Origin of the sequence: Faecalibacterium sp. HTF-F, from assembly GCF_023347535.1 — a bacterium.
Classification (GTDB): Bacteria; Bacillota; Clostridia; order Oscillospirales; family Ruminococcaceae; genus Faecalibacterium; species Faecalibacterium wellingii.
Map to the genome: position 1 here is coordinate 2,292,897 of NZ_CP094473.1, position 115,343 is coordinate 2,408,239.

The following is a 115,343-nucleotide window of genomic DNA, read 5'->3' on the forward strand; positions in this document are numbered from 1 at the left end:
GGAGCTTGCCAAGGAGATCGGCTGCTCTAAAAGCACTATCAGCCGTTTTATCAGTGGTGCAAAAGGGACGCTGACCCATGAGCAGGTGCTGAAAATCGCAAGGCTGTTTAATGTGTCCACGGATTTCCTGCTGGGAGAAACCAACATCCCCGACCGCAAAAATTACGACATTGCCGAACTGGGCTTGTCCGTAGAAGCTGCAAAGAACCTCTACACAGGGCGTGTCAATACAGAGGTGGTCAACCTGCTGTTGGAAAACGCCCGCTTTGCAGAGCTTACTTACCGCATAGCGCAGTATTTTGATGATACCTTTGCATCCGGTATCGCGGCACAGAACGCCATGCTCACGACATTGAGCACCCTGCTGCGCACAAGGGTCAAGACCCCGGAGGCAGCCAAAGCCGCAAAGGACATCAGCCTTCGGAGAAAGCCGGTGTACCAAGGCGACCTTGATGATATTGAAATGTACTTCATGGCGGCAATCAAGGAAATCAAAAAGGGTATCGGGAGCCATTACGCCGAGCAGGAAGCCATGAGCAAGAAAGTGGCAGAGAAGATGTTCACCGAATTGACTAAAGGGCAGGATGTGCAGCACCCAACGATTACGGCAGAGCAGTTGACAGATGCAATGTTGGACAGCGTTTCGGGCATGGAAGGAGCTACGCCGGAAGCGCTGGAACAGCTGCGGAACGGTCTGCTGGGAATCTTGCAGTCTGCCGCAGAGCAGGAAAACGCCCATGAAGCAGACGAATGAACGGCTTTGTGCGCTGGCGCAGAAAGGCGATGCTGCCGCGCTGGACAGCCTGATCGACAACAACAAGTCCTTTATTGGCAAGGTGGCAAATGACCTTTTCCGCAGCATGAATCTGGCACAGTCCGGCCTGAACCTTGACACGGACGATTTGAAACAGGCAGGGAATATGGGCTTGTGGAAGGCCGTGCCAAAGTTCGATGCAGCGCGCGGCATGAAGTTCTTGACCTACGCAGCTCCGGCCATCCGCAACGCCATGATGGATATGGTGCGGGATGCCTTTGCCGCTTTTGAGCAGCGGATGGTAACGGAGGACAAAGACGGTATCTGCTACCAGCGCGTTTCGCTGGACGATGTTCTGCCGGGAGAGGAACAACTGCGGCGCATCGAAGCCATAGCCGACCCTTATGCCATGCAGCCGCAGAGCATTATGGAGGAGCAGGAATCGTGCCGGGAGTTATACGAGGGCCTGAAACGGCTGACCCAGCGAGAGCAGACCTATCTGCTGTACCGCTATGGCTTCACCGATGGCGAGGAACATCCGCTGATCGGCACGGCGATATACTTTCACCTGACAAAAGGCCGCGCCAAAAAGACCGAGGAACAGGCCATGGATAATCTGTGGCTGGAACTGCCGTGGTGGTATATCTGAATGGAAAAATCGTGATTGTGCTACAAGTTTTCTGAAAATTTATGTGCAACCATACGATTTTGAAAAAAATTGTGGACGGATGAAATAAAGCGGGCTTAAATTTCGTTGTTTTAACAAGGATTTGTAAGAACTTCTTTTAGAACGTATATAGGAGGCCTTTTTATGTTAGAGCAATTTTTCAAATCACAAGTTGCAGTTGTTTCTGACCCCTACCAGTGCAATCACATCACGGATGCGCTGGCAGCTGCTGGAATCAAATTCTATTGCAAAACCAAAGATGTCAATCGGCGTAATACGTTCGATCAGGCAAGAATTGGATCTTTAGGCATAAAACCGAAGTATGTCACAGAGATATTTGTAGACAAAGAAAATGCAGATATGGCACTGCATATTGTACACACGCTAAAGTAAAGTCTGCGATATCATAGTTCTTACAGCGTGATTTGTTTTCAGTTGACTGGAGAAAAACATGAAAAGAATTTGCATTGGACTTTTGACCGCACTAGGGTGTATTGCTGTAGCTACGGCGTTGATTGTTCGGCCATTTAGCAAAAAATCCATCCAGTCTTATGTACTGCGAAATCAGGATGAGCTGACAAACTATGCGCGGAAAGTGATAGAAGACCATCCAATGGAACCGCTAGAGTGGAATGGATGGAAAGTATATTATTACGCAGATGATATGGTGGAATTTTGTACAGGCTCTTTCGGGCTTGTTCCGAGTACTACATATAAGGGCTTTTACTATTCTGAAGATGATGAACCACATGGCTTTCAAGATGTTCCGGTTGAGTTTGTAAAAAGTGGAAATGGATGGTCGTGGGCAGAATCAGAAGGTGATAATACACAATATACTGAACGAATTGCAGCACATTGGTATTGGTATGAAGCAAAATTTTAGAAGTCGGAGAACCTGAAGTTATGTATAACAATAGACGAAATAACCGATTTAGTATATTTATTGCCGCTATTATTGTAAGCCTGCTGGTTCTTCTCACAGGATGCGCATCTACCAAGAAGGAAACTGATTTAGCTAAGCCCGTTGCAGAGGATAGCTCAAATCCAGTCACTGTAACAGTCTACCTTACCGCTCACTATGCAAATCCTGATACACATTGTCCTATCTATGAAAAACTGCTAGATTATCAAAAAGAGAACCCTAATATCACAATACAGTTCGTATCGCCCAAAGAGGGCGATACCGCAGAGCGTGAGGCTGAGATTCATCGGCTAAATACGGAGATCCTTTCAGGCAAAGGACCCGACCTCTTTATTATGGAAGGAAACCGATTGACGAATGTTAATCTATTTCCAGATATTGAAAAGAGTATGATGAATGGAGCTTTCCTCGATCTCACCGATGTAATGGATTCAAACGAATTCACAGCAGAGAATTTTTATATGCCTCTTTTAGATGCTGGAAAACTAAAAGGAAAACAGTATATTTTACCTTTGTGCTTTTCCGTTCCAACTCTGACAAGTGCAGAAAGCGTTTTGAAAGACAGCGGATTTGATATGCAAGCCGCATCAAAAAGCCTTGCTGCCACGATGGATGAACTACTGCGCATCTACAAGGAAAAACCAATGCTGGTTGTAACGGACTTTAGCATGACAAGCGCGTTATCGCAGCCGATCATCGATTACAAGAATCACACTATTAACTTGGACACAGTTAGTTGTCGGCAAACATTAGCATACGAGAAAGAATTCCGTACGGGTGAAATTTCTTATGAGATGCAAAATGGTTTGTTTGACAGTTTCAATCCAGAAGTAGTCCAAGATTATTTTGCAAACGGTGAACCTTTTGCTAGTCTTGACCCAAGCTATATGACAGTGGGACTTCTTCGGCAGTGTGCAGCTCTTGGAATCAAAACCGTAACACTTCCCATTCCCAATGAGCTAGGCGGTGTTACTGCTGAAATCGGTTCTTACGCAATGGGAAATCGAAACACAAAGCATCCAGCAGAGGTAAAAGCACTTTTAGCTTATCTTCTTAGTGAAGAATGCCAGTCGAGTTCGGCGTTTGCAGATAAAGATATGTTTCCTGTCCGACGTGGATGTCTTAAAAAATGTATGGAAGCACAATATCAATTCAGTGTCTATGATGCATCCCATGAAAAAATAGGTCAAGAAGATATTGAAAACCGAAAGGAGATGTATGGTGAAAATTTGACTGATGCACAGCTAGATCAGCTTGGAACAATATGTGACAAGATCAATGCAGCGCAATATCACACAATTTGGTACCGTGCCTTGCAGCTTGATCAAAGTGAGGATGGCGGAAATCTTCTAAGTGAAACGATGGTTCAGTATTGGAATGATGAAATCACCCTTGATGAGCTTGTTGATCGACTTACTCCGCAGCTCAAATTGTACCTTGATGAATAAAATGAAAAAGAATCTTCAGAGCAATATCCTTCTTCTGCCGGCACTTATTGCCGGATTTTTTTGCTATCTGTTTCCAATCCTGATTGCTTTTTGGAAAAGTCTCTTTCTTGGAACAGGAACTGATTTTGTCGGCATACAAAATTATGTGGATCTTTTTGAAAATGAGGCATTTTCACTCGCTGTTAGAAATCTGTTTCATTTGTGGGCCATCATTGTACCCGTCAATTTGGTTGTTGGCATTTTCGTTGCGGAAGCTTATATAAAACTCCGACAAGAAAAATTTTGTCTGTTCTTTCTTGTTCCTTCAATACTTCCGGCAGCTTGTGTTGTAACAATTGCATCAAGCATCTTACGAAAATCTCCTAGCCAGTGGGGTGAAACATCATTTGCATTTTATGTATTCCTTGTAATTGTATTATGGAAAACGCTGGGATTCTCAATTTTAATTTTTATGGTTGCTATGAAATCCATTGAATCCGAGATCATAGATGCCGCCATGCTGGATGGAGTCAACCCTCTACAATGTTTTTGGTACATAAAGCTTCCAATCATAAAGAGTTCTTTATTGATTTGTGGAATCTTGACGATTTACAATAGCTTTCGATGTTTCCGTGAAGCCTATTTGATTGGAGGAAGTCATCCGAATGAACAATTATATAGTATTCAGCACTTTCTACAAAACAATTTTATGAATATGAACTATGCACGACTGGAAGCGGCATCTGTTTTGGTTGTGCTTTTTGTTGGGGCCGTTGTGCTGATCGGAATGTACTTGGCAAGAAAAAAGAGGAATAACTGATGAACCCACGAAAAGAAGCTACATATAGGATGTTATCTTTGATAGCTGCTGTGATTTTTGTGCTGCCATGCGTATTTCTTGTTTTCCCGATATTTGATATAAACCCAGATGACTTGTGGCAGATGGATTCTCTGATGGAATTCATTTGCGCCTATAAAAATACCGCGATTCTTGCAATTGCCGGAGTGCTTATTCAAATTGTGATTGCACTGCCTGCAGGTTATGCGATTGCCAGAATCCCATCTCCGAAAGCGCAGACATTTTTTCTTTTGACCTGTGTTTTCTTTTTGCTTTTGCCGCAGCAAGCACTTATGCTCCCTCAATATCTGGTTCTGATGAATATTGGATGGTTGGATTCTCTTGAAGGGCTATTGATAATGACGGCTTTCCAGCCTTGGATGATTTTACTCTTTTGGTTCGCAGCAAAAAGAATTGACAGTAGCCTGTTCGATTCAGCAATTTGTGACGGCGCAAGCAACTGGGTGCTTTTTAGGAAAATTTATGCTCCAATTGTACGACCGTATGTTATGATTGCGGCATTCCTTTCTATCGCTGAGAGCTGGAATCTTTTGGAACAACCCATGACATTTTTGCAGAGCAAAGAAAGGTATCCGCTCTCTATGATTTTGATGCAGCTTTCAACGGATAATGCTGAATTAAAAAATGTCCTATGCTTGCTCTTTGCGGTTCCGCTGATGATTTTGTTCTGTACAATGGTAAAAAAGATAATCGATACATGAAAAATAAGAATGACTGGCTTGATTTCATTTCAGCAACAGGGCGGATATTTTGATCTTTGAACAATTCTGAAATAAATATGTTGTGCAATATGGAGAAATTTAATTATAAGTTTGGAAATTATTGATTTGCAACGCAAAATGCGTTACAATAAGGATGAGGTGATAACCATGGAAAAAACGATGACACTCAATCTTCGTGTCAACCCCACCGTTAAGCAGCAAGCCGAGGATGTGTTGAAGCAGCTCGGCATCCCGATGGCAACCGCCATTGATATGTACCTGCGCCAGATCACCCTGACTGGCGGCATCCCCTTTTCTCTGTCCCTGCCGAAAGCTCCTACGGCTCTGAATGCTGACACCATGACCGATGATCAACTTCATGCAGCCTTGCAGGTAGGCATTAAGGAAATTCAGAACGGTGATACCGTGGATGCTGCAAGCGCATTCGCACAGTTCAGGGAACAACACAGATGAAGCAGTATGACGTGAAAATTTCCCATGCAGCCCTCAGCGATATGGAGCAGATCTACAGCTATATTGCCGACCGTCTGCTGGAGCCTGACACTGCTATGGGGCAGTATAACCGCATTGCGGAAGCCATCCAGTCGCTGAACATCCTGCCGGAACGCTGTGCGCTGGTGGAAAGCGAGCCGGAGCGCACCCAAGGGCTACGGCAGATGCTGGTGGACAACTACTCGGTGTTCTACATCGTGAGCGAGGATGCGGTGTCGGTAGCCCGTGTGCTGTACAGTGCATCCGACCTTGTGCGCCGTCTGCGGAGAATGAAGTAAGGAGGTGCAGCCATGACTGCCGTAATCTACGCCCGCTATTCCAGCGACAACCAGCGTGAAGAATCTATCGAGGGGCAGATTCGGGAATGCACCGCCTACGCCGAAAAGAACGGCATCACGGTCATCAAGCACTATATTGACCGTGCCCTTTCTGCCAAAACCGATAACCGCCCGGATTTCCAGCAGATGATCAAGGACAGCGAGAAACGGTTGTTTGACATTGTGCTGGTCTGGAAGCTTGACCGTTTTGCCCGAAACCGCTATGATTCGGCCCACTATGAGTACCAGTTGGAACGAAATCATGTCAAGCTGGTATCTGCCACGGAGCCTATCTCTGACAGCCCTGCGGGTATTATGGTCAAGAGTATGCTCACCGGCATGGCTGAATACTACTCGGCAGAACTTTCTGAAAAAGTTGTGCGCGGCATGACCGAGAATGTGCTGAAAGGCAAGTACAACGGCGGCACGATTCCCATTGGCTTCAAGGTGGACGAGGAGAAGTTCTTTCAAGTCGACCCGCTGAAAGCTCCCTTTGTGGTAGAAGCCTTTCAGCGGTACAACGATGGCGCAACTATGAAGGAACTGATGAACTGGCTGAACGACAGTGGTGTGACTACCAACCGCAACCAGAAGTTCACCTACAACAGTGTTCAGACGCTGCTGACGAATAAGCGGTACATCGGAGAAAACCACTTCAAGGACATTGTGATGCCCGACAGTATCCCGGCCATCGTGGACAAGGACTTGTTTGAGGAAGTGCAGCTAAAAATCAAAAAGAACAGCCGCGCTCCTGCCCGTCACAAGGCCGAGGATGATTACCTGCTCACCACCAAGCTGTTCTGCGGAATGTGCGGTGCGATGATGTTCGGCGAGTGCGGCACAGGCCGGAACAAGGTCGTTCATCATTATTATAAGTGCGCCACCGCGAAGCGTTTCAAGACCTGCAAGAAAAAGACCGTCCGTAAAGAGTGGCTGGAAGATTTGGTCATAGCTGAAACCATGAAGCTGATTCAGGACGATGCCGTGATTGAAGCCATCGTTGCGGAAGTGATGGAGTTGCAGGATCAGGAAAACACCACGCTTCCTTTGCTGGAAAAGCAGATGCGCGAGGTAGAGAACGGCATTGAAAATATGCTGAACGCCATTCAAGCAGGTGTGCTGACCAACTCCACCAAATCGCGTTTGGAAAAGCTGGAAGCCCAGCAGAAAGAACTTGAGATTCGGATCGCCGAAGAAAAAATCGCTCGGCCTCGGTTGAGTGAAAATCAGGTTCGGTTCTGGCTGACCCGGTTCCGCAAGCTCGACCCGAACGTGAAAAGCCACCGTGAGACGCTTATCAATACGTTTGTGAACGCCGTTTATCTCTATGATGAAAAAGTTTTGATTACATTCAACTACAAAGACGGCACAAAAACCATCACTTTCGATGAAATCGCCGCCAAAGATGCCCCAGAGGGCAATGGTTCGGATTTAGGTTGCTTCGCTCCACCAAGAAACCTCAACGTATGAAAGTACGCTGAGGTTTTTGTTTTGCTGCAAAGCAAGACTCACTGGGCGGGTGGATTCGAACAGCATCGGCCCGCCGTACAGTCCGGCGGGCAAAAAAGCCCCTGCGGGGCTTTTTTAGATGCGCGGCTCGCGAAATCCACCCGCGCCCACCAAAAAGACCAGCGTAGAAAATACGCTGGTTTTTTGTTTTATTTGCCCGAACCGGACGGCCCGATGATCACCAGCTTTTCGCCTTCGGCCACTTCCAGGTTAACATCCTTCAAAACGTGCAAATCACCGAAGTATTTTTCCACATGCTCCAGCTTGATCACGTTGCATTCCCCTTTTCCTGTTTCATCTCTCTCAAGGCCGCCTTGCCTTGCAGAGTAACAAAAAAGACGCTTTGCGATCTCTCGCGAAGCGTCTTTGCCTTTGATGCCTAAAATATAGCGTTTCCTGTTATTTCTTTCAATCTGAAAGTTGCAACAACTTTGCCATCACATTTTTCATGTTTTGTAAAGTTACACAAAATCTCGCCTTATTTTTTGTCGATTCATGCAGGGGCAGTTTTCATACCAGCGGCATGATGCCTTCCGGCGCAGCGGCAAAGCACTGCGGCGCAGCGGGTGCAGCAGCTCCCAGCGTTGCCTTGCTCACCTTCCACCACAGGCGGGTCGTGCCGTCGGGTGCCAGAAAGATCAGATTCCAGTCAAACGGATTTTCACTGCTGGAAACCGCCTTTACCGGCAGTGCGTTCTGCGCTCCCGGTGCGCAGGGCGCAAGGTCGTGGGCGCGGATTCCCACGGCAGTGCAGTGTTCCGGCACCTCGGCTGCAAGGCGCAGCAGGGCGTCCCAGCCGGTCAGCCGCACCGTGTGCGCATCCACGCGGGTGCAGGGCAGAATATTTTTGCAGCCGGTCAGCCGTGCGGCGGTAATGCTCTGCGGGTCGGCAAACACCTCTTTGGTGGTGCCGGTGCGCAGTACCCGCCCGCCGTCCATCACAGCCATCTCCCGGCACAGGCGGTAGGCTTCGTCCCGGTTGTGGGTCACCAGCAGAGCCGTTCCGTCAAATCCCGCCAGCAGGCTGCCCACTTCGCTCTCCACCTCTTCCCGCAGGTAGCTGTCCAGCGCGCTGAAGGGCTCGTCCAGCATCAGGATGCGGGGCCTGCCCACCAGAATGCGGGCCAGTGCCGTGCGCTGTTGCTGCCCACCGGAAAGCTGGGCCGGGCAGCGCTTCGCCAGTGCTTCCAGCTGCATGGCACGCAGCATTTCCGCGCAGCGTTCCCTGCGGACGGCCTTGTCTTTTTCCGCTTTCAGCCCGCAGAGGATGTTCTGCTCCACGGTCATGTTGGGGAACAGTGCATAGTTCTGGAACAGAAGGCCCACGCCCCGCTGCTGCGGCGGCAGGTCGATGTGCTGTTCGCTGTCAAACAGCACCCGGCCGTCCAGCACGATGCGGCCCGCATCCGGCTTTACGATGCCCGCGATGCAGCGCAATGTCATGCTTTTGCCGCAGCCGGAAGCCCCCAGCAGAGCGGTGGCCGTGCTGCCTGCGGTAAATTCGGCCCGAAGGGTGAAGCCATCCAGCTTTTTGGTAACGTTCACTTCCAGACTCATTTCCGGCCACCCGCTTTCTGTTTTTTCTCCAGCAGGTTCACCGCCAGCAGCACCACCGCAGAGATGGCGATATCCACCAGCACCCAGCGCATGGCACCGGCCTCATCGTTGGTGCGCCACAGCTGGTAGACCGTGGTGGCGATGGTGGCGGTCTTGCCGGGGGTGTAGCCTGCGATCATGCTGGTAGCACCGTACTCGCCCAGCGCCCGGGCAAAGGCCAGCACGGTACCGGCCAGAATGCCCTGACGGCAGTACGGCATCCGCACCCGCCAGAAGATCCAGCTGTTGGACTGGCCCAGCGTCTGGGCCGACCATGCCAGCGTCTCGTCAAAGCTTTCAAAGGCGCCGCGGGCGGTGCGGTACATCAGTGGGAAGGCTACCACGATGGAGGCAAAGATGGCGCTGTACCAGTTCATGACCAGCTTGACCCCGAACTGCTCCATGAAGAAGATGCCCACCGGCCGCTTTGTACCGAAGAGCAGCAGCAGAAAGTAGCCCACCACCGTAGGCGGCAGCACCATGGGCAGGGTGAGCAGCACGTCCAGCACGCCCTTGACGGTGCGCGGCAGCTTTGCGATATAGTAGGCGGCAAAAATGCCGAGAAAGAACACTGCTGCGCAGCTGATAAGGGCGATGCGCAGGCTGTTCCACAACGGATACCAGTCCATGCCTGCTCCTTTATACGGCGCTGAAGCCCACGCCCTCGAACACGGTGGCGGCGCGGTCGGTCTGCAGATAGGCCAGAAACTCCTTGGCGGCCTCGGCGTTGGGGGCGGCCTTCAGCACGGCGGCAGGATAGATGACCTGACCGCACATCTCCTTGGTGGCCTCATCCACGGGGGTCAGACCGGCGCTGAAAGCATCGGTGCAGTAGACGACACCGGCATCCACGCTGGCCTCGGTGATCTGGGTGGTGACCTCCTTAACGTTGGAGCCGTAGGTGATGACACCGGCAGCGGCAAGTGCCTCCTCGTCCAGATCGTAGCAGGCAAGGATCTTCTGGGTGTACTGGCCCACGGGCACATCGCTGTTGCCCATGCAGAACAGGATGTCCTGTGCCTTCAGGTGCTCGGCCAGAGCGTCGAAGCTGTCGATGCCCTTGTCGCTGCCCTCCGGCACGCAGAGCACCACCTTGTTTTCCAGCAGGTCCACGCGGGTGTCGCTGTCCACAAAGTCCAGCCTGTCCTTGTTCACATCGGCCGAAGCTATGATGTCCAGCTGGTCCATCTGCTTCTGACCGGCAGAGATGAACAGATCGCAGTCCGCGCCCTCCTGGATCTGGGTCTTGAGGGTGCCGGAGGAATCGAAGTTGAAGCGGAAGGTCACGCCCGGGTTTTTTGCCGAGTAGGTCTCACCGATGGCGGTGAGGGTCTCGGTGAGGGATGCGGCGGCAAACACGATCAGCTCCACGCTCTGGGCTGCTTGTGAAGAAGCGGCGGCAGAGGATGCCACGGAAGCGGCTGTGCTGGAAGCAGCGCCGCCGCAGGCAGTAAGGGCAGCGGCTGCACCGGCAATGCCGGCAGCAGCCAGAAAGCTCCGGCGGGAAATGCGATGGTCGTTCATATCTGTTTTTCTCCTTCAAGTAAAAAACATTCTATTTCTACGCCCCGCAAAGGAAAACAGGGCGGGGAAACCTTATTTGCGGGCGCACTCGCCGTCCAGACCGGCGGCAATGCGCACACCGTGTTCCAGACTGGGCAGGATGTACTCCAGATTTTCCTGCACGGCTTTGGGGCTGCCCGGCAGGTTGACGATGAGCGTTTTGCCGCGCAGCACGCTGACGCCGCGGCTGAGCATCCCCCGCGGGGTGATGCTCAGGCTGTGATAGCGCATGGCCTCGGCAATGCCGGGGGCGTTGCGGTCTGCCACTGCACAGGTGGCTTCCGGGGTGATATCCCGGGGCGAGAAGCCGGTGCCGCCGGTGGTGAGGATCAGATTCACCTGACGGCCGTCGGCCAGACGGATGAGCTGAGCCTTCAGGGCCTTTGCTTCGTCCGGCAGGATCATGGTCTCCTCCACCACATAGCCTGCGGCGGTAAGCATCTCCACAATGAGCGGGCCGCTCTTATCCTCCCGCTCGCCGCGGCTGCCCTTGTCCGAAAGAGTAATGACCGCAGCCCGCAGGGGCGGGTTCTCCAGCGGGGGCAGCAGAGTCACTTCGTCCCCCACATGGATCTCGCCGCCGGTGAGCACCCGGGCGAACACGCCCTCCCGGGGCATGATGCACTCGCCGGTCTGCTGCTTGATAACGCAGTCGTTGTGGCACTCCTTGCCGATCTGGGTCATTTCCAGCACCACATCCCCGATGGCGAACCGGCTGGTGACCGGCAGATTGCGGAAATCGAAGCCCTCAATGACCAGATTTTCGCCAAAGGCACCATAGTCCACCCAGATCTTTTTACGGAAAGCCTCGATCTTTTCCGCGCTCAGCAGGCTGACCTGCCGGTGCCAGCTGCCGCCGTGGGCATCGCTCACGATGCCCCACTCCGGGGTCAGCACGGCGCTGGGCACCTCGGTCTTAACGGTGCCGCGCTTGGGGCTTGTGCAGATGGCCAGAATTTTTCCCATAAAAATTTATCCTCCGATGCGATACATGCCGCGGGTAGCGGGCATGGAACTGTCTTCAAAATGGTGTTCCCGGGGTTTGGCCCAGATGGTCTCCCGGATGGCGGCCAGCAGCTGCGTATCGTCCGCGCCGCTGCGCAGCAGGGCACGCAGGTCGCACCCGGCTTCGCTGGCAAGGCAGGGACGCAGAAAGCCCTGACTGGTCAGCCGCACCCGGTTGCAGCTGGCGCAGAACTTGCCGTGCACCGCCGCAATAAAGCCGATGCTGCCCTGCCAGCCGGGCACGGTGTAGTATACCGCCGGGCCGTCCCCGAAGTCTGCTTCTGCCAGCGGCTGCAGCTCCGGCCAGCGGCGGGCAAACCGCTGCCGCAGCTCCGGGCCGGAGATGCAGGGCATGGCCGCGCCGTAGCCAATGGGCATCATTTCAATGAACCGCACCTGCAGCGGGCGGTTCTCGGCAAGGGCCGCAATGTCTTCCAGTTCGCCCTCGTTGACGCCCGCCTGCGGCACGCAGTTCAGCTTGATCGGGATGCCGCTTTCCAGTGCCGCCTGCAAGCCTGCCTGCACGGCCGCAAACTCGTCCCGGGCGGTGATCTGCCGGAACACTTCCGGGCGCAGGGTGTCCAGACTGATGTTCACGCTGTCCAGCCCGGCTGCCAGCAAAGCGGGCAGCTGCTGCGCCAGCAGGATGCCGTTGGTGGTCATGGTAACTTTGCGGATGCCGGGGATGGCCTTGAGCCCGGCCACCAGCTGCGCCACGTTTTTGCGCACCAGCGGCTCGCCGCCGGTCACCCGCACGGTGTCGATGCCGCACTGGGCGAACAGCACCGCCAGACGCAGAAATTCCTCGTAGGTGAGTACAGCTTCGCGCTCCAGCTTTTCCACGCCGTCCGGCATACAGTAGCGGCAGCGCAGGTTGCACAGGTCGGTAACGGAAAGGCGCAGATAGTGGATCTCGCGCCGGGTGGAATCAAACATAGCCGCCCTCCGCCCGGATATAGTGGCCGCTCTTGCCGCCGGTTTTTTCCACAAGATGGATCTCGCCCAGCTCCATGCCCTTGTCCACAGCCTTGCACATATCGTAGATGGTGAGCAGCGCGGTGGAAACGCCGGTCAGCGCCTCCATCTCCACACCGGTGACACCGGCGGTCTTGACGGTGCACAGGGCTTCCACCGCCTGCTGCTTGGGAAGCAGGCGGAACTCGATGCTCACCTTGGTCAGGGGCAGCGGATGGCACAGGGGAATCAGCTCACTGGTTCTTTTTGTGGCCATGATGCCCGCAATGCGGGCCACGCCCAGCACATCGCCCTTTTTCACGGTGCCGCTCTGCACGGCAGCAAAGGCTTCGGCGTTCATGGTGATGATGCCGTGGGCAGTGGCTTCCCGGGTGGTGACGGGCTTTGCGCTCACGTCCACCATCACGGCGTTGCCGGCAGCATCAAAATGGGTCAGATTATTTTCGTTCATATTTTTTCACCTTAGTAAAGCTCCCCCGAAGGGGGAGCTGGCAAAGCCGAAAGGCTTTGCCAGAGAGGGTTTTCAGCAGTGCCCAAAGCCGCAGTTGGGCCAGTGGCACACTTCGCAGTTCAGGCACAGACCGCCCTCGCCCAGACGGGCGATGTCCTCGGCGGTGATGGGGTCGTCCGCCAGCAGGCGGGGCAGCAGCAGGTCAAAGATGGTGCGCTTTGCGTACATCACGCAGCCGGGCAGGCCGCACACCGGCACACCGTCCAGATAGCTCACAAGGAACATGGCACCCGGCAGCACCGGGGCACCGTAGGTGATGATCTCGGCCCCGGTGTTCTTGATGGCCAGCGGGGTGCGGTCGTCAGGGTCCACGCTCATGCCGCCGGTGGTAAAGATCAGCTCACACCCTGCGGCCTTGGCTTCCAGAATGGCGTCCGTGATCCCGGCAGGGTCGTCATCGCAGACCTTGTGGAAGATCACCTCACAGCCGTAGACGGCCAGCTTGCTTTGCAGGATGGGGGTGAATTTATCCTCGATGCGGCCCTTGAACACCTCGCTGCCGGTGGTGATGATGCCCACTTTCTTGGCCTGCATGGGCAGCACGTTCAGGATGGGCTCTGCCCCGGCGGCGGCCTGCATGGCGTCCATTTTTTCCTGCTCGATCACCAGCGGGATGATGCGGGTGCCTGCCAGCTTCTGGCCCTTTTTCACGGGCAGATCACCGTGGATGGTGGCGATCATCATCTGCGGGAGGCTGTTCACCGCTAGCAGCGCCTTGCGGTGGATCTTCAGCAGGCCGTCGCAGTCCGCGATCAGCTCGATCTTGCCCTCCTTCGGCTCGGTGCCGTGGATATTTTTGCCCGCAGCGGCCTTGTACAGCAGGGCGGCGGCTTCATCCTCGTGGAGGATGCCGGGGTGCTTTTCCCAGACGTAGAGGTTCTCCTTGCCGATGGAGAGCAGCACCGGGATATCCTCCGGCTGGATGACGTGCCCCTTGCGGAAGCGGGCACCCTTGAACTCGCCGGGAATGATCTGGGTGATATCGTGGCAGAGCACCTGCCCTGCCGCATCTTCGGTACGAATCAGTTTCATCTTATCTTCTCCTTACAGAGTCGGCATCTGGGCAATGATCCAATCGGCCAGCGGCTGGATATCCTCCAGCCCGAAGTCTGCACCCGGGATGTCGCCCACCACGGCCAGCGGCTGGAACGACACCGGCGCATCCGCGATCTCCCTGCGCACCACTTCGATCTTGGGCCAGCCGCTGGATTTGAAGCCTTCCAGCAGCACAAGATCATAGCCGTGCCGCTCGAACAGGGCCAGCAGATCCTGCTCGGTCAGGCGGAATTCCTCGGTCAGCAGATAGCGGGTGCCGGAGTAGACCGCCACGCCTTCGGCCCCTGCTTCCCGCAGACGGAAGCTGTCGGTGCCGGGCACATCCGGGGTAAAATCATGGCCGTCGTGCTTGATAATACCCACCTTCAGCCCACGGCTGCGCAGGACGGGCAGCAGCTTTTCCAGCAGGGTGGTCTTGCCGCTGTTGTGTACGCCGCTGACGGCCAGCACCGCCGGGCGCTTGAGCTCCAGTTCTTCTGCCAGAGCCTGTTTGGATTCAATATACAAAGTAAAGCACCTCCACTTCTTCGCCCGGAGCCACCGGGCCGCTGCCTGCGGGCAGCTTTACCAGACAATTACAGCCGATCATGGCAGAGAGACTGCCGGACGAATGCGCTTCGGCGCTGCCCTCGCCGGGGATGGTCACGCTGCCGCCTGCCGCTTTCGCCCGCAGGTAGCGGTCGCCCTTGCTGGATTTGGAAAAGCCGGTGGTCAGGGTACAGGTGGTACGGGGAAGAATGCAGCTCCCCTCCCGGCGTCCGGCGGCGCGCAGCAAAGCGGGGATGGCGTACTGTTCCAATGTTGCCGCAGCGGCAAAGGGGTTGCCGGACAGGCAGAACACCAGCTTTCCGGCGATCTCTGCCGCCAGCATGGGGCTGCCGGGCTTCTGTGCCACGCCCGCAAAGAGCATCTGTGCCCCCAGCTGTTCCAGCACGGCGGGCAGATAGTCCTTCTGCCCTACCGAAACGCCGCCGCTGGTAATGACGGCATCGCAGCCGGTCAAAAGTTCCCGCAGCTGGCAGGCGATGACCTCCGGGTCGTCCGAGCAGTGCCGCCGCTGCACGGCAAAGCCCAGCTGCCCCAGCCGGGCGGCGTTCTGGATGCCGTTGGCGTCGTAGATCTTGCCGGGAGCCCACGGTTCGCCCGGAGCCAGCAGCTCACTGCCGGTGGAAAGAATGCCCACGGTCAGGGTGCGGCATACCGGCACCTCGGCATAGCCCTGCCCTGCCAGCACACCCAGATGTGCGGGGGTCAGCGGTGTGCCCTCGGCGGCAATGATGGCTCCGGCGGCGATATCCCCGCCCCGGAGCACCACGTTCTGCTGCGGTTTCAGGCTTGAATAGAGCTGCACCGTTTCTTCGCCGCTGTCGGTCAGCTCCTGCATCAGCACACAGTCCGCGCCCTCCGGCAGGGGTGCACCGGTCATGATGCGGGCCGCGCAGCCCACAGGCAGGGCGGCGGCGGGGGCATCCCCGGCGTAGAGCTTCATGGTCACAGGCAGCGTGACCGGCGTTTCGCGGCTGGCCCCGGCGGTGTCGGCGCTGTGCAGGGCGTAGCCGTCCAGCGGGCTGCGGTCAAAGGGGGGCTGGTCCATCCGGGCGCACAGCGCCTTTGCGGCAATGCGGCCGCAGGCTTTTTCCAGCGGCAGGGCCTCCACCGCCGGGCGCGGCAGTGCCGCCGCTGCATCCAGCACGCGGCGCAGCGCAGCGGCAGGTGCGCAGAAAGGCTGTTTCATAAAAAATCCTCCAAATGCCCGGCTGCACCCGGTCTGCTATGGCTCAGACGGGGCGTGCCGGGGATATTCTTTTTTAACGACAGGTGAAAAAGAAGCGGAGACGTCTTGACCGAAAATCAAAACGCCTCCGCAGAATATCCGCACATACCGGCCAGCAGCAGCTTGCAGTCTGCCCTGCCGACGGCATCCCCGGCCTGTGCCGTCCTTGCAGTGACGGTACGGCCCGGAAAGTGCCCTGTGTGGATGGGAGGAGTTCTTTTTTTCAAATTGCAGCGTTTCTTCTGCGGGAAGGCGGCGGGGTTTCCCCCTCCACCCTTGAATGCCGGCCGATCTATTCTACCTCAGCCCTTAGCATTGCGGCGCGGTGTCCTGCTCTTTGTGGGAGTTTAGACACCTTTGCTCAAAGAAGCTCTTATACCCTGTTCAGTTGTGTGGGAATGCTTTTAGTCGCAGAACTCGTCCACGTCGCTGATGGCTTTTGCATAGCGGCGGGTGAGGTGCTTTGTGGAAAAGAGGAACCGCTCGTTCTGGTTGTTGGTCAGCTCCTCGATATCGGCATACTCCGGGTTCTCCTGCATGGCCTTCCAAGTCTGCTCGATGACCTCCGGTGCAAGGCCGTAGGGAGAGCGCTGGAAGTACTTGAGCGGAGTGGCGCTGGGGTAGATGCGGGCGTTGAACCGCACCATCTCGGCGAACATCACACACAGATCCTTGTCCTCGATGAGCTGCGCGATCATCGCATAGTTGTCGCTCATGTTGGCGGTGGAATAGTAGTAGGTATCCTTTGCGCCCTTGCGGGTAGTGATGTCCTCACACTGGGGGTCTGCAGGCATCTGCGCCAGCAGCTCGTCGGCATTTTCCACCTCGGTCAGCAGCAGGGCGTGGGGGGTCAGCAGCGCAGCCGCAGAGCGGGAGCGAATGTAACCGGCCAGTTCCTGTGCCGGGGTAAGCTCCGGCAGCTCCGGAGCGGTCTTGGTGGGCTGATCCGCAAAGGGATCATTTTCTGCCTCCGGCTCGGCGGCCAGAAAATCCAGCAGCTCCGGCTTTGCTGCCTCGGTCTGCGCGGCTTCAGCGGCTTGGGGCGCAGCTTCGGCGGCCTGCTTTGCAGCAAGCTCGGCGGTCTCCCGCTCCACCACAGCCATCACGTCCTCGCCGGCCTTGGCGGCGCTGCCGTCAAAGGTGCTGCCGGTCTCCTTCAGGCGGCGGGCCGTCTCGCTGGCGGCATCGATGTCGAACACCTCTGCCTTGGGCTTTTTCTTTGCGGCCAGCTCTGCCTTCTGCAGGTCCAGAACGGCCTGCTCCGGGTCTGCGCTGCCGTCTACGGTGGTGGTGTAGCCGGGTTTACGTCTGCCAAACAACATGACGATCGTTCCTCTTTCTATGGGATTTATTCAGCTGCTGCGGTGTTCTGGGCGTAGATGCCGCGCTTTTCCAGATCATCGGCCATATCCGCCAGATCATACTTCTCCAGCGTCTCGCGGGTGGGCACACCGGTGGTACGGTCCCAGCCGAAGGCATCGTAGAACAGATCCTTTGCCTTTTCCATGTCGGCGCGGTCCAGCTTGGTGGTGCCTTCCTCGAATGCCTTGAAGTCGGGGTCCTTATCGAACACCCAATCGCAGATGGCATCGTGCTCCTGACGCAGGTTTGCGCTGCCGCAGTTCTGCTGGAAGCTGATGGCGGTCATCACGCGCAGCATCTGGGTGATGCGGGCGCCGTCCTCCTGCAGACCGGCCTGGGTATAGGTCTCGCCGGTAACAGCGGTCATAAAGTCTGCCTGCAGGTCCAGGTCGCCGTGGTAGTCGCGCTCCTTGGAGGGAGACTGGGTCATGGGCCACATCCAGTTGCACAGGGTGGCGGAGTCGTGGAAGTTCTTGTCGTTGACGCAGTAGGCTGCCAGCTTTGCCTTGTTCTCGTTGATGGGAGTGTAGGCCTTGGCCTTATCGTAGCAGCCCTCGCCGAAGAAGTCCTCCATGACCTTCTTGGTCACCTCGTAGGGTGCGCCGGAACCGGTCTCGCAGACGATCTCGTGGATCATGCAGTCACGGTTGTAAACGAGGTTGTACAGCATACCAACCTGCCATGCCTCAGCAGGGCCGTGGTGGTTGGGGAAGCCGTTGTAGATCAGGTTGGAGTTGGTAGCGCCGTCGTCGCGGTCCAGCCAGCTCTTGGGCAGGCCGAACTTCTCCATCATGGCCAGCGTGCCCTTGGCGATCACGGACAGGTCGCCCTCACCGTAAGCCATGCGGCGGATCAGCTCCACCTCCCAGCGGGGATCGCCAGCCTTCTCCCACTCCCAGGGCAGAGAGTCGTACTCAGCCTCGCTGATGTACTTGGTAGCCTCTTCGCGGGGCATCCGCAGGATCCACAGCAGGTCGCGGTTCAGGTTGCCGTAGTTGTCCCACAGACCCATATCGTCCACAGCATGAGACCATGCCAGATTGATGACCATGGTGCCGTCGCCTTCGTACTTGAAGTCGTGCACGCCGTCCGGGTAGACGCGGGTGCCGTACAGCACGGGCATGCAGGTGTTGGAGTTGTGGGTGGGCAGATCGTAATCTGCCAGCGGGTCCACATCATACTCGGTGTAGCAGCGGATGGGGCAGGAGGAGCAGCCGCCGTTCTTGACGGTGTACTCCGCAGCGGGAGCGCCGAAGTCGAAGTAGCCCTTGAAGCAGCGCAGAGCCACCTTGTTGATATCGTTGTAGGGCTGCTCGCCGGTATCCACGGGGCCGCCGGGAGCCTTTTTCCACATACGGCCGGGAGCGCCGGACCAGCGGTTCTTGCCGGAGGTGGCGCTGTACTCGGCCCAGCTCTGGGGCTGTGCGGGCACGTTGTGGTTGTTGTTGCCGCCGATCAGGTTGCCCATCATGTAGTTGGACAGCTCCAGCACCTTCTTGGGGTCAGCCACCTTGACGCTGCCGGTGCCGCGGATAGCAAGGCCCTTCAGCTTCTTGTTGCCCAGCGCAGCGCCCAGACCGGCACCGCCGGAGTTGCCGAAGCTGGTGTTCAGGGTGGAGTAGTCCACCAGATTCTCACCGGCAGGGCCGATGGAAGCGGTCTCGAACTCACGTCCGTTCTGCTCCACCATCCACTTGTTGGCAGCAAAGGTGCCCTTGCCCCAGATCTCGCTTGCGTCCTCCAGAGAGACCTTGTCGTCCTCGATGCGCAGGTAGACGGGCTTTTCGGAGATGCCGCTGAACACGATGCCGTCGTAACCGGCATACTTCAGCATGGAGCCGATGTGGCCGCCCATGTGTGCGTCGATGATGGAGTGACCCTTAGACCAGGTGGAGCGGAAGGTCACGTTCATACGGCCGGAGCAGGGCACGCCGGCACCGGTCAGAGGGCCAACGCCAAAGATGACCAGAGCCTTCTCGTCATAGGGGTCCAGCTCCATGGGAGCTTCCTCGTACATGATGCGGTAGGCCATGCCCATGCCGCCGATATATTTATGGTACTTTTCATCGTCCTGCGTGGTGATCTCACCGGTGGTCAGGTTGACGCGCAGGATCTTGCCTGCCCAGCCATAGGTTTCAGCCATTGTTGTTCCTCCTTACAGATCCATGTAAGCAGCCTGTGCTGCACTGGTGACGGCATCCCAGTCCACGATGGACAGAGCGCCGGACGGGCAGCCTGCCACGCAGGCACCGCAGGCGATGCACTTGGACGACTTGCCGGTCTCGGGGTTGACAGTGGGCATATGCCACGGGCAGGCATCATGGCAGGCACCGCAGCCGATGCACTTGTCGGTATCCACTACGCGGATACCGCGGTCGTCGGTAGTGATGGCCTTCTGCGGGCAGGCGTTGCCGCAGGCGGGGTCCTCGCACTGGCGGCAGGTGTCCGGGAAGTAGACAAAGCAGTTGTCGGTGCCGGACAGCAGGCCATTGCCGTCGCCGTCCAGATTCAGGCGGCGCTGGATCTTGACACGGCTGATGTAAGAGGAGCACACACCGTCATTGGTCAGCGTGCAGTTGATCTCGCAGCGCTGGCAGCCGGTGCACAGATCCGCATTGACCACCAGCAGGCCCTGCGGCAATGCCCAGGTAGCCACTGCGCCGCTGTCCACCTGCTGCTGGGAGCAGCCGAACAGGGACAGCATGGATGCGGAGAGGGTGAGCCCTGCAAGGCTCCTGCCCGAAATTTTCATGAACTGGCGGCGGGTCATGTCAGCCGTCAGAAAATCGGTTTTTGCCATAGTTTCCATTCCTCCGTTGAGGTCACTCTGCGCAGAGCACCTCGGTCACATAGAAATACGAGTTGTTGACGATGTTCGTTACCGCCGTCGAGGTGATGGTTGCGCCGGAAAGGGCGTCCACCTCGGTCAGATCGGCGCTCACCGCACCGGTCTGGGCCTGCTCCGTGGTCAGGTCGGCCTGTGCCAGACGCGCCTTGGACTGCTCTTCTGCCGAGAGATCCGCAAAGGGGATCGCCATGGGCTCGCCGTCCAGTGCGCTCTTGCTCAGCTCGGCTGCGTACAGCCTGCGGCGTGCCACGGCCTCTGCACTGGAATCCAGCGGCGGGGCCAGCTCATCGCTCAGGGGCTGACCGTTCAGTGCCGAGAGGGTCAGGCCTGCCGCATACATCCTGCGGGTGGCCTCGGCCTCGGGAGAGGTGTCGGACACGTTCCACTGTGTGGGATCGAACTTTTCAGCGGCAGTGGTGTCCTCCGCCACTGCACCGGCAGAGGCGTAGGCTGCGCCGGTGGCCGGATCGGTCACGGTGTAGCTCTTGCCTGCCAGCGTAAAGGGGGCCGCGCCCTGGTACTGGGACGTGAACTCCGGGTTGACACACTGACCGCCAAGGTTGTCAGTCTCCGCCTGCGAAAGGATCTCCACAGCGGAAACATTGCCCTCGGCGTCAAGGGTCACAGCAGCCTGCACATCGCTCTGGAAGCCCTTCTGAGTGCCCTCCACGCGGTAGCTGCCATCGTCGAGCTGGTACACTGCGCTGATGCCGTAGGCGGCTGCATCCGCCTCCGACACCGGCAGCAGGGTACCGGCAACCGTGGTGCGCGCGTGCTGCACAGCGATCAGACCGACCGCCATGGCAACCGTGGCAGCGCCCATGGCTGCATAGCCCGGCAGCCGCTTACGCCACAGCGGAACGGGCGCAAACGGGTTGGTTGCCTGCTTCATGTTATCACCTGCCTGTTTTTGTTTGTGCGGGAAAGTTTCCCGGACATGAAAATAGCCGCTCCTGCTGCTGCAACAGCGAAGCGGTTTCTTCGTTACTATTTTATCATCTGTACCGGAGGTAAGTCAACGCAAACAGCCGTGCTTTCTCTGTTTTGTCACCATCATTTTACACATTCTGCTAAAGTTAGCGGATGCTTCCTGCCGCACACCAGCTGCAGGCCGTATTCCTGCGCCAGTTCCAGCGATTGGATCGTGGGCATGCTCTTGCTCACCAGTGCCGGAACGCCCGCCCGGATAGCCTTGCGCACCATGTCCACGGGCACCCGGCCGCTGGTATAAAGCACGCATTCTGCCAGCGGGACGCCCTGCAGCAGCATCTCCCCCACAGCCTTATCCAGCGCGTTGTGCCGGCCAATGTCCTCGCAGGCAAAAAGGATGGTTCCCTGCCGCAGCACAAAGCAGCTGTGCACGGCGCGGGTGGCGCGGTACAGCGGCAGACCGGCGCTCATGGCGGCGGCAAGCGTGTCCAGCCATTCCGGCTGCAGCTCCATCTGCGGCACCGTGCGCAGCGGCGGCAGCTCCACCGGGCTGCTCAGCGTGACATTATCCGTACAGCAGCTGGACACCGCCTGCGCCGCTGCGCTGCGGGCCGTCAGCCGATGATTCAGGTAGACGTTCACCTTCAGCCCCTCAGCACAGACCGCAGCCTGCTCTACCTCCTGTGCCGAAGTGATCCAGCCTTCGGTCAGCAGCCGCCCCAGTGCCAGCTGCGGCAGCAGCTCCGGCGTGCACACCACCCGGAAGGCCGACTGCTCATTGACATAAAGCGCGGCGGCATGCTCTGCCGGAAGCACCGCTGCGGTGCCGTCCGGCAGACGCGCCGTTTCAAAGGCAGCTGCCCTGCCAAAAAGGTCGTTGATCTGCATAAGTCCATTTCCTTCCCTGTGTGCCGGGTCTCAGAAGCAATTCTTCCCCGCACCAATACCACATAATATAAGTATAGCAGAGGATCCCGCACGAGAAAAGACTGTCCGCTGCATTTCAGGGCAAAAAGGTTATTTCGGGACGCTTTTGGGCAGAGCAGGCGTCCCCTTCTGTTTGCACGAAAAAGCACCCGCCGCCGGGCATTTTCAGACCGGGCAGCGGGTGCTTTCCTTTATATAATGGAGAACGATGCAGATGATTTACTTTGCGGCAACATTCTTGGTGACCATCACGTCACTGTCCAGTCCGCAGACGTTGTGCAGAACGATGGTGCCTGCCTTGACGGGGGCAGTCAGCACCACCTTGCGGATCTCATCCATCACCGGGAAGATCATATCCTTGGGGATGGCCCGGGTCAGGCGGACGCTGGTGACAGGCAGCTCGCCGCCCTTGACCAGCACCGAGCTGGCGATGGTGCGGCGGGGCGCAGTCAGCTCCTGACGGACATACTGTTCGCCGCGGGGGCAGGTGTGGCCGGTGACCGAGATCACCTGACCATTTTCAACTTCGGCTTCGATCTCGCAGCCGTTGGGGCAGACGATACAGGTAAATTGCTTTTTCATTCCACCGACACCTCCAGTGCGCCTTCCTCCTGCAGCTTGGCAGCAGAGACCTTGAACTGGATCATCTCCGCAGGAATGGCTTTCTTCATCTTCTTGGCAGCAACTTCCACACCGTTCTGGCGCACCACGATGCGGCAGTCACGGTAGTGGTTCCGCACGCGCAGCGACAGGCTGAAGTCGTTCTTGCCGCTGACCTTCTGCGGGATGGTGTGGCCCACGCCCTCGCCGCACTTCACGTCCAGCGTGCAGGGGTCGATGCCCTTGCCCTCAACGTAGGCGGCAGCGTGGCGTGCCAGTGCCTCGGACTCCATGGAAACGAAGTCCACCAGATCATGCACATGCAGCACATTGCCGGCAGAGAACACGCCGGGCACGTTGGTCTGCAGGTTCTCGTCCACGAAGGCACCGTTGGTGTGGGGGTCAATGGCGATGCCGGCATCCTCCAGCAGCTTGTTCTCCGGAATCAGACCGACGGAGAGGATCAGCGTATCGCACTTGTACTCCTTCTCGGTGCCGGGGATGGGCCGACGGTTCGCGTCCACCTCGGAGATGGTCACGCCGGTCAGACGATTGCGGCCATGGATCTCGGTGACGGTGTGGCTGAGATAGAGCGGGATATTGTAATCATCCAGACACTGCACGATGTTGCGCGGCAGGCCGGAGGGGTAAGGCATCAGCTCGAACACTGCCTGCACATGAGCGCCTTCCAGCGTCATGCGGCGGGCCATGATCATGCCGATATCGCCGGAACCGAGGATGATGACCTCCTTGCCGGGCATCCGGTTGTAGAGGTTCATGTAAGCCTGCGCGGTGCCTGCGGTGAACACGCCTGCCGGACGCTCGCCGGGAATGCCCAGTGCGCCGCGGCTGCGCTCCTTGCAGCCCATGGCGAGCACCACAGCCTTTGCCTGATACTGGCGCAGGCCGCTGCGGGTGGAGGCGGTGACGACACGATCCGCCGTCAGGCTCAGCACCGTGGCGCTGGTCTCGTAGGGGATCTCACGCTTGTTCACCTCATCAATGAAAGCCTGTGCATACTCGGGGCCGGACAGGCTCTCGCCGAAGCGGCCCAGACCAAAGCCATCATGGATGCACTGGCGCAGGATGCCGCCCAGCATCGCCTCGCGCTCCAGAATGATCATGTTGCGGATACCCTGCTTGTGCAGTTCCACCGCTGCGGCAAGACCTGCGGGGCCGCCGCCGATAATCACAACGTCCTTCTGTTCCATCGCTCAGTTCTCCTCCTTCCGCATGGTTCCGGTCAGGACCCAGGAGCCCTGACGGCTGTAACGAACATCCTCCGGCTCGGTGCCCAGCTCCTGCTCGATGAAGTTCTCGATCTTCATCTGGCAGAAGCCGCCCTGACAGCCGCCCATCATGGCGCGGGTGCGGTACTTGATGCCGGTCATGGTGGAAACGCCCAGCGGGTTATGGATGGCCTGCAGGATCTCCGCCTTGGTCACTTCCTCACAGCTGCAGATCATCTCGCCGTAATCGGGATCCTGCGTAATGAGCTCTGCCTGCTGCTCCGGAGTGCACTCTGCAAACTTGACGATGCCCTTGTGGTGCGGGTCGAAGCCGGGGTTTGCCTCGAACTTCTCATGCTCCAGCATCAGGCCGATGACGTAGCGGGCCAGCGGCACGCTGCCGGTCAGGCCCGGGGACTCGATGCCCACGAGGTTGACGGCATTGGGTGCCACGTCGTCCCGGATCTCCACCTTCCAGTCCTGAATGGCGCCGTTCTCATCCACCCACTTGGGCTGGATGCCGGCGAAGGTGCGGATCTGATCCTTTTTAAAGATGTGGGGCCACAGCTTTGCGCCCTCCACGGCCAGACTGTCCATGTTGGCCTGCGGCACGCTGTAATCGTCCAGCACATCGGTGTTCTCAGCATCCGGGCCCACGGTGACGTTGCCGTCCACGGTGGGGGTGATGTGGATGCCCATATAGGTGTTGCTGGGCACCGGGTACACCGGCATGGGCAGCAGCTTTCCCATGCGCTTGTGCAGGATGATGTAGTTGCTGCGGGAGCCGATGACACGGTAGCCGGTCAGGCCCAGCAGGTCGGAGATCTGCTTTGCGCCCAGACCTGCGGCGTTGACCACCCAGCGGGTGCAGACATCGCCGTGCTCGGTGTGCAGGTAGTACAGCTCGTTTTCGCGGGTAATGGCCGTGACCTTGTGGTCAAAGAAGAAGTCCACGCCGTTGGCGTGTGCGTTCTCGGCCAGAGCCACCGTGTACAGGAACGGGTCCATGATGCCGCTGTTCTTGGACCACATGGCAAACTTGCCCACCACGGCGGGCACCAGCTCATGCAGCTTTGCCTCGTCGATCATCTCCAGACCGGTGCAGCCGTTGACAGCGCCCTGCTTCATGGTGCGCTCCAGCTGCTCCATGTCCTCGGGGGTGTTGCCCACCAGCACCTTGCCGCAGCGCTTGAACGGGAAGTTCAGCTCCTCGGCCAGCTGGTCCATGATCCTGTTGCCTTCCACGCAGCATTTTGCCTTCAGGCTGCCGGTGGGGTTGGCAAAGCCGCCGTGCACCACCGCAGAGTTGCGGCCGCTGGTCTCGTTGCAGACGTCCAGATTCTTCTCCAGCACTGCAATGCTCAGCTTGTAGCGGGACAGCTCGCGCGCAATGGCACTGCCCACGACGCCCGCACCGATGATGACCACATCGTATTGTTTTTTCATGGTATCCACCTTTCTCCTTTTTCTGGTATGGGAAACCGGCGTTGTGTTATATGTTTCATCGCTTCAAATATATAACATCCCGTGACTTCTGTCAAGCACTTTCCGCAAAAAACATAAACAAAAAGAAGCTCTGTCCTTTGGTAAAAACGACAGAGCTTCTGGAAAATTCGGCGGGAACCGCTTGAAATGCCAAGGGAAAAGGGGTTCCCGGATGCAGGCAGGGCCTCCGCATCGTTCCATTCACGGAAGCGGCCCTGTTCGCAAAAACAGCTTCTCAGATGAAGAAATCCGGGAAGCGGTCCAGCAGGCTCTGGAAGTGTTCCCGGTAGGCGCCCAGATGATGCTCGAAGAATGCGTCCACATCCACATCCTTGGGCAGGCCCACCATCAGATATTTATACAGCTGCTCATGCTCCTCGCGGAAGGTCTCCATATCCATCTGGCACAGAGCGGTGTCCAGATAGCGCACACGATCCATGTGAGTAGTAACGTTGTGCATGGCCTGCCAGATGCGGTCATAACCGGCATAGGTATACAGGCGCTTATGGAACTCGTTGTCCAGCGTGATGAAGTAATCGCCCAGCACATCGTGGCTGATGCAGGCGGAGCCATCCTGCTGTTCCAGCAGACCGTGCAGCTCGCTGAGCTGCGCCTGATTCAGGTGGCCGGACAGGCTGCGCAGCAAAGCGGGTTCCAGCATCTTGCGCATGGCATAGCCCTCGTTGATGTACTGGATCGAGATCTTGGAGACGATGCTGCCGCGCTGAGGCAGCACATCCACCAGCCATTCGCCCTTGAGCATCATCAGTGCTTCGTGGATGGGCGTGCGGCTCATGACCAGATGCTCGCTCAGCTCCGCCTCGCTCAGCTGGCAGCCGGGCTGCAGCTGAATGTTCATGATATTCTTGCGCAGGATGCGGTAGGCGTAGGCCCGGTTGTTCTCGTCCGGCTGGCGAGGGTCCATCAGCAGCGGCAGGATGCGGGACTTGTCATCTTTCATTGGTAATTTCCCCTTACAATAGTTTGCTCTCCGGCAGGAAAGCGCTGGGTCAAGGTTTGTTGCTTCTAAAGATATTGTTTTCTCTATTATAAGGCATAACATATCACTTGTCAAAAGCCTTTTTGCTAAAAAGCAACTAAAATCCTGAAATCGCGGACAAAAAACTGTAAAACAAGTTGCATTTCCGCCCCAAAGGCGTTATAATATGCTCAACAAGTAACATATCAGTTGGCTATAGGAGGTCAATCACATGTCTGAAATCAATGCGATCCGCTTTGCAGAACCCTGGCAGGTCTCCTGCGTCAAGATCCCCATGCCGGAACCCAAGCCCGGTGAGGCCCTCATCAAGATCATGGCAGCCGGTATCTGCGGCAGCGACATCGGCGCGTTCCGCGGCACCAATGGTCTGGTGAGCTATCCCCGCGTCATCGGCCACGAGCTGGCCGGTGTGGTCGTCTCCATCCCGGAGAACAACAAGAACGGCATCAAGGTGGGCGACCGCGTGGTCGTGGACCCGTACCTGTACTGCGGTCACTGCTATCCCTGCTCCATCGGCCGCACCAACTGCTGCGACGATCTGCATGTTCTGGGTGTGCACGTTGAGGGCGGCATGGCCGAGTACTTCTGCCATCCGGCTGATATGCTCGTCAAGATCCCCGATGGCATGAGCTGGGTGCAGGCTGCCATGGCCGAGCCCCTGACCATCAGCCTGCACGGCATCCACCGCGGCGGCCTGAAGGCAGGCGAATACTGCGCCATCATCGGTGCAGGCCCCATCGGTCTGGCTGCTGCCATGGTGGCACAGGCCTACGGCGCACACGCCATCCTGCTGGATCTGGTGCAGGAGCGTCTGGACTTTGCAAAGTCTCTGGGCGTAGAGTACACCATCAACTCCGGCAAGGAAGATGCCAACGCCCGTGTCCACGAGATCACCGGCGGCGAGGGCGCACAGCAGGTCATGGAGTGCTCCGGCGCAAACCCCGCCATCCGCAGCACGCTGGACCTTGTGAGCCATGCAGGCCGCATCACCTTCACCGGCTGGCCCAAGAAGGAGACCAGCCTGCCCACCGACACCATCACCCGCAAGGAGATCGACCTGCGCGGTGCCCGCACCAGCGCCGGCGAGTTCCCCGAGGCTCTGGAGCTGATCGCCACCAAGAAGGTGGATATGCTCAAGCTGCTCACCAAGACCGTCAAGCTGGAAGAGGTGCCTGAGACCATCATCGACATCGAGAAGAACCCCGGCAGCTACATGAAGGTCGTTGTCACGATGGAGTAAACGGCTCCCCACTACATTGAAGTTATAAGGAGAGTACTGTTTTGGACGCATGGAATATTCTTGTTGTGGTCGTTCTGGCCCTGATCCTTCTGCTGATCCTGCCCATGGTGGCTGCGCGCAACGGCACCAAAAGCTTTACGCAGGCCCTGATGGCCCCGCTGCACCGCAAAAAAAAGCGCGGCCCGCTGGGGCTTGAGGTCGAGCCGGAGAAAAAGCCGGAACGGCATGTGAACAACAGTATGCAGGGCGAGCTGACCGCGATCGTCTCGCAGCTCATCACCTTTACCAAGCGCCAGCACTATACGCTGGTGTACCCCGGCACCATTCAGGAAGGCGGCCAGCTGACCACCACGCTGGCGCTGGTGGTCACCCCGGGCGGCGTGGTGGGCCTGAACTGCTTCGGCTTTGCCGGCGAGATCCGTCCCGGCGACCAGCCGAACGACCAGTGGCGTCAGCACATCAACCACACGGACAACCGCATCCCGAACCCTGTCACCACCAGCGAAAAGCAGCAGGTGCTGCTGCGCCGCGCCATGGACAGGGCCGGACTGAGCGGCATCCCGGTGGAGGTGATCGCCGTGTTCACCAGCAAGGAGGCCCGGCTGACCGGCGTTCCCGCCCAGAAGTGCTTTGACCGCGACGGCATGATCGCCTATCTGGAGCAGGAGCGCTTCCATTCCGGCCCGGTGGAGGATACCCACGAGACCGGTGTGAAGCTGAAGAGCCTTGTTACGGTATACAAGTCCGAAAAAAACAAGAAGAAAAAGAAATGATCTGCGTCTGAAATGTTACCTGCAGCCTTCCGGCACAGCGGAACGCTGCAGATGCATTCTCTGGGATTTTTAAACAGACAGCCCGGTATGGTCCTCCTGTACCGGGCTGTCTGTTTTTGTTTTTTCTGGTTTTTATGCTCCATTTCTCCATTTTTTCAGGCTAGTATACAACATAAAGCACAGTTTTCCTTTGGGGAACGGCTGGTAAAGATTCAGATAAGAAGCGCCGTTTTGTATTGTCCCCGTCAAGCTGATATGTTAGTATATCGTCAAGGGAAACATGCCGCAGACGGAACGCGGCGTCCGGCTGCACGAACCGGCGCAGCGGCGTTCCACCCTGACCGCAGGCATGAAAACAAATGAAAAGGAGAGATTTTCTTATGCGTATCCACAAGATCACTCGTCGTAACTTCATGAAGGTTGCAGGTGTCTCTGCACTGGCCATGGGTCTGGCAGCCTGCGGCGGCAGCTCCTCCAGCACTGCCGCTTCCACCTCCACCGCAGGCTCCGCTGCAGGCGGCGAGGTCACCGGTGATAAGGTCGTGATCAACATCGGCCACATCAACGACCAGAGCGACTCCTGGCATCAGGGCGCTCTGAAGTTCAAGGAGTACTGCGAAGCCAACTCCAACGGCACCATCGAAGTGGACGTGTTCCCCAACAGCCAGCTGGGCCCCGAGGTCGATATGATCCAGGGCATCCTGTCCGACAGCGGCACGGTGGACATCACCTTTACCGGCGAGTCCATGCAGACCTACCAGCCCGATCTGGGCATGATCGGCATGCCGTACCTGATCCAGAGCGACGAGCAGATGGAAAAGGTTCTGACCGGTGAAGTCGGTCAGGAGTTCGAGGGCCTGATGGAGGCCTGCGGCATGAAGTGCCTGGGCTACTTCACCCGTGGTCCTCGCTACATCACCTCCACCAAGAAGATCACCAGCGTTGCCGACTGCAACAATCTGGTCATCCGCACCCCCCAGTCCGCTATGACCGTGGCCGCTTTCCAGGCTCTGGGTGCAAAGCCCACCCCCATGGCACTGTCTGAGGTCTTTACCTCTCTGCAGCAGGGCACCATCGAGGCTCAGGAGAACCCGCTGGCCATGATCGAGACCCAGAGCTTCTACGAGGTCTGCCCCTACCTGATCCTGACCGCTCACCTGCGTGCATGGGTCTACATTGCAATGGGTCTGGCTCAGTACGAGCGTCTGTCCGACAGCCAGAAGGCCGTTGTGGATCAGGCCGGTGCCGAGTGCCAGGCATACGAGCACGAGCTGTTCCTGGACAACGAGGAAAAGTACTACAACCAGCTGCAGGAGCAGGGCATGGAGTTCATCGAGGTCGATACCGATGCGTTCGCCAAGGCAATGATCGACGGCGTTCTGCCCATCCTGACCGACAGCCAGAAGAAGATCTACGATTCCATCGCAGCGCTGGCCTGATGCGGCTGTAAATCCTGAAATGAGGTTGAGATCATGAAGAAAGGCTTGGATAAATTCATCAAGGTCTACATGGAGATCTTGTACGCTTTGAGTTCCGTCTTCTACGCAGGCTTCTGCTTCTGCGTTCTGGTGCAGGTCATCAGCCGCAACTTTCTGCCCAATGCCCCCTCCTGGACTGAGGAGCTGGCCCGTTATTCCTTTATTTATATGGTGGCCTTCGGCGTTGGTCTGGCGGCCCTGAAGCACGAGTTCGTCAATGTTGAGTTCCTCGGCGATTTCCTCAAGTCAAAGAATCAGAAGGCACTGGATGTGCTGAACCTTGTCATCGAGGTCATCATCCTCGCCATGTGTCTGGTCATTCTGGTGATGGCCGAGCCGAAGTACTGCTTCCCCACCTTTGCGATGAACTCCACCGCCACCAACATCTCCATGAAGTATATCTACTTCTCCCAGTTCCTCACCTTCATCATCCTGCCCGTCAGCTACCTGCTGGACATCGTCCGCACTCTGGTCGGCTGGACCGAGAAGCCTGCTGCATAAAGGAGGTCGAAACGCAATGGTTGCAGTTCTGTTTATTGTTTTCCTCGTCGCGCTGGCCATCGGCGTGCCCGTGGCGTTCAGTCTGGGCCTCGCATCCGTGGCCTACATGCTGGGTGCTCACATCCAGATGATCAACTTTGCACAGTATTTCTTCAAGGGTCTGGACTCCTTCACCCTGCTGTGCATCCCCGGCTTTACCTTTGCTGGCAACCTGATGAATCAGGGCGGCATCTCGGATAAGCTGCTGGACTTTGCAGATGCACTGGTCGGCCACGTCACCGGCGGTCTGGCTTATGCAAACGTTCTGGCATCCATGGTCTTTGCCGGCATCTCCGGCACGGCTTTGTCCGATACCGTTGCTCTGGGCGGCGTTGAGATTCCCATGATGGTCAATCAGGGCTATGACGTGCCCTTCTCGGTCGCCATCACCGCCGCTTCCTCCTGCCTTGGCCCCATCATTCCCCCGTCTGTTCCCATGATCATGGCTGCTACCATGACCGGCCTGTCCGTCTCCAAAATGTTCATGGCCGGCATCGTCCCCGGCCTGCTGCTGGGCTTCGGCATGTGCGCTACCTGCTACATCCTGTCGGTCAAGCGCCACTACCCCAAGCGTAATACCCCGCCTAAATGGAGCCATATCTGGCATGCGACCAAGGAAGCCATCTGGGCACTGATCATGGTGGCCATCATCCTGTTCGGCATCATGGGCGGCATCGTCACCCCCACCGAGGCTTCCATCATCTGCGTGGTCTACGGCCTGTTCGTGGCAGTGTTCATCTACCGCAAGATGGGTCCCAAGGAGATGTACTCCTGCCTGAAGGATACCGTTTCCTCCGCTTCCGCTATCATGGCTCTGGTGGCCTTTGCAAACGTGTTCGCCTTCATCCTGACCAAGGAGCACATCCCCAGCATGATCGCCGACGCAATGCTGCACCTGACCACCAACAAGTACCTGATCCTGCTGCTCATCAACCTCTTCCTGATCTTCGTCGGCATGTTCATGGAGACCATCGCCGCCATCCTGATCCTGTTCCCGACCCTGCTGGCTGTGGCTGCCGCCGTGGGCGTCGATCCCATCCATTTCGGCATCATCGTGGTCATGAACCTGGTTCTGGGCCTGTGCACTCCTCCCGTCGGTGTCTGCCTGTTCGCTGCTACCAACATCGGTGCCCGCTACGGCAAGTGCACCCTGTCCGACAGCGTGAAGGCTCTGGTCCCGCTGCTGATCGTCAACTTCGGCGTTCTGTTCCTGGTCACCTATGTACCCTTCCTCACCGTTGGCGTGGCCAATCTCGTCATGGGCTGATAAGCTTTCCTTCTTCTCTTTCTTCTTACGGCTCCTTCCGCTTTTGCGGAGGGAGCCATTTTTTTGTTGTTGCGCTTTCCGCACCCGGTTTTGCAGTCCTTTCCATACGCTGGTATTGCCAGAAAATAATGTAACATATCATAAGGTCTTTTCCAACCATTGTCGGTCACCGCGCAGGATCGTTGCGAAAGAAAGGATTTTTATTGTAATTTATTTGTAATTTTCACCTCTGCCGGAGAAAAGTTTAGTCTGTTGTATCCAACAAGCTTCAAATTTTTTACATTTCGCACAAAGATTCGGCTAAGAATTTGGCAAAGAAACTTTGCTTTTTTACTGGACATTCTGTAGCTAATATGTTAGTATATTTGCAGGAAAACCGAACCGCAGAAGCACGAACCTGCCGTTCGGACGTGATAACCGGAAAGGTCATACGAAGTAAAAGGAGAGAATTTTATGCGTATCCACAAGATCACTCGTCGTAACTTCATGAAGGTTGCAGGTGTCTCTGCACTGGCCATGGGTCTGGCAGCCTGCGGCGGCAGCTCCTCCAGCACTGCTGCTTCCACCTCCACCGCTGCATCTGCTTCCACTGCTGCAGGCGGCGAGGTCACCGGTGATAAGGTCGTGATCAACATCGGCCACATCAACGACGAGAGCGACTCCTGGCATCAGGGCGCTCTGAAGTTCAAGGAGTACTGCGAAGCCAACTCCAACGGCACCATCGAAGTGGACGTGTTCCCCAACAGCCAGCTGGGCCCCGAGGTCGATATGATCCAGGGCATCCTGTCCGACAGCGGCACGGTGGACATCACCTTTACCGGCGAGTCCATGCAGACCTATCAGCCCGATCTGGGCATGATCGGCATGCCGTACCTGATCCAGAGCGACGAGCAGATGGAGAAGGTTCTGACCGGTGAAGTCGGTCAGGAGTTCGAGGGCCTGATGGAGGCCTGCGGCATGAAGTGCCTGGGCTACTTCACCCGTGGTCCTCGCTACATCACCTCCACCAAGAAGATCACCAGCGTTGCCGATTGCAACAATCTGGTCATCCGCACTCCCCAGTCCGCTATGACCGTGGCCGCCTTCCAGGCTCTGGGCGCAAAGCCCACCCCCATGGCACTGTCTGAGGTCTTTACCTCTCTGCAGCAGGGCACCATCGAGGCACAGGAGAACCCGCTGGCCATGATCGAGACCCAGAGCTTCTACGAGGTCTGCCCCTACCTGATCCTGACCGCTCACCTGCGTGCATGGGTCTACATTGCAATGGGTCTGGCTCAGTACAATCGCCTGTCCGACAGCCAGAAGGCCGTTGTGGATCAGGCTGGTGCCGAGTGCCAGGCATACGAGCACGAGCTGTTTCTGGACAACGAGGAAAAGTACTACAACCAGCTGCAGGAGCAGGGCATGGAGTTCATCGAGGTCGATACTCAGGAGTTTGCTGATGCAATGGTCAGCGGCGTGCTGCCCATCCTGACCGACAGCCAGAAGAAGATCTACGACGCTATCGAAGCTCTGGCCTGATCGACTGACGATATAAGTTAAGTTGTTCCAACGGGGCAGGCTGACAAAACTTGCAGTCTGCCCCTTCTTTATCGTCCATACCCACCCTCAAGGAAAGAGAGGTCGAATCTTTTATGAAAAAAAGCCTGAATAAGTTCATCAAGGGCTACATGGAAGTGCTGTATGCGCTGAGCTCCGTTTTCTACATCGGTTTCTGCTTCTGCGTTCTGGTGCAGGTCATCAGCCGCAACTTCCTGCCCAATGCCCCCTCCTGGACCGAGGAGCTGGCCCGTTATTCCTTCATCTACATGGTGGCCTTCGGCGTTGGTCTGGCTGCTTTGAAGCATGAGTTCGTCAACGTTGAGTTCATGGGCGACTTTTTGAAAAAGAAGAGCCCCAAGGCGCTGAAGGTGCTGAACCTGATCATCGAGTTCGCCATTCTGGCCATGTGTCTGGTCATTCTGGTGATGGCCGAGCCGAAGTACTGCTTCCCCGCCTTTGCGATGAACTCCACCGCCACCAACATCTCCATGAAGTATATCTACTTCTCCCAGTTCCTCACCTTCATCATCCTGCCTGTCAGCTACCTGCTGGACATCGTCCGCACTGCGCTGAGCTGGAACGATACCGCTGAAAAGGAGGACTAAGCAATGGTTGCAGTTCTGTTTATCGTTTTCCTCGGTGCGCTGGCCATCGGCGTGCCTGTGGCGTTCAGTCTGGGTCTCGCATCCGTGGCCTACATGCTGGGTTCCCACATCCAGATGATCAACTTTGCACAGTATTTCTTCAAGGGTCTGGACTCCTTCACCCTGCTGTGCATCCCCGGCTTCACCTTTGCCGGCAACCTGATGAATCAGGGCGGCATTTCTGAGAAGCTGCTGGACTTTGCAGACGCACTGGTCGGCCACATCACCGGCGGTCTGGCTTATGCAAACGTTCTGGCATCCATGGTCTTTGCCGGCATCTCCGGCACGGCTCTGTCCGATACCGTCGCTCTGGGCGGCGTTGAGATCCCCATGATGGTCAATCAGGGCTATGACGTACCCTTCTCGGTCGCCATCACTGCCGCTTCCTCCTGCCTTGGCCCCATCATTCCCCCGTCTGTTCCCATGATCATGGCTGCCACCATGACCGGCCTGTCCGTCTCCAAGATGTTCATGGCCGGCATCGTCCCCGGCCTGCTGCTGGGCCTCGGCATGTGCGCTACCTGCTACATCCTGTCGGTCAAGCGCCACTACCCCAAGCGCGATAAGCGCGCAAGCTGGTCTCACGTCCTGCATGCGACTAAGGAAGCTATCTGGGCGCTGATCATGGTGGCCATCATCCTGTTCGGCATCATGGGCGGCATCGTCACCCCCACCGAGGCTTCCATCATCTGCGTGGTCTACGGCCTGTTCGTGGCTGTGTTCATCTACCGCAAGATGGGCCCCAAGGAGATGTACTCCTGCCTGAAGGATACCGTTTCCTCCGCTTCCGCTATCATGGCTCTGGTGGCCTTTGCAAACGTGTTCGCTTTCATCCTGACCAAGGAGCACATCCCCAGCATGATCGCTGACGCAATGCTGCGCCTGACCTCCAACAAGTACCTGATCCTGCTGCTCATCAACCTCTTCCTGATCTTCGTCGGCATGTTCATGGAGACCATCGCCGCCATCCTGATCCTGTTCCCGACCCTGCTGGCTGTGGCTACCGCCGTGGGTGTTGACCCCATCCAGTTCGGTATCATCGTGGTCATGAACCTGGTTCTGGGCCTGTGCACTCCTCCCGTCGGTGTCTGCCTGTTCGCTGCTACCAACATCGGCTCCCGCTACGGCAAGTGCACCCTGTCCGACAGCGTGAAGGCTCTGGTTCCGCTGCTGATCGTCAACTTCGGCGTTCTGTTCCTAGTCACCTATGTGCCCTTCCTCACCGTCGGCGTGGCAAATCTGGTCATGGGCTGATCCTTTCCCTAGTCTTTCCAAGAAACTCTTTTACTTCGTCAAAAAAGGGCTGCTGCAAACAGCCCCAAAAAGAGATAGGCGTTCCCGAAAGGGGCCGCCTATCTCTTTTTTGCACCTACAGACTTCGTGCCGCCCCGCTGGGATGGGAACGGCCATTCCGCCCCATGCCGGCCTGTCATAGATCGGCTGTCCCGCTCTGGCCTCTTCTCCGGTCGGCATCCGGAGCGGCAGGAGCTCTTCTGCGCAAAGATCATAGAAGCCTGCCGCGCTCAGGACTGCCGTCTGAATCGGCGGTCTGAGAAAGTCCTGAACATCATGCGGAATGCCCCCACAAAGCCCCTGTGCAAGGAGCCGCGAGCAGTCGTCCTTCCGCTGCATTGGCCTGCCCCGCCGCTCTAACGCACTGTGCCATAAAGTGCATTTTTCGCAATGGCAAGTTCTTTGTCATTCCGCAATGCCCGCCATCTCCGAACAAAAAACGGCCAGACAAAAGCAGGGTGCGCCCCGAAGGACACACCCTGCCAGTTTATTTAATATCTCACAATGTGCGCTGAGACCGGCGCAAAGTGCCCTCAGAGCGCGGAAACGACCCGGTGAAGGGTTCTTACTTCTTGAAGGTCAGAACACCCTTGCGGTAGGAAGGATCGCGGCTGTCCACGAAGTCGAAGGCTGCCTGTGCATCCTCGAAGTTCCAAGTGTGGGAGATGCTGCCGCGCAGATCCACCTTGCCCTCGTTGACCAGATCGATGACATCCTGGAACTTGCGGTTCTGCAGGCGGCTGCCGCGAACGTCCAGCTCCTTGGAAGTAATGACGAACTGGTTGACCTCGGTGGGAGCCACGGAGAAGCCCATGGTGATGACGCGGCCGGCGTTGCCGGTGGCCTGCAGAGCGGTCAGCAGGCTGCCCTTGACGCAGGCGGCATCGATGGTCACGGTGGGGCCGTAGCCCTCGGTCAGCTCGTGAGCCTTGGCGGGAACGTCCTCCTTCAGGCTGTTGATGGTGTAGGTTGCGCCGTTCTTCTTGGCCTCTTCCAGCTTGGCGTCGTCGATATCGGTGACGATGATGGCCTTGGGGTTGTACAGCTTGACAATGCGCAGGATGGAGCTGCCCAGAGCGCCGCTGCCGATGATCATGACGGTGTCCTCGCTCTCCAGCTCAGCACGGCTGCAGCACTGCACAGCAATGGTGGTGGGCTCGATCATGACCGCCTCTTCGTCGCTCAGAATCTCAGGCACCAGATAGCAGTCGCGGTCCGGCACAGCCATGTACTCGCGGTAGCCGCCGTCGATGTGCACACCGCGCACCTTCAGGTTGCCGCAGACGTTGGGACGGCCCTTGCGGCAGGCATAGCAGTGACCGCAGGCGGTGACCTGATCGATGATGACGCGGTCGCCCACCTTCACGCGGGTCACACCCTCGCCGATCTCCTCAACGATGCCCACGTTCTCGTGGCCGATGATGCGGGGATAGGTGGCAGCGGCATTGGTGCCATGGTAGATGCCCACGTCGGAGCCGCAGATGCCGGCAGCGACCATACGGACCAGAACATTGTTTTCCTTGTCGATCTGAGGCTTCTCGAGATCAACGATCTGCAGTTTATTCGGTTCAACGATCTGAACGCCCTTCATAAAATCTTCCTCCTAAAATCTGATAACGGTCTTAAAGATTTTGATGATTTTTCTGCACGGTGGGCGGATGGCTCCGGGCCGTGCTGATACTAACATATTACCACAGACGGAGCAAAAAGTAAATTGCTTTTTGAAAAAAGAAAGTATTTTTCCCTTTTCGCAAAAAAAGACCTGTACAGCGGCTTTATTTCATGTTTTCATGAAGCCACAGCAAAAATATGTAACATATCACAATGGCTAAAATTCAGTAAAAAATGAAACAGGCCATTGCACAGGGGGCAAGCCCCGGAGCAACAGCCCGTTTTTTCATTCTCCACAGCAGAAAGATATTAAAAAGGAGACAGCCAAACCGGATGCGGCAGCCTGTTCCGGTCGTTATGCAAACACGGCCACGACCACCTGCATCGCCACGCCCAGAAAGGCACCTGCACCCCAGGTCAGGCCGGTGATGAAGAGGTTCTGCTTCCAGGAAGGATTGGTGCGCCACAGCACCGCCAAACCCACGCCTGCACCGGTGCACAGGCCCGCCACCAGACTGGAAAAGCGCAGGGCGCCCTCCACATACAGCTGGGTCAGCAGCACGCTGGCGGCGCAGTTGGGGATCAGGCCCACCAGCGCGGCCACCACCGGCTGGAAGAAGCCCATGCTGCCCAGAACGCTGGCAAAGACGTCCTCGCCCACGCCCTCGACGATCAGGCCGAACACCAGACTGAACGCAAAAATGAACACGAAGATCTCCAGCGTGTGGCGCAGGGCTGCCTTCCAGATGGGCTGTGCGTTTCCGGCTTCGTCGCTGTGCTCCTCGTGGCAGTCCACTTCATCCGCGTGGCCGGTGTAGCCACCACGCAGGCTTTTGGGTAGCACACCGCGCAGGACAAAGTCCAGCGCAAAGCCCACCGCAATGGCGTACACCACCTTGATGACCATGAGCACCGCCAGCTTGTCCCAATAAGCCGGCATGGATACCAGCAGCGGGATGGCTTCGTCACTGGTAGCAAGGTAAACAGCCATCAGGGTGCCCAGCGTGATGACGCGGGAGGAATAGAAGTTGGACGCAATGGCTGAAAAGCCGCACTGCGGCACACAGCCCAGCACTGCGCCCGGAATCGCGCCCCAGCGGCCGCCTCCGGCCAGCAGCGCTTCGATGCGCTCACCATGGCGGGTCTCAATATATTCGATCAGAAGATAAGCCAGAAACAGGAAGGGCAGCATCTTGGCGGTATCCACCAGAGATTCACCCAGAACATCCAGAAACAGTTCCATATACACTCCAAACACAGCAGAAAATCGATTTATTATAGCAAATTGCAACCAATTTGCATTTTTGAACAGGGATGATTATACACGATATTCTCTCCAATTGCAATACCAAATTGCAAATTGATTGCAAATTTATATTATAGAACGCTGCAGCGCGTAAAAAACACGATCTTAAATGGTCTCCGCTGATGCTCTGACCATTTTCAGCGGAATTATTATTTTATTTCGCAATTCTGGAAAATCTGCGGATTTTCCAGAATTGCCTTTTCACGGGAGGAGTCATAACCGAAAGCGGAAGCTGCCGCGCTGGTTTCCTGCGGAAACATTCGCGCGGCGGAGTTAACGTTCTGCCCGCAGGCACAAGCCTTTCCTCCACGACCCCCGCCCATGAAAATGGGGTCCAGAAACGCCCGCAGGCGTTTCTGGACCCCAAAATCAAAAATATAATTTCCTTAGCTTATGCGCAAAGCAACGCGGAGCGCATTTCAAATCGTCCCACACAGCAGGAGTCTGCGGTCTGTTTTACCCCTTCATTGGCACAAAGCCCACAAGGTCTTTTACAACCTCGCCGCCGATGATCAGGCCGGCTACCGAGGGCACAAAGGCATTGGAGCCCGGCACCGAGCGGCGCTGGGTGCACTTGCGCTGGGTGCCCGGCGGGCAGATGCAGTGATTCTTGCAGCTGATGGCGTCATCCTCGATGGGGGTCATGGCAGGCTCCTTGGAGTAGACCACCTTCAGGTGCTTGATCCTGCGCTTGCGGCACTCGGTGCGCATCACCTTGGCCAGCGGGCAGACCGAGGTCTTGTAGATATCGGTCACTTCAAAGCGGGTCGGGTCCATCTTGTTGCCTGCGCCCATGGAGCAGATGATGGGGGTGCCCGCCTCCTTGCATTTCATCACCAGGGCCAGCTTGCCGGTGACGGTGTCGATGGCGTCCACCACATAGTCGTACTGGGTAAAGTCGAACTGGTCCTGTGTTTCCGGGCCAAAGAAGCACCGGTGGGTGGTCACCTTGATATCCGGGTCAATGTCGTGGATGCGCTGCGCAGCCACATCTACCTTATATTGCCCTATCGTGCTGCGGGTGGCGATGATCTGGCGGTTGAGGTTGGTCAGGCAGACCTTATCGTCATCGATCAGATCCAGTGCCCCCACACCGCTGCGCGCCAGCGCTTCCACCGTGTAGCCGCCCACGCCGCCGATGCCGAACACCGCCACGCGGGAATTGTGCAGTTTTTCCATGGCTTCCGCGCCCAGCAGCAGCTGCGTGCGGGAATACTGATTTTGCATTTCGTTCTCCTTACTTTTCTACGCGGGTGATGGTGCCGCCGCCCAGCACCGTGTCGCCCTGATACAGCACCACGGCCTGACCGGGCGTAGGGGCGCGCTGGGGCTGGTCAAATTCCAGCCGGAAGCCGCACTCCGCCGGGTAGACGGTGGCGGCCTGCTCCACCTGATGGTACCGGGTGCGGGCTGTGACCCGCAGCGGCCCGGTCAGCTCCGGAATAGCGATCCAGTTCACCTCGTCCGCATACACGATGCGGTCGAACAGCATCTCCTCCGGCCCTACCGTGACGGTGTTTGCCTGCATGTCCTTGCCGCAGACGTACACAGGTGCCCCCATGGCAAGGCCCAGCCCCTTGCGCTGGCCGATGGTGTACCGCACCGCGCCGTTGTGGGTGCCCACCACCCTGCCGTTTTCGTCCAGAAAATCACCTGCCGGGTAGCGTTTGCCGGTGAAGTCCTCCATAAAGCGGGCATAGTCGCCATCCGGCACAAAGCAGATGTCCTGACTGTCGTGCTTGCGGGCATTGACGAATTTGTGCTGCTCCGCGATCTCGCGCACCTCGGTCTTGTGCAGGCCGCCCAGCGGCAGGCGGATATGCGCCAGCTGCTCCTGGGTGAGGTTGTAGAGCACGTAGCTCTGGTCCTTGCCCTCGTCCAGCCCCTTTTTGAGCAGGAAACGGCCGGTGGCCTCGTCCTGCTCCACCCGGGCATAGTGGCCCGTGACCACATACTCCATGCCGTGTGCCCGGGCCCAGTCCAGCAGATGGCGGAACTTCATATATTTATTGCAGTCGATGCAGGGGTTCGGCGTGCCGCCCGCCTCATACACGCGGACGAATTTTTCAATGATCTGCTCCCGGAAGTCGGCCGTGAAATCCAGCACCTCGTACGGGATATCCATGGCATACGCCACCTCTGCCGCGTCCTCGATGTCCTTTTCCGAGCAGCAGGTGTGAAAGCCGGACTGACCCAGCGTTTCGTTGCGGGTGAGCCGCATGGTGATGCCGGTGCAGTCATAGCCTGCCTGCTGCATGAGCCATGCTGCCACCGAGCTGTCCACGCCGCCGCTCATGGCAATGAGGGCACGCGGCTTTGAATCAGGGGTCTGTGTGGTCATAAGTTCTCCTTTGGTGCATTCAACACACTAAAACAGTAGTATAATAGTAACTCTGAAAAAAGCGCTTGTCAAGACGCAGCAAGCTGCTGCACTGCGGCCAGCAGGGCTTGCCGCTCGTTGGGGTATTCTTCCCGGATCACGCCATCCAGCAGTGCTTCCAACACTTTGCGGATGCCCGGCCCCGCCGGGACGCCTGCCGCCATCAGGTCGCGGCCATTCACAGCCAGCTGGCTGACGCGGCAGCACACACCGTCCGCATCCAATCGTTCGGCCAATTCGGAAAGTGCAGCAAAATCAGCCGCGTGTTCCGGCTGCAGGGCTGTGCCCAGTGCGGCCAGACGCTGCACGGTACACAAGTTATATTTGCCCAGTAGTCGGCGGGCGTAGATAGTAAAGTCGGGTGTGACGGTAGCTTTCTCTTCGGACACGATTCGGGCCATTCCATCGCCCGCCCTATTGCCTTCGGCAACAGGGTCCCACCCCAGCGGACGGTCCTCAGAGAAACTACCGTCACGCCCTCTGGCTTCCCGCACCAGCACCGCCGTTTCCTCAATACAGGCATTGGAGCAGCGCAGGCGCCTGAGGGTGCGGCGGGTGCCGTCCTCGCCAAGGCTCAGCAGCAGCGCCGCCAGACGGACGGGCAGGGCCCGCTCCCCCGCCGGGCAGGCATCCACCACCGGCTTTGCCGCCGCCAGTGCCTCCGGTGAAAGCTCGGGCAAAACAACGCCGAGTATTTTTTCGTCAAGATATGCCGCAGGGGCGGGTGCGCTCAGCAGCTTTGCAAGCTCTTCCTCGATGCGCTCCACCGATACACAGTCCAGATGGGCGCACAGCTCCTGTGCCGCCTGCGCCGTGGGCGGGTCGATGGCAAAGCCAAACCGCGCTGCGAACCGGTACAGCCGCAGGATGCGCAGCGCGTCCTCGGTGAACCGCTGGTGCGGCACACCCACAGCCCGCAGGATGCCGCTTTGCAGATCGGCCTGCCCGCCAAAGGGGTCCACAAGGCCCTCTTTTACATTGTAAGCCATGGCGTTAATGGTAAAATCCCGCCGGGCCAGATCCTCCCGCACATCCGGTACAAAATGCACCTCGTCCGGGTGGCGGCCATCGGTATAAGTTCCCTCGGTGCGGAAGGTGGTGATCTCGTACAGCCCACCGCCCTGCTTTACAGTCACGGTGCCGTGCTGCAGGCCGGTGGGAATGCATTTTTCTTCGCCGAACAGCTCCATTCCCTGCTGCGGCAGGGCGCTGGTGCAAAGATCCCAGTCATGGGGGGTAAGACCCAGCAGGCTGTCCCGCACGCAGCCGCCCACCACGTAGGCCGCATAGCCCGCCCTGTGCAGGGTGTCCAGCAGCTCGGCCGCGCCCTCGTCCATCCGGATGGTCATGGCTGCACCTCCTCGTACTGCAGGGTGATGCTTTTGCCGTCAAAGCCGCATTCTGCCGCCGGAAAGATGCCCTGTGCCTGTTCGGCATACTCCTCCGGGTCGGTGATCATGGGGGAGTAATGGGTCAGCCACAGCCGTTTTGCGCCCGCCTGTGCAGCAAGGGCCGCGCTCTGCCCGAAGGTGCTGTGGCCCCACTGCCGGGCCTGCGCTTCCTGCTCCGGCAGCGCATAGGTGGCGTCGCAAAGCAGCAGGTCTGCATCCTGTGCCGCCTGCAAAAGGCCCGGGCAGGGGGCGGTGTCGCCGGAGAACACCACGCTCAGCCCCCTGCGCGGTGCGCCCAGCACCTGTACAGGCTGCACCGTTCTGCCCTCCACGGCAACGCTCTGCCCTTTCTGCAGCAGCTTCCATTGCTGCACCGGCACCCCCAGCGCCCGGGCCTGCTCCGGCGAAAATTTGCCCGCACGGGGCAGCTCCAGCCGGTAGCCAAGGCTTTTTACCCGGTGCTTTGTGGCAAACGGCACCAGCCGCGCACCGGCAGGCCAGCCCTCGCTCAGCGCATCCAGCGCCAGCGGCTGGCCCGGCATAAGCACCTGCGGCTTTACCGGATAGGGCAGCGGGCCGGTCAGTGCCCGCACAGCCGCCCAGATATCCGACAGGCCCTCCGGACCCAGCAGGGCAAGCGGCCTTGTGCGGCCCTGCGCCCCCAGCGTCTGCAAAAGGCCCGGCAGGCCAAAGATGTGGTCGCCATGGTAGTGGGTCAGGCAGATGGCATCCGCCCGCATCAGGTTCACGCCTGCCCGGTGTGCCGCTGCCTGCGTTCCCTCGCCGCAGTCCCAGAGCAGACCGTGCCCGCCGCAGGCTGCAAACGCAGCCGAAAGCGCCCGGTCCGGCAGCGGCATGGTAGCAGCGGTGCCCAGCAGTGTGATGGTAAGCATAAAGATCGTTCTCCCTGTACAATGTATCTCTTAAGGTTTTATTGTACCACAGCCGGGCCGGTTGCACAATCGGTGCCTGCGGCGCATAGGATGGCCCAGCACAGCAAAAAGGGGGCAGCGGGATGAGACGCAAAAAAGGGGAGCCTTTTTCCGGCAGGCCGCACAGCGGCCTTGGATGGGTGCTGCTGCTCGCCGCACTGGCCCTGTTTCTGCTGGCCGGTGCGCCCGGCTGCATGGCCCAGCGGATGGCGTGGTCTGCCCGGGGAACGATGATCTTTCTGCCCTGCGGAGCCTGAAAAAAGGGAGCGTCCTGCCGCACAGAACGCTCCCCTTTTCATTTTCCATCCGAATACGGCAGCTGCCCGGAGACGGTCAGCACCTCGGCCAGCTCCTCCTCGGAGCGGTAGCGCCACGCCGCCGTTCCCACCGCCACGTAGCAGGCATCGGCACGGCCCTCCGGCGAGACTGCAAGGATCACGGTCTCACCATCGCCCACAGCGGTCACTGTGCCGTCTGTGCTCACCTGTGCCACATCCGGGTTGCTGCTGAGCCATGTCATTGCCGTGTTTTTGCCGCCTGCAGCCTGTGCGGTCAGCTTCTGGCTGGCCCCCACTGCCTGCAGCAGCATGGCGTTTTTGCTGATCCGCACACGGCCTATTTCAGAGGTGACTGTCACCGTGCAGCGCAGCACCTGCCCGGCTGTCGTCAGTGCGCTGATGACGGCTCTGCCGGAGCTTTGGCCCGTCACGGTTCCGCTGCTGCTCACCTGTGCCACGGAAGGGCTGCTGCTCACCCACTGCCGCACATAGATGAACCCTCTGTCGTTCTGTTCCAGCTTCAGCTGAGCCGAAGGCGCAGGCTCCTGCTCCGTAATGGTCAGCGCCAGCTCGGTGGTGTTCAGCACCGGGCGGGCCACTGTGCTTTTGCGCACGGTCACAAGGCAGGCCGTTTTTTCGCCCCGCTCGTTGCAGGCTGTGATGGAAGCCGTGCCCTCGGAATGGCCGGTCACCTTGCCGGTGCCGTCCACCGACGCCACTGAAGGCGCACTGGACGTCCAGATCAGGAAAAAGTAATCGTTGGGTGCCTGCACCGTCAGATAGGCCACCGGGGCAGGGTCCTCACTGGTCAGCTCCAGCAGCAGCTCCGAGGTGTCCAGCGTCATACCGCTGTCCGGGACCGGGTGGCCCTTGACCGCACAGACCGGCAGAGCCCCTGCCAAAAGCAGCACCACACACAGTACGAATGCGCCAACGCCGGTCTTGAATCTTTGCTTCATGGGCTTTGCCCTCCCTGCCTGTTTCCGGAAATGTTCAAATACTCTTATCTTCGTATTATTTTACACGCAGAGCAAAACATGGTCAAGTTTTTGGGCCCTTCTGCCGCACCGCAGGGCCGCATTTTGTGGGGAGTGCTAAAATCCGGTTTTCAATTTTGTACAAAACGCCGCCGTACCCGGGACCGGATACGGCGGCGTCTGCCTGTTTTTATCAGTAGTTGATCTTTTTCAGCTCAAAATAGCTCTGGGGATGTGCGCACACCGGGCACTTGAGCGGTGCGGACTTGCCGATATAGGTATATCCGCAGTTCCGGCACTGCCACACCTGCTGTTCCTCGCGGGCAAACACTCTGCTGTTCTTCAGGTTGTCGGCCAACGCGCGGTAGCGCTCCTCGTGCTCCTTCTCGATCTGTGCCACCATGGTGAACAGGGCTGCGATCTGGGGGAAACCCTCTTCTTTGGCCTCTCTGGCCATACGGGGGTACATTTCCGTCCACTCGTCGTGCTCGCCGCCTGCGGCCATGTCCAGACAGGTCAGGGTATCGGGGATCGCGCCGCCGCACAGCAGCTTGAACCAGATCTTTGCGTGTTCCTTCTCGTTGCCGGCAGTCTCTTCAAAGATCGCGGCCAGCTGCTCGTAGCCTTCCTTTTTGGCCATGCTGGCAAAAAAGGTGTACTTATTGCGTGCCTGGCTCTCACCGGCAAATGCTTCCATCAGGTTTTTCTCGGTTTTGGTGCCCTTCAGTTCCATGGTGCTCTCCTTTCAAAAACGGATCTTCTGTCAGGATCGACCGATCCCGGCTCTATCATTCAGCCCGGCGGAAATTTTTCCGCCTGCGGCTCAGGTTCTGAACAGAGTATACCATATTCCCAATGCGAAATCAAGAATAATTCCTATTTATTTTAAGAATAGTTCTCACTTTCAATTGTGCTGCTTCAGGGCGCAGACTGCAATGCTCAGTGCACTCCATGCGGCCTGATACATCAGCACCGTCGCCACCGACAGCTCCCAGATGCTGCCCGCGCTGGTCAGCAGAGCCGCAATGACGATGGAGAACAGCACCGAGACCATCTGCACCGTGGTGGCACTGTTCTCAGCATTCTGGGCCTGATCTGCCGCCTGCAGGCCGCCGGTCAGGCTGGCAAAGCCCTTGAGATGGATCATGCAGCAGACGTCCGCCGGGTCGGCAGGTGCGGCCTTGATGGCATCGCACTGCTCCTGATCCAGCACCGTGACCATGCCCTCCGGCAGGCGGTACACCTCGGTGATATGCTTTGCGGTCAGGCTGGGGTCCTGACAGGTGACCATCAGCCGGATATTTTCCTTCTGCAGCACGGCAAGGCCCCGGGCCACATTGCGCCCGCCCACATACTTCAGTATGAACATTGCGTGCAGATTGCCGGAGACTGCCAGATACAGGATCTGCAGTTCCCCGTTTTTGGAGTGCTGCGCCTCATACTCTTCATCCGGCAGCGAGACGCCCTCCTTCTCCAGATAGCGGCGGGTGCCGATGAGGATGCGGTTATTATCGCACCAGCCCGAGAAGCCCAGTCCCCGATGCTGTTCCAGATCCTTGACCGGGAACAGGATGTCGGTACGGTCCTCGATGATCTGGCGGAACAGGCCCCGCAGGGCACCGTGGGTCTCGTTGAGCACACTGGCCGCATACAGGATCGCGCGGTCGATGCGGCCGCCCTTGAAGATGCGGATGTCCTCCAGCTGTGCGCTGTCGGTTGTGAACAGGTCGTCGGCGTCGATCTGCAGCGTATCGATACCGCCCAGCTGCTCAATGGCCTGCCAGCCGGGCACCACTGCACCCACAGCCGCAGCGGCGCGCTGCAGCCGCAGCGATGCAATGCCCGCGATGAGGGTGGAAGACAGCGGTGCACCCATGCACAGCACTGCGACCATGGCTGCAACGGCCTTGTTCCACCCGGCTCCTGCCAGCAGGAACAGCACACCGCTGAGCAGGGCAACGCCCAGCAGAATGTACGAGACCTTGCGGGCACGGCGCTCGCTGGCACGCTCGCACAGGCTCTGCTCCACAAAGCCTTCGGCATCCTGCATCGGGCGGCTCAGCAGCACCCATGGATCCTTCTGTTCCAGATCCCGTGCCAGCGCACGCAGCAGGTCCTTATCTCTGGCGCGGAAAGCACCCTGATGCTCCACGCCATTGGTCACCAGCTCATACCCGCCCTTGACCGCTGCCAGCATCACCCGGCTGCCCAGCAGAGCAAGGAACAGGCCCAGCGCCGCCATGCCGCTGAGCAGAGAAATGCCCGTGGTGCCGCGGTAGACATTGGCGTTCAGCATTGCCGTCACGGCCTGCAGCAGCGCCGCCGCTGCAGCCAGAGCCGGCATCGTATCGGCCGAGGGACGCCCGCGCAGGCCGGTCAGGCCATCCCGCAGGACCGGGAAGCCCACGCACAGGCTTGCCGCCAGCAGCAGCAGGTTTGCGCCGTAGAATGCCGCCGGAGCTGCATCCGGGTCCAGCGCGGCCATCGCGGGCAGCAGCCCGTCCGACACCAGACCAAAGTGCAGCAGCACCACGGCCAGAATGCCGCCCAGTACGCAGCGCAGCGTCAGCTCGGCGCTCATGCGGTGCAGCTTTTCCGCTGTCGCCTCCGGGCCCTGCAGCTCGCTCTCCGGATCCTCAGCCAGCGCCGCAGACTCCCCGGCTTCCGGCTTCTGTTCCGGCTGAGGCGCTGCCTCTGCCTTTGCCTGCGGCTCTGCTGCCGGGGCTTCGCCGTCCAGCGGCAGCAGTGGCAGGCTCATAGTGTCCTCTTTTGCAGCGGGCGCATCTGCCGGGGCCGAGGGGGCCTGCGGCTTTTCTTCGTCCTCTGCATGGCCAAAGAAATCGATCACCGGCTTTTTGCGTTCCGGTCTCGTTTTTTCCTTCGGCTGCAGGTCGGCATCCGCTTCCTTCACCGACGCAAACACCGCAGCGGGCAGCGGCGTGCCGCTTTCTTCTTTTTTACGTTCAGGAGCAGTTTCCGGCTGCGCTGCCGGGGCGGTTTCCTCTGCCTGTGCCGTCCGGGTCGGCGCGGCTGCGCCGGGAGCGGGCTTTTTCTCGCTCAGGCCATTGATCATGGCCTTGAGCTGAGCCATTTCCTGCTGCTCCTGTTCCTCCTGCGGCAGAAGCACCTCCGGTGCATTCTTGGGATTGCGGGAGGTTTTTGCCTCACTGCGCTGCCCGGCAGGCTCTGCCACCGGGGCTGTGCTCTGTCTGGGCGGCTCCGGCTCCTTTGCAGGAGCAGGGGCCGGGAGATCCACCCTGAGCGGTTCTGCATCCTCCGCTTCCGTCTCCAGAAGGGGCCACGGGGCCAGCTCCCGCTCCGGGTCTGCCGCAGGCTTCAGCATCAGTTCCAGATCTGCTTCCTGCTCCGGCTGGGCATCCCCGCCCAGCGCCACCTCACCGGTGGGCATTTCCTGCGGCTCTGCTGCCTGGGCTTCCTCCTGATCTGCCTTGCCGCGGGCAAACAGGCCAAACCGCTTCTGCGGCTTTTCCTCCGGCAGTTCCTCATCCCGCCGGATCATTTCTTCCGGGATGTTCACCGCCGTGGTGCTGAAAAAAGAGCGGAACTTTTCATCCTTGGTCATTGCCTGATTGTTATTTTTATCCTTCGGCATTCTTGTCCCTCCTGTAAATATCGTTGAGGTTCCGGCCTTTGTACCGGTTTATGCCTGCTGTGCTGCGCGCTGGGACTGGATCTCGTACAGGATGATGCCCGCAGCCACCGACACATTGTAGCTGTCCACACCGGTGCCGGATGCCGCCATATCCAGACGCACCACACCGTCGCACAGCTTCTTGACCAGCTGGGAAACGCCGCTGCCTTCACTGCCCAGCACCAGTGCGATGGGGCCGGTGAGGTTGTTCCTGCGCAGGGACACGCCGTCCATATCCGCGCAATAGACGAACACGCCCTGATCCTTCAGGCGGCGGATGGTCTCGCCGATGTTGGCCACACGGGCCACCGGCAGACGCTCCGCTGCGCCCGCGCTGGACTTGATAACGGTGGGCGTCACCGATGCGCCGCCGCGCTTGGGGATCACGATTCCGTGGGCACCGCACAGCAGAGCGCTACGCATCACTGCGCCCAGATTATGCGGATCCTCGATGCCATCGCTCAGCACCAGAAAAGGTGCCTCGCCCTTGGCCTTGGCTGCTGCCATCAGGTCATCCACCGTCACATACTCGATCTCGCTGGCAAATGCAGCCACACCCTGATGGCTCTCAGTGCCGGTCATCAGGCGCAGCTTGTTGGGATGCACCCGCTTGACCGTGGCACCCGCCTCCTTGGCCAGCGCCGTATAGTAAGCCGCCACCGCCGGAGCCAGACCCTCGGCAATGAGCACGGTATCCACGCCGGAGCCACTCTTGAGCAGCTCGGTCACAGGATTTTTGCCGTAAACAAGGCTCTCGTTTTTCTGCGTGTTCTCCTCCGGGCTGCGGCGCGGACGGCGCGGCTGATTCTTTTCTTCCATTGTATTTTCTCCCTTTCTTTGTATTACCGGAACGTGCTGCGTGCACCCTCCAAAAGGTGCGCGGCATCCTGCACTGCGCACCCATCGCGTTTCCATATGATAACTCATTTTGAAGTATAACATATGCCGCCTTTGTTTGCCAGTAAATCACCATTTTTTGTCCCTGTCCGGCAAAAGTTTTCACACCCTGTTCACGGTCTGCCGCATTTTCCACTTTGGCAGGCCGCGCTCCTTTTTGCAGAAATGTTTTGCCGCACAGGTGCATCTTCACTCTGTTGTTGCACAAGCGTCCTCTGTTTTGCCGATGAGAAAAGTTTTCCACAAAAATGTGGTATACAATCCGTAAAGGACCGATCACTTTTTCCACATGTTGAAAACCCGGTGGAGAAAGTTCAAAAGTCCTGTTTTAAAGCCTGTTTTACGGGTGGAATTCCACACTTTCCACCGTGTTTTCAACATTCCGGTTCGACCTGTTTGTTTTTCTTGCGTACAGTTTGTAAAATACAAGTCGGAAATATGACAATTTTTTGAACTGCATTCTGTCCGGTTTTGCCAGATCTTCCAATATCATTTTGACGAATGTGGATCTATGTTGAAAATTCGTTCTTTTGCTGCTTTCCCGCCGCGCGGCTTCATGTTGCAGACTTTATGGAATATTGTTGTTTTTTGTTCTGTGCTGACCCTTTCTGACGGAAAGTTTCCTTCCCCGCAGGGATCGATTTTCCGCATTGTTGCAGGAAAAAAGCCCGTTTGGATTGATTTTAGGCGCTGTTTGGGGTATACTAACTCTGTAAGTTCGTTAAGACGTGCACAAAGCAGGCACGAAACGAGCAAGGCCCCAATGATTTTGTGGAGGTAATGAATAATGTTGGTAAATGCAACCGAAATGCTGATCAAAGCACGTGATGGCCACTATGGTGTGCCTCAGTTCAACATCAACAATCTGGAGTGGACCAAGTCTGTCCTGACCGCCTGCGAGGAAATGAAGAGCCCCGTGATCCTGGGCGTTTCCGAGGGTGCTGGTAAGTACATGACCGGTTTCAAGACCGTCGCTGCCATGGTCAGCGCTATGGTCGATTCCATGGGCATCACCGTTCCCGTTGCCCTGCATCTGGATCACGGCACCTATGAGGGCTGCAAGGCCTGCATCGAGGCCGGCTTCTCTTCCATCATGTTCGATGGCAGCCACTACTCCATCGAAGAGAATGTGGAAAAGACCAAGGAGCTGGTGGCTCTGGCACACGCTAAGGGCCTGAGCATCGAGGCAGAGGTCGGTTCCATCGGCGGCGTCGAAGACGGCGTTGTGGGTGCCGGCGAGATCGCAGACCCCGAGGAGTGCGCAAAGATCACTGCTCTGGGCATCGACTTCCTGGCTGCCGGCATCGGCAACATCCACGGTGTCTACCCGGCAAACTGGAAGGGTCTGGACTTCGAGGCTCTGGACCGCATCCACAAGGCCACCAATAACATCCCTCTGGTCCTGCACGGCGGCACCGGCATCCCCGACGAGATGATCGCTAAGGCCATCAGCCTGGGCGTTTCCAAGATCAACATCAACACCGAGTGCCAGCTGGTGTTTGCTGAGGCCACCCGCAAGTACATCGAAGAGGGCAAGGATCAGCAGGGCAAGGGCTTCGACCCCCGCAAGCTGCTGGCTCCCGGCGCAAAGGCCATCGAGGCCAAGTGCAAGGAGAAGATCGAGCTGTTCGGCTGCGCAGGCAAGGGCTAAGCAGAAGCTCGTATCGTAACCGGTACACCACCCAATAAAGTATGCGGCCCCGTCGCGTTGAATGCTCAACGCGGCGGGGCCGCTTTTATGTTTTATTAAGTTGATTCAATGTGTTTCCATCACGGCCAGAGCTTGACGTCCCACAGGATCACTTCACCGCCGATGTACTTTGCTCCAACCTCAACCTTCAAATATTCAACATCCGTGATGTCCACTTCAAATTCCACGGTTTCCTTCGTTTTCTGAACAATCGTCGGCGAGGTTTTTATCAGCTTACCATCTCCGTAAATATTCACCCACGCAGAAGCATCCTCCTCCATTCCCTCATGCGGATTCAGCTTCATCGTCAGCTTTTTATACTTTTTATCGATAGAATATTCTGCTGAATGAAAAAAGATCAAACTTTCAAGACGTTCTCCTCCGGTTATTCCATAGCCCGTAGAACACACAACGTAGTTAACACCGTTTGCATACGTATTCCCAAACGGGTCTTTCGGTTCTTTATTGCTCCAATCCACTTTACCGTTCAAGGGCTTCAAATAGGAAAGCGGCGTCGAGCCGTCCGGAGCCGGAGCGCTTCCACCGGCTCCGCCGCCTCCGCAGCCAGTGAGCGCAGTCATGGCGCATGCCACACCTGCAGCGCCCATCACTTTCAAAAATTTGCGGCGATCAATCTTTTTCATCATGATTTGTCTCCTTTTGTTGCTTTTACCCCTGCGCACAAAATGTGAAACCCGTGCGCTCTTTCTGTCTCATTGTACCCCCCCCCCGCATATTCCTGTCAACTAAAACGCAAAAATTTGTCGTTTTTAACAAATAATCCGCAAATTATTTTCAAATCACATTCCATGGATTTTATGCAAAATTTCGGCAAAACAAAAACGCCTTGAGATTTCTCTCAAAGCGTTTTCTGTTCAAGTCGGCGACTACCTATTTTCACGCGCCGTTTCCAGCGAACTATCTTCGGCACAAGTGAGCTTAACTTCTGTGTTCGGAATGGGAACAGGTGGAACCTCACCGTCATCGACACCGACCGATCTGACTGGCCTAGTATAACACATTTCTATGTACCTGTCCAGTGTTTGTAGAAGGACGTGCCTTCAAAACTGAATAATCACTGCTAGCATTTTTTCGTTGACTCTCAGAGTCTCAAGCGAATTGTGGTCAAGCCCTCGACCTATTAGTACACGCTTGCTGAATGGATCGCTCCACTTACACATCGTGCCTATCAACCTTGTAGTCTTCAAGGGGTCTTACTTGTTTGAAACAATGGGATATCTTATCTTTGGGTCGGCTTCACGCTTAGATGCTTTCAGCGTTTATCCGATCCGTACATAGTTGCCCAGCTATGCTCTTGGCAGAACAACTGGTGCGCCAGAGGTACGTCCGCTCCGGTCCTCTCGTACTAGGAACAGCTCCCATCAAATATCCTGCGCCCACGACAGATAGGGACCGAACTGTCTCACGACGTTCTGAACCCAGCTCGCGTACCGCTTTAATTGGCGAACAGCCAAACCCTTGGGACCGAATACAGCCCCAGGATGCGATGAGCCGACATCGAGGTGCCAAACCTCCCCGTCGATGTGGACTCTTGGGGGAGATCAGCCTGTTATCCCCAGGGTAACTTTTATCCGTTGAGCGATGGCATTTCCACTCACATACCACCGGATCACTAACTCCAACTTTCGTTACTGCTCGACCCGTCAGTCTCGCAGTTAGGCTCGCTTCTGCGTTTGCACTCTTTTGCTTGATTTCCGTTCAAGCTGAGCGAACCTTTGAACGCCTCCGTTACTCTTTAGGAGGCGACCGCCCCAGTCAAACTGCCCACCTAACAATGTCCCCCGCCTTGATTCAAAGGCGCAGGTTAGAATTCCAATATCGCAAGGATGGTATCCCAACGGCCACTCCACAAGCGCCAAAGCACCTGCTTCCCAGTGTCCCATCTATCCTGTGCATGCAACATCGAAACCCAATATTAGGCTACAGTAAAGCTCCATGGGGTCTTTCCGTCTTGTCGCGGGTAACCGGCATCTTCACCGGTACTACAATTTCGCCGGGCGGGCTGTTGAGACAGTGCCCAAATCATTACGCCTTTCATGCGGGTCAGAACTTACCTGACAAGGAATTTCGCTACCTTAGGACCGTTATAGTTACGGCCGCCGTTCACTGGGGCTTCGATTCAATGCTTGCACATCTCCTCTTAACCTTCCAGCACCGGGCAGGCGTCAGCTCGTATACGTCATCTTTCGATTTAGCACAAACCTGTGTTTTTGGTAAACAGTTGCTTGGGCCGATTCTCTGCGGCTGCATTGCTGCAGCACCCCTTCTCCCGAAGTTACGGGGTCAATTTGCCGAGTTCCTTAACAACCCTTCTCCCGTTGGCCTTAGAATCTTCTTCCTACCTACCTGTGTCGGTTTGCGGTACGGGCACCGCAGAAATACACACAGCTTTTCTCGCCATCTTCCATCCCGGACTTCGGTACTAACTTCCCTCGATCGCTACCGGAACCAACACCCGGCTCCGAGACTTCATATGTGTCCCTGTGCTTAACTCTTTTGGTGGTGACGGAATCTCTACCGTCTGTGCATCGGCTACGCCGTTAGGCCTCACCTTAGCTCCCGACTAACCTGGAGCGGACGAACCTTCCTCCAGAAACCTGAGGCTTTCGGCCATGCAGATTCTCACTGCATTCGCGCTACTCATTCCGGCATTCTCACTTCTATACACTCCACAGCCGCTTACGCTACTGTTTCACCGCGTATACAACGCTCCCCTACCCAATACATTGCTGTATTGCCTAAGCTTCGGTGTCAGGTTTAGCCCCGTTAAATTCTCCGCGCAAAGACGCTCGACCAGTGAGCTATTACGCACTCTTTGAATGAGTGGCTGCTTCTGAGCCAACATCCTGGTTGTCTGCGTATCTTCACATCGTTTTCCACTTAACCTGACTTTGGGACCTTAGCTGTAGATCTGGGCTGTTTCCCTTTTGACAATGACATTTATCTGACACTGTCTGACTCCCAAGCATCAATACTCTGGCATTCTGAGTTTGATAAGCTTCGCTAACCTCTCGGCCGCTAGGCTATTCAGTGCTTTACCTCCAGGTATCTAACTTGAGGCTAGTCCTAAAACTATTTCGGGGAGAACCAGCTATCTCCGGGTTCGATTGGAATTTCTCCGCTACCCACAGTTCATCCGCCGCCTTTTCAACGGAGGTCGGTTCGGTCCTCCATGGAATTTTACTTCCACTTCAACCTGACCATGGGTAGGTCACCCGGTTTCGGGCCCATTATATGCAACTTAACGCCCTTTTCAAACTCGCTTTCGCTTCGGCTCCAGACCTTAAGTCCTTAACCTTGCTGCATACAATCGCTCGCCGGACCGTTCTACAAAAAGTACCCTATCACGCTTTGACGCGCTCTAGGTGCTTGTAGGCACAGGGTTTCAGGTTCTTTTTCACTCCCCTCCCGGGGTGCTTTTCACCTTTCCTTCACAGTACTATACGCTATCGGTCACTGGGTAGTATTTAGGGTTGGAGGGTGGTCCCCCCGTATTCCGACCAGGTTTCACGTGTCTGGCCGTACTCTGGAATTCGCTCGGCTCTTGTCGTTTTCACCTACGTGGTTTTCACACTCTCTGACCGGCCTTCCCATGCCGTTCGGTTAACAACTTAAGTCCTAAATGCGCTCCGTACCCCGAAAGTATTTCTACTCTCGGTTTGCCCTCTTCCGCGTTCGCTCGCCACTACTTACGGAATCTCGTTTGATGTCTCTTCCTCGCCCTACTTAGATGTTTCAGTTCAGGCGGTTCCCTCGATATACCTATTTTGAAGTTCAGTATAACGTACCTGAGTATGAACCCAGGTGAGTTTCCTCATTCAGAAATCTCCGGATCAATGCTTATTTGCAGCTCCCCGAAGCTTATCGCAGCTTATCACGTCTTTCATCGGCTCCCAGTGCCAAGGCATTCGCCCTGCGCCCTTGTTCGCTTGACCTTTCAAACGTTCTCTTGGAACATTTGGTATCCTCTTGATTCTCTCTTGCCAACGAAGATTATTGTTACCCTTCCTTTTGAAATTGTAATATTTCTTAAAAAGAACTTACTATAATCTTTGTTTCGCAGTTATTATTCAGTTTTCAAGGTACGTCTTTGAAGGTTCTTTCAAGCTTTCGCTCTTCAGGGCCCTCAAAATCGAACAATATCTACTCTGCTTGTTTGTTACCTGTCCGAAAGATCGTCATCTTTGATGTCGCTCTTTCGCCTGACTCCTTAGAAAGGAGGTGATCCAGCCGCAGGTTCTCCTACGGCTACCTTGTTACGACTTCACCCCAATCACCAGTTTTACCTTCGGCGGCGTCCTCCTTGCGGTTAGACTACCGACTTCGGGTCCCCCCGGCTCTCATGGTGTGACGGGCGGTGTGTACAAGGCCCGGGAACGTATTCACCGTGGCATGCTGATCCACGATTACTAGCAATTCCGACTTCGTGCAGGCGAGTTGCAGCCTGCAGTCCGAACTGGGACGTTGTTTCTGAGTTTTGCTCCACCTCGCGGTCTTGCTTCTCTTTGTTTAACGCCATTGTAGTACGTGTGTAGCCCAAGTCATAAAGGGCATGATGATTTGACGTCATCCCCACCTTCCTCCGTTTTGTCAACGGCAGTCTGGCCAGAGTCCTCTTGCGTAGTAACTGACCATAAGGGTTGCGCTCGTTGCGGGACTTAACCCAACATCTCACGACACGAGCTGACGACAACCATGCACCACCTGTCTCCTTGCTCCGAAGAGAAATACTGTTTCCAGCATCGTCAAGGGATGTCAAGACTTGGTAAGGTTCTTCGCGTTGCGTCGAATTAAACCACATACTCCACTGCTTGTGCGGGCCCCCGTCAATTCCTTTGAGTTTCAACCTTGCGGTCGTACTCCCCAGGTGGATTACTTATTGTGTTAACTGCGGCACTGAAGGGGTCAATCCTCCAACACCTAGTAATCATCGTTTACGGTGTGGACTACCAGGGTATCTAATCCTGTTTGCTACCCACACTTTCGAGCCTCAGCGTCAGTTGGTGCCCAGTAGGCCGCCTTCGCCACTGGTGTTCCTCCCGATATCTACGCATTCCACCGCTACACCGGGAATTCCGCCTACCTCTGCACTACTCAAGAAAAACAGTTTTGAAAGCAGTTTATGGGTTGAGCCCATAGATTTCACTTCCAACTTGTCTTCCCGCCTGCGCTCCCTTTACACCCAGTAATTCCGGACAACGCTTGTGACCTACGTTTTACCGCGGCTGCTGGCACGTAGTTAGCCGTCACTTCCTTGTTGGGTACCGTCATTATCTTCCCCAACAACAGGAGTTTACAATCCGAAGACCTTCTTCCTCCACGCGGCGTCGCTGCATCAGGGTTTCCCCCATTGTGCAATATTCCCCACTGCTGCCTCCCGTAGGAGTCTGGGCCGTGTCTCAGTCCCAATGTGGCCGTTCAACCTCTCAGTCCGGCTACCGATCGTCGCCTTGGTGGGCCGTTACCTCACCAACTAGCTAATCGGACGCGAGGCCATCTCAAAGCGGATTACTCCTTTTCCCTCTGCTCGATGCCGAGCCGTGGGCTTATGCGGTATTAGCAGTCGTTTCCAACTGTTGTCCCCCTCTTTGAGGCAGGTTCCTCACGCGTTACTCACCCGTTCGCCACTCGCTCGAGAAAGCAAGCTCTCTCTCGCTCGTTCGACTTGCATGTGTTAGGCGCGCCGCCAGCGTTCGTCCTGAGCCAGGATCAAACTCTTTATAAATGATATTTATCACTTAAAAGTGTTAAATCTTGTTCGCTCAGCACGCAATCGCTTGCGTCCTGTGTGAATTACTTTTGGAATTGTTTTAAGTGTTTTTCCAAACACATAAAGGTTCCTTACAAGTTTTTCGATATTGTTCAATTTTCAAGGTCCTGTGCGCCTCAGCCTTGCGGCTGACGACCTGCTTATTGTACCACCGAAGTGGTTTTTTGTCAAGCCTTATTTTTTAGAAGCTTTTGAACTTTCTGAACTTGGACACTCAAGAAGTTTCTCAGAACAAACCGGAACTTTTTCAGCGTCTATTGGTTCTTTTCAAGGGCTTCCTGCTGTGGCTTCGGAAGTCATTCTTTTGCCTCAGCGCTTGGCGCTCAAGTATAATACCACACCCCCGCCTCCTTGTCAACACTTTTTGACAGATTTTTTTCATTCTTTTTTGCGTTCACCCCAAAACAGCAGCAAACCGCAGGAAAAACTGCGCCGCAGCTGCAATGCAGCTGCGGCGGCAAAAGCGGAAGAGTCCTCTCCCGGAATATTCAGGTTTTCAGGATCTTCGCAGGGTCAGCCAGACTGCAGCAGCCAGCATGGGCAGCATTCCGATCAGGCCAATGGGTGCCGGGCCCAATACATTATAGTAACTGTCTGCCGGGTTCGTCAAAACCACAAACAGCGCTGCCACCGCATTGAACGCGCCGTGCGCAATGGACGGCACCCAGATGCACCCAGTCTTTTCATAGAGCCAGTCCAACAGGGTATTGAGCGCAAAGCAGACTATGCACCACACGAAAAGGCCCAGTACCGGCGCACCCAAGTAGTTGGTGCCGTATTCGTAGCCCACCAGCAGCATCAGCGGCCAGTGCCAGACACCCCAGATCACGCCGCCCAGCAGGCGGCCGTTGAGCAGGCCGAGCTGCTCCTTCAGGTGAGGCATCATATACCCGCGCCAGCCGGCTTCCTCACCCAAAGCTGCGAACATATTGATGAGCGGAGCCAGTGTGACCGCGAACAGACCTGTTTCCAGCATGTAGCTGAGGTTGGATACACCCAGCTCCCTGCGCAGGGTCTGCGCGTCCATCTCGCCGCCGTAGGCCGCTGTCAGCCAGCTGCCGGAGAGGTCCAGCCGATGCGGGAACACCGCAAAATAGAGCACTGCAGCCAGCACCGTGAACACCGCCGGGCCAAACCACGCCGCCAGCCAGTAGCGGCGCTTGCCCTGCACCTTCCAGCCGATGCCGGTGGGCTGGCGCAGAAAGACCTTTTGCACCAGCAGCACCGCCAGAAGCGGGCAGAGCATGGTGGCGACCAGCGCCAGCTGATACAGCACGGCATTCTGCTTTTGCAGCAGTGCCATGCAGCCACCGACCTGACACAGCCATGCCAGACCAAACGCTAACAGGAAATAAAGGCCGAAGCCCTGCTTTTCTTTTGTGGTCATACGAACTTCACCGCCGTTCCATAAGCAATGACCTCTGCCGCGCCCTGCATGACGCTGGCGGAAGCGTAGCGCATCCCTACAACTGCATCCGCTCCAAGGGCCTCTGCATCCTTGACCATGCGTCCTGTGGCGATCTGCCGGGCTTCGGTGAGCATATCCGCGTAGTCGGTCACTTCACCGCCCACCAGCGTGCGGAACCCCGCCATCAGATCGTGGCCCAGATTGCGGCTCTGCACCGTGCTGCCGCGCACCACGCCCAGCGCTTCCAGCTTTTTGCCGGGCACCTCGTTAATAGTTACGATAAGCATCTTCTTCTCCCTTTCCGATCTCTTCAATGCGTTCCAGCAGCACCTTCAGCGTGCCCACGATGCACCCCACCGGGATGCCGAACAATACGATGAGCAGCGGCAGCGGCGGCGCTTCCTGCGGGTCGCTGTAAAAGGCCCACGCCATCGTTGCGATCACAAAAGCCATCAGCGCCACAAAAAGGGCCGCGCCGACACAGGCACCGCGGATGCGCTCGCCTTTTCGGTCTGTGCGTTCGATGTTCACAAAGGTCACCCCCTGTTCTTCCCGTGCAGCAAGGCGCGCAAGCGTCTGCCTGCGAGTAGCTGCGGTAGCCGTTGCCCGGTTCGCGGCCGGGGGTAATGAGCCCCTCCTCCTCGTAAAAGCGGATGTTCTTTTTGGTCACGCCCACGGCGGCTTCCACTTCGTTGATCTTCATGGCTCCGGTGCCTCCTTACGTGCCTATATTACACCTTCCAGAAAGGGGAAGGTCAAGTCTTTTTACAAAAAGAACTCCCTTCGTCTCGCATTCGCTCGACACCTCCTTCAGAGAGGGAGGCTTACCGTACGGGCAGGCTCCCTCCTTGAGGGGGCTGTCTGCGGAGCAGACTGGGGGAGTTTCTTCCTTTAAAAATAACACTTGATCTGGAACCGATCGGCGTTGTCCTTTTTTTCCTCCACCACGATGTGCTCATGGTTGAAGTCAAAATGCACCGGGGTGCACAGGTCGGTATTGCGGGTCAGGCGCAGCAGCTCCTGCACCCGCTTTTTCTCCTCCGGCACATAGAACAGGTAGCTCACGCCCTCCTTTTTGGCACGACCGGTGCGGCCGATCCGGTGGGTGTAATGTTCGTTCTCGCTGGGGACATCGTAGTTGATGACGGCGTCCACGTCCGAAACATCGATGCCGCGGGCGGCAACGTCGGTGGCTACCAGAATGGCCAGCTTGCCGTCCCGGAAGTTTTGCATGATCTGGTTGCGCTCCTTCTGGGAGAGGTCGCCGTGCAGACAATCCACCGAGAAGCCCAGCCGTGCCAGCTGGTTGGCCAGAGTGGCCGTGTTGAACTTGGTATCGCAGAACACCATCACCCGCTTGTAGCTCTCACCAATGATGATCTGTGCAAGGTCGGAAAGCTTGTTGCGGCCGGAGGTCTCCAGCATATACTGGGTGATCTTGGGCTGGCTCTCCTCCCGGGGCTGGACGGTGATCTCCTCAGCGTTGTGCTGGTACAGCCAGCCAATGTCCATCACCTCGCGGCTGATGGTGGCCGAGAACATGGAAAGGGACTTGCGGGCCTTCATCATTTCAATGATATGCCGCACATCCTTATAGAAGCCCATGTTCAGCATCTCGTCGGCCTCGTCCAGCACGATCTGGGTCACATGGGAGATGTCGATGGTGCGGTGCTTGTAGTGGTCCATCAGACGGCCCGGCGTGGCTACCACGATCTGGCAGCCCTCGGCAAGGCGCTTTGCCTGCTTTTCCATATTGGCACCGCCATACACGCAGGCCACCTGTACCTCTGGCATAAAATAGGTGAGCTGGGTCAGCTCTTCTGCGATCTGCTGGGCCAGCTCCCGGGTGGGAGCCATGATGACAGCCTGCGGGTACTTGTTTTCCGGGAGGATATGCTCCGCCACCGGGATGCCGAAGGCACAGGTCTTGCCGGTGCCGGTGGGGGCTTTTGCGATCACGTCATGACCCGCCATCATGACGGGGATGGTCTTTTCCTGGATCTCGGTCATTTCGGCAAAGCCCATGCGTTCCACTGCCTGATGGATGGCCGGGCTGCACTGCAGTTCACTGTAAAGCATCTGAATCTCCGTTCCTTTGTCCTTTTATATTCTGCACTCAGTATAGCATGAAATGCCGCACTTGTCAGCAGAGAAACAAAAAGATGCCGTGCGCCGGGCACAGAGCGGGACGATTTAGAATGCCCTCCGCTTTGCTCTGGGCATTCCAAATCGTTCTCTCGCCCGCATATATCCAGCAAACAAAAAGGACCGCACCCGGGGTCACGGGTACGGTCCTCAATGCACATCGATCAGGCGGTCTCTTCCACGTTCTTCTTGCCTGCTTCCAGCTTCTGCTTGAAGCGGCCGCTGGCCTTGAAGCCGGGGATGGAGGTGGACTCCAGACGGCTGGAAACCTTGGTCTTGGGGTTGGTGTAGGCCTTGGGCTTGCGGGGACGCATCTCAAAACGGCCAAAGCCTGCGATGGTCACCTTCTCGTCTGCGCGCAGGCAGTCGGCGATCTGGTCAAACATCGCATCCATTGTGGTCTCGACCTGAGCTTCGGTAAAGCCGGTCTTGCGTGCAACAGTCTCGATCATCTGGGAACGGGTCATGTATCTATATCCTCCTGGAATGTCCAAAAGTAACGGTCTTTTGGCAAATTTTGCGTTGTTGAGTATAACATAATTTGCGCACTGTTTGCGACAGCTTGCGCACAAAACGTCATTTATTGCGCACGAACTTTTATATTCTCTGTCTGCCTTTCACAAATACAGCGCCCGCCGTTTTGGCGGGCGCTGTATAAAGTCTGTCTTTATCCGTTTCCGGGGGTAATTACAGCGGTAATTACTTGCGGTGATACAGGGTGGCAATATCCACCAGCGGAATATTTTCCAGACTGTGGTCGCTGCGCAGGCAGTTCACCAGAGCGTTGGCGGTATCCACGGCGGTGATGCAGGGAATGCTCAGCTCCACGGCCTTGCGGCGCAGGCGGACGGAATCGCGCTTGGGGTCACGGCCCTTGGCGCTGGTGGAGAACACGTAGTCCACCAGACCGCTCTGCAGCAGGTCCACGATGTTGGGCGACTCGCCGGACATATTGCGCACCTCGTTGCAGGGCACCATGTGCTTGTTGAGCCATGCGCAGGTGCCGGAGGTGCCGTACAGCTTGTAGCCCATGCTCTTGAGCTTCCATGCAATATCCACGAACTCCGGCTTGTCGCTGTCCTTCACGGTGAAGATGCAGCAGCTTGCAGGGCCGGGGGTCTTGAAGGTGTAGCCCGCGCCGATGAGGCCCTTGAGCAGGGCGTCGTGGTAGTTGGGGGCAATGCCCAGCACTTCGCCGGTAGACTTCATCTCGGGGCCGAACTGGGTATCCACACCGTGCAGCTTTTCAAAGCTGAACACAGGCACCTTGACGGCCACATAGGGTGCGTTGGGGTGCAGGCCGGTGCCATAGCCCATATCTGCCAGCTTCTCGCCCAGACAGCAGCGCACTGCCAGATCCACCATAGGCACGCCGGTGACCTTGGAGATATACGGCACAGTACGGGAGGAACGGGGGTTCACCTCAATGACGTACACTCTGCCGTTGGAGACAGCGTACTGCACATTCACCAGACCGGTGACATGCAACTCGCGGGCAAAGCGGCCGGTGTAGTCCACAATGGTATCGATCTCGGCCTGGGTCAGGTGCTGTGCCGGGTAGACGCAGATGGAGTCGCCGGAGTGCACACCGGTGCGCTCCACCTGCTCCATGATGCCGGGGATCAGGAAGTTCTCGCCGTCGCAGATGGCGTCCACTTCGCACTCGGTGCCCAGAATGTACTTATCCAGCAGCACAGGGTGATCCATGTCCACATGCTCGGTGATGACGCCCATGTACTCAATGACGTCTGCCTTGGTGTAGGCCACGATCATGTTCTGACCGCCCAGCACGTAGGAGGGGCGCATCAGCACCGGCAGGCCGATCTCATCGGCGGCGGCCAGCGCCTCGTCCAGATTGAACACGGTGCGGCCCGGTGCGCGGGGGATCTTGCAGCGCTCCAGCAGCTCGTCGAAGCGCTCACGGTCCTCGGCTTCATCGATGGCATCTGCCGGGGTGCCCAGAATGGGCAGGCCGATCTCGTCCATGTGCTTTGCCAACTTGATGGCGGTCTGGCCGCCGAACTGCACCACGCAGGCGTCCGGCTTCTCGGTGGCAATGATGTTGTCCACGCTCTCCGGGTTCAGCGGGTCAAAGTACAGACGGTCGCCGGTGTCAAAGTCGGTGGAGACGGTCTCAGGGTTGTTGTTGACCAGAATGGCTTCGCAGCCGTGCTTCTTCAGGGTCCACACACAGTGCACCGAGCAGTAGTCGAACTCGATGCCCTGACCGATGCGGATGGGGCCGGAACCAAAGACCAGCACCTTCTTTTTCTCGGGTTCGCCCTTGGCGGATGCTTCGGCTTCCTTCTCGGCAATGAACTCAGCGGCTTCGTTGTCGCCGTCGTAGGTGGAGTAGAAGTAAGGGGTGTTGGCCGAGAACTCGGCCGCACAGGTATCCACCATCTTGAAACCGGCGCGGTAGTTCTCCACAGGCAGGGTATCCACCTGTGCCAGACGCTTGATGGTCTTATCCTGGAAGCCGTACTTCTTGGCAGTCTTATACTGCTCTTCGGTCAGCACGCCGTTGCACTTGGCAAGACCGTTTTCCAGATTTGCCAGATGCTGCATCTTGTCCAGGAACCACCAGTCGATCTTGGTGATCTTGTAAATGGTCTCGTGGTCGATTCCGCGCTTGAGAGCCTCGTACACGCAGAACACGCGCTCGGCGTCCTGAACATGCATGTGAGCCACGATCTCGTCATCGGTCAGCTCCTCAAAGGGCTTGTGGGTCAGGGTATCCATGCCCAGCTCGATGGAGGAAACTGCCTTCATCATGGCAGCCTCGAAGCTGTTGCCAATGCTCATCACCTCGCCGGTGGCCATCATCTGGGTGCCCAGAGACTTGTCGGCGTAGACGAACTTATCAAAGGGCCACTTCGGGTACTTGACCACGATATAGTCCAGCGCAGGCTCAAAGCAGGCGCAGGTCTTGCCGGTGACGTCGTTGGTGATCTCGTCCAGCGTGTAGCCGATGGCGATCTTGGTGGCCACCTTGGCAATGGGATAGCCGGTAGCCTTGGAAGCCAGTGCGGAAGAGCGGGACACACGGGGGTTGACCTCGATGACCGCATAATCAAAGCTGTCCGGCTTCAGAGCAAACTGGCAGTTGCAGCCGCCCTCGATGCCCAGCTCGGTGATGATGTCCAGCGCAGCGGTGCGCAGCATCTGGTACTCGTGGTCGGTCAGGGTCTGGGAGGGAGCCACGACCACCGAGTCACCGGTGTGGATGCCCACGGGGTCGAGGTTCTCCATGTTACACACGGTGATGACGTTGCCCTTGTGGTCGCGCATGACCTCGTACTCGATCTCTTTCCAGCCGGCGATGCACTTTTCCACAAGGATCTGATGGATGGGGGAAAGGCGCAGGCCGTTGGTGCCGATCTCAATGAGCTTTGCCTTGTTCTCGCAGATGCCGCCGCCGGTGCCGCCCATGGTGAAGGCCGGGCGCACGATGACCGGGTAGCCGATGCGGTCGGCGCAGGCCAGAGCGTCTTCCAGCGTCTCCACGACCTCGGAGGGAATGATGGGCTGGTGCAGCTTTTCCATGGTCTCCTTGAACAGCTCGCGGTCCTCGGCACGGTCGATGGTCTCGGGCTTGCAGGCCAGCAGACGGATGCCGGTGCGGTCCAGATAACCGGAGCGGGCCAGCTCCATGGACAGGTTCAGGCCCATCTGGCCGCCGAGGTTCGGCAGCACAGAGTCCGGCTTTTCAATGTCCAAAATGCGCTCCACGACTTCCAGCGTCATGGGCTCGATGTAAACATGGTCGGCCACATCCGGGTCGGTCATGATGGTTGCAGGGTTGGAGTTCAGCAGAACGGTCTCGATGCCCTCTGCCTTCAGGGCGCGGCAGGCCTGCGTGCCGGAGTAGTCGAACTCCGCAGCCTGACCAATGATGATGGGGCCGGAGCCAATGACCAGCACCTTCTTGATTCTAGGGTCCTTCGGCATTTCAGCGTGCCTCCTTTTTTGCTGCTTTGACGTTGTTCAGGAAGCGGTCGAACAGAAACTCGGTATCCTTGGGGCCGCCGTTTGCTTCCGGGTGGAACTGCACGGTGAAGCAGTTCCACTTCTTATACTTGATGCCCTCACAGGTGCCGTCGTTGGCGTTCACCTGTGCCACCTCGCCCATCTCGGCGGGCAGCTCGTCGCCCACCACAGCGTAGCCGTGGTTCTGGCTGGTGATGAAGGTGCGGCCGGACTCAAAGTCAGTCACAGGCTGGTTGGCACCGCGGTGGCCGTACTTCAGCTTCATGGTCTTGGCACCGGCTGCCAGCGCGGACAGCTGGTGGCCCAGACAGATGCCGAAGGTGGGGATGTTCAGTGCAAAGATCTGCTTGAGGTTCTCGATGATCTCCACCGGCTCGGCGGGGTCGCCGGGGCCGTTGGACAGCATGATGCCGTCCGGGTTCAGAGCTTTGATCTGGTCTGCCGTTGCAAAGGCGGGCATGACCGTCACCTTGCAGCCGCGCTTGACAAGGCAGCGCACGATGTTGCGCTTGCAGCCGTAGTGCATCAGCACGATATGGGTCTCGCCCTGCGGATTGAACACCTCGGGGGCAGCGCAGGTCACGTTCTTCACCGCATCGGTGACGGCATAGGCGCGGATCTGGGCCAGCAGGGCCTCGGTCTCGGCCTTGTTGGCCGGGTCGGCGGGATCAAAGGTGGTCAGGATGGCACCGTTCATCACGCCGCTTTCCCGGATGATGCGGGTCAGGTGGCGGGTATCGATGCCCTCGATGCCGATGGTGTTGTTCTTTTTCAAAAAGCTGTCCAGCGTTTCCTCGCAGCGCCAGTTGGAGGGGGTGGTGCAGGCCTCACGCACGATGTAGCCCTTTGCCCAGATGCGGTCGGACTCCATGTCGTCCTTATTCATGCCGTAGTTGCCGATAAGGGGGTAGGTCTGGGTGATGATCTGGCCGTAGTAGCTGGGGTCGGTCAGAGTCTCCTGAAAGCCCACCATACCGGTGGCAAAGACCACCTCGCCCACGGTGACGCCCTCGGCACCCACCGACTGGCCGGCAAAGACCATGCCATTTGCCAAAAGAAGATATGCGTTCATAGTTTTCCTCGTTTCAACACATTACAGGGTCTGCTTTGCTTCCTGCTTCATCTTGCGGCTGCCCAGATGCACCAGCGGCAGCTTGCCCTCCTTGCAGATGGGGCACTCTTCCGGTGCGTAGTTGGGCAGGTCCAGCTTGAGGGCGCTTGCCACGATGGGAATGGGAGACGGAGCCTCGGGCTTAGTGCGGTCCACCACGCAGGTAATGCCCACACAGATGCCGCCGTTCTCCTCAATGACCCGCTTGGTCTCCAGAGAGGAGATGCCAGTGGTGACCACATCCTCAGCGATGAGGCACTTCTCACCCGGATGGATGGCGAAGCGCTTCAGGGTCATCACATTGTCCACGCGCTCGGTAAAGATGGCGCGCTTGCCGGTCTGGCGGGCCAGCTCGTAGGCATAGACGATGCCGCCCATGGCAGGTCCCACGATCACATCCACGTCCATTTCCTTGACCTTATCTGCCACGCTCTTCATGACCTCGGCGCAGCGGTCGGGGTACTGCTGCAGATAAGCCATCTGGCAGTATGCGCTGGAATGGCGGCCGGAGGACAGCAGGAAGTGACCTTCCAGGAACGCGTCACAGCTCTTCAGGATTTCAAGTGCTTCACTCATTGTACTTCTCCCTCTCTTTTATAAAAATGTCTTTTGAACGGTATTGTACCACGCTTTTGCGTGATTTGCAAATTTATGCAGCGACTTTGTTTTTATGCGTATAAATCAGCGTTTTTGCTGGTATATCAATTGGATTATTCAGCATTCCGGGCACATCCGCGGATCTCGTCCAGTGTTTTCACGCCGTTCTTGTCCATCCATGCGGCCATCTCGTCCGCAATGGTCTCCATGGCGCGGGGGTTGGCAAAGTTTGCGGCACCCACCTGCACCGCCGCAGCACCGGCCATGATGAACTCCAGTGCGTCACGGCCCGTGGCGATGCCGCCCAGACCCACCACCGGGATGTTCACAGCGCCCACGGCCTGCCAGACCATGCGCAGAGCGATGGGCCGCACCGCCGGGCCGGACAGGCCCGCAAAGATGTTGTTGAACACCGGGCGGCGCTTTTCCAGATCGATGGCGCAGGCCTGGAAGGTGTTGGTCAGGCTGATGGCGTCCGCACCGGCGGCTTCCACAGCCTTGCACATCTCGGGGATGTTCTCGGCCTGCGGGCTCAGCTTGACCATCAGGGGCTTTTTGCAGGCAGCGCGCACCATGTGCACCACCTCACCGGCAGCCTCGGACTTGACGCCGTAGGCCATGCCGCCCACCTTGACGTTGGGGCAGGAGATGTTCAGCTCCACGATGTCCACTGCGCTGTCGCTCAGCATCGCGGCACCTTCCACGTACTCTTCCTCGCTGTGGCCGCCAAGGTTGGCAATGGCCACCGTGCCGTACTTCTGCTTCAGCTCCAGCATCTCGGGCAGCTCCACGTCAATGAAGTGCTGCACGCCGGGGTTCTGCAGGCCGATGCTGTTGATGAGGCCGGAGGGGGTCTCCCACAGGCGCTCGCCCTTGTTGCCGTACTGGCCGTGCAGGGTCAGACCCTTGCCGGAGATGCCGCCGATCTTGGCAAAGTCTGCCAGCTCTTCGTACTCCACGCCGTAGCCCACGGTGCCGGATGCGCCGATGACCGGGCTGTTCATCACAAAGCCCAGCAGGTTGGTTTTCAGGTCAGCCATCAGAAGAACACCTCCGTTGCATCAAATACCGGGCCGTTCTTGCACACGCTCTTGCCCTCGCCGCCCTTGGTCTCGCAGGTGCAGCCAAGGCAGGCACCGATGCCGCAGGCCATCTTCTTTTCCATGCTCACAAAGCAGGGGGTGCCCTTTTCGGCACACAGGCGGGCGGCGTTCTTCATCATGACCGTGGGGCCGCACACCAGCACCACATCGTAGTCGGCGGGGTCGTACAGCTGGGTGACAAAGCCGTGGAAGCCCACCGCGCCGGTGTCGGTGGACACCTTGACGAGGTTTGCGATCTCGCGGTACTCCTCCATGCAGTAGGGGGCATCCCGGAAGCCGAAGAACACATCCGGCTTCACGCCTGCCGCTGCCAGCTCGCGGGTGAGCTGGAACATGGGCGCAGTGCCGATGCCGCCGCCCACCACAGCGATTTTTTTGTACTTGCTCAGGATGTCCGGCACATCAAAGCCGTTGCCCATAGGGCCGGTGAGCTGGAAGGTATCCTTCATTTTGAGCTGCGCGATCTTTTCCGTGCCCTCGCCCACCACCTGATACAGAAACTCGATGGTGCTGCTGTCCGGGTTCCAGCGGTGCACGCTGATGGGCCGGGACAGGAAGGGGGCTTCGTCTGCGCCCCATGCACGCAGGGTAAAGAACTGGCCTGCGTGTGGTGCGTGGTCGCGGTCCGGCCAGACCACCGTCAGCAGACGGATGTCCGAGGCAATGACCTCATTGCGCAGAACAGTGGCTTCACAGCAGGCTGCACGCATGAGCAATGGCCTCCTTCATATTCACACATTCGTTGTAAGCGGCTTCGTCAAAGGCAGTGCCCGGCTGCTTTTTGTAGGCCAGCAGGATGCCGCGGCTGGAGTTGACCACGCCGCCGTTGCCCTTGGTAAGATACTGGGCAATGTCCTCGGCCTTGCCGCCCTGTGCGCCGTAGCCGGGGATCAGGAAGAAGCTGTCCTGATACTTTGCGCGGATCTCGGTGGCCTCCTCGATGTGGGTGCCGCCGATGACCAGACCGATGGAGGAGTAGCCGTGCTCGCCCATGTAGTCCTTGCCCAGAGCGTTCAGCTTGTCGCCCACCAGATCGTAGACGTGACGGCCATCGGCCAGCTTCTCGTACTCAAAGTCCTTGGCACCGCCGTTGGAGGTGCGGCAGAGCACGAACATGCCCTTGCCCTGCTTTTCGGCGTAGGGCAGGTAGGGGCTGATGGAGTCCAGACCCATGTAGGGTGCCAGCGTGACGAAATCACTCTCGAAATCACCGGTAAAGTGACCCATGGCGTACATCTCGGCGGTCTTGGCAATGTCGCCGCGCTTGATGTCGGCGATCACCGGCACACCTGCCTCGCGCACCGCCTTCAGGGTGTCGGCGTAGGCCTTCATGCCCTCAAGACCCAGAGACTCGTAGTAAGCGATCTGCACCTTGTAGCAGCCTGCCACGGCCTTGGTGGCGTCAATGAGCTTCTTGTTGAAGCGCACGATGTTCTCGCCGCGGGACAGGGTGCTGTCCACAAAATCGGCGGGCAGGTAGCTGAAGTCGGTGTCCAGACCCACGCACACCGGGCCGCGGGCTTCCACAGCTTCGTACAGTTTGTCCATGTTCGTCATTTGGGTGTACCTCCTGTTTGCTTTCTTATCTATTTTATATCATATTATTTTGTGAAACATTTTCTCAGTTCTCTGCCTGATAGGTCAGCTTGCCGCCCTTGATAGTGGCGCAGACCTTACCAAACAGCTGGGCACCATCGAACGGGGTGTTGTGAGATTTGGAGTGCAGCTTGTCCTTGTCCACGGTGTAGGGGGTATCCAGATCCACCAGCACAAAGTCCGCGTCGTAGCCCGGCTCCAGCTGACCCTTGGCAAGGCCCAGGATCTCGGCGGGGCGGGTGCTCATCAGATGCACCAGCACTTCCAGCGGCAGGCCTTCCTGCTTGCAGAGCTTGGTGTAGCAGACGCCGAAAGCGGTCTCGCTGCCCACCATACCGGCCATGCCCTTCAGTTTGTCCTCTTCGGAGTGGGGCGCGTGGTCGGTGGCAATGGCGTCCACGATGCCGGTGCGGATGCCGTCCACCAGCGCCTGCACATCGTCGGCGGTGCGGATGGGCGGGTTCACACGGTAATCGCAGGTGTCATTGGTGAACCACAGGTGGTGCGGGGTCACCTCGCAGGTGACGGGTGCACCCCGCAGCTTTGCCATCTGGATGGCATCCAGCGCACCGCGGGTGGACACATGGCACATGTGCAGCTTGGTCTGGTAGTATTCGCTCAGCCAGCAGTTGCGCACCGTCTCGATGTCCTCAGCCAGACGGTAGTCCCACGGGCTGATCTCCATATCCTCAGCGTGGCTCATCACGGTGATATCCTTCTGGGTGCAGATGGCAAACGCCTTTGCCATGGTGGCATTGTCCTGCACGCCGTGGCCATCCTCGGTGATGAACTTCACACCGGCAGGCAGGGTCTTGAGGTGGTCGATGCTTACGCCGTCAAAGTTCTCGGTGATGGAGACGGTCTGGTTCACATCGCACAGGCCCAGCTCGGCGGCTTTCTGTTCCACCATCATGGCCTGTGCCGCAGAAGAGCAGACCGGCTTTGTGTTGGGCATCAGGTTCACGAAGGTGTAACCGCCGGCGGCTGCGGCGCGGCTGCCGGTCTCGATGTCCTCCTTGTACTCAAAGCCCGGGGTGCGCCAGTGGCAGTGCAGATCCACAAAGGCGGGCAGCACGGTCAGCCCTCCGGCATCAATGACCGTTTCGTTCTCCCCGGCCAGTGCCTCCAGCTCCTGACCCACAGCAGCGATCCTGCCGTCCTTTACAAAAATCTCAAGCGGTCTTCCTTCGGTGTTCACAGCATTTACAAGCAGCATCGCAGTTCCCTCCTGATTTGCGTTTGTCTGGTTCGGCTTTCCGGCTTACGGGCAAAAAAAAACTTTTCCCCGCAAAGGGAAAAGCTCATTCTACAAAAAAAGGAAACAACGAACCCACGGCAAAACCGGATGCGAACTGCTTGTTCAGTTTGGTACACATCGCGCTTTTCTGCATGGTGCTGTCTCCTTTTATAAGTCTGGAATCTTTTCATAATATTTTAGCATAGAAGCGCGAAATGTGTCAATGCTTCCGCATATATTTTGTTGCAAAAAGGTTTGCCGCTTCCCTCCCGGAATTTTAGCTACTCTACCCAAAAGCAGTTTTTCCCCGCCAGATTCCGGGTTAGTTATGTCAATTCCTAGCATATTGCTGTACATTCCCGTCCGGGTGTGCTATTATAAATATGGTCAAAAGAGTCAGAGGCTGTTTTCATGGCAGAGACGTGATTTTTATTCAGAGCAGCTTCATCGGAATCAGGAAAGAGAGGGTTTTCCCATGGGTTTGTTGGAGGACGCGCGGAACATCCAGCGCAAGGATCCCGCTGCACGCAACGTGCTGGAGGTCATTTTGCTGTATCCGGGCTTTCACATTCTGGTGTATCACCGCATTGCGCACTGGCTGTACCAGCATAAGCGCTTTTTCCTTGCCCGCTGGGTCAGCCAGCACGGACGCCGCCGCACCGGCATCGAGATCCACCCCGGTGCCACCATCGGCAGATGCCTGTTCATCGATCACGGCATGGGCATCGTGTTCGGTGAGACCTGTGAGATCGGGGACAATTGCACCATCTACCACGGTGTCACTCTGGGCGGCACTGGCAAGGACACCGGCAAGCGCCACCCCACTCTGGGCAACAACGTGCTGATCGGTGCAGGCACCAAGGTCCTTGGCCCGGTGTATATCGGGGACAACTCCCGCATCGGCGCAGGCAGCGTGGTGCTGCGCAATCTGCCCGCCAACTGCACCGCCGTGGGCGTGCCCGCCGAGGTGGTGCGCATCAACAACAAGGCCGTGAACCCGGCGGACGATCTGGACCAGCAGGATCTGCCGGATATCGTAGCCCAGCGCCTGACCGATCTGGACCGCCGCCTCGGCGCACTGGAAAACGCTGCGCAGGGCGACACCCCGCCCACGGCAGCGCAGATCGCCGCACGGCAGAAGTCATAACGATTCAGAATGCCCTCCGCTTGCGCTCTGGGCATCTTCAGCGGAAGAATATTTTTATAATAGAGCAACAGCGGACAGCCTGCGGGCTGTCCGCTGTTGCATTTTCACGGAAAGGGTCCAAGAGGGAAACTTGATCTGTCTGTGCTCGTTTCCTGCGGAAACAGCCGCACAGCCGGGAAACAGGCCACTTCTTCATTGCGCCCGCTCCGGTGAAAAAGCAAGTCGGAAAATCCCGCAGGATTTTCCGACTTGCAACTAAAAAATATAAATTCCTTGAATCATGCCCAGAGCGAGAGCGGAGGGCATTTTCAATAAACCCTTTTTCCGCAGCCTTCCCCGGCGCAGAGGGCTTTCACCTTCTGCACCGCAGCGGCCACCAGATCGCTGATGGGCTGCTCCGGCACACCCACGATATAGTTTTCGCAGTGGTTCACCGGGATGAGCACCCGCGTCGCATGGCTCTGGCACACGGCCGTGGCCATGGCGGGCGTGATCTCGCCCAGCAGTGCATCCGCAATAACGATGCCGATGGGCCCCACGATGATATCCGCGCTGCGGCAGTTCACCGCCACTGCATTCTCACCGGTGGCGACACGCGGGGCACCGGCCTTGCGCATGGCGTTTGCCGCCAGACTGTTGGTGCCCACCGCAGTGAGCCGGATCTCCGGGCACTGCGTGCTCAGGGCTGTCACCAGCTGTTTGCCAAGGCCCCCGCCCTGCCCGTCGATGACGAGCACATTCATCGGCTGCATCAGAAGTCGATTTCCTCAAGGCGCAGCAGCGCGATGATATAGATCTTTACGGCTTCCAGCAGCTTGTCGATGGGTGCAGCTTCGTTTGCACCGTGCATCGGGCCGCCGAACTCCGGCAGCGGCAGGTCCACATGCTCGGGGCCGAAGCTGACAGCATAGGGGAAGTGGCGGGCATAGGTGCCGCCGCCCATGGTGAAGGGCTTGGCGTTCTCGCCGGTGACCTCATTGTAGGTGTTGATGCAGGCCTGAATGGCGGGGCTGTCGGCTTCAATATAGAAGGGCTCGGCAGCGGTCACATCGCGCAGCTCAGCGCCGTCGCCCAGTGCGGCACGGATCTGCTCGGTCATCTTTTTGCCATTGGTGCAGGTGGGGAAGCGGCTGTCCATGGTCTGGAAAATGCGGCCATCTTCCATGTAGATGCGGCCGCCGATCACGGTCAGCGGGCCAAAGGGGCCATCGGCGCAGTTGATGCCCAGACCCTCACCGGCAGTAGAAGCGTGCAGCTTGCGCACAGCCTCCAGATAGGTGCGCTCGGTCTCATTGCACAGGCCGTTGTCCAGCAGGTAGTTCACCACCAGACCAATGGCGTTCACGGTGCCCTGCGGCATGGCTGCGTGGCCGGACTTGCCCCAACCGCGGATGCGCACGCCGTCGCCTTCCGGTTCCAGCGTGATGTTGGGGGCATTCTTCAGCTTGGAGATGTCAGTCCTGACCAGTGCACTTGCACGGTCGGGCACGGCATTGTTTGCCACGCCGCCCTCGATCTCCACGATGACGCCGTTGCACACCGGGCTGACGATCTTGGCACCGAACAGGCCCTTCTCGCCGTTGCACACCGGGAACTCGGCATCCGGGGTGAAGCAGAAGGCCGGAGCCGGGTAGTTTTTGAGGTAGTAGTCCACATCCTGCATGTGGGTCTCCTCGTTGGTACCCGCCAGTGCGCGGATGGGGTAGCGCAGCTCATAGCCCTGCTCCTTGAGGAACTTCAGGGCATACAGGGTAGCCACCATGGGACCCTTATCGTCAGCCACGCCGCGGCCCAGCAGCCAGCCGTCCTGAACGCGCATGGTGAAGGGGTCTGCCGTCCAGCCGTTGCCCACGGGCACCACATCCACATGGCAGATGGTTGCCAGATACTTCTCGGGATCCTTGCCGGCCAGCTCTGCATAGCCGATGTAGTTCTCGCAGTTGCGGGTGGCAAGACCCATGCCTGCAGCCAGCTCCAGCGTCTTGTCCAGTGCGGCACGGGGGCCTGCGCCATAGGGTGCACCCTCTTCCGGGGTGCCCTCCACGCTGTTGACAGCCACCAGTGCGGCGATATCCTTCAGCAGCTGTTCCTTGTTTTGCGCAATATATGCGTCGATTTTCTGATTCAGTGCCTGATCCATGATCTTATCGTTCCTTTCCGTCCGGCAGCTTTGCGCCGCCGGTTCCAAAACACTTTTTTATTTTAGCATACTCGGCGGCAAAATGCCATTGTCAATTGTTGTTCTTTGCCGGAACACAGTCTTTTTTCTCAGCCCACCGAGAACAGGGTGCTCAGCGCACCCAGCAGGCCCGCGCTGGCCAGACCCATGATGATGCCCGCCAGCAGCACGCCGCCCATGCAGGCCTTGACCACGTCCTTGAACTTCATATCCAGGATCGAGCCTGCCAGCGTCCCGGTCCACGCGCCGGTGCCCGGCAGCGGGATGCCCACGAACAGCAGCAGCGCCACCTCAAGGCCGCGGCCCGCCTTGGCTTCCAGTGCGCGGCCGCCTTTTTCGCCTTTGACGATGCAGAACTTGCAGATGGGCCCGATGAGGGGCTTATGGTAGCCCCAGATCAGAAATTTGCGTGCAAACAGATAGATGAACGGCACCGGGATCATGTTGCCCACCACGCACACCAGATAGGTGGGCAGGATGGGCAGGCCCATGCCAAGCCCGATGGGGATGGCACCGCGCAGTTCAATGAGCGGCACCATGGAAACGAAAAATACCAGCAGATAGCTTTTGAGCATAGAGTCTCCTTTTCCCTGCTCTTTTCGGGAGAGCAGGCGTTTTTTTTTACAGGTTACAGGTCAATGTCCAGCTCCACCGGGCAGTGGTCCGAGCCGAAGATCTCGTTGTGGATCTCTGCCGCCCGGATCCTGTCGGCGATGCGGCGGGATACGATAAAGTAGTCGATGCGCCAGCCCGCGTTCTTTTCCCGGGCATGGAAGCGGTAGCTCCACCAGCTGTACTTCACCTCGTCCGGGTGCAGCACACGGAAGCTGTCGGCAAAACCGGCATCCAGCAGCTCGGTCATTTTTCCGCGTTCCTGATCGGTGAAACCTGCGCTCATGCGGTTGGTCTTTGCATTTTTGATGTCGATCTCCGTATGGGCCACGTTCAGGTCCCCGCACAGGATCACCGGCTTTTTCGCATCCAGCGCCAGCAGGTAGGCGCGGAAGGCGTTCTCCCATTCCATGCGGTAGTCCAGACGCTTCAGCCCGTCCTGACTGTTGGGGGTGTAGCAGTTCACCAGCCAGAACGCCGGGTATTCCAGCGTCAGCACCCGGCCCTCGTGGTCGTGCTCCTCGATGCCGATGCCGGTGGTCACGGCCAGCGGCTGCTCACGGCACCAGCAGGCCGTGCCGGAGTAGCCCTTTTTCTCTGCGGAATAGGTGTACTCCGTGTAGCCCTCCGGGGCAAAATCTGCCTGTCCCGGCTGCATCTTGGTCTCCTGCACCGAAAAGATATCGGCGTCCAGCTGCGCAAAGCTCTCGGCAAAGCCGTGGGTCAGGCAGGCGCGCAGACCGTTGACATTCCAGCTGATCAGTTTCATGCTGTACTCCTTTATGTTATGCGTGATATTTGTTCTTCCATACACCGCTGCGGAAGCGGATGACAAAGCAGGTGACACGGCACATCCAGTCGATGACCATGGCGATCCATACGCCCACGGCACCCCAGCCCATCCGCACGCAGAGCAGATAGCTGAAGCCAAGCCGCCACACGGCATGCTCAGAATGGACACGAGCATGGTGAATTTCACATCATTGGCGGCGCGCAGTGCGTTGGGCAGCACAAAGGACAGGGTCCACAGCAGGATGGCAAAGCCCGCGTGGATGCGCACCAGTGTCTCAGAAAGCACCATCGTCTCACCGGACAGCGCATAGATGCCGATGAGCTTATGCAAAAACAGCAGGATGGCACCGTTGGAAAGGCCCATTGCAATGTAGGACCACAGGGAGAGCTTGCGGGTGTAGTAGACTGCCTGCTCGCTGTCTCCCGCGCCCACACAGCGGCCCACCACCGTGATCATGGCAAGGCTGAGGGCCTTGCCGGGGATGACGCCCATGCCGTCCAGATTGTTTGCCACCGCGTTGGCCGCGATCTGCACCGTGCCGAAGGTGGAGATCATGCTCACCACCAGAATGCGTCCGGCCTCGAACAGGCTGTTCTCGAATGCAGAGGGGATGCCGATGCCCAGAATGCGCCGGGTCATCCTTGCGTCCAGACGGGTGGTCTTTGGCACCGTGAGGGCGTTGCCCTTCTGGTAGCATCTGCGCAGGATGAGGAACGCCGCCACCACGCGGGACACCACGCTGGGCCATGCAACGCCGTCCACGCCCATTTTCAGGCCGAAGATGCACACTGCATTGCCCACGATATTGATGACATTCATCAAAAAGCTGATCTGCATGGAGATTTTAGAATTGCCCATGCTGCGGAACAGTGCCGCGCCGCCGTTATACAGTGCCAGAAACGGATAGCTGATGGCGATGATGCGCAGGTACAGCACGCTGGCGTCCAGCACATCGGCATCAATGGCACCGTAAAACAGCCGGATCATGGGCCGGGCCAGAACAAAGCAGAATGCGCCCACCAGCAGCCCGAACAGACCGCTGAGCAGGATCAGCTGGCCAGAGCTCTCGTTGGCGCCCTTCTGCTCCCGTGCGCCCAGAAACTGGCTCACCACCACCGCGCCGCCAGTGGCCAGCGCCGCAAACAGCACGATGATAAGGTTGTTGATCATGTCCACAAGGCTGACGCCCGAAATAGCCGCCTCGCCGCAGCGGGACACCATCATGGTATCGGCCATGCCGACGGTCACTTCCAGCAGCTGCTCCACCAGCAGCGGGCCGGTCAGCAGCAGCAGTTCCTTTTGTGTGAACAGCGGCCTCCGCCCTCCGAAGAGCGGCTTTTTTGTTCCGCTCACCGTCTGATTTTCCATTGATATGCTCCTTTCCCCCGTGCCGGGCCTCTTTTCCCCCGCACGCCGTCTGCCGCACACAGGGCAGACTCCCCATTGAATGTATCCATCATAACACACAGGCCGACGCTTGTAAAGAACTGTCGTATCCTGTGTGTTTTTTGCGTGGCGTCCGGGGTGTTTCTGCTGCTTTTTGGGCTTGTTCGTCAGTTTGCCGGGAACTCTTCGTCAAATTTGTGCGTTCCTCCAAAAATGAGTTTTTTCGGACGTCTTTTGGTGAAAAATCAAAAAAAGGGCTTGTAATTTTATTTGAAAAGTGGTATGTTGTATCCAACAAAGCTGCAATGTTGGATACATGAACTTCTCAGAGCGGTTTTTCGCTCATTATCGCGCTTTGTTCTTTATTTTTGCTATTTTCTTCATTTACCTTCTTATCATTTACCCTGCCTGCCCCGCAAGGGGCAAGAAAAGCGATGACTCAACCTGCACGAGTCACCGCTTTTTCTTTTTGTCTGTGCTATCGCAGGCCTAACCATTTAAATGCCCTCCGTTTCACTCTGGGCATTTTCAGCGGAAAATTATTTTTTTATTGCAAACAAGCCAGCCCTGCGGAGCTGGCTTGTTTGCTTTTTCACAGAAAAAGTTGCTTCTTGTGCAGAGAGCGGTCGCGTGGACAGGTTTCATAGCTTTTATAAAAATCATCGCCGCCGGTGACGCTCCGCTGGGCCAGAGGCAGGGAGGGGTGTTTCGAGTCCCCCCTCCCTACCTCTGAACTCCACCCACCCCGCAACGAGAAAGGGGCTGCTCGCCCCTTTCAGACCCCAAAGCTGTTGGGCTCCATACAAAAAATCCAAGTCGCTCCGCTAAAGGATTTTTTGTGTTCCGCCAATTTTGAGTCGCTTGCGCGACGAAACGTAAGGGCAACAGCATATTTTCATGCTGACGCGAATGCTCCCGCAGGGAGCCAGCGTCAGCAAATACCGTTTGCCGTTACGACCTTTCCCGTGAAAAAGCAAATCAGGAAGATCCGCAGATCTTCCTGATTTGCAAATATTAAAAATAATTTTTCCGCTGATGATGGCGCAGCGCACGCGGAGCCATTTTAAATCTTCAGCCCTTCACAAGTTCCGCAAACGCCTTCCGCACATCGCCAGAGAAATACAGCGTGCCCAGCGCGCACACCGGGCCTTCACCGCCCAGCTCCACCGCCCGGGCCACGCCCGCTTCGATGGAGTCGGCCGCTTCTGCCCTGCAGCCATAGGCCCGGATGTGTTCTGCCAGCACCTCGGCGGGCATTGCCCGGGGCGTGTGTGCCGTCACCGTGACGAACCGCACGGCCAGCGGAGCCAGCAGGCTCAGCATCTGATCCACATCCTTGTCTGCCATGATGCTGACCAGAAAAACAAACTTCTGCCCCGGGAAACGATCTTTCAGGCTCTGCACCGTGGCCCGCATTCCATGGGCATTGTGGCTGCCGTCCAGCAGGAAGGCGGGCGCGTGCCGCAGCAACTCGAACCGGCCCGGCCAGCTGACCGTTTCCAGACCTGTGCGGATGGCGCTTTCCGGAATGTTCCAGCCATGGGCACGCATCACCCGCAGAGCCGTGACCGCCAGCGCCGCATTCCGGGGCTGGTAGCTACCGATCAGGGGCAGGTGCACATCGGTCAGGCCGTCAAAGTCGAACTCCACGGCGTCAAGGCTGCCGCCCTCGTATTTCAGCCTGCTGAAATCTACCTCGGTCAGCTCGGCGTGCTTTTCCGCTGCCACGCGGCGGATCACGGCGTCCGCTTCCGGCACACCGCCATAGCTCACCACCGGACAGCCTTCCTTGATGATCCCCGCCTTGGCGGCAGCAATGTCCCCAAGGGTGGGGCCAAGCTCCTTCACATGATCCATGCCCAGCGCCGTGATAACTGCGCACTCCGGGGCATCAATGACGTTGGTGGAATCCAGCGTGCCGCCAAGGCCCACCTCCAGCACCACGATCTCACATTTCTGCTGGGCAAAATAGAGCATTCCCAGCGCCGTGATGATCTCAAACTCGGTGGGTACATCCTCCATGGTGTCGGCGGCAGGCTTTACCTGCTCCACCAGTCTCACCAGCTCTTCATCCGGGATCTGCACCCCGTTGACCTGGATGCGCTCGTTGAAGCGGTTGATGAAGGGCGAGGTGTACAGGCCCACCCGATAGCCTGCGGCCTGCAGGCAGGACGCCATCATGGCGGCGGTGCTGCCCTTGCCGTTGGTGCCTGCAACATGCACGAATCTGAGCTGTTTGTGCGGGTCACCCAGTGCGGCCAGCAGGGTGCGGGTACGTGTCAGGCCGGGCTTGTGGCCGGCCCACTGGACGGCGTGGATGTATTCCATTGCCTGTTCGTAGTTCATTGTAATGCCTCTTTTCGAGATCACTATTTTAGACGAATTTTTATTTTTGCGGATACGGAAAACTTTTATTTCTTCACCATCTTCATCAGGGCACGGTTTTCCAGCAGGATGCGCAGCAGCACGGTGTTCACTGCAGCCAGGATCAATGCATTGGGGATGCGCACGGCCAGCGTTGCCCACGGGTAGCCGTAGAAGATGCGCAGTGCCAGCGAGGTGATGACCACGGAACCCACAAAGTGTCCCAGCAGCACACTGATCTGCAGCCGCAGGCCGGTGCGCAGCTGGGGCAGCTTCTGCCATGCAAGCCCCGCCACCAGACCAATGGCACCTGCGCCCAGCGTGATGAGCGGGTTGATGGCGTAGCCTGCCAGCACGCCGCCGATCATATCGGCCACAGCGCCCACGGCAAAGCCTGCTCCCGGGCCGAACAGCAGCGCTGCCAGCAGCACCGGCAGGCTGCCCAGATTGAACCGCACAAAGCCGGTGGAGATGCTCAGCACCCGGCTGAACACGATGCTCATTGCCACCAGCAGGGCCAGCATGGTGAGCGTACGGACGGAATTTTTCGAGTTGTTCATATCAACTGTCCTCCTTGCAAAAGGAATACCGGGTGGGCAGTCTGCACAAACAAAAACGCCCTCCCTGTGACAAACCGCACAAAGGAGGGCGTGAATCCAACAACTTTCACTTCCGGGCGGGACGCAAGCCGTCTCGCCTGCACCCAAGTCCATGCAGCAGCGGGATGCAGACCATGCACCGCGGGTACACCTTCGTCCACAGCACAACTCCCCGTTGATGCGGCACTTAACGCACATGGTCTTACTCTGTTGATGGCTTTATTATAGTCTTTTTTCTGCGGCCTTGCAACCATATCAATGGATAACTTTGCTAAAACGCAGCACCAATTTTTAGCAGTTGTGCATAGCATCTGCCGGGTTTTGGCCTGTATCCTCTTTTCATTTGCCGCATAACGTGGTAAGATGAGTTTAACCTTAAATATGGAGTTTTCTCCCGGAAAGGAATGTTTCCCGATGAAATTCAACGAAATGACCTATACCCGCCCGGACATCGATGCCCTGCTGGCCCGGTGCAGGGAGCTGGCCGCAAAGGCCGCTGCCGCACCGGACGGCGATGCCCTTGTCCGGCTCTACTATGAGCAGAGCGAAGCCTTTGCGGAGTACAACACCGCCGCAAACCTTGCCAACATCCACTACACCTGCGACACCCGCGACGCTTACTGGAAGGCCGAGCAGGACTTCTTTGATGCCAACGGCCCCGCCGTGACCAACGCCAGCGTGGAGATCAGCCGGGCATTTCTGGCAAATCCCCATGTGGATGCCCTGACCGAAAAATTCGGCACCACCTGCGTGGCCGGCATGAAGAACGCCGTCCTCAGCATGGACGACCGCACCGTGGAGCTGCAGCAGCAGTTCAATGCTCTGGTGAGCCGCTACCAGCAGATCTACGGCGGCGCACTGGTGGAGCTGGACGGCAAACAGCTCACCATCCCCCAGCTGGGCCCCTACAAAGAAGATCTGGACCCCGCTGTGCGCCGTGCCGCCTATGAAGCCGAGGCCGGTTACTTTGACGCCCACCGCACCGAGCTGGACGAGCTGTACGGTCAGATCGTCCAGAACCTGAATGCACAGGCCCGGGTGATGGGCTATCACGACTACAGCGAGCTCTCCTACGTCCGCATGAACCGCATCGGCTACGGCCCGGAGGAGATCCGGAAATTCCGCGATCAGGTCGCAAACGATGTGGTGCCTCAGCTGCAGAAGGTGATGGCCCTGCGCGCAAAGCGCACCGGCATCGCCCATCCCGCCTTTACCGACCTACCCATTCTGTTCCGGGACGGCAACCCCAAGCCCATTCCCGGCTACAAAGCCCGTATGGATGCCGCCCGCACCATGTACCATGAGCTGAGCCCGGAAACCGCCGAGTTCATCGACTTTATGCAGGACAACGAGCTGTTCGATGTGGAGAGCCGCCCCGGCAAGATGTCCGGCGGCTATATGACCAGCCTGCCCAGCTACAAGGCCCCCTTCATCTTTGCCAACTGGAACGATACCTCCGGCGATGTGGACGTGCTGACCCACGAATGCGGCCATGCCTTTGAGGGCTATGTAGCCGAGCGTGACCCCGCCATCCCCGCCGATCTGGAATGCCCCGGCATGGAGAGTGCCGAGATCCACTCCATGGCCATGGAGTTCCTCACTGCGCCGTGGCATCATCTGCTGTTTGGCAAGGATACCGACAAATACGCCCTGCTGCACGCCGAGGACAGCTTCGTGTTCCTTGCCTATGGCTGTGAGGTGGACGAGTTCCAGCACATCATGTACCAGAATCCGGACCTGACCCCCGATGAACGCAATGCCGAGTGGCTCAAGCTGGAAAAGAAATACCGCCCGTGGATCGATTTTGACAATCTGCCCTTCTATGGCCGGGGCGCAGGCTGGCAGCGCCAGCTGCACATTTATGAGTGTCCCTTCTATTATATCGACTACTGCCTGTCCACCATGGCCGCGCTGCAGTTCTTCCTGCTGAGCCTGACCGACCACAAGGATGCATGGGAGCGCTATCTGCGCCTTGTGCGCCGCGCCGGTACGGCCAGCTACACCGAGCTGCTGGAGACCGCCGGGCTGAAAGTTCCCTTTGAGGAGGGCAGCATCAAGGGCATTGCCCAGCAGATGACCGACTGGCTGGAAAACCATCAGGTATAAGAAGCCGTTTTCATCCGCACTGTACACCATCTGAACGGTCGTTTTGATGCATCTGAGGGTCGATTCATGCCGTTTTGCTGTCAGGAGCCGTAAAATCTGGTATGCTCTGGACAGAGAAAAAGCGTTTCTGTGAAGCGAAAGGAGATCCTTATGAAACTGACCGGACTGTTCAAGCGCGGTGCCGCCTGCCTGTGCACCGCCGCCATCCTGATGGGCGGCGTCTCCGCCTTTGCCCTGAGCCCCGCTCTTCCGGACGAGCCTGCCACGGCAGAGCTTTCTGTGACCAACGCGGTGTCGGAGGCACAGCTGCGCTCTGCCCTGTCCAAGTTCACTGTCACCTATGACAGCGAGGCCGAGGGCTGGCAGATCGATTCTCCCTACGAGGATGCCAGCATGGAAAAGACCTCCTGCGGCCTGTACCCCTACCTGTTCGTTACCAACGACGACCCCACCGTGTATCTCAGTCTGGGCATGACCTACTTCGGCAATAAAAAGCTGGACATGAAATCTGTTCGGGTAGAGACCGAGGATAACTACTACGACTTCACCTGCGACGACCAGTTCGGCGGCAGCTACGATAACGACCTCAAGGCATGGTTCGACTATGAGCTGTTCGATATGGACGACGAGACCGGCTGGCTGAACGAGTGGCTTGCCGCCAAGAGCGTCACCGCCACCTTTACCGGCAGGGACGGCTCCACCAAGACCTACACCCTGACCAAGGACAACCTGCAGGCCATCCGGGACGTCCTGAACGTCTACGACACCCTGCTCGGTTCCGATGTTTCCACTGCGCGTGTCGTGCTGCGCAGCCTTGTAAAGTAAAGCTCTTCTGTTTACGCAAAAGCCCCCGGAACGGATCACCGTTCCGGGGGCTTTCTATTGCCTTATTCAGGTTCAGGCACTTCTCTTACAGGTTGAAGTAGCGCTTTGCGTTGTCGAAGCAGATGCCCTTGACGATCTTCTCCAGAGACTTCTCGTCGTTGGGATACTCGCCATCCTCGACCCACTGGCCGATGATGTTGCACAGGATGCGGCGGAAGTAGTCATGACGGGTGTAGCTCAGGAAGCTGCGGCTGTCGGTCAGCATGCCAATGAAGTTGCCCAGCAGGCCCAGGCTTGCCAGACGGGTCATCTGCTCTTCCATGCCGATCTTGTGGTCGTTGAACCACCATGCGGAGCCGTGCTGGATCTTGCCCGGCACCTCGGTGCTCTGGAAGCAGCCCAGAATGGTACCGATCTGTGCGTCGTCGGCAGGGTTCAGGCTGTAGATGATGGTCTTGGGGCACTCGTTGGTCTCATCCAGAGCGCTCAGCAGGCTTGCGATCTCGCCGCCGCAGGTAGCGGTGTTGATCATATCAAAGCCGGTATCGGGGCCGAACTTTGCATACTGGCGGCGGTTGACATTGCGCAGGCAGTTGTAGTGGATCTGCATGGCAATGCCCAGACGGTGATACTGCTTGCCCAGATGGATCAGGATGTAGGTCTGGTACTTCTCAGCCTCTTCGGTGGTGCAGCTCTCGCCCTTCATCACCTTCTGGTAAATGGCGTTGACCTCTTCCTTAGTAGCCTCACGGTAGGGGATGTAATCCAGGCCGTGGTCCGAAGCGCGGCAGCCCATCTCGGCAAAGAACTCGATGCGCTTGGTCAGGGCATCGGTCACGCAGTCGATGCAGGCCAGCTTCTCCTTGCCCACAACAGCGGCCAGCTTGCCCATGTACTCTGCAAAGCCGGGCTTGTTGATGTTGATGGCCTTATCGGGACGGAAGGAAGGAGCCACGGTGAACTTGATGGTGGGATCTTCCTTGATCTTCTTGTGCCAGTACAGATCATCGATGGGGTCATCGGTGGTGCCGATGAAGGCAACGTTGGACTGCTCGATCAGGCCGCGGACGGTCAGCTTGGGGTCATGCTGCAGCTTGTCGTTGCACAGGTTCCAGACTTCCTCAGCGGTATCGCCGTTCAGCACGCCCTCGTAGCCGAAGAACACATGCAGCTCCAGATTGGTCCAGTGGTACATCGGGTTGCCGATGGCCATGGGCAGAGCCTCTGCAAACTTCTGGAAGCGCTCGCGGTCAGGCTTATCACCGGTGATGTACTCTTCGGGCACACCGTTGGAACGCATCACGCGCCACTTATAATGATCGCCGAAGTAGCTGCCGTCCGGGTTGCGGCCACCCAGCCACACCTGAGCGATGTTCTCAAAGCGGCGGTTCTCGTAGATCTCACGGGGAGGGATGTGGCAGTGGTAGTCGCAGATAGGCATATCCGCCGCGTAGTCGTGGTACAGATGCTGCGCAGTGGCAGACTGGAGCATGAAGTCCTTATCCATAAATGCTTTCATGGGTCGATAACTCCTTTTTTCTGATCGATGTTTGTTAGAAAATAGTCAAACGTTGTGTACAACGGGACACCCGCCTGCACGGGAAAACTCGTCTTACTTTTAGTATAGCGGAAAATGCGCATGTATACAACTGAAAAAGTGACAAATTTTCTAGCACACAATTGTGCTTTTCGCTGGAAATGCCCCAAAACGGCACCTTTGGGCTAAAAATATTGCACAAAGCCCTTGACTTATTTGTATACAACAGCATAAAATAGGGTAAGGAGCAGAGGGCAGACAAAGAGGCTCTCTGATAAGCAAAGCAAGTTTATAAAGGAGATCAACAAGATGGAAACTTTGAACTACAAGGTTCTGGAAGGCACCGGCTACAACGGCTACATCCTGAAGGATGCACCCGTCAAGGTCATGCAGTTTGGCGAGGGCAACTTCCTGCGTGCCTTCGTGGATTACTTCTATGACATCGCAAACGAGAAGGCCGGCTACAACGGCAAGGTCAAGCTGGTGCAGCCCATCGGCAACTTCCCCCAGATGGCAGACTGGATCAACGAGCAGGAGGGCCTGTACACCCTGTACCTGCGCGGCAGCGAGAAGGGCCAGAAGGTCGATGCAAAGCGCGTGATCTCCTGCGTGTCCGACTGTGTGTGCCCCTACATCGACGGCAAGTGGGACGAAGTGCTGGCTCTGGCACGCTCTGCCGATCTGGAGACCATCGTTTCCAACACCACTGAGGCCGGCATCGCCTACACGCAGGGCGACAGTGAGTTCGATCAGGTTCCTCCCAACAGCTTCCCCGCAAAGCTGACCCGCGTGCTGTTCGAGCGCTACAAGGCATTCAACGGCGCTGCTGACAAGGGTCTGGCCATCCTGTCCTGCGAGCTGATCGACAACAACGGCAAGGAGCTGCAGAAGTGCTGCAACAACTACGCTAAGGATTGGAATCTGGAGCCTGCCTTCATCGACTGGATGAACAACGCAAACACCTTCTGCTCCACTCTGGTGGACCGCATCGTTCCGGGCCGCATCCGCGATCCCAAGGAACTGGCTGCTATGGAAGAGGCCAACGGCTACCATGATGCCGCTCTGGACGTGGGCGAAGTGTTCGGCGTGTGGGTCATCGAGGGCCCCGCAGAGCTGGAGGACAAGCTGCCGTTCAAGAAGGCCGGCGTCAACGTCATGGTCGTGCCTGACGTCACCCCCTACAAGAAGCGCAAGGTCCGCATCCTGAACGGTGCACACACCGGCTTCGTTCTGGGCGCATATCTGGCCGGCTTCGACATTGTGCGTGACTGCATGCACAACGACACCATCCGCGGCTTCATGAACAAGATGCTGCACGAGGAGATCATCCCCACCCTGCCGCTGGACAAGAAGGATCTGGAAGAGTTTGCCTCCGCTGTTGAGGACCGCTTCAACAACCCCTTCGTCAACCATGAGCTGATGAGCATCTCCCTGAACTCCACCTCCAAGTGGAAGGCCCGCAACATGCCTTCCTTCCTGGCTTACATCGAGGAGCAGAAGCAGCTGCCCAAGTGCCTGACCATGTCTCTGGCCGCCTACATTGCCTTCTATTCCAACGACATTCAGGAGCGTACCGCGGACGGCCTGATCTGCAAGCGCCCCGCCGGCAACACCTACAAGATCCAGGATGACGCATGGGCTCTGGACTTCTACTATGCACACAAGGACGACACCGCAGCCCAGCTGGTGCACGCTGTGCTGACCAACACCCAGATGTGGGATCAGGATCTGACCAAGATCGAGGGTCTGGAGGCCGCTGTTCTGGCAGACCTCGAGAAGATCCGCACCGAGGGTGCCGAGGCTGCCTACAAGAGCTGCCTGTAAGCCTGATCGTTTAAAAGAAACATTGCTTTGAGGTGTGAACCCTCTCAGTCCGCTTCGCGTCCAGCTCCCCCGAGGGGGGGAGCTTTTGCGGAAACGTAAAGTTTTCATCGCAAAGACCTCGCCCTTCGGGAGAGGTGGCATCGCATGGCGATGACGGAGAGGGTTCATTCCCTTTTGTGCTTTTAATTGTCAACAAGGAGAACAACTATGCCGCAGGCAATTCATATCAGCCCCATCGACAACGTGGTCGTTGCTCTGCACCCCATTGCCAAGGGCACGCTGGTGGAAGTGGACGGTCTTTCCGTGACTGCTTTGGAGGACATCCCGCAGGGCCACAAGATGGCGGTCAAGCCCATCAAGAACGGCGAGAACGTCATCAAGTACGGCTTCCCCATCGGCCACGCCACCGCTGACGCCGCTCCCGGCAGCTGGATGCACACCCATAACGTGCACACCAACCTGTCCGGCGAGGTGGAGTACAGCTACAACCCCGCCCCGGATCTGGCTCCCCTGCCTAGGGTCGAGCCGGAGACCTTTATGGGCTTCCGCCGCAAGGATGGCCGCGCTGCCATCCGCAATGAGATCTGGATCATCCCCACCGTGGGCTGCGTCAACGACATCGCCAAGAAGATCGTTGCCGACAATCAGGATCTGGTCACCGGCTCCATCGAGGGCCTGTACACCTTCACTCATCCCTTCGGCTGCAGCCAGACCGGCCACGACCATGCACAGACCCGCAAACTGCTGGCTGCGCTGGTGCGCCACCCCAATGCTGCCGCCGTTCTGGTGCTGCATCTGGGCTGCGAGAACCTGCAGCACGATCAGTTCGTGGAAGAGCTGGGCGAGTACGACCATGACCGTGTGAAGTTCCTCACCTGTCAGGAAGTGGACGACGAGTTCACCGCTGCCCGCGATATCCTCAAGGAACTGGCCGCTTACGCTGGTCAGTTCAAGCGTGAGCCCATCCCCGTGTCCGATCTGGTGGTGGGCATGAAGTGCGGCGGCTCGGACGGCCTGTCCGGCATCACCGCCAACCCCACCATCGGCCGCTTCTCCGACATGATGGGCCAGCGCGGCGGTTCCACCGTGCTGACCGAGGTGCCCGAGATGTTCGGTGCCGAGGGCTTCCTGATGGATCGCTGCATCAACCATGACGTCTTTGTCAAGGCTGAGCACATGATCAACGGCTTCAAGGATTACTTCATCAGCCACAACGAGGTGGTCTACGATAACCCCTCTCCGGGCAACAAGCAGGGCGGCATCACCACTCTGGAGGACAAGAGCTGCGGCTGCGTGCAGAAGGGCGGCACTGCTCCCATCATGGATGTCATCGGCTACGGTGATCCTGTTGTCACCAAGGGCCTGAACATGCTGTACGGCCCCGGCAACGATCTGGTCTCCGCCACGGCCATGACCGCCGCAGGCGCACACCTGATCCTGTTCTCCACCGGCCGCGGCACTCCGTTCTCGGCCCCGGCTCCCACCCTGAAGATCTCCACCAACACTCCGCTGGCCCAGAAGAAATCCGGCTGGATCGACTTCAACACCGGCGTGATCGCAGATGGCGAAAAGACCATCGACGAGGCCGCAAAGGACCTGCTGGATCTGGTCATCCGCGTTGCAAGCGGTGAGCAGACCAAGGCCGAGAAGCACGGCTTCCGCGAGATCTCCATCTTCAAGGACGGCGTCGTTCTGTAAAAATCAAAGGCTGCTGAGCGGTTCGCGCCGCCCGGCGGCCTTTTTGTGCATCTGTGAGCCACAAAAAGGATGTGTTTTTATGGCTATGACCACCCGTATGATGATCTATGCGTTCCTGCTTTATGGCGGCATTTTTGCCGCTATCGTGGCCGTTATTGCAAGGGTCATAAAATATCTCATCCGCTATGGCATTGATTATTATTTTGAAAAACTAAAAGAACATCAGAAGGACTGAACCCTCTCCGGCATCGCCTTGAGATAAAGCGCAAAAAGCTCCCCCTTGGGGAAGCTGGCTGTGAGCTTGCGAACAGACTGAGAGTGTTAAAACAGGAGGTATATTTTATGAATCAAATCACCACCCGTTACGTCACCGAAAACGGTGCCTGCTACGAGCAGTATGTCATCACCGACGCCGAGGCAAAGACCGAGCTGGTCATCACCCCGGAGCGCGGCGGCATGATCACCGGCTTCTCGCTGAACGGCGAGGAGTACATCTGGACCCGCCACCCCAATTTTGCCGAGTGCAACCGTCCCCGCTTCGGCGTGCCGGTGCTGTTCCCCAACTGCGGCCTGCCCGATAACGGCGTGCATATCTTCGACGGCAAGGCATACCCCATGGAGAACCACGGCTTTGCCGACCTGTGCGCATGGGATGTGGAAAGCGTCGGCCCGGACGGCGTGACCCTGATTCTGGAGTCCACCCCGCTGACCAAATTCCTCTATCCCTTTGATTTCACCGTGCTGATGAACTACAACCTCGAAGGCAATACTGCCGCCATCAACATGACCGTGATCAACGAGGGCGATACCAACATGCCCTTCAGTTTCGGCTTCCACCCCTACTTCAAGGCTTCCAAGCTGGAAAACGTGGACTTCGACATCCATTGTGCCACCTGCTCCGAGAGCGCCAAGGGCGATCAGCCCGCTGCCCCGGAAAAGATCACCCTCACCCGCAAGGAAGGCGCCGACAACAGCGTGCGCCTGCTGACCGGCGTACAGTTCCCCATGACCCTCACCGACAGCGGCAACGGCCACAAGGTGACTGTGGATGCAGATGACAGCTTCGACCACGCCGTGCTGTGGCAGCAGGATGCCGAGAGCTTTGTGTGCATGGAGCCCTGGAACGGCTGGGCCAACAGCGTCAACGAGGAAGGCCGGCACGAGGTGCTGGAGCCGGACGAGGCCATGACCGCCGATTGGAGCATCACCATCGAGAAGGTCTGAGCTTCGTATCGTATAACAAAAAGGACACACCTACCATGGTGTGTCCTTTTTGTTATAGTTCAGTTCTTTGCCGGAATCATAAAGCTCTTATTTTCCGCCGGGTCCCAGTAGAGCAGTTCCACCCTGCCGCCCTGTGCCAGCAGTTTTTCCTTCGGTTCCTGCTTTTGCCAGCAGCGTTCCAGCAGCTTTTCCATGTCGGCATCGGCAGACACCTTCTCCGGGCAGAGAGTGCTGCCCTGCCACTTGCCGTCTGTGTACAGGCTCAGCACACCGGCATTGCCCGCCAGAATCGCGGCAATGTCCTTCTTCATGCGGTCGTAGTCATACTCCACCGCCTTGTACTGCCCGTGCCACAGGCCGAAGAACACCGAGAACTCTCCGCCCAGTTCAATGAGCAGATTCTCTTCGTTGTGCGGATTCTTGACCACAAAGGCCACATCTTCGTTTTCCATGTAGTCGAAGTCCGGCTCTTCATTCGTGTGCACGGTAACATGCTGGCTGCTCAGCGCCGCAAGCAGGTCCTCCTGCACGGCACTGGTATCCGGGATCTCATCATAATTGATATTTGCGTTCATTGGGCTACCTTCTTTCTTATCTCATCCAATTTAATTAGCGTATCTCCATTTTTTAATGTTTTTTTATTTGAATTTTCCATATATTAACCATCAGTATCCAATAACCTTAGACTCCACCTCCGAAATCACCTCTTCAGAAATCAAGTTTACATCAAGTCGATATACCACATTCATCCGCGGATTGTATACGCCGAGATACTTTACGTTTTTATATTCCGGATGAATCGAGTGAATTCCCATACGCCAATACATAAGTAATTGAAGAGTATGCTTGTTCTGGAGTTTTCGTTTTGACACTTTAAAGTCCCAGAGAGTATCGTCTGTCAAGAAATCGCCATCACCAGTAGCAACATAACCAGTATATCCACCTTCAAAAGTCAAGCCATCCAATACTTTCGGGCCGTAAATCTCAAAAAAGCGTTGAGAACGTTCAACCATCGTGCGAATATTTTCAATTGTATGTGCATCAGGCTTTATATCCTCCACCGGACGATACGCCATAATCCCCGCCCTACACACAGAATCAAACCCAGATAATTTTACAGCCGCATCAATAGAATTGTCATCCAGTCCATTTATATTAAGTAGCAATTGTTGGAACTGCTCTAACCGGCGAATGCCCATTGCACCCATTCTTGAAATGCAAAATGTCTCCTCTGCCGGGGTTCCAGTCATAAAACGCGTAAGGTAATCCACCGCCAGACCAACCAATCCAGGCGATATATTTTCCTCCGAATTTAAGTCGTCAATGTCACCACCGTCAAGTACTGTTTGTGTAAACTCGTTCGGCCTTATATAGCCACCCCATGGTTGCTTTATTTTACTGATACGCCGTGTTACAGAACACATCCATCCGTTCGCAGCGACATCTTGCAGCGTCAACTCACCGGTTAGAATTTTGTCCAACACATCTTCCCTTGTCAACATGGTTCTCATCTCCCCCCGATGTTGTCATGAATAGGTTTTGGTGTTCCGAGTTTGCTCATAAGTAAACCGATTATTTTCTCATCATGTGTTTTCCTTGGAGTTTGGACAATGCACATACCACCTCGACACGATCCTGATTGTCCAAACTCAATTCAAGGTCATGGTCGATGATGGGCAGCTTGAACCGGACGGACTTCAGCCACTGTCCGTTAGGCTGGCGTTCCGGGTAGATCTGCACCTCATCGATCAAAATCTCCACCAGTCTGCGGCGTTCCGCCTCGGTCATGGTGGCATAAAGCTTGTCAAAGCAAATCAGGATCTTATAGATGTTGTCGCCTGTGATTTTGTCGGCTTCAATGGCCTGCTTCTTTGCCCGGGCATCCATCAGTCCATTTTCCACCTCTTCGATTTTATCGTACATCTTATAAAGGCGGTCGTCAAGGTCGGATTTCCGGGCGATAAAGTGCCGGTCGTCCGGGTCAAGGCTGTCGATCTCCTCCATAAGCCGGGATTTTGTGGAGTAGTGCTGCCGCAGCTGCTTCTCATAGGCGGCAATCTCCTGCTCAATGGCAGTGGTATCCACCTTCATATTGATCTTCTCTTGCATCATAGCGGCAAAACGGGGATTGCTGACCAGCTTGGACACCACTTCAGCAACTGCCGCATCCAGCACTTCCTCTTGAATTTGCTTGCGGTAATCGCACTTGTAGCCCCGCTGCATATTGCGGTGCTTGCAGCCGTAATAATAGAAGTCCTTGTACTTTGTCCCGTCCGGTCGCTTCTTGATAGACTTATTGCCATACATTCCCGCACCGCAAACCGGGCATTTCACAATGTTGGACAGCAGGTGCACCCGATCTGTTTTGGGACGAGCTACCAATTCATACTTCTGTGCATTGGCTTTCATCTTGACCTGCGCGGCCTGCCAGACTTCTTCTGACACCAGACCTTCATGCAGACCATGCCCATCCGCGCATCCTTCTGCCGCAGAACAGGTGCTTGCCGGAGCCTCTCGCAGCCCCTTTTTCGCATCAGCCGAAACTAAGGTGTAACACACACGACTTTGCAAGCAAAGTCGTGTGCCAAAGTGCGCTGCTCTCGCCTGTCGGCTCGGTCAAGCGCTTCAAAATGCAACGCATTTTGAGGTCGCCACTGGCGACCCGCGCCCCTTTGGATTCTCCGTTCACATTGTCCTACGGACGATGTGATTTTATTGTTGTAGCGATTCGCTTCATCCCGGTTTCGTCCCGGTTTGCAGAATGCCCTTGCAATCCGAAAGGAGCCGTGCTATAATGCCGCTGTAATTAAATCAGAAATCTTCAGGGCAGGGTGCGATTCCCTACCGGTGGTACAGCCCACGAGCCGTAAGGCATGATTCGGTGAAACTCCGAAGCCGACAGTACAGTCTGGATGAAAGAAGATACCAAGCGCAGAGCCCGCACGGTTCTGCGCTTGTGGAGGCTGCTCTGGGATGCGTTTGCATTCTGGAGCTTTCTTTTTTGCACAAGGGTCCCTTGTGTCTTTTCGGCTTGCCCTGAACGTTTTTGTTCAGGGCTTTTTCTTTTGGAGGCGACACGATGAACGACAAAGACTATATGCGTCTGGCTTTGCAGCTTGCAAAAAAGGGTTGCGGATGGACATCTCCCAACCCGATGGTGGGTGCCGTGGTCGTAAAAGAGGGCAGGATCATCGGACAGGGCTGGCACCAGAGATACGGTCAGGCTCATGCGGAGCGCAATGCGCTGGCATCCTGCACCGAAGGTCCGCAGGGAGCGACCCTGTATGTGACATTGGAGCCGTGCTGCCATTACGGAAAGCAGCCGCCCTGCGTGGATGCGATTCTGGACGCGGGCATTCACCGGGTGGTCGTGGGTTCTGCTGACCCGAATCCGCTGGTGGCTGGAAAAGGAATTGCAATCCTGCGCGCACACGGCATAGATGTGACCGAAAATGTTCTGCAAGAGGAATGCGATGCGCTGAACAAGGTGTTCTTCCACTATATCACCACAAAACGCCCCTTCGTTTCCATGAAATACGCCATGACGATGGACGGAAAAATCGCCACATACACAGGCGCTTCCAAATGGATCACCGGGGAAATTGCCCGGAATCATGTTCAACGGCAGCGACACCGATTCCGCGGCATTATGGTGGGAGTCGGAACCATCCTAGCAGATGACCCGCTGCTGACCTGCCGGATAGAGGGTGGCCGTGATCCCGTCCGGATCATCTGTGATACACATTTGCGGACACCGCTGCAATCACAGGTGGTCATGACCGCCAAACAGGTTCCGACCATTCTTGCGACCTGCTGCGGCGACCCGGAGAAGCAGGCGGCATATCAACAGGCCGGGTGCCGGGTCCTTTGTCTGGAAGCGCATTGCGGTCATGTGAATCTTCTGCAACTGATGGAACAGCTGGGGCAGGAGCAGATCGACAGCATTCTGCTGGAAGGCGGCGGAACCTTGAACTGGTCTGCACTGGAAAGCGGCATCGTGCAGCAGGTACAGGCTTACATTGCCCCGAAGCTGTTCGGAGGAAGGGATGCCAAAGCACCCATTGAGGGTGCAGGTGTCCCGCTTCCGGATGCTGCATTCCGCCTGAAGAACAGCCGATTGGAACAGCTTGGCAAAGATTTCCTGATCGAAAGTGAGGTAGAGTACCCGTGTTTACCGGAATCGTGGAAGAAGTCGGAACAATAAAATCCATCAATCGGGGACAGCATTCCGCCGTACTGACTGTTCGTGCAAAAACGGTTCTGGAAGGAACCAGGATCGGCGACAGCATCGCCGTCAACGGCATCTGTCTGACCGTCAGGCAGCTCTTCCCGGATAGCTTTGCTGCGGATGTCATGCACGAGACCTTGAACCGCTCTGCACTTGCACAGCTCACCATTGGAAGTGCTGTCAATCTGGAACGTGCCATGCCGGCCAACGGACGTTTTGGCGGACACATCGTAGCAGGCCATGTGGATGGCGTCGGACGCATTGCTAATATCCGAAAAGACGATACGGCTATCTGGTACACCATTCATGCAGATTCTGCGATCCTTCGCTATGTCGTCGAAAAAGGCTCTATCACAATAGACGGTATCAGCCTGACCGTGGCTGCGGTGGAACCTACGGGCTTTTCCGTGTCCACGATACCGCACACCGTCCGTCAGACGAACCTGAACCAACGGCACAAAGGGGATTTTGTCAATTTGGAAACCGATGTTGTTGGAAAATATATCGAGAGGCTGCTTTCATCAGAAACACCGAAGCAAAACACGCTCACAAAAGAAATGCTGCTGCGCTGCGGCTTTTAAGGAGAGTTTAGGATGAACTTCAATACCATTCCCGAAGCTTTGCAAGACCTGAAACAAGGAAAAATCATTCTGGTAACGGATGACCCCGACCGTGAAAACGAGGGGGACTTCATCTGTGCTGCCGAATTTGCCACCACCGAAAACATCAACTTTATGGCGACCCACGGCAAAGGTCTGATCTGTATGCCGATGTCCGAGGCTTTCGTCCAGAAGCTGCAATTTCCGCAGATGGTGCAGCATAACACCGACAACCATGAAACGGCATTTACGGTGTCCATCGACCACGTTTCTACTTCTACGGGCATTTCTGCCGCAGAGCGTTCCATTACGGCGATGGCTTGTGTGGACGATCACGCAAAAGCAGAAGATTTCCGCAGACCGGGCCATATGTTCCCCCTTCTGGCAAAAAAGAACGGTGTATTGGAGCGCAACGGTCACACGGAAGCAACCGTTGACCTGTGCCGTCTGGCAGGGCTGAAAGAATGCGGCCTGTGCTGCGAGATCATGCGGGAGGATGGCACGATGATGCGCACCGCTGAACTGGCAAAGCTGGCAGAGCGTTTCCAGATCAAATTCATCACCATCCGTGATTTACAGGAGTACCGCAAGTGTCACGATAAACTGGTCGATCAGGTGACGGCGGTGAACCTGCCCACCAAGTATGGCACCTTCAGAGCTTATGGTTTTGTGAGCCGCCTGAACGGAGAGCATCACATTGCACTGGTAAAAGGTGACATTGGCGATGGAAAGGATATTCTGTGCCGCGTCCACTCGGAATGCCTGACAGGAGATACATTTGGCTCTTTGCGTTGTGACTGCGGCCAACAGCTGGCCGCTGCCATGACGCAGATCGAAAAAGAAGACCGGGGTATCCTGCTCTATATGCGGCAGGAAGGCCGGGGCATCGGTCTGATCAACAAGCTGCGTGCCTATGAACTTCAGGAGCAGGGCATGGATACGCTGGAAGCCAATCTCGCTCTGGGGTTCCATGGAGATGAACGGGAGTATTATCTCGGCGCACAGATCCTCCGGGAACTTGGCGTAAAAAGCCTGCGCCTGCTTACCAATAACCCGGACAAAGTATATCAGCTCTCCGAGTTTGGGCTGGAGATCTCCGAGCGCGTACCCATTCAGATGACGGCGACCCCGTATGACCTGTTTTACCTGAAAACGAAGCAGGCACGGATGGGGCATCTTCTGGAATATTAACAACGAAAGAGGTATTTAAAAATGAAAACATTTGAAGGCAAGCTGGTTTCTCAGAATATCAAGGTCGGTATCGTAGCTGCCCGATTCAACGAATTTATCACGTCCAAACTTCTGAGCGGAGCAATGGATGGTCTGCTCCGGCACGATGTGCAGGACGCTGATATTCATGTTGCATGGGTTCCGGGTGCTTTTGAGATCCCACTGGTTGCCTCTAAAATGGCAAAAAGCGGAAAGTATGATGCTGTGATCTGCCTTGGTGCCGTGATTCGCGGTTCTACCAGCCATTACGACTATGTGTGCAATGAGGTTTCCAAAGGCATTGCCACGGTCTCGCTGGAAAGCGGGGTTCCCGTCCTCTTTGGTGTTCTGACCACCGAAAACATCGAACAGGCCATCGAGCGGGCAGGCACCAAAGCAGGTAATAAAGGCTATGACTGTGCAGTCAGTGCCATCGAGATGGTAAACCTGCTCCGGGAAATGGATACCGCCGCAGAGTAAAATACACGCAGGAGTTTGCCATGATCGTTATAAAGACCCGACAGCCTGACCCGGAATTGGAGCAGAAGATCCGGATGCTTCTGGAACGAGAGCACATCGAGGCAGAGCAAATATCCATTGATTCATGGGAGAAGTTGATTCTTCCGGGGCTTACACTGGATGGAATGACCCACGAAGTGTCGTGCAACGGCAGAAAAGTCTCCCTTACACGACTGGAGTTCGATTTGCTGCTGATGCTTGCCTCCCACGAAGGACAAATCTTCTCAAAAGAAGAGCTTTTCCGTGCTGTGTGGGGACAAAACTGTGACGACACCTTAAAGGTCGTGGCAAATACCGTTTCCAATCTGCGAAAGAAGCTGGCCGGCTGCGGTAGCTTTATCCGCACTACCCACGGCGGCTATGCTTTTGTAAGCCAAAAGGAGAACGACCCGGCATGACCAGGATCTTATTTATTTGTCTCGGAAATATCTGCCGAAGCCCGATGGCGGAGTATGTGATGAAAGACCTTACGTCCAAGGCAGGACTATCCGAGCAATTTGAAATCGCATCAGCCGCCACCAGTGCATGGGAAATCGGAAATCCGGTCTATCCTCCTGCACGGCAGAAGCTGGCAGAACATGGCATCGACTGCAACGGCAAGACCGCCCGGCAGATGACCCGGCTGGATTATACACGGTATGATCATCTGATTGGCATGGACGAAAGTAATCTGTGCGACATCCTGCGGCTTGTCGGCGGAGACCCACAGCATAAAGTCTCGCTGCTGATGGCGCATACGGATCATCCCCGTGAAGTGGCAGACCCATGGTTCACGGGAGATTTTGAAGCCACATGGCAGGATATACTGGAAGGATGCACGGCATTGCTTGAGGAACTGCGATCATAACAGATTATCATAAAAACGGACGGATGTCTGCCAGTTGACAGACATCCGTCTATTTTTTTATTTCAAATCATCTTAAAATACTTCAGCGCCTCCCGGATGGCTCTTTCCTTCTCCGCCGGGCACTTGAGCCGCTTGGGGTTCTCAGCCTTAGGCTTGTTGTAGTTCTGCCGCTCCTTGATGCCGCATTTCTGCTTGACCTGTGCAATATAGAGGTCGCTCACGTTCAGACCGGTGTGTTCCTTGACGTGCTCCCGGATCTCTTCATAGGTAGCCTTGGTCTCTGCAGCAGTCACATCCAGTTCATCCATTTTCAGATTCACCGTGATCTTCTGGTAGATATCTAGTTTGGACAATGCACATACCGTCTCGATATGCTCACTGTGGGGGAACATATCCACCGGCGTACTGCTCTCCACTTTGTATCCCTTTCGGGTCAGCAGCTCAAGATCCCGGGCCAGCGTGACCGGGTTGCAGCTGACGTACACCACACGCTTCGGGGCCATGCGGGCCACGCTTTCGATAAACTGCGGCGTAGAGCCCTCCCGCGGCGGGTCCATAAAGATCACGTCTGCCCGCTCGCCTGCGGCGGCAGCCTCGCCGATCCACTGGGTGGCATCGGCGGCAAAGAAGCGGGCGTTCTTCACGCCGTTGTGCTTTGCATTGCCAATGGCGTCATGCACTGCGTCGCGGTTCAGCTCCACACCCACCACCTGCTTTGCATGGTCGGCGGCGGTCAGGCCGATGGTTCCGATGCCGCAGTAGGCATCCAGCACTACCTCTTTTCCGGTCAGCTTTGCGGCGTCCACCGCAAGGCCGTACAGCACTTCGGTCTGGGCGTGGTTGATCTGGTAAAAGCTGCGTGGGCTGATGGCATAGGTCTTGCCGCAGAGGGTATCCAGAATGAAGCCCTTGCCGTACAGCACCTTTTCCGCTTCATCCAGCACTACGCTGGTCCTGCGGCTGTTCACATTCTGCACGATGGTGGTGATGGTCACGCCCTGCCTTCCGGCTTCAGTCAGCAGTGCTTTGACAAAGTTTTTGGCTCCCGGCAGCACCGGCTGGGCCGTTACCAGCACCACCATCACCTGCCCGGTCATGACGCCACGCCGCAGCAGGCAGTGACGCAGAAGGCCGGTGCCCTTATCCTCATTGAAAGGCTGGTAATGGCAGGCGCCCGCCGCTGCGCGCACAGCCAGCATGGTCTTGTCCAGCACTTCGTCCTGCAAAAGGCAGCTTTCCACCGGCAGCACCTTATGGCTGTTTGCCGCGTAAATGCCGGAGGTAAGTTTTCCACCCCAGCCGGTGGTAAATGTGGATATCACCTTGTTCCGATAGTGGTACGGCGTTTCCATGCCCCGGATATGTTCCACCGGGCCGAATCTGCCCAGCAGCTTTTTCACGGTCTCTTCTTTCTGCTTCAGCTGTGCGGCGTAGTCCATGCCCAGCATCGGGCAGCCGCCGCAGTTCTTGGCACGCAGTTTGCAATCCATCTTCCGCTCTCCTTTTTATCCATAAGGGTCATACAGATCATATTCTTCCGTTTCCAGATGCTTTTCCTCCAGCACCTTCATGGCCTGTTCCAGCTCGCTCTGGCCGCAACCGCTCTCACTCACCAGCGCGTGCACCGCCGCCGCAAGGTCGCCGCCAAAGAGGGTGTCCAGCCGTTCGCGCATGCTCCACACATTATAGGCGCGCCGGGTGATGGCCGGGGTATAGGTGTTGTGGTTGCCGTCCTTGCCGCTTTTCACCCAGCCTTTCTCCTCCAGCCGGTAAAGAAAGTTGAGCACGGTCGCCGGGGCCCAGCCCTTTGCACGCAGCTTTTCGTCGATGTCCCGCCGGGTCGCGGGCGCACGGCAGGCCCACACCGCCAGCATCACCTGCTCCTCTGTCGCCGAAAGCGGCTTTACACTGTCCGGGATGCCATACATCCTGCTGTTCTCCCTCCTTTCCGCATCTTTTTTGCTTTTACATTTGTCTTTGTTTCTTCATTATACCTGTTTTCCCGTAAAAGTGCAAGAGCCGGAAATGCCGATGGAATCAGGCTTTTTCGGCTATATTTTACATTTGTCTTAATTTTTGTTTTTCCGTCAAGGACATTTGTGTGCTTTGTGCCTGCACAGGGGCTTTTGCGCCGTATCTTTGTGCAAAGATGCTCTTGTTTTCGCCCCCGCAAAACCGGTATACTACGGCTACAGCAATCAAACAGAACGCACCGCAGAAAACCGCGGTGCTGTGCGATACAGGAAAGGGAGAGTTCATTATGGCACGAGTTTACAACTTCAGCGCAGGCCCCAGCATGCTGCCCGAGAAGGTGCTCAAGCAGGCACAGACAGAGCTGCTCGAGTACGGCGACAGCGGTCAGAGCGTGATGGAAATGAGCCACCGCAGCAAGTGGTTCGATGCCATCATCAAGGACACCGAGGCCACCCTGCGCCGGGTAATGAACATTCCCGACAACTACAAGGTCGGTTTCTTTCAGGGCGGTGCTACCCAGCAGTTCGCCATGGTCCCGCTGAATTTCATGACCACCGGCAAGGCAGATTACCTTGTCACCGGCAACTTCTCGAACCTTGCCGCCAAGGAAGCCGCCAAGTTCGGCGAGGTGAACATCGTTGCTTCCAGCAAGGACAAGAACTTCACCTACATCCCGGACGTGAACGCCATCAACTATGATAAGGATGCCAGCTACATCCACATCTGCCAGAACAACACCATCTTCGGCACCCAGTTCGTGGAGGTGCCGCAGGTGGAGGGTGTGCCTCTGGTGGCAGACATGAGCTCCATGATCCTCTCCAAGCCGGTGGACGTGACCAAGTACGGCTGCATCTACTTCGGCGTGCAGAAGAATGTGGCCCCCGCCGGTATGGCCATTGCCATCGTCCGCGATGACCTGCTGGGCCATGCCGCCGACAATGTGCCCACCATGATGAACTACACCACCCTGCTGGGCAAGGACAGCATGTACAACACGCCCCCCTGCTGGTGCATCTATATGACCGGTCTGGTGCTCAAGTATCTGGAAAACGACATCGGCGGTCTTGCCAACATGCAGAAGATCAACGAAGCCAAGGCCAAGGTGCTGTACGACTATCTGGACGGTCAGGACTTCTTCACGAATCCTGTGGAGCACCGCTACCGCAGCACCATGAACGTCACCTTCACCAGCCCCAATGCAGATCTGGACAAGAAGTTCTGCGCCGAAGCTGCAGAAGCAGGCTTCGTGAACCTGAAGGGCCACCGTCTGGTGGGCGGCATGCGCGCTTCTATCTACAACGCCATGCCTGCCGAGGGCGTGGATAAGCTGGTGGACTTCATGGAGAAGTTCCGCAAGGAAAATGCATAAAACCCTCTCAGCCTCACTTCGTTCGGCAGCTCCCCCGAGGGGGGAGCTTTTTATCAGAAGGACAACTTGATCGAACCCGCTTTCTAAGCTCGCCCTTCGGGAGAGCTGGCACGGTGCAAGCCGTGACTGAGAGGGTTCTCGTATAATAGAAGGGAAATCTGGACTATGTACACCATCAAAACTTTGAACGCCATCAGCCCGGTGGGTCTGGCAAAGCTGAACAACAAGCAGTTTGACGTAGCTGTGGACACCGATGCCCCGGACGGCATCCTCGTCCGCAGCGCCGACATGCTGAATACCGCCTTCAACGACAATCTTCTGGCCATCGCCCGCGCCGGTGCCGGCGTGAACAACATCCCGCTGGAGCGCTGCAGCGAGCAGGGCATCGTGGTGTTCAACACCCCCGGTGCCAACGCCAACGCTGTGGCCGAGCTGGTGATCGGTATGCTGATCGCCGGCAGCCGCAATGTGGCTGCTGCTGCCCAGTGGTGTCAGGGCCTGACCGGCGACCCCGCCATGGCAAAGACCGTGGAAAAGGGCAAGAAGCAGTTCGTGGGCAACGAGATCAAGGGCAAGACGCTGGGTGTCATCGGTCTGGGTGCCATCGGCTCCCGCGTGGCCAACTGCGCCATTGAGCTGGGCATGGAGGTCTACGGCTACGACCCCTACATCTCCATTGACGCCGCATGGAACCTGAGCAGTCAGGTGCACCACTGCGTGAACCTGAACGACATGTTGCCGCTGTGCGACTACATCACCATCCATGTGCCCTACCTGCCCACCACCAAGGACACCATCAACACACAGACCCTTGCCCTGTGCAAGGATGGCGTGAAGATCCTGAACTACGCCCGCGGCGAACTGGTCAACACCGAAGCCCTGCTGGAAGCCATGGAGACCGGCAAGGTGTCCGGCTACATGACCGACTTCCCGTCTGAGGCCATTCTGGGCAAGCCCGGCATCGTGTGCACCCCGCATCTGGGCGCTTCCACCCCGGAAGCCGAGGACAACTGCGCTGTCATGGCTGCAAAGGAGCTGAGCGACTACCTGAAGAACGGCAACATCATCCACTCGGTGAACATGCCGGAGGTCAACCAGCCCCGCGCAGGCGGCAAGCGCATCTGCATCATCCACAAAAACGAGCCCGGCATGATCAGCCAGATCACCGCCCTGACCACCGAAGCCGGTCTGAACATCGAAAACATGGTGAACAAGAGCAAGAAGAACATGGCCTACACCATGCTGGATGCTACCGGTGCTGTGGACAAGAAGCTGGCCGAAAAGCTGGCTGCCATCCCCGCCGTGATCCGGGTGCGCATCCTGTAAAGCAAAACGATTTAAAATGCCCGCCGCTTCGCTCTGGGCATCTTCAGCGGAAAACGATTTTTATTTTAGCAACCCGGAAAAATCTGCGGATTTTTCCGGGTTGCTTTTTCACCGAGAAGGGCCGTGGCGGCAAACTGCATTTCCAAACCAGGACTTTTTACAAGCTGGAAATTCTTTCTCGTCCCATCTGCCGGTTAGTTTCCATTTACAAACTGTAGTTTGTCTCAAAAAACGCGTTAGAGATAGCTTTTTCTAACTACACATCGTAAAAAGTTTACATGTATTAACATTCAAGAAAAAGCTTGAAAATGGTAAATTCTGTGCTACAATAGGCTCGACAGAAGGGAAATGTCCACCCTGTTCTCCGGCTTTTGGGCCGGTATATTCATCTTACAGGTCCTGCGGTGCAGGGCCTCTGACAGGAAATAGAAAAGGTAGGGAAGTTACTATGGATATCAAGAAGATCGCACTGTTCGCCGCCGGTACGCTGTTCGGTTCTGCCGGTTTTAAGCTGCTGTCCAGCAATGACGCCAAGAAGGTCTACACCCAGACCACCGCTGCCGTGCTGCGCATGAAGGACTCCACCATGGAGACCGTCAGCAAGGTCCAGGAGCAGGCCGGTGACATTCTGGCCGATGCAAAGGCCATCAACGAGGCTCGTGCTGTTGAAGCCGAGGCTGCTGTGATCGAGGATGCCGCCGAGGAGACCACCGAAGAGACCGCTGAGTAATTTTCGGTTCGTAAAGCACTGAAAGCCCCAACGTGGCTTTCGAGCCGCCTTCGGGCGGCTCTTTTTTGTGAACGATAGAGAAATGTCACTGCAAGTGACAAAGTGGGGAATAAGGCGGCAAGCCTGTAGACCAGATGCAGGCGCACCCCGCCGTTTTACTGCATAAGAAAGGTCTTTGCGCAATATGAAATGTACCATTCTGCATGAAGGCAAGGGCCGGATGCGCGTGCATGTGGAAAAAGTCCGCATGACCCTGCACCGTGCCGATGTGCTGGAAGCTTATCTAAACCACCATGATGCCATTGTCCATGCCGCCGTTTACGAGCGCACCGGCGATGTGGTCATCACCTATACCGGCAGACGTTCCGCTGCCATCGCTGTTCTGGCGGGCTATAAGTTCGATGTGGCCGAGTATGACGCTCTGGTCACCTCCGCCGACAGCCGCAGGCTGAACCGGGAATATCAGGATAAAATGTTCGATCTGGTGGCAGGCCGCTGCCTGCGCAAGCTGTTCCTGCCCGCACCCCTTGACGCTGCCTACACCGCCTTCCGCTCCATCCACTTTCTCTGGAAGGGTGTGCGCTGCGTGCTGAGCCGCAGGCTGGAAGTGGAGGTGCTGGACGCTTTGTCCATCGGCGTCTCGCTGCTGCGCGGCGACTTTGGCACCGCAGGTTCTGTCATGTTCCTGCTGAATCTGGGCTCTCTGCTGGAAGAGTGGACCCGCAAGAAGAGTCTGGACGATCTGGCCCGCAGCATGGCCCTGAACGTAGACAAGGTATGGGTGCGCAGTCAGGGCACCGAAGTGCTGGTGCCTCTGACCAAAGTACGCTCCGGCGATGAGGTGGTCGTGCGCAGCGGCAACATGATCCCGCTGGACGGCACCGTGCTGGAAGGCGAAGCCATGGTGAATCAGGCCGCTCTGACCGGCGAAGCCATGCCGGTGCGCAAGGCAGAGGGCTCCACCCTCTATGCCGGCACCGTTGTGGAGGAGGGCGAGTGCGTCTTTATCGCCAAGGCCGAGGGCGGTTCCAACCGCTACGACAAGATCGTGGCCATGATCGAGGAATCCGAAAAGCTCAAGTCCAGCACCGAGAACCGTGCGCTGGTGCTGGCCGACAAGCTGGTGCCATGGTGTCTGGGCGCAACGGTGGTCACCTATCTGCTCACCCGCAACGCCACCCGCGCCATCTCCTGCCTGATGGTGGACTTCTCCTGTGCGCTCAAGCTCTCCATGCCGCTGGCCGTGCTTTCTGCCATGCGTGAGTGCGGCAGCTACCACATCACCGTCAAGGGCGGCAAGTATCTGGAAGCCCTGTCCAAGGCAGACACCATCGTGTTCGACAAGACCGGCACCCTCACCCGTGCCACCCCGCAGGTGGTGGAGGTCGTGCCCTTCTCCGGCTGTAACGAGCGCGAAGTTCTGCAGCTGGCCGCCTGTCTGGAAGAGCACTTCCCCCATTCCATGGCCAACGCCGTGGTGCGTGCCGCCAAGGAGCACGGCATTTCCCATGAGGAGATGCACTCTGAGGTGGAGTACATCGTGGCCCACGGCATTGCAAGCCGCGTAGGCGGCGAACGAGTGGTCATCGGCAGCCACCACTTCGTCTTTGAGGATGAAAAGTGCACCATTCCCGCAGCCGAGCAGCAGAAGTTCGATGCCCTCAAGCCCGCGTATTCGCACCTGTACATGGCTGCCAGCGGGCAGCTGGTGGGCGTCATCTGCATCTCCGACCCGCTGCGCCCGGAAGCCGCCGCTGTGCTGAACGGCCTGCGTGCGCTGGGCATCCAAAACACCGTCATGATGACCGGCGACAGCGAACGCACCGCTGCCGCCATTGCAAAGCAGGTGGGCGTGGACCGCTTCTTTGCCGAGGTGCTGCCCGAGGATAAGGCAAACTTTGTCCAGCAGGCCAAGGCCGAGGGCCACACCGTGGTGATGATCGGTGACGGCATCAACGACTCGCCTGCCCTGTCCGCTGCCGATATCGGCATCGCCATCAACTCCGGCGCTGCCATCGCCCGCGAGATCGCCGATGTGACCATCAAGGCCGACAGTCTGGAGGAGCTGGTAGCGCTCAAGGCCATCGCCAACTCCCTGCAGAAGCGCGTGCACGCAAACTACCGCTTCGTGCTCACCTTCAACTCCGCTCTCATCGCGCTGGGTGCTCTGGGCATCCTGCAGCCGGCATCCTCTGCCATGCTGCATAACCTGTCCACCATTGGCATCAGCCTGAAGAGCATGACCAACCTCCTGCCGGAGAACAGGGCCCCGCAGCTGAAAGCCTGAACCATTGCATAAAAACAACGCCGTGTCGAGTGTTCAGACACGGCGTTGTTTTTTGCGCTCTTATTCCAGCCCGATCTGCTGTGCGTACTCTTCCAGCAGCTCCCGCTCCAGGAACGGCGTCTTGACGCCCTCGCGGTCACGGTAGGTCTCATGGCCCTTGCCGATGACAGCGATCAGGTCGCCCTCCTGCGCGTGATCCACTGCGTAGTGCAGCGCATCCAGACGGTCGGGGATCTCCACGAACTTTGCGTCCGGGTTGCCCTTGTTCATACCCACGCGGATATCGGCAAGGATGTCCTCCACCTTTTCAAAGCGGTTGTTGTCCTCGGTAAGGATGGAGAAATCGGCCATTTTGGCGCAGATCTCGCCCATGCCGTAGCGGCGCAGCTTGGAGCGATTGCCGCCGCAGCCGAACACCACCACCAGACGGTGGGGCTTGTAGGCCCGCAGAGTGGTGAGCAGGCTTTCTGTGGACACCTCGTTGTGGGCGTAATCCAGCAGGATGGTGAACTTTTTGCTGATGGGCACCAGCTCCACCCGGCCCTTGACCACGCATTTGCCAAGGCCGTCGTGGATCGCCTGATCCGGCAGGCCCAGCACCTTGCCCACCGCCAGAGCTGCCAGCGCGTTGTACACGCTGAACTCACCGGGCATGTTCACCTTGACGTCCATCTCATCCTTGCCGGTCACATGGAATTTAACGCCCAGAAAATCATGGGTGCGCAGCAGCTCATAGCCGGTCTCGCGGTAGTCGGCCTTTTCATCACGGCCATAGGTGACCAGTTTGCAGGTATGGCCTTCCAGCAGGGCTTCGGTGTTCTCATCGTCAATGTTCACCACGCCCACGTCGCAGCGCTTGAACAGCTGGCCCTTCCAGCTGCGGTACTCCTCAAAGGTCTTGTGCTCACCGGGGCCGATGTGATCCGGCGAAAGGTTGGTGAACACACCCACATCGTAGTGCACGCCCGCCACGCGATCCATCATCAGGCCCTGACTGGACACCTCCATCAGCGCAGTATCACAGCCTGCATCCAGAAATTCCCTAAAGGTCTTCTGCAGCTCGTAGCTTTCGGGGGTGGTGTTGGCGGTCTCCTTGTGGCAGCCCATGTAGTAGATGCCATTGGTGCCGATCATGCCCACCTTGCGGCCCGCTGCTTCCAGCACGCTCTTGATCATGTGGGTGGTGGTGGTCTTGCCCTTGGTGCCGGTAACGCCGATCATGGTCATCTGGCGGGACGGGTTGCCGAAAAGATTGGCACTCATCAGCGCCATGGCATAGCGGCTGCTCTCCACCCTGACCACGGTCACATCCGGCAGGGCGGAAAGGTCGATGTCGTGCTGGATGACCAGCGCGCTGACTCCCTTTGCGGCACAGTCGGCGGCGAACTCGTGGCTGTCGCGCTGGGTGCCCACGATGCACACGAATGCAAGCCCCGGGGCTGCCTTGCGGCTGTCATAGATGATATCCGAAATTTCCGTATTCAGGCTGCCCTGCACCAGAGTAAAGGGCACACCTTCCAGTAACTGTTCCAGTTTCATTGCTGCTCACTCCTCAAACGGTCGTATTCTCACATGGGGTCCTGGGTCTCGTTGGCGGTCATGCGGGCGGGGTCGGTCAGCGGCGTTTCCTCCGCTGCAGCCGTATCGCCCGCAGGCTGGGCTGCGGCATCCTCTGCGCCGTCTGCCGTGGTATCATCGGCAGACGGTTCCTCGGTCTGGGCCGGTTCCTCCGGTTCCGGCACCACATAGCCGGAGGGCAGGGTCGGCTCTCCCTGTGCAAAATAAATTTTGCGGGTGCTGCCTGCGCTCACATGGCTGAAATCCAGCCTGCCGGTGTCGGTAGGGGCACAGCCCTTACCGTCGGCATTGGTCAGCACATAGCGTGCGCGGTCCAGCTTATAATCCAGATCGTTCAGGGTGCCAAGCAGCACGCTGACCCGATCCTGATACAAAAATGCCACCTGATCGGTGTCCGCAAATTCCATGCGGGTCACATCATCCAGCAGTTCATATTCCTCCAGCTTTGCCTGCAGAGCCGTCAGGGTCTCTATCTTTTTGTCCGCTTCCTCCGGGCTGCTGGCTGCTGCGCTGTCCGACGCTGCCGTGCTGTCGGCGGCATCCTCTGCCGCAAAGCTCAGCTGCTCGCCGGGGGCAGTCGTTTTCGCCTCACCGCCGTACAGGGTCTTAAGCCCCTCCGGCTGGGCCGACCCGCAGGCCAGGATCTTGAACTGATCCGAGAGGGTCAGCCACCCGCTTTGGGTCTGCATGGCGTAGGCAGGCACCGCTTCCGTCACCTGCACCACCACCGTGTTGGGATAATCCCGCACCACCCTGATGGATTCCAGCAGAGGGAATTGGCGTTCCAGCGCCGCCTCCTTTTCGCCGGGGTCAAAGCTGAAGATATTTTCCTCCGGCGCTACACCCAGCGCCTGAATGATCTCGCCGCTGGAATAGCCGCCCGCCTCCTGCACCACGGTGCCGTCCTCCGTCTGCACCTGAATGGTACCGATCTTGAACAGCATGGTCATGGTCAGGTAAACACCGGCAGCGATCACGGCCAGCAGAGTCACAAAGGCCATCAGACGCCGCATCATCCGCCGCCGTTTCAGCGCGGCGCGGGTCAGGCGGCGTTTCTTGCGTTTTTCCCGCCGCACCGGGTCCCGGACCTGCTGTTGCTGCGCCGGGCGCAGGCGCTGATTTTTGTAGCGCTGGCGGGCGGCTCTGTCTGCCGCCTGCCCGGTCTGCTGGCTTTGGGGCCTGCGCTGCTGGGGCCTGCGGGCTGTGCCGGAGCTGTTCCGGCCTGCAGACGCAGGGCGGGAACGCGGTGCGCTGCGGTTCTGACCCTGACTGCGGGTGCGCGGGGCACTGCTCTGGGCTGTGCGGCGCGGCTGGGTGGGAAACTCGATGCTGTTGTCCGTCCGGGTCCGCCGGACGGCGCCGTTGGACGTCCGGTCCGGCGCAAAGCTCAGCGGCTCACCATTAAAGCCATAGCGGCTGTCGGTGCTGCCGGAGGTTTCCTTTTTCTGTGAAGGTGCCTGAGGACGCTGCAGATCCTTCCGCAGGTCGTAGATATTGCCGTTGTTTCCACCGGATCGCTGCATGGCGTGCACCTCCTTTCCGTTTTTTCCTCGTCAGTGCTTCTGCACCAGTTTCATCAGGGCAGCGGCAATGCGGTCCAGACTGTCGTCTACCGACAGGCTGCGCGCATTTTTGCCCATCTCGGCCAGCTTACCAGGCTGTGCCAGCAGATCGGCCACAGTGCCCACCAGCTTTTCGCCCGTCAGGTCTTTTTCCTCAATGACCACGGCAGCACCGGCCTTCTGCAGCTCCATCGCGTTGAAATACTGATGATTCTCTGCCACATTGGGGCTGGGGATGAGCACCGCAGCGCGGCCCACGGCCTCCAGCTCGGCCAGCGTCAGCGCACCGGCACGGCTGATGACAAGGTCTGCCGCTGCCAGCAGCTCCGGCATGTTGTTGATGTATTCCTTCACCACAAGGCTGCTGCCCTCAGCAAAGTTCTTTTCCTTTTCCAGATCCTTGAACAGCTGTACGCCGTACTGACCGGTGGCATGCAGATGCAGCACCGGCTTGTGCTCCCGCTGCTCCCATGCGCACAGGTCGGCCACCACCTCATTGACGCGGCGTGCGCCCAGACTGCCGCCGAAGGAAAGCACCACGGTGCGGTCGCCTGCGCCAAGCTCGGCACGGATGGCATCCCGCTCCTTTGCCTTTGTGAACACCTCCGGGCGCACCGGGTTGCCCACCACGATGGTCTTATCGGGTGCTCCCAGCTTCTCCACAGCGGCGGGCACAGCGGCGAACACGATGTCCACATCCGGTGCCAGCAGCTTATTGGTCACGCCCGGAAAGGCGTTCTGTTCATGGATAGCGGTATGGATGCCCATTTTTGCAGCGCAGCGCACCACCGGGCCGGACACATAGCCGCCGCAGCCGATCACGAGATCGGGCCGGACTTCCCTCATGATCTTCTTTGCCTTGGGGCCGGAAAGGGCCAGATTCCACAGGGTGACGATATTGCGCCTGATGTTGTTCAGCGACAGTCTGCGCTGGAAACCGGTGATCTCGATGTGGTGGAACGGATAGCCTGCCTGCCCCACCAGACGGTACTCCATGCCCTCCCTACGGCCGGCAAAGTGGATCTCGGCAGAAGGATCTGCCTTTTTGATGGCACCTGCAATGGCAAGTGCCGGGTTGATATGGCCGGCAGTGCCGCCGGCAGCGATGAGAACTCGCATACTGATTTCCTCCTATATGTGTCCGGCCTTTGCCCGGAGCCTCTCATTTCCCGTTCTGTGCACGGCGGGCATCCTCCAGATTGATGGTCCTGCTGGCCCGTTCGGCCTCCTGCGCCGCACGTTCTGCTTCCCGCCGGGCGTGGTCTGCGGCACGCTGCTGGGCCGCTCGTTCTCCGTTGCGCCCAATGTTCACCATCACGCCCATTTCTGCCAGCAGCAGGATCAGGCTGGTGCCGCCGGACGAAAAGAAGGGCAGGCTGATGCCGGTGTTCGGGATGGTATTGGTGACAACGGCAATGTTGCAGAACACCTGCCATGCGATCTGTGCCATAATGCCGATGCCCACCATGGTGCAGAACTGATTCTCGGCCTTGTAGGCGATCAGCAGGCCCTGCACGATGAACAGGATAAACAGCACGATGATGAGCGTGGCCCCGATGAAGCCCAGCTCCTCGCATACCACGCTGAAGATAAAGTCATTGGTGCTCTCCGGCAGCCAGAGCTGCTTTTCCACGCTGTTGCCAAGGCCAAGGCCCTTCAGGCCGCCGGAGCCAATGGCATATAGGCTCTGCTTGGTCTGGGGATTCAGTTTTTCCAGATCGTCCGACCATGTTTTCAGGCGTTTTTGCAGGTACTCAATCGAGTTCACATGGGTCAGCAGCGTTTCCAGCAGCAGCGCCGCGGTGCCTGCTCCTGCCCATGTAATGATGCCGCCGCTGCCGCTCATCATCAGGATGGTGCCCACGATGGCGGTGGTCAGCAGGATGCCGGACATGTGCGGTTCCATGATCAGCAGCACCAGCACCGGTACCAGCGGCAGCACCGGCAGGATGATCTGCCGCACGATGCGGATGAACAGCCAGTCCTTCAGCCGGACCTTTTCTTTCAGGGACGGACGGAACCGCCCGATCTGCGGTGCACTGGACGCCAGATGCGCCGTGAGCAGGATCATCTCAAACTTAGCCACCTCAGAGGTCTGCAGGGTCAGTCCTCCCAGACGGATCCAGCGGCGGCAGCCGTTCAGCGGCGGAAAGGCCAGCGTAGCTGCCAGCATGAGCAGCACGATCCAGTAACACGGCTTGCACGCCCAGCGCAGAAATCGGTGATCCACATAGCTCATGGCTGCCATGCATCCGATGCCAATGGCCATGCAGAGAATCTGCTGCTTGATGTAGTGCAGGCTGTCGCCCATGCGCAGGTAGCCGGTGGTGTAGCTTGCGCTGTACAGCATCACAAGGCCAAACGCCATAATGACCGCCAGCGTTGCCATCCAGTTGATCACCAGCCGGCTCCACGGCCCCGGGTCCCGCTGCAGCGGCGGGGCCCATGTCGTCTCTTTTTGTCTGTATTGTCTGCGGGCGGCTTCCATTGCCCTTCCCCCTCGTTTTTTCAGAATAAAGCGCTCAGGCCCAGCGTGCCAGACGCACGGCCAGCGCCAGCCCGCACACGCTCAGGGCGCACAGGCTGTAAAAAACATTCACCGCACTCAGGCCGCGCTTTTCCAGCCAGCGGTGCAGCGGCGCAGCCGCGAACAGCGGCCTGCCCCGGCGGCGGTAAAACAGGATCTGCAGCGCCACCATACCGCCTTCCAGCCAGAAGGGCAGCGCCAGCGGGACGCTGAGCTCTGCATAGCCGATGCACAACGGGATGCAGCCGATGGCTCCCGCCGCAAACAGACACCCGCATTTTCCGGGGTGCAGCTTTGCCGGCGGGAAATCCCACAGCAGAAAGGCCATCAGTGCTCCGGCCAGTGCTGCCGGGAACACCGCCAGCGGGAACCATCCCAGCTGCGTTTCCAGCATCATCAGGCCCAGCATAGCCACAAAGGCCGTGCCGCACACCGTGCCGTCCGCGCCGTCGGCCACGCGGGCCGCTTCGGCCAGCGCCACCAGCAGTGCGCCCCACAGCAGCGGTGCCGGAGCAAACCGGATATAGCCTGTTCCCGGCAGGACGAGCCCGGCAGGCAGGCAGCCGCTCAGGGCAAGCAGTCCCAGCACCAGAGCCGCAGCAGCCGCTTCCAGCGCAAGGCGCGGTGCACGGCGCATGCCCAGCGCCGAACGGCTGCGGATGCATGCAAGGTCATCTGCTACGCCCACAGCACCAAAGGCAAACGTGCCCAGCAGCGCAATGAGCAGCCGGGACATCATCTGCCGGTCGCTGCCAAGCAGGGAGGGCTGCGCGGCACATGCCGCCAGCCATCCAGCACCCACTGCAGCCAGCGTGCCCACCATCAGGCACAGCCCGCCGATCGTGGGCACAGGCTCTTCCGGTTCCTTCCGGTCGGTCTCCTGTTCCGGCTGCGCGCCGCGCATCGTGCGCTGCAGCTCCCGCAGCAGCGGCACCATCAGATTGCCGAGCGCCGCCGTCAGTGCAAAACCCAGTACCGACGCGGCGATCAAGGCGAAACGAATCATTTTTCAGTCTCCAAATTCATGCCGGAATGTTATTCTTCGGCATCTTTCTGCTCTGCGTAGAAAATTTCCAGCACCTTTTCCAGAGCCATGCCGTGGCTGGCCTTTACCAGCAGTGCATCGCCAGGCTCCATGCGGTCCAGCAGAGCATCCGCAGCTTCGCGGTAGCTGTCTGCGTGCAGGGTCTTGACCCCCTTGGCCGCAGCCACCACAGCGGTGCGCTTTGCATTTTCGCCGTAGGTCACAAGGCAGTACAGATCGCTCTCTGCGGCCAGACGGCCCAGCTCCTCATGGGCTTCGCGGGAAAGCTCGCCCAGCTCCAGCATATCGCCCAGCAGGGCAAAGCGGCGCTTGCAGGGAAACTCCTTGAACATGGCAAGGGCAGCCTTCATGCTGTCGGGGTTTGCATTGTAGCAGTCCTCAATGACGGTAACGCCCTTGCTGTGCACCACCTTCTGGCGGCGGCCGGTCTGCTCAAAATTGGAAAGGCCCTTGATGACGCCGTGCGCATCGCAGCCCAGACGGGTGGCGGCGCAGTAAGCAGCCAGTGCATTGGCAACATTATGCCTGCCCATGGCCGGGATCCGCACCACAAAGGTGCCCTCTTCCTGATCTTCCAGAACAAAGCTCATGCCGTCAGTCTCCTGCCGGATAGACAGCGCACACACGTCCGCATTCTCGTCCGTCAGGCTGAACCACACCGGGCGCACATGCTCCGGCAGCTTTGCCTTGCGCAGGAAGGGATCGTCATAGTTCAGCACCAGTGGTGCGCCCTCGGGCAGGCCGGCGCAGATCTCCAGCTTTGCCTTGCAGATGTTCTCCTGACTGCCCAGATTCCCGATGTGGGACACGCCGATGCAGGTGATGATGCCCACATCCGGACGGGCGGCACGGGCCAGACGGTCGATCTCGCCCGCATGGCTCATGCCCATTTCAATGACCGCATACTCGGTGCTGCTGCCAATGCGCATCAGGGTGCGGGGCATGCCCAGCTCATTGTTCTGGTTGCCCTCGGTCTTGATGGTCTCGCCAAAACCGGCAAGGGCCGCATAGGTCATCTGCTTGGTGGTGGTTTTGCCCACGCTGCCGGTCACGCCCACCATCTTGGGGTGATACTGGCTGCGGTAGTTGGCGCCCATCACCATCATCGCGTGGTAGCTGTCCGGGCAGAGGATGGCCTTCTCCGCAGGAACACCCTCCACCGGGTGGTTCACCACCACGTAAACAGCGCCGTTTTCCAGTGCCTTTGCCGCAAAGTCGTGGCCGTCAAATTTTTCGCCCGGGAAGGCCACAAAGATGCAGCCGGGCCGCACCTCGCGGCTGTCGGTGGTCACAGACTCCACCTGTACCTCTTCCGGGATGGAACCCGCGGGCACCAGCCCTGCCAGAAGCTTGCTTGCAGAAATTTTTTCCATTGGTTCTTTCCCCTCTCTTTTATCTTGTAAAACCCTCTCAGTCAATGCCTGCGGCATTGCCAGCGCCCCCGAAAGGGGAGCTCTTTTGCATCTTACGATAAAGTGCAGTTCTTCAGAAGATTCACTTTACCGTGCCCACTCATAAAGCTCGCCCTTCGGGAGAGCTGGCGCGCAAGCGCCTGAGAGGGTTCTTGTTACCCACAGGTAATGGTCACGATGGTGCCGCGCTGCACGCTGGAGCCGGGCTCCTCGCTCTGCGCCTGCACCGTGCCGCCTGTATTCCCCTCTACCACACAGTTCAGTCCGGCAGCGGACAGCATCTGGCGGGCAAAGTCCGCGCTCTTGCCGGTCACATCCGGCACCTCGGTATGGCTGCCCTCGTAGGTATCGGTATACAGATACACAGTGGTGCCATAGGCCACCTTTGCACCTGCATGGGGGTACTGGTAGGTAACAGCTGCTGCCGCCTGACTGGCTGTGCTTTCGGCCAGCTGATGCTTGAGGCCCTTGATGTTCAGCTGCACCTGTGCGCTGCTCCACTCGGTGCCCACCAGATTCGGCACCGTGACCACCGTCTGGCTGCGATCCTCGCCGTCGGCGGCAATGCCAAGGTACGGCGCGATCTCGCTGATGATGTTGCCCACAACGGGAGCCGCCAGCAGGGACGAATAGTCCGTTCTGGCGTTGTTGGGGTCATCCAGCATCACATAGACGATGATCTCCGGGTCGTCGGCGGGCAGCACGGCGGCAAAGGATGCCACCTTCTTGTAGTCGCCATCGGCGCGGCGGTCCATGTTCAGCTGTTCGGAAGTGCCGGACTTGCCGCCGATGCGGTAGCCGGACACATAGGCGTACTTGCCGCCGCCGGTACCGGCGCCCACCTCATATTCCATGATCTGGCGGATCACGTTGCTGGTGCTCTCGCTGACCACCTGACGGCGGACATTGGCGCCGATCTCCTCAATGACGTTGCCGTTGGCATCGGTGATCTTATCCACGACATGGGGCGTGACCAGATAGCCGCCGTTGACCGCTGCAGCCACCGCCGTGCACATCTGCAGCGGGGTGATCGCCATGGCCTGACCAAAGGCCGAGGATGCCAGCTGCACTTCGCCCAGCTGGCTGCCCTTGTAGTACTGCATAAAACCGGTCTCGCTGGGCAGGTCCACGCCCGTGCGGTCGGTGAAACCAAAGGCGTCAAAGTAATTGTAGAACGTCTGAGATCCAATCCTCTGGCCCAGCTGGATGTAATAGATATTGCAGCTCTGGCGCAGGGCATCGGCCAGATTGATGGTGCCGTGGGCCTTGTGGCCTGCACAGTGGTAGGTCTCCTTGGCCACGCCGTAGGCACCGGCGCAGGTAAAGGTGGTGTTGATATTCGCCAGACCGGAATCTACGCCCATGGCCGAGGTGATCACCTTGAACACGCTTCCGGGGTAATACAGCTCGGTGATGGTCTTGTTCTTCCACTGGATATCCCGGAAGTAGCCGGAATAGTCCGCTTCCTCGTCCAGAATGCGGTTGCCGTTTGCGTCCTTGAGCTCGTTGCCGTTTTCATCCTTTTTGTAGATGCCGTACAGCTCCGGCTCGGCGTGCACCAGCTCGTTGAGATAATCCAGATTGGCACTGTAATCCAGCGGATCGTTGGGGTCAAAGTCCGGCTTGGAGGCCATTGCCAGAATAGCACCGGTCTTGACATTCATCACGATAGCCGCGCCGCGGTTCTCCACCGTGTTGGCTGCAATGGCTTCGTTCAGATACCGCTCCACGATCTCCTGCACGTTCACATCCAGCGAAAGCACCAGATTGCTGCCGTCCTTGGCGGCAAAGGTGGTGGCATTCTCGTCCGCAATGGCATTGTTGTAGGCGTTGCGCTTGGTGATGGTGCGGCCGTCCACACCGGCCAATGTGGACTGATAGGATTTTTCCAGTCCGTAGGTGCCGATGCCGTCGGCATCCGTAAAGCCCAGCACCGCCGCCGCAAATGCCCCGTAGGGATAATTGCGCTGAAAGCTCTTCTCGCTGCCCACCGAGATATTTCCCTTGCGGGATGTGCCATTGGCACGCTTGTGCGCCTTATTGAACTGCGAAACATACGATTCAATGGACAGCTTGACGGCGTTGTTCACCTTGGTGGCCAGCACCTGATATCTGGTGTCGGTTTTGGAAAGTGCATCGTAGACCTTCTGGTACTGGGTCTGGTACGCCTCCGACGAGGTGTCCACCGCGTCCAGACTCTCACCGTCGCCGGAGAGCAGGCGCAGGGTCAGCTCCCGGCTCACCTCGGCGCACATGGCGGGGTCCAGTGTGCGCACCTCGTTGTCCTCCTCGCCGGTGGAGGTGTACAGGATCTTGCTGTTGTCCGGGTCGGCCCAGATGGTCCACACCACACTGGTGGAAGCCAGCGTGATGCCGGAGCTATCATAGATTTCGCCGCGGGTCGCCTTGATGGTGGTATCCAGCAGCTGCTGCTTTGCCGCCAGCTGACGATAAGTCTCGCCGTTCCGGATCTGGATGTTATACAGGCTGTAGGTCACACGGATGGCCGCAAGCCCCATGATCGCAAGGGCCAGACTGCCGCAGAGCAGGCTGATTTTGGGGTTCATGCGGGCACTGGCACCGGTATCCGGCCATGGCCCTTTTATTTTTTTGGTGATCTTTCGGAAAAATTTTGGCATGGTATGCTCCTGCAGCAAAAGGCAGTTTCTGCTTCCCGCCGCACTTTTATTGGATTTGAAGTTTTTTTGCAAAGGGGGCATAAAACCGAAAAAGCGTGCGCTGCCGCACGCTTTCCCGTACCTGATTCACCTTATGGTGCCAAGAATGTTCACTGCTCCGTTATAGATAAAGTCAGTCCACTGCCGCACAGCGGACTGGGTGCGCTCCAGCGTATCGCTCTCGCCCAGACGGATGTAGGTGATCTGGCTCTGGTCGATCTTCATCAGGCCCAGACGCCCGGCGGTTTCCTCCACGCTGGTGATATTGGTCTTGCTGTTCAGGGTACTGTTGTAATAAGTATACTGGCTCTGCTCGCTCACCAGCTGTGCCTTTGCATCCTGGATCTGATCGTTCAGCTCCACCAGCTGGGATTCGCTCCACAGCAGGCTGATGGCAAAGCCCACCAGCAGCGCAGCTGCCACCAGATTCATGGCATTGTGCACCGCTGCCTGCAGCGGCGTAAGACGGCGCTTGCCGCCCTTTGCAACACGCAGGTTCGCCTTGCGCTGTGTCTGCGGGGCTTTTCTGCGCCGCACTGCGTTATAATCGTATGCTGCCTGACCCATGGCTTGCTCTCCTCCTCACAAAACAGGTATTCTGTTCAGCATTTTTCCAAAACTCTCAGGTGGGCAGAACGGCTGCGCCGGTTCTCCTCCAGTTCCTGACTGTTTGCCTCAATGGGCTTGCGGGTGACAAGCTTTGCTTTTGCCTTGCCCCCGCACACGCACACCGGAAACTCCGGCGGGCAGGTACAGGCTGTGGACCAGCGGCGGAATTTGTTCTTCACCAGCCTGTCCTCCAGCGAGTGGAAGGTGATCACACACAGCCGACCGCCCGGCGCAAGGTGATCAAAAATGGTATCCAGCCCTTCCTCCAGCGCATCCAGTTCATGGTTCACTGCAATGCGCAGCGCCTGAAAGGTGCGGCGGGAAGGGTTCTTGTTCTTGCGGCGTTCTGCCGGCGGCATGGCGCTGGCCACGATGTCTGCCAGCTGCAGGGTCGTTTCAATGGGAGCGTTTTCTCTCGCTTCCACGATCCTGCCCGTGATCTGCCATGCAAAAGGCTCCTCGCCGTAATCCCGCAGGATGCGTGCCAGCTCTTCGCGGCTCTCGGTGTTCACAAGGTCTGCCGCCGTCTCGCCCTGCTGGCTCATCCGCATGTCCAGCGGTGCATCTGCCCGGTAGGAAAATCCCCGGGCTGCATCGTCCAGCTGATGGCTGGAAACGCCAAGATCCAGCAGTGCGCCGTTGATCTTGTCGATGCCAAGGCTTTCCAGAGCTTGTCCCGCATAGCGGAAGTTGATCTGCACCACCGTAGCGGGCAGGCCCGCCAGACGGGAACGTGCGGTCTGCACGGCATCCGGGTCCTGATCCAGCGAGATCAGGCGTCCGCCCTTTGCCGCATCCAATCGCAGGGCGATCTGGCGGGAATGTCCCGCGCCGCCCGCCGTTCCGTCAAGGTAAGTGCCAGCCGGGTCGATGGCAAGACCCTCCAGACACTCGTTCAGCAGGACCGGGATATGCTCAAACGAGGCCGGGTCAAAGGCTGCTTGTGTTTCAAGTTCCATCGGTACGGCCTCCTTTCTTCGTTCATGGCTTTGTGCATCAGCGGGCTGTGCGCGCAGTGCATGCTTTCGTCCGATGACACAGCTTTATTGTAGCAAATCAAGCCCTTGAATGCAAGGGTTTCCGTTTTCGTTTTTCCTGCAAAATGTAACAAAAAAAGCCCCTACCAGCCGTCATTTTTGCCTGCAGGGACT

The 115,343-nt window shown here is 57.6% G+C and carries 99 protein-coding genes, 3 rRNA genes, 3 pseudogenes and 3 riboswitches (1 of these 108 only partly in view); of the genes and pseudogenes, 37 read left to right on the forward strand and 68 right to left on the reverse strand.

What is annotated here, in order from left to right; translation table 11 throughout:
* From MTP37_RS10865 to MTP37_RS10910, 10 genes are all read left to right on the forward strand, one after another.
* A protein-coding gene (locus tag MTP37_RS10865; protein ID WP_249235584.1) for a helix-turn-helix domain-containing protein crosses the window boundary here: on the forward strand, nt 1–754 show its 3' portion. It extends 77 nt beyond the left edge of the window; the window shows 754 of its 831 coding nt (coding positions 78–831); its start codon lies off the left edge, out of view; its stop codon occupies nt 752–754.
* Nucleotides 738–1,403 carry a sigma-70 family RNA polymerase sigma factor gene (locus MTP37_RS10870; protein WP_249237294.1) on the forward strand — a complete coding sequence of 222 codons (666 nt, stop codon included), beginning with the start codon at nt 738–740 and terminating at the stop codon, nt 1,401–1,403. Before MTP37_RS10865 ends, MTP37_RS10870 begins: the two co-directional genes overlap by 17 nt.
* A 162-nt stretch (nt 1,404–1,565) precedes the next feature.
* Nucleotides 1,566–1,814 carry a hypothetical protein gene (locus MTP37_RS10875; RefSeq protein WP_249237295.1) on the forward strand — a complete coding sequence of 83 codons (249 nt, stop codon included), beginning with the start codon at nt 1,566–1,568 and terminating at the stop codon, nt 1,812–1,814.
* A gap of 58 nt (nt 1,815–1,872) precedes the next feature.
* Nucleotides 1,873–2,304, forward strand: coding sequence for a hypothetical protein (locus MTP37_RS10880; protein WP_249237296.1), 432 nt, complete (start codon nt 1,873–1,875; stop codon nt 2,302–2,304).
* Between the two features lie 20 nt (nt 2,305–2,324).
* On the forward strand, nt 2,325–3,791 hold the full coding sequence (locus tag MTP37_RS10885; RefSeq protein WP_249237297.1) for an ABC transporter substrate-binding protein: 1,467 nt from the start codon (nt 2,325–2,327) through the stop codon (nt 3,789–3,791).
* A gap of 1 nt (nt 3,792) precedes the next feature.
* Complete coding sequence (locus MTP37_RS10890) at nt 3,793–4,590, forward strand: carbohydrate ABC transporter permease (protein WP_249237298.1); 798 nt, start codon at nt 3,793–3,795, stop codon at nt 4,588–4,590.
* The gene (locus MTP37_RS10895) at nt 4,590–5,330 is read left to right on the forward strand and encodes an ABC transporter permease subunit (protein ID WP_249237299.1); all 741 of its coding nucleotides are present in this window, start codon (nt 4,590–4,592) and stop codon (nt 5,328–5,330) included. Before MTP37_RS10890 ends, MTP37_RS10895 begins: the two co-directional genes overlap by 1 nt.
* Nucleotides 5,331–5,498: 168 nt before the next feature.
* A complete protein-coding gene (locus tag MTP37_RS10900; RefSeq protein ID WP_249237300.1) occupies nt 5,499–5,804 on the forward strand; it encodes a type II toxin-antitoxin system RelB/DinJ family antitoxin in 306 nt (101 codons plus the stop codon).
* Entirely contained in the window at nt 5,801–6,121 is a 321-nt protein-coding gene (locus MTP37_RS10905) for a type II toxin-antitoxin system RelE/ParE family toxin (RefSeq protein WP_249237301.1), read from the forward strand. Before MTP37_RS10900 ends, MTP37_RS10905 begins: the two co-directional genes overlap by 4 nt.
* Nucleotides 6,122–6,133: 12 nt before the next feature.
* Nucleotides 6,134–7,630, forward strand: a complete 1,497-nt coding sequence (locus MTP37_RS10910; protein WP_249237302.1) for a recombinase family protein — start codon at nt 6,134–6,136, stop codon at nt 7,628–7,630.
* A gap of 191 nt (nt 7,631–7,821) precedes the next feature.
* On the opposite strand, the pseudogene MTP37_RS10915 reads toward MTP37_RS10910, so the two are convergent.
* From MTP37_RS10915 to MTP37_RS11005, 19 genes and pseudogenes are all read right to left on the reverse strand, one after another.
* Nucleotides 7,822–7,941 (reverse strand): annotated as a pseudogene (locus MTP37_RS10915) (polar amino acid ABC transporter ATP-binding protein); the annotation flags it as partial.
* A 238-nt stretch (nt 7,942–8,179) separates the two neighbouring features.
* Nucleotides 8,180–9,226, reverse strand: a complete 1,047-nt coding sequence (locus MTP37_RS10920; RefSeq protein ID WP_249237303.1) for a sulfate/molybdate ABC transporter ATP-binding protein — start codon at nt 9,224–9,226, stop codon at nt 8,180–8,182.
* The gene (gene modB, locus MTP37_RS10925) at nt 9,223–9,894 is read right to left on the reverse strand and encodes a molybdate ABC transporter permease subunit (protein ID WP_249237304.1); all 672 of its coding nucleotides are present in this window, start codon (nt 9,892–9,894) and stop codon (nt 9,223–9,225) included. The genes MTP37_RS10920 and modB overlap by 4 nt, the downstream gene beginning before the upstream one ends.
* Before the next feature lie 10 nt (nt 9,895–9,904).
* On the reverse strand, nt 9,905–10,789 hold the full coding sequence (gene modA, locus MTP37_RS10930) for a molybdate ABC transporter substrate-binding protein (RefSeq protein ID WP_249237305.1): 885 nt from the start codon (nt 10,787–10,789) through the stop codon (nt 9,905–9,907).
* A gap of 72 nt (nt 10,790–10,861) precedes the next feature.
* Nucleotides 10,862–11,794: an MOSC domain-containing protein gene (locus MTP37_RS10935; protein WP_249237306.1), complete on the reverse strand. Its 933-nt coding sequence runs from the start codon at nt 11,792–11,794 to the stop codon at nt 10,862–10,864.
* A 6-nt stretch (nt 11,795–11,800) separates the two neighbouring features.
* Nucleotides 11,801–12,769: a GTP 3',8-cyclase MoaA gene (moaA, locus tag MTP37_RS10940; RefSeq protein ID WP_249237307.1), complete on the reverse strand. Its 969-nt coding sequence runs from the start codon at nt 12,767–12,769 to the stop codon at nt 11,801–11,803.
* Entirely contained in the window at nt 12,762–13,259 is a 498-nt protein-coding gene (gene moaC / locus MTP37_RS10945) for a cyclic pyranopterin monophosphate synthase MoaC (protein WP_249237308.1), read from the reverse strand. Before moaC ends, moaA begins: the two co-directional genes overlap by 8 nt.
* 72 nt (nt 13,260–13,331) lie before the next feature.
* The gene (locus MTP37_RS10950) at nt 13,332–14,351 is read right to left on the reverse strand and encodes a molybdopterin-binding protein (protein WP_249237309.1); all 1,020 of its coding nucleotides are present in this window, start codon (nt 14,349–14,351) and stop codon (nt 13,332–13,334) included.
* Nucleotides 14,352–14,363: 12 nt separating this feature from the next.
* Nucleotides 14,364–14,882, reverse strand: a complete 519-nt coding sequence (gene mobB, locus MTP37_RS10955; protein WP_249237310.1) for a molybdopterin-guanine dinucleotide biosynthesis protein B — start codon at nt 14,880–14,882, stop codon at nt 14,364–14,366.
* The gene (locus MTP37_RS10960; protein WP_249237311.1) at nt 14,872–16,110 is read right to left on the reverse strand and encodes a molybdopterin molybdotransferase MoeA; all 1,239 of its coding nucleotides are present in this window, start codon (nt 16,108–16,110) and stop codon (nt 14,872–14,874) included. The genes mobB and MTP37_RS10960 overlap by 11 nt, the downstream gene beginning before the upstream one ends.
* Nucleotides 16,111–16,352: 242 nt before the next feature.
* Nucleotides 16,353–16,528: riboswitch (molybdenum cofactor riboswitch) on the reverse strand.
* A gap of 25 nt (nt 16,529–16,553) precedes the next feature.
* Nucleotides 16,554–17,471, reverse strand: coding sequence for a hypothetical protein (locus MTP37_RS10965; RefSeq protein ID WP_249237312.1), 918 nt, complete (start codon nt 17,469–17,471; stop codon nt 16,554–16,556).
* Between the two features lie 26 nt (nt 17,472–17,497).
* Nucleotides 17,498–19,654: an aldehyde ferredoxin oxidoreductase N-terminal domain-containing protein gene (locus MTP37_RS10970; protein WP_249237313.1), complete on the reverse strand. Its 2,157-nt coding sequence runs from the start codon at nt 19,652–19,654 to the stop codon at nt 17,498–17,500.
* Between the two features lie 12 nt (nt 19,655–19,666).
* Nucleotides 19,667–20,311 carry a ferredoxin-like protein gene (locus tag MTP37_RS10975; RefSeq protein ID WP_249237314.1) on the reverse strand — a complete coding sequence of 215 codons (645 nt, stop codon included), beginning with the start codon at nt 20,309–20,311 and terminating at the stop codon, nt 19,667–19,669.
* Between the two features lie 22 nt (nt 20,312–20,333).
* On the reverse strand, nt 20,334–21,251 hold the full coding sequence (locus MTP37_RS10980; protein WP_249237315.1) for an FMN-binding protein: 918 nt from the start codon (nt 21,249–21,251) through the stop codon (nt 20,334–20,336).
* Nucleotides 21,252–21,412: 161 nt separating this feature from the next.
* Nucleotides 21,413–22,177 (reverse strand): formate dehydrogenase accessory sulfurtransferase FdhD, encoded by a 765-nt coding sequence (locus MTP37_RS10985; protein ID WP_249237316.1) that lies wholly within the window; start codon nt 22,175–22,177, stop codon nt 21,413–21,415.
* Nucleotides 22,178–22,435: 258 nt separating this feature from the next.
* On the reverse strand, nt 22,436–22,798 hold the full coding sequence (locus tag MTP37_RS10990; RefSeq protein ID WP_249237317.1) for a DUF1667 domain-containing protein: 363 nt from the start codon (nt 22,796–22,798) through the stop codon (nt 22,436–22,438).
* The gene (locus MTP37_RS10995) at nt 22,795–24,027 is read right to left on the reverse strand and encodes an NAD(P)/FAD-dependent oxidoreductase (protein WP_249237318.1); all 1,233 of its coding nucleotides are present in this window, start codon (nt 24,025–24,027) and stop codon (nt 22,795–22,797) included. The genes MTP37_RS10990 and MTP37_RS10995 overlap by 4 nt, the downstream gene beginning before the upstream one ends.
* Before the next feature lie 3 nt (nt 24,028–24,030).
* The gene (locus MTP37_RS11000; RefSeq protein WP_249237319.1) at nt 24,031–25,491 is read right to left on the reverse strand and encodes an NAD(P)/FAD-dependent oxidoreductase; all 1,461 of its coding nucleotides are present in this window, start codon (nt 25,489–25,491) and stop codon (nt 24,031–24,033) included.
* A 274-nt stretch (nt 25,492–25,765) separates the two neighbouring features.
* Nucleotides 25,766–26,491: a GntR family transcriptional regulator gene (locus MTP37_RS11005; RefSeq protein WP_249237320.1), complete on the reverse strand. Its 726-nt coding sequence runs from the start codon at nt 26,489–26,491 to the stop codon at nt 25,766–25,768.
* A gap of 250 nt (nt 26,492–26,741) precedes the next feature.
* Here MTP37_RS11005 and MTP37_RS11010 point away from each other — a divergent pair, with 250 nt between their 5' ends.
* The 8 genes from MTP37_RS11010 to MTP37_RS11045 all read left to right on the forward strand — a co-directional run bounded on the left by MTP37_RS11010 (nt 26,742) and on the right by MTP37_RS11045 (nt 35,268).
* Nucleotides 26,742–27,770, forward strand: a complete 1,029-nt coding sequence (locus MTP37_RS11010) for a zinc-binding alcohol dehydrogenase family protein (protein WP_249237321.1) — start codon at nt 26,742–26,744, stop codon at nt 27,768–27,770.
* Nucleotides 27,771–27,811: 41 nt separating this feature from the next.
* Nucleotides 27,812–28,543, forward strand: a complete 732-nt coding sequence (locus tag MTP37_RS11015) for an NERD domain-containing protein (RefSeq protein WP_249237322.1) — start codon at nt 27,812–27,814, stop codon at nt 28,541–28,543.
* Between the two features lie 380 nt (nt 28,544–28,923).
* Entirely contained in the window at nt 28,924–29,982 is a 1,059-nt protein-coding gene (dctP, locus tag MTP37_RS11020) for a TRAP transporter substrate-binding protein DctP (RefSeq protein WP_249237323.1), read from the forward strand.
* Between the two features lie 33 nt (nt 29,983–30,015).
* A complete protein-coding gene (locus MTP37_RS11025; protein ID WP_249237324.1) occupies nt 30,016–30,522 on the forward strand; it encodes a TRAP transporter small permease in 507 nt (168 codons plus the stop codon).
* Nucleotides 30,523–30,538: 16 nt separating this feature from the next.
* Nucleotides 30,539–31,828, forward strand: coding sequence for a TRAP transporter large permease (locus tag MTP37_RS11030; RefSeq protein WP_249237325.1), 1,290 nt, complete (start codon nt 30,539–30,541; stop codon nt 31,826–31,828).
* A gap of 453 nt (nt 31,829–32,281) precedes the next feature.
* Complete coding sequence (gene dctP, locus MTP37_RS11035) at nt 32,282–33,349, forward strand: TRAP transporter substrate-binding protein DctP (protein ID WP_249237326.1); 1,068 nt, start codon at nt 32,282–32,284, stop codon at nt 33,347–33,349.
* Between the two features lie 113 nt (nt 33,350–33,462).
* Entirely contained in the window at nt 33,463–33,975 is a 513-nt protein-coding gene (locus MTP37_RS11040; protein WP_249237327.1) for a TRAP transporter small permease, read from the forward strand.
* Nucleotides 33,976–33,978: 3 nt separating this feature from the next.
* On the forward strand, nt 33,979–35,268 hold the full coding sequence (locus MTP37_RS11045) for a TRAP transporter large permease (protein ID WP_249237328.1): 1,290 nt from the start codon (nt 33,979–33,981) through the stop codon (nt 35,266–35,268).
* A gap of 604 nt (nt 35,269–35,872) precedes the next feature.
* Here the strand turns inward: MTP37_RS11045 and MTP37_RS11050 are convergent.
* The 6 genes from MTP37_RS11050 to MTP37_RS11075 all read right to left on the reverse strand — a co-directional run bounded on the left by MTP37_RS11050 (nt 35,873) and on the right by MTP37_RS11075 (nt 42,888).
* On the reverse strand, nt 35,873–36,898 hold the full coding sequence (locus tag MTP37_RS11050) for a zinc-binding alcohol dehydrogenase family protein (RefSeq protein WP_249237329.1): 1,026 nt from the start codon (nt 36,896–36,898) through the stop codon (nt 35,873–35,875).
* Nucleotides 36,899–37,273: 375 nt separating this feature from the next.
* On the reverse strand, nt 37,274–38,161 hold the full coding sequence (locus MTP37_RS11055; RefSeq protein WP_249237330.1) for a putative manganese transporter: 888 nt from the start codon (nt 38,159–38,161) through the stop codon (nt 37,274–37,276).
* Nucleotides 38,162–38,680: 519 nt separating this feature from the next.
* A complete protein-coding gene (locus MTP37_RS11060; protein WP_249237331.1) occupies nt 38,681–39,451 on the reverse strand; it encodes a tRNA threonylcarbamoyladenosine dehydratase in 771 nt (256 codons plus the stop codon).
* Nucleotides 39,452–39,461: 10 nt separating this feature from the next.
* Nucleotides 39,462–40,565, reverse strand: coding sequence for a tRNA 2-thiouridine(34) synthase MnmA (gene mnmA, locus MTP37_RS11065; RefSeq protein ID WP_249237332.1), 1,104 nt, complete (start codon nt 40,563–40,565; stop codon nt 39,462–39,464).
* A 68-nt stretch (nt 40,566–40,633) separates the two neighbouring features.
* Nucleotides 40,634–41,953 (reverse strand): CCA tRNA nucleotidyltransferase, encoded by a 1,320-nt coding sequence (locus MTP37_RS11070; RefSeq protein WP_249237333.1) that lies wholly within the window; start codon nt 41,951–41,953, stop codon nt 40,634–40,636.
* Nucleotides 41,950–42,888 carry a ribonuclease Z gene (locus MTP37_RS11075; RefSeq protein ID WP_249237334.1) on the reverse strand — a complete coding sequence of 313 codons (939 nt, stop codon included), beginning with the start codon at nt 42,886–42,888 and terminating at the stop codon, nt 41,950–41,952. Before MTP37_RS11075 ends, MTP37_RS11070 begins: the two co-directional genes overlap by 4 nt.
* A 122-nt stretch (nt 42,889–43,010) precedes the next feature.
* Between MTP37_RS11075 and MTP37_RS11080 the strand changes: the two genes are divergently transcribed.
* Complete coding sequence (locus MTP37_RS11080) at nt 43,011–43,184, forward strand: hypothetical protein (RefSeq protein WP_249237335.1); 174 nt, start codon at nt 43,011–43,013, stop codon at nt 43,182–43,184.
* A 38-nt stretch (nt 43,185–43,222) separates the two neighbouring features.
* Here the strand turns inward: MTP37_RS11080 and MTP37_RS11085 are convergent, their stop codons facing one another.
* The 4 genes from MTP37_RS11085 to rlmB form a co-directional block, all read right to left on the reverse strand.
* A complete protein-coding gene (locus MTP37_RS11085) occupies nt 43,223–44,164 on the reverse strand; it encodes an Ig-like domain-containing protein (RefSeq protein WP_249237336.1) in 942 nt (313 codons plus the stop codon).
* 211 nt (nt 44,165–44,375) lie between these two features.
* Nucleotides 44,376–44,915, reverse strand: coding sequence for a rubrerythrin (gene rbr, locus MTP37_RS11090; protein WP_249237337.1), 540 nt, complete (start codon nt 44,913–44,915; stop codon nt 44,376–44,378).
* 171 nt (nt 44,916–45,086) lie between these two features.
* On the reverse strand, nt 45,087–47,795 hold the full coding sequence (locus MTP37_RS11095) for a cell envelope biogenesis protein OmpA (protein ID WP_249237338.1): 2,709 nt from the start codon (nt 47,793–47,795) through the stop codon (nt 45,087–45,089).
* A 48-nt stretch (nt 47,796–47,843) separates the two neighbouring features.
* On the reverse strand, nt 47,844–48,776 hold the full coding sequence (rlmB, locus tag MTP37_RS11100) for a 23S rRNA (guanosine(2251)-2'-O)-methyltransferase RlmB (RefSeq protein WP_249237339.1): 933 nt from the start codon (nt 48,774–48,776) through the stop codon (nt 47,844–47,846).
* 742 nt (nt 48,777–49,518) lie between these two features.
* On the opposite strand from rlmB, the gene fba reads away from it, so the two are divergent.
* Nucleotides 49,519–50,382, forward strand: a complete 864-nt coding sequence (gene fba, locus MTP37_RS11105; protein ID WP_005941384.1) for a class II fructose-1,6-bisphosphate aldolase — start codon at nt 49,519–49,521, stop codon at nt 50,380–50,382.
* Between the two features lie 119 nt (nt 50,383–50,501).
* Here fba and MTP37_RS11110 read toward each other — a convergent pair whose 3' ends face one another.
* From MTP37_RS11110 to MTP37_RS11185, 17 genes and pseudogenes are all read right to left on the reverse strand, one after another.
* The gene (locus tag MTP37_RS11110; RefSeq protein WP_249237340.1) at nt 50,502–51,068 is read right to left on the reverse strand and encodes an NPCBM/NEW2 domain-containing protein; all 567 of its coding nucleotides are present in this window, start codon (nt 51,066–51,068) and stop codon (nt 50,502–50,504) included.
* A gap of 231 nt (nt 51,069–51,299) precedes the next feature.
* Nucleotides 51,300–51,416, reverse strand: a 5S ribosomal RNA gene (gene rrf / locus MTP37_RS11115).
* A gap of 126 nt (nt 51,417–51,542) precedes the next feature.
* Nucleotides 51,543–54,377 (reverse strand): 23S ribosomal RNA (locus tag MTP37_RS11120).
* A 279-nt stretch (nt 54,378–54,656) separates the two neighbouring features.
* Nucleotides 54,657–56,167: ribosomal RNA gene (locus MTP37_RS11125) — 16S ribosomal RNA — on the reverse strand.
* The 16S, 23S and 5S rRNA genes sit together here, the layout of an rRNA operon.
* Before the next feature lie 541 nt (nt 56,168–56,708).
* Nucleotides 56,709–57,599, reverse strand: a complete 891-nt coding sequence (locus tag MTP37_RS11130; protein WP_249237341.1) for a CPBP family intramembrane glutamic endopeptidase — start codon at nt 57,597–57,599, stop codon at nt 56,709–56,711.
* Nucleotides 57,596–57,907 carry a heavy metal-binding domain-containing protein gene (locus MTP37_RS11135; RefSeq protein ID WP_005944222.1) on the reverse strand — a complete coding sequence of 104 codons (312 nt, stop codon included), beginning with the start codon at nt 57,905–57,907 and terminating at the stop codon, nt 57,596–57,598. Before MTP37_RS11135 ends, MTP37_RS11130 begins: the two co-directional genes overlap by 4 nt.
* The gene (locus tag MTP37_RS13230; protein WP_396344607.1) at nt 57,888–58,151 is read right to left on the reverse strand and encodes a hypothetical protein; all 264 of its coding nucleotides are present in this window, start codon (nt 58,149–58,151) and stop codon (nt 57,888–57,890) included. The genes MTP37_RS11135 and MTP37_RS13230 overlap by 20 nt, the downstream gene beginning before the upstream one ends.
* Nucleotides 58,152–58,254: 103 nt before the next feature.
* Nucleotides 58,255–58,323: pseudogene (locus tag MTP37_RS13235) on the reverse strand (MerR family transcriptional regulator); the annotation flags it as partial.
* A 188-nt stretch (nt 58,324–58,511) separates the two neighbouring features.
* Nucleotides 58,512–59,699, reverse strand: a complete 1,188-nt coding sequence (locus MTP37_RS11145; protein WP_249237342.1) for a DEAD/DEAH box helicase — start codon at nt 59,697–59,699, stop codon at nt 58,512–58,514.
* A 230-nt stretch (nt 59,700–59,929) separates the two neighbouring features.
* Nucleotides 59,930–60,232, reverse strand: a complete 303-nt coding sequence (locus MTP37_RS11150) for an HU family DNA-binding protein (RefSeq protein ID WP_249237343.1) — start codon at nt 60,230–60,232, stop codon at nt 59,930–59,932.
* A 232-nt stretch (nt 60,233–60,464) separates the two neighbouring features.
* Nucleotides 60,465–63,716, reverse strand: a complete 3,252-nt coding sequence (gene carB, locus MTP37_RS11155) for a carbamoyl-phosphate synthase large subunit (RefSeq protein ID WP_249237344.1) — start codon at nt 63,714–63,716, stop codon at nt 60,465–60,467.
* A gap of 1 nt (nt 63,717) precedes the next feature.
* On the reverse strand, nt 63,718–64,827 hold the full coding sequence (locus MTP37_RS11160; protein ID WP_249237345.1) for a carbamoyl phosphate synthase small subunit: 1,110 nt from the start codon (nt 64,825–64,827) through the stop codon (nt 63,718–63,720).
* Nucleotides 64,828–64,848: 21 nt separating this feature from the next.
* Nucleotides 64,849–65,442, reverse strand: coding sequence for an orotate phosphoribosyltransferase (pyrE, locus tag MTP37_RS11165; RefSeq protein WP_118528611.1), 594 nt, complete (start codon nt 65,440–65,442; stop codon nt 64,849–64,851).
* Nucleotides 65,443–65,576: 134 nt separating this feature from the next.
* Nucleotides 65,577–66,503, reverse strand: a complete 927-nt coding sequence (locus tag MTP37_RS11170) for a dihydroorotate dehydrogenase (protein WP_249237346.1) — start codon at nt 66,501–66,503, stop codon at nt 65,577–65,579.
* A complete protein-coding gene (locus MTP37_RS11175) occupies nt 66,503–67,276 on the reverse strand; it encodes a dihydroorotate dehydrogenase electron transfer subunit (RefSeq protein WP_249237347.1) in 774 nt (257 codons plus the stop codon). The genes MTP37_RS11170 and MTP37_RS11175 overlap by 1 nt, the downstream gene beginning before the upstream one ends.
* Nucleotides 67,257–68,123: an orotidine-5'-phosphate decarboxylase gene (pyrF, locus tag MTP37_RS11180; protein WP_249237348.1), complete on the reverse strand. Its 867-nt coding sequence runs from the start codon at nt 68,121–68,123 to the stop codon at nt 67,257–67,259. The genes MTP37_RS11175 and pyrF overlap by 20 nt, the downstream gene beginning before the upstream one ends.
* 64 nt (nt 68,124–68,187) lie before the next feature.
* A complete protein-coding gene (locus MTP37_RS11185) occupies nt 68,188–69,378 on the reverse strand; it encodes a dihydroorotase (RefSeq protein WP_249237349.1) in 1,191 nt (396 codons plus the stop codon).
* Between the two features lie 496 nt (nt 69,379–69,874).
* Between MTP37_RS11185 and epsC the strand changes: the two genes are divergently transcribed.
* Nucleotides 69,875–70,546, forward strand: a complete 672-nt coding sequence (gene epsC, locus MTP37_RS11190; RefSeq protein WP_005944190.1) for a serine O-acetyltransferase EpsC — start codon at nt 69,875–69,877, stop codon at nt 70,544–70,546.
* A 308-nt stretch (nt 70,547–70,854) separates the two neighbouring features.
* Here the strand turns inward: epsC and MTP37_RS11195 are convergent, their stop codons facing one another.
* From MTP37_RS11195 to MTP37_RS11225, 7 genes and pseudogenes are all read right to left on the reverse strand, one after another.
* Nucleotides 70,855–71,289, reverse strand: coding sequence for a DUF3842 family protein (locus MTP37_RS11195; RefSeq protein ID WP_249238723.1), 435 nt, complete (start codon nt 71,287–71,289; stop codon nt 70,855–70,857).
* Between the two features lie 8 nt (nt 71,290–71,297).
* Entirely contained in the window at nt 71,298–72,686 is a 1,389-nt protein-coding gene (locus MTP37_RS11200; protein WP_249237350.1) for a Sapep family Mn(2+)-dependent dipeptidase, read from the reverse strand.
* Between the two features lie 128 nt (nt 72,687–72,814).
* A complete protein-coding gene (locus MTP37_RS11205) occupies nt 72,815–73,300 on the reverse strand; it encodes a COG2426 family protein (RefSeq protein ID WP_249237351.1) in 486 nt (161 codons plus the stop codon).
* Nucleotides 73,301–73,353: 53 nt separating this feature from the next.
* Complete coding sequence (locus MTP37_RS11210) at nt 73,354–74,106, reverse strand: exodeoxyribonuclease III (RefSeq protein ID WP_249237352.1); 753 nt, start codon at nt 74,104–74,106, stop codon at nt 73,354–73,356.
* Nucleotides 74,107–74,122: 16 nt separating this feature from the next.
* A pseudogene (locus MTP37_RS11215) lies at nt 74,123–75,498 on the reverse strand (MATE family efflux transporter).
* 1,089 nt (nt 75,499–76,587) lie between these two features.
* Nucleotides 76,588–77,862: a bifunctional folylpolyglutamate synthase/dihydrofolate synthase gene (locus MTP37_RS11220; RefSeq protein ID WP_249237353.1), complete on the reverse strand. Its 1,275-nt coding sequence runs from the start codon at nt 77,860–77,862 to the stop codon at nt 76,588–76,590.
* A gap of 65 nt (nt 77,863–77,927) precedes the next feature.
* The gene (locus MTP37_RS11225; protein ID WP_249237354.1) at nt 77,928–78,440 is read right to left on the reverse strand and encodes a folate family ECF transporter S component; all 513 of its coding nucleotides are present in this window, start codon (nt 78,438–78,440) and stop codon (nt 77,928–77,930) included.
* Between the two features lie 155 nt (nt 78,441–78,595).
* A riboswitch (THF riboswitch) is annotated at nt 78,596–78,691 on the reverse strand.
* 202 nt (nt 78,692–78,893) lie between these two features.
* Between MTP37_RS11225 and MTP37_RS11230 the strand changes: the two genes are divergently transcribed.
* The gene (locus MTP37_RS11230) at nt 78,894–80,585 is read left to right on the forward strand and encodes a M3 family oligoendopeptidase (RefSeq protein WP_249237355.1); all 1,692 of its coding nucleotides are present in this window, start codon (nt 78,894–78,896) and stop codon (nt 80,583–80,585) included.
* Between the two features lie 150 nt (nt 80,586–80,735).
* A complete protein-coding gene (locus tag MTP37_RS11235) occupies nt 80,736–81,410 on the forward strand; it encodes a hypothetical protein (RefSeq protein ID WP_249237356.1) in 675 nt (224 codons plus the stop codon).
* Between the two features lie 85 nt (nt 81,411–81,495).
* Here MTP37_RS11235 and uxaC read toward each other — a convergent pair whose 3' ends face one another.
* Nucleotides 81,496–82,929 (reverse strand): glucuronate isomerase, encoded by a 1,434-nt coding sequence (uxaC, locus tag MTP37_RS11240; RefSeq protein WP_249237357.1) that lies wholly within the window; start codon nt 82,927–82,929, stop codon nt 81,496–81,498.
* 327 nt (nt 82,930–83,256) lie between these two features.
* Here uxaC and MTP37_RS11245 point away from each other — a divergent pair, with 327 nt between their 5' ends.
* From MTP37_RS11245 to MTP37_RS11260, 4 genes are all read left to right on the forward strand, one after another.
* Nucleotides 83,257–84,771: a tagaturonate reductase gene (locus MTP37_RS11245; protein WP_249237358.1), complete on the forward strand. Its 1,515-nt coding sequence runs from the start codon at nt 83,257–83,259 to the stop codon at nt 84,769–84,771.
* 207 nt (nt 84,772–84,978) lie between these two features.
* Nucleotides 84,979–86,469, forward strand: coding sequence for a UxaA family hydrolase (locus MTP37_RS11250; protein WP_249237359.1), 1,491 nt, complete (start codon nt 84,979–84,981; stop codon nt 86,467–86,469).
* Between the two features lie 79 nt (nt 86,470–86,548).
* Complete coding sequence (locus MTP37_RS11255; protein ID WP_249237360.1) at nt 86,549–86,704, forward strand: hypothetical protein; 156 nt, start codon at nt 86,549–86,551, stop codon at nt 86,702–86,704.
* A gap of 107 nt (nt 86,705–86,811) precedes the next feature.
* A complete protein-coding gene (locus MTP37_RS11260; protein WP_249237361.1) occupies nt 86,812–87,693 on the forward strand; it encodes an aldose epimerase family protein in 882 nt (293 codons plus the stop codon).
* A gap of 59 nt (nt 87,694–87,752) precedes the next feature.
* Here the strand turns inward: MTP37_RS11260 and MTP37_RS11265 are convergent, their stop codons facing one another.
* The 3 genes from MTP37_RS11265 to MTP37_RS11275 form a co-directional block, all read right to left on the reverse strand.
* A complete protein-coding gene (locus MTP37_RS11265) occupies nt 87,753–88,268 on the reverse strand; it encodes a hypothetical protein (RefSeq protein WP_249237362.1) in 516 nt (171 codons plus the stop codon).
* A 90-nt stretch (nt 88,269–88,358) separates the two neighbouring features.
* The gene (locus MTP37_RS11270; protein ID WP_249237363.1) at nt 88,359–89,195 is read right to left on the reverse strand and encodes a hypothetical protein; all 837 of its coding nucleotides are present in this window, start codon (nt 89,193–89,195) and stop codon (nt 88,359–88,361) included.
* A gap of 70 nt (nt 89,196–89,265) precedes the next feature.
* Nucleotides 89,266–90,138, reverse strand: a complete 873-nt coding sequence (locus MTP37_RS11275) for a zinc ribbon domain-containing protein (RefSeq protein WP_396344597.1) — start codon at nt 90,136–90,138, stop codon at nt 89,266–89,268.
* 368 nt (nt 90,139–90,506) lie between these two features.
* Nucleotides 90,507–90,621: riboswitch (FMN riboswitch) on the forward strand.
* A 151-nt stretch (nt 90,622–90,772) separates the two neighbouring features.
* Between MTP37_RS11275 and ribD the strand changes: the two genes are divergently transcribed.
* The 6 genes from ribD to MTP37_RS11305 are packed head-to-tail and all read left to right on the forward strand — an operon-like array spanning nt 90,773 to nt 95,095.
* Nucleotides 90,773–91,897 (forward strand): bifunctional diaminohydroxyphosphoribosylaminopyrimidine deaminase/5-amino-6-(5-phosphoribosylamino)uracil reductase RibD, encoded by a 1,125-nt coding sequence (gene ribD, locus MTP37_RS11280; protein WP_249237364.1) that lies wholly within the window; start codon nt 90,773–90,775, stop codon nt 91,895–91,897.
* Nucleotides 91,861–92,502, forward strand: coding sequence for a riboflavin synthase (locus tag MTP37_RS11285; protein WP_249237365.1), 642 nt, complete (start codon nt 91,861–91,863; stop codon nt 92,500–92,502). Before ribD ends, MTP37_RS11285 begins: the two co-directional genes overlap by 37 nt.
* A gap of 12 nt (nt 92,503–92,514) precedes the next feature.
* Nucleotides 92,515–93,711, forward strand: a complete 1,197-nt coding sequence (locus MTP37_RS11290; RefSeq protein ID WP_158396061.1) for a bifunctional 3,4-dihydroxy-2-butanone-4-phosphate synthase/GTP cyclohydrolase II — start codon at nt 92,515–92,517, stop codon at nt 93,709–93,711.
* Between the two features lie 21 nt (nt 93,712–93,732).
* Nucleotides 93,733–94,209 carry a 6,7-dimethyl-8-ribityllumazine synthase gene (gene ribH, locus MTP37_RS11295; protein ID WP_097781396.1) on the forward strand — a complete coding sequence of 159 codons (477 nt, stop codon included), beginning with the start codon at nt 93,733–93,735 and terminating at the stop codon, nt 94,207–94,209.
* Between the two features lie 20 nt (nt 94,210–94,229).
* Complete coding sequence (locus MTP37_RS11300; RefSeq protein ID WP_249237366.1) at nt 94,230–94,646, forward strand: winged helix-turn-helix domain-containing protein; 417 nt, start codon at nt 94,230–94,232, stop codon at nt 94,644–94,646.
* Nucleotides 94,643–95,095 carry a low molecular weight protein-tyrosine-phosphatase gene (locus MTP37_RS11305; protein ID WP_249237367.1) on the forward strand — a complete coding sequence of 151 codons (453 nt, stop codon included), beginning with the start codon at nt 94,643–94,645 and terminating at the stop codon, nt 95,093–95,095. The genes MTP37_RS11300 and MTP37_RS11305 overlap by 4 nt, the downstream gene beginning before the upstream one ends.
* A gap of 62 nt (nt 95,096–95,157) precedes the next feature.
* Here MTP37_RS11305 and rlmD read toward each other — a convergent pair whose 3' ends face one another.
* Together rlmD and MTP37_RS11315 are read right to left on the reverse strand one after the other, a co-directional pair.
* Entirely contained in the window at nt 95,158–96,585 is a 1,428-nt protein-coding gene (rlmD, locus tag MTP37_RS11310) for a 23S rRNA (uracil(1939)-C(5))-methyltransferase RlmD (protein WP_249237368.1), read from the reverse strand.
* Between the two features lie 15 nt (nt 96,586–96,600).
* The gene (locus MTP37_RS11315; protein WP_249237369.1) at nt 96,601–97,023 is read right to left on the reverse strand and encodes a BlaI/MecI/CopY family transcriptional regulator; all 423 of its coding nucleotides are present in this window, start codon (nt 97,021–97,023) and stop codon (nt 96,601–96,603) included.
* Between the two features lie 332 nt (nt 97,024–97,355).
* Here MTP37_RS11315 and serC point away from each other — a divergent pair, with 332 nt between their 5' ends.
* The 4 genes from serC (at nt 97,356) to MTP37_RS11335 (ending at nt 102,781) form a co-directional block, all read left to right on the forward strand.
* Nucleotides 97,356–98,438 carry a 3-phosphoserine/phosphohydroxythreonine transaminase gene (gene serC / locus MTP37_RS11320; RefSeq protein ID WP_249237370.1) on the forward strand — a complete coding sequence of 361 codons (1,083 nt, stop codon included), beginning with the start codon at nt 97,356–97,358 and terminating at the stop codon, nt 98,436–98,438.
* Between the two features lie 165 nt (nt 98,439–98,603).
* A complete protein-coding gene (locus tag MTP37_RS11325; protein WP_249237371.1) occupies nt 98,604–99,764 on the forward strand; it encodes a phosphoglycerate dehydrogenase in 1,161 nt (386 codons plus the stop codon).
* A 448-nt stretch (nt 99,765–100,212) separates the two neighbouring features.
* Complete coding sequence (locus MTP37_RS11330) at nt 100,213–100,494, forward strand: DUF6110 family protein (RefSeq protein ID WP_249237372.1); 282 nt, start codon at nt 100,213–100,215, stop codon at nt 100,492–100,494.
* Nucleotides 100,495–100,678: 184 nt separating this feature from the next.
* Nucleotides 100,679–102,781, forward strand: coding sequence for a heavy metal translocating P-type ATPase (locus MTP37_RS11335; RefSeq protein WP_249237373.1), 2,103 nt, complete (start codon nt 100,679–100,681; stop codon nt 102,779–102,781).
* A 60-nt stretch (nt 102,782–102,841) separates the two neighbouring features.
* Here the strand turns inward: MTP37_RS11335 and MTP37_RS11340 are convergent, their stop codons facing one another.
* The 9 genes from MTP37_RS11340 to rsmH form a co-directional block, all read right to left on the reverse strand.
* Nucleotides 102,842–104,320 carry a UDP-N-acetylmuramoyl-L-alanyl-D-glutamate--2,6-diaminopimelate ligase gene (locus tag MTP37_RS11340; protein WP_249237374.1) on the reverse strand — a complete coding sequence of 493 codons (1,479 nt, stop codon included), beginning with the start codon at nt 104,318–104,320 and terminating at the stop codon, nt 102,842–102,844.
* A 29-nt stretch (nt 104,321–104,349) separates the two neighbouring features.
* Complete coding sequence (locus tag MTP37_RS11345; RefSeq protein WP_249237375.1) at nt 104,350–105,882, reverse strand: cell division protein FtsQ/DivIB; 1,533 nt, start codon at nt 105,880–105,882, stop codon at nt 104,350–104,352.
* A gap of 30 nt (nt 105,883–105,912) precedes the next feature.
* Nucleotides 105,913–107,040: an undecaprenyldiphospho-muramoylpentapeptide beta-N-acetylglucosaminyltransferase gene (gene murG, locus MTP37_RS11350; RefSeq protein WP_249237376.1), complete on the reverse strand. Its 1,128-nt coding sequence runs from the start codon at nt 107,038–107,040 to the stop codon at nt 105,913–105,915.
* A gap of 43 nt (nt 107,041–107,083) precedes the next feature.
* Nucleotides 107,084–108,409 (reverse strand): FtsW/RodA/SpoVE family cell cycle protein, encoded by a 1,326-nt coding sequence (locus tag MTP37_RS11355; protein WP_249237377.1) that lies wholly within the window; start codon nt 108,407–108,409, stop codon nt 107,084–107,086.
* A gap of 34 nt (nt 108,410–108,443) precedes the next feature.
* Nucleotides 108,444–109,454, reverse strand: a complete 1,011-nt coding sequence (locus MTP37_RS11360; RefSeq protein ID WP_249237378.1) for an MraY family glycosyltransferase — start codon at nt 109,452–109,454, stop codon at nt 108,444–108,446.
* A 29-nt stretch (nt 109,455–109,483) separates the two neighbouring features.
* Complete coding sequence (locus tag MTP37_RS11365; RefSeq protein ID WP_249237379.1) at nt 109,484–110,866, reverse strand: UDP-N-acetylmuramoyl-tripeptide--D-alanyl-D-alanine ligase; 1,383 nt, start codon at nt 110,864–110,866, stop codon at nt 109,484–109,486.
* A gap of 194 nt (nt 110,867–111,060) precedes the next feature.
* The gene (locus MTP37_RS11370; RefSeq protein WP_249237380.1) at nt 111,061–113,544 is read right to left on the reverse strand and encodes a peptidoglycan D,D-transpeptidase FtsI family protein; all 2,484 of its coding nucleotides are present in this window, start codon (nt 113,542–113,544) and stop codon (nt 111,061–111,063) included.
* Between the two features lie 126 nt (nt 113,545–113,670).
* The gene (locus MTP37_RS11375; protein WP_249237381.1) at nt 113,671–114,150 is read right to left on the reverse strand and encodes a cell division protein FtsL; all 480 of its coding nucleotides are present in this window, start codon (nt 114,148–114,150) and stop codon (nt 113,671–113,673) included.
* 35 nt (nt 114,151–114,185) lie between these two features.
* Entirely contained in the window at nt 114,186–115,151 is a 966-nt protein-coding gene (gene rsmH, locus MTP37_RS11380) for a 16S rRNA (cytosine(1402)-N(4))-methyltransferase RsmH (protein ID WP_249237382.1), read from the reverse strand.
* Nucleotides 115,152–115,343: the final 192 nt, after the last annotated feature.

Coding starts and splice junctions, on each gene's coding strand:
- MTP37_RS11005 (WP_249237320.1), bottom strand. CDS start 26,491: ATGAAAGATGACAAGTCCCGCATCCTGCCGCTGCTGATGGACCCTCGC.
- rsmH (WP_249237382.1), bottom strand. CDS start 115,151: ATGGAACTTGAAACACAAGCAGCCTTTGACCCGGCCTCGTTTGAGCAT.
- MTP37_RS11205 (WP_249237351.1), bottom strand. CDS start 73,300: ATGCTCAAAAGCTATCTGCTGGTATTTTTCGTTTCCATGGTGCCGCTC.
- MTP37_RS10905 (WP_249237301.1), top strand. CDS start 5,801: ATGAAGCAGTATGACGTGAAAATTTCCCATGCAGCCCTCAGCGATATG.
- MTP37_RS11050 (WP_249237329.1), bottom strand. CDS start 36,898: ATGAAGGGCGTTCAGATCGTTGAACCGAATAAACTGCAGATCGTTGAT.
- MTP37_RS11025 (WP_249237324.1), top strand. CDS start 30,016: ATGAAGAAAGGCTTGGATAAATTCATCAAGGTCTACATGGAGATCTTG.
- MTP37_RS11200 (WP_249237350.1), bottom strand. CDS start 72,686: ATGGATCAGGCACTGAATCAGAAAATCGACGCATATATTGCGCAAAAC.
- MTP37_RS11010 (WP_249237321.1), top strand. CDS start 26,742: ATGTCTGAAATCAATGCGATCCGCTTTGCAGAACCCTGGCAGGTCTCC.
- MTP37_RS11210 (WP_249237352.1), bottom strand. CDS start 74,106: ATGAAACTGATCAGCTGGAATGTCAACGGTCTGCGCGCCTGCCTGACC.
- pyrF (WP_249237348.1), bottom strand. CDS start 68,123: ATGACGAACATGGACAAACTGTACGAAGCTGTGGAAGCCCGCGGCCCG.
- MTP37_RS10910 (WP_249237302.1), top strand. CDS start 6,134: ATGACTGCCGTAATCTACGCCCGCTATTCCAGCGACAACCAGCGTGAA.
- dctP (WP_249237323.1), top strand. CDS start 28,924: ATGCGTATCCACAAGATCACTCGTCGTAACTTCATGAAGGTTGCAGGT.
- MTP37_RS11225 (WP_249237354.1), bottom strand. CDS start 78,440: ATGAACAACTCGAAAAATTCCGTCCGTACGCTCACCATGCTGGCCCTG.
- MTP37_RS11235 (WP_249237356.1), top strand. CDS start 80,736: ATGAAACTGACCGGACTGTTCAAGCGCGGTGCCGCCTGCCTGTGCACC.
- MTP37_RS10935 (WP_249237306.1), bottom strand. CDS start 11,794: ATGGGAAAAATTCTGGCCATCTGCACAAGCCCCAAGCGCGGCACCGTT.
- MTP37_RS11375 (WP_249237381.1), bottom strand. CDS start 114,150: ATGGGTCAGGCAGCATACGATTATAACGCAGTGCGGCGCAGAAAAGCC.
- MTP37_RS11070 (WP_249237333.1), bottom strand. CDS start 41,953: ATGACCATCCGGATGGACGAGGGCGCGGCCGAGCTGCTGGACACCCTG.
- MTP37_RS11095 (WP_249237338.1), bottom strand. CDS start 47,795: ATGCCGAAGGATAAAAATAACAATCAGGCAATGACCAAGGATGAAAAG.
- MTP37_RS11325 (WP_249237371.1), top strand. CDS start 98,604: ATGTACACCATCAAAACTTTGAACGCCATCAGCCCGGTGGGTCTGGCA.
- MTP37_RS11265 (WP_249237362.1), bottom strand. CDS start 88,268: ATGAACGCAAATATCAATTATGATGAGATCCCGGATACCAGTGCCGTG.
- modA (WP_249237305.1), bottom strand. CDS start 10,789: ATGAACGACCATCGCATTTCCCGCCGGAGCTTTCTGGCTGCTGCCGGC.
- MTP37_RS11270 (WP_249237363.1), bottom strand. CDS start 89,195: ATGTTGACAAGGGAAGATGTGTTGGACAAAATTCTAACCGGTGAGTTG.
- fba (WP_005941384.1), top strand. CDS start 49,519: ATGTTGGTAAATGCAACCGAAATGCTGATCAAAGCACGTGATGGCCAC.
- MTP37_RS10920 (WP_249237303.1), bottom strand. CDS start 9,226: ATGAGTCTGGAAGTGAACGTTACCAAAAAGCTGGATGGCTTCACCCTT.
- MTP37_RS11130 (WP_249237341.1), bottom strand. CDS start 57,599: ATGACCACAAAAGAAAAGCAGGGCTTCGGCCTTTATTTCCTGTTAGCG.
- MTP37_RS11045 (WP_249237328.1), top strand. CDS start 33,979: ATGGTTGCAGTTCTGTTTATCGTTTTCCTCGGTGCGCTGGCCATCGGC.
- MTP37_RS11185 (WP_249237349.1), bottom strand. CDS start 69,378: ATGCTGCTTGTAAATGCTGTGAACACCGAAGGAAGACCGCTTGAGATT.
- rlmB (WP_249237339.1), bottom strand. CDS start 48,776: ATGTTATACTTCAAAATGAGTTATCATATGGAAACGCGATGGGTGCGC.
- MTP37_RS11345 (WP_249237375.1), bottom strand. CDS start 105,882: ATGCAGCGATCCGGTGGAAACAACGGCAATATCTACGACCTGCGGAAG.
- MTP37_RS11110 (WP_249237340.1), bottom strand. CDS start 51,068: ATGATGAAAAAGATTGATCGCCGCAAATTTTTGAAAGTGATGGGCGCT.
- rbr (WP_249237337.1), bottom strand. CDS start 44,915: ATGGAACTGAAGGGCACCAAAACCGAGAAAAACCTGATGGAAGCATTT.
- MTP37_RS11060 (WP_249237331.1), bottom strand. CDS start 39,451: ATGCAAAATCAGTATTCCCGCACGCAGCTGCTGCTGGGCGCGGAAGCC.
- MTP37_RS11075 (WP_249237334.1), bottom strand. CDS start 42,888: ATGCTTACCATCACACTGCTGGGCACCGCTGCTACCATGCCGCTGCCG.
- MTP37_RS10890 (WP_249237298.1), top strand. CDS start 3,793: ATGAAAAAGAATCTTCAGAGCAATATCCTTCTTCTGCCGGCACTTATT.
- MTP37_RS10960 (WP_249237311.1), bottom strand. CDS start 16,110: ATGAAACAGCCTTTCTGCGCACCTGCCGCTGCGCTGCGCCGCGTGCTG.
- MTP37_RS11080 (WP_249237335.1), top strand. CDS start 43,011: ATGAGACGCAAAAAAGGGGAGCCTTTTTCCGGCAGGCCGCACAGCGGC.
- MTP37_RS10950 (WP_249237309.1), bottom strand. CDS start 14,351: ATGAAACTGATTCGTACCGAAGATGCGGCAGGGCAGGTGCTCTGCCAC.
- MTP37_RS10980 (WP_249237315.1), bottom strand. CDS start 21,251: ATGAAGCAGGCAACCAACCCGTTTGCGCCCGTTCCGCTGTGGCGTAAG.
- MTP37_RS10990 (WP_249237317.1), bottom strand. CDS start 22,798: ATGAAAAAGCAATTTACCTGTATCGTCTGCCCCAACGGCTGCGAGATC.
- MTP37_RS10880 (WP_249237296.1), top strand. CDS start 1,873: ATGAAAAGAATTTGCATTGGACTTTTGACCGCACTAGGGTGTATTGCT.
- MTP37_RS10875 (WP_249237295.1), top strand. CDS start 1,566: ATGTTAGAGCAATTTTTCAAATCACAAGTTGCAGTTGTTTCTGACCCC.
- MTP37_RS11175 (WP_249237347.1), bottom strand. CDS start 67,276: ATGCGTGCAGCCTGCTGTGAAGCCACTGTTCTGCGCAATGAGGTCATT.
- MTP37_RS11150 (WP_249237343.1), bottom strand. CDS start 60,232: ATGACCCGTTCCCAGATGATCGAGACTGTTGCACGCAAGACCGGCTTT.
- MTP37_RS11340 (WP_249237374.1), bottom strand. CDS start 104,320: ATGAAACTGGAACAGTTACTGGAAGGTGTGCCCTTTACTCTGGTGCAG.
- MTP37_RS11260 (WP_249237361.1), top strand. CDS start 86,812: ATGAATCAAATCACCACCCGTTACGTCACCGAAAACGGTGCCTGCTAC.
- MTP37_RS10895 (WP_249237299.1), top strand. CDS start 4,590: ATGAACCCACGAAAAGAAGCTACATATAGGATGTTATCTTTGATAGCT.
- MTP37_RS11370 (WP_249237380.1), bottom strand. CDS start 113,544: ATGCCAAAATTTTTCCGAAAGATCACCAAAAAAATAAAAGGGCCATGG.
- MTP37_RS11315 (WP_249237369.1), bottom strand. CDS start 97,023: ATGTATGGCATCCCGGACAGTGTAAAGCCGCTTTCGGCGACAGAGGAG.
- modB (WP_249237304.1), bottom strand. CDS start 9,894: ATGGACTGGTATCCGTTGTGGAACAGCCTGCGCATCGCCCTTATCAGC.
- MTP37_RS11145 (WP_249237342.1), bottom strand. CDS start 59,699: ATGCTTTACAGTGAACTGCAGTGCAGCCCGGCCATCCATCAGGCAGTG.
- serC (WP_249237370.1), top strand. CDS start 97,356: ATGGCACGAGTTTACAACTTCAGCGCAGGCCCCAGCATGCTGCCCGAG.
- MTP37_RS11055 (WP_249237330.1), bottom strand. CDS start 38,161: ATGGAACTGTTTCTGGATGTTCTGGGTGAATCTCTGGTGGATACCGCC.
- MTP37_RS11330 (WP_249237372.1), top strand. CDS start 100,213: ATGGATATCAAGAAGATCGCACTGTTCGCCGCCGGTACGCTGTTCGGT.
- MTP37_RS11360 (WP_249237378.1), bottom strand. CDS start 109,454: ATGATTCGTTTCGCCTTGATCGCCGCGTCGGTACTGGGTTTTGCACTG.
- MTP37_RS11255 (WP_249237360.1), top strand. CDS start 86,549: ATGGCTATGACCACCCGTATGATGATCTATGCGTTCCTGCTTTATGGC.
- uxaC (WP_249237357.1), bottom strand. CDS start 82,929: ATGAAAGCATTTATGGATAAGGACTTCATGCTCCAGTCTGCCACTGCG.
- rlmD (WP_249237368.1), bottom strand. CDS start 96,585: ATGGATTGCAAACTGCGTGCCAAGAACTGCGGCGGCTGCCCGATGCTG.
- MTP37_RS10975 (WP_249237314.1), bottom strand. CDS start 20,311: ATGGCAAAAACCGATTTTCTGACGGCTGACATGACCCGCCGCCAGTTC.
- MTP37_RS11040 (WP_249237327.1), top strand. CDS start 33,463: ATGAAAAAAAGCCTGAATAAGTTCATCAAGGGCTACATGGAAGTGCTG.
- MTP37_RS10985 (WP_249237316.1), bottom strand. CDS start 22,177: ATGCAGATCAACGACCTTTTTGGCAGGGCAGCTGCCTTTGAAACGGCG.
- MTP37_RS10970 (WP_249237313.1), bottom strand. CDS start 19,654: ATGGCTGAAACCTATGGCTGGGCAGGCAAGATCCTGCGCGTCAACCTG.
- carB (WP_249237344.1), bottom strand. CDS start 63,716: ATGCCGAAGGACCCTAGAATCAAGAAGGTGCTGGTCATTGGCTCCGGC.
- pyrE (WP_118528611.1), bottom strand. CDS start 65,442: ATGAGTGAAGCACTTGAAATCCTGAAGAGCTGTGACGCGTTCCTGGAA.
- MTP37_RS11170 (WP_249237346.1), bottom strand. CDS start 66,503: ATGGCTGACCTGAAAACCAACCTGCTGGGCTTTGTGATGAACAGCCCG.
- MTP37_RS11335 (WP_249237373.1), top strand. CDS start 100,679: ATGAAATGTACCATTCTGCATGAAGGCAAGGGCCGGATGCGCGTGCAT.
- MTP37_RS11250 (WP_249237359.1), top strand. CDS start 84,979: ATGCCGCAGGCAATTCATATCAGCCCCATCGACAACGTGGTCGTTGCT.
- MTP37_RS10870 (WP_249237294.1), top strand. CDS start 738: ATGAAGCAGACGAATGAACGGCTTTGTGCGCTGGCGCAGAAAGGCGAT.
- MTP37_RS11245 (WP_249237358.1), top strand. CDS start 83,257: ATGGAAACTTTGAACTACAAGGTTCTGGAAGGCACCGGCTACAACGGC.
- MTP37_RS10995 (WP_249237318.1), bottom strand. CDS start 24,027: ATGGAACAGAAGGACGTTGTGATTATCGGCGGCGGCCCCGCAGGTCTT.
- MTP37_RS11305 (WP_249237367.1), top strand. CDS start 94,643: ATGACCAGGATCTTATTTATTTGTCTCGGAAATATCTGCCGAAGCCCG.
- MTP37_RS11135 (WP_005944222.1), bottom strand. CDS start 57,907: ATGCTTATCGTAACTATTAACGAGGTGCCCGGCAAAAAGCTGGAAGCG.
- MTP37_RS11085 (WP_249237336.1), bottom strand. CDS start 44,164: ATGAAGCAAAGATTCAAGACCGGCGTTGGCGCATTCGTACTGTGTGTG.
- MTP37_RS11230 (WP_249237355.1), top strand. CDS start 78,894: ATGAAATTCAACGAAATGACCTATACCCGCCCGGACATCGATGCCCTG.
- MTP37_RS11030 (WP_249237325.1), top strand. CDS start 30,539: ATGGTTGCAGTTCTGTTTATTGTTTTCCTCGTCGCGCTGGCCATCGGC.
- dctP (WP_249237326.1), top strand. CDS start 32,282: ATGCGTATCCACAAGATCACTCGTCGTAACTTCATGAAGGTTGCAGGT.
- MTP37_RS11160 (WP_249237345.1), bottom strand. CDS start 64,827: ATGAACGCATATCTTCTTTTGGCAAATGGCATGGTCTTTGCCGGCCAG.
- mnmA (WP_249237332.1), bottom strand. CDS start 40,565: ATGACCACACAGACCCCTGATTCAAAGCCGCGTGCCCTCATTGCCATG.
- MTP37_RS11195 (WP_249238723.1), bottom strand. CDS start 71,289: ATGAATGTGCTCGTCATCGACGGGCAGGGCGGGGGCCTTGGCAAACAG.
- moaC (WP_249237308.1), bottom strand. CDS start 13,259: ATGAACGAAAATAATCTGACCCATTTTGATGCTGCCGGCAACGCCGTG.
- MTP37_RS10900 (WP_249237300.1), top strand. CDS start 5,499: ATGGAAAAAACGATGACACTCAATCTTCGTGTCAACCCCACCGTTAAG.
- ribD (WP_249237364.1), top strand. CDS start 90,773: ATGAACGACAAAGACTATATGCGTCTGGCTTTGCAGCTTGCAAAAAAG.
- ribH (WP_097781396.1), top strand. CDS start 93,733: ATGAAAACATTTGAAGGCAAGCTGGTTTCTCAGAATATCAAGGTCGGT.
- MTP37_RS11355 (WP_249237377.1), bottom strand. CDS start 108,409: ATGGAAGCCGCCCGCAGACAATACAGACAAAAAGAGACGACATGGGCC.
- MTP37_RS10885 (WP_249237297.1), top strand. CDS start 2,325: ATGTATAACAATAGACGAAATAACCGATTTAGTATATTTATTGCCGCT.
- MTP37_RS11365 (WP_249237379.1), bottom strand. CDS start 110,866: ATGGAAAAAATTTCTGCAAGCAAGCTTCTGGCAGGGCTGGTGCCCGCG.
- MTP37_RS11000 (WP_249237319.1), bottom strand. CDS start 25,491: ATGAAAAAACAATACGATGTGGTCATCATCGGTGCGGGCGTCGTGGGC.
- MTP37_RS11290 (WP_158396061.1), top strand. CDS start 92,515: ATGAACTTCAATACCATTCCCGAAGCTTTGCAAGACCTGAAACAAGGA.
- MTP37_RS11300 (WP_249237366.1), top strand. CDS start 94,230: ATGATCGTTATAAAGACCCGACAGCCTGACCCGGAATTGGAGCAGAAG.
- MTP37_RS11220 (WP_249237353.1), bottom strand. CDS start 77,862: ATGAACTACGAACAGGCAATGGAATACATCCACGCCGTCCAGTGGGCC.
- epsC (WP_005944190.1), top strand. CDS start 69,875: ATGGGTTTGTTGGAGGACGCGCGGAACATCCAGCGCAAGGATCCCGCT.
- moaA (WP_249237307.1), bottom strand. CDS start 12,769: ATGTTTGATTCCACCCGGCGCGAGATCCACTATCTGCGCCTTTCCGTT.
- MTP37_RS10965 (WP_249237312.1), bottom strand. CDS start 17,471: ATGTTGTTTGGCAGACGTAAACCCGGCTACACCACCACCGTAGACGGC.
- murG (WP_249237376.1), bottom strand. CDS start 107,040: ATGCGAGTTCTCATCGCTGCCGGCGGCACTGCCGGCCATATCAACCCG.